Consider the following 88,391-nt stretch of genomic DNA (forward strand, 5'->3'; position numbering starts at 1 on the left):
ACGGCTCTATAATAAATGTTGGGGTATACGATTTAGACTCGTAAACTCCAATATTTTATTTTATAATAAAAAAGACCTCCAAGTGCCAGTCTAGCCAACAATCACTCGGAGGTGCATATAAATGCTATCTAATTATATCAATAAATTACTAGATTTAAAAGATGTTAAAGTAAAAAAAATTACCCAAGCAGATCATTTTATTGAAATTCACATTGAAACAAAACCTACTTTACACACATGCCCCGCTTGTGGAAACGAGACAAAACGAATTCACGACTACCGTATGCAAAAAATAAAGGATTTACCTTTTCAGTTGAAGGATTGCTATCTTGTTTTAAGAAAACGCAGGTATATTTGTTCTTGTGGGAAACGCTTTTTTGAATCGTATTCATTCTTGTCCAGATACCAGCAAAGAACCAGAAGACTCACTATGAAAACTGTTGATTTACTTAGAAATACCGTTTCTATCAAAAAAGTTGCTGAAATCACAAATTTATCAATCAATACTGTGATTCGTATACTTGATACCATAGGCTATGATTGCCCCAAATTAGGTGATTCTATTTCAATTGATGAATTCAAAGGTAACGCTGAAACAGGTAAATATCAATGTATTCTTGTAAATCCTAAGAAACGAACTATCCTTGATATTCTTCCTGATCGTACGCAGCCTCACCTTTCAGAATACTTCAGAAAAATAAATCGTTCAGAACGTTATCGTGTAAAATATTTTGTATGTGATATGTGGCAACCTTATGTAGATATCGCGCATACATATTTTCCGAATGCTAAGGTTATTATTGATAAATATCATTTTATCAGACAGGTTACTTGGGCAATTGAGAATGTAAGAAAGAGATTACAGACATCAATGATTCCATCTCTACGTAAATACTACAAACGTAGCCATAAGTTGATTCTTGCTAGATATTATACATTAAAGGATGAAAGTAAAAAAGCATGTGACTTAATGCTTCAATACAGTGATGACTTACGTTTAGCTCATCGACTAAAAGAAGATTTTTATGACATTTGCCAATGCAATCAGTACAAAAAGCAAAGACTTGACTTTTGGGATTGGATTAAGATGGCTGAAAAGTGCGACATTCCTGAATTTGAAAAGTGTGCTGCTACTTATAGACATTGGTCCGAAGGAATACTAAATGCGTTTAAATATAGAATCACCAATGGACCTACGGAAGGTTTTAATAACAAAATCAAAGTAATAAAACGTACATCTTATGGAATACGCAATTTCAAAAGATTCCGTACTAGAATCTTGCATAGCAACTAACATAATTTAACAGACTGGCACTTGGCTTTTTTTGCATGCTCTGAAATAGATACTATAGAACAAAACATAAAAACAGCTCTCTATCCAGTATTGGTGCGGGTGCAACGCACCTCGCACCCCAACACTTGACAAAGAGCCATCTCAACTAAAAAAATCTGCCTTCAGCAAAATACCGAAAACAGATTCTATACGAAAGGATTGAAACCAATAACAAAACCGCTATTGGAATTATTCTGATAGAAGCAATAAAAACAATTGCCTCTGATTCAATCGATGCATATACTAATCCATAAATCGGTAACAGAAATATACCTGATATACTACAGGTATCTGAAAGCATTTCTGTTGTAACGAATTATCGATTAGTTATTCATCTTATCCCTCTTTTACTATATTCTTTTGTTGTAGCTTATTAGCTACAGTTTCTTTCTACATCATAACAAATAAGAACTTTCTTGTAAATACATAATTTAGTATTCCTTTTTTGCAATAAATAATACCGCCTTCTTTGATTATCAAATAACTTCAAGACATAGAACTAGTTAAAAGGAACAACTTTTACTATTTCAGTATTTTTTAAATCCTAACTTCACTGGTTCATACATCTTCCTAATCACCCGTACTACTTGATTCATATCTCCAGGTTCAATGAGCACATCATACTTGTTAGGTATAGTTCCAAAGGTAACAACCTTTTCAATCCCTAAATCTTGTTTTAGGTATTCTAACATATTGCTCTTACTTGCATTCTTGTTATAGATTTTGATGTACGCATAACCAGGATAATCATCGGAGTTATATTTCATAACTTTATACTGCTCCGTGTATCCCTTTTCTTCTAATACCTTATAGAATCGTTCCATTGTATCAATCTTATCAAGAATTATAAGATATACAACTTCTTCATCCTCAGGTAACTGTCTCTTAACATAGTTTCTAAAAGGAGAACGTCTCATCGTTGTTACAAGATTATTCTGAACTTCATCCTCCATATCCTGATAGTAGATTACAAGCATGTCATCAATTACTACATTTACAAAATAATTAAGCTCATTTTCTTCGAATAAATCAATCATCTCCTTGGCTTTATCATAGGAGATAACATATTTCTTCAGATACCTCTTTTGCTTAATATCGAACAATACCGCACCATCCATAGCTATTACAGGTAAATTCAGATGAATCCCTTGCATTGGTTCCATCATAGACGCTGGCGTACGCTTTGTTGATATGGTAAACTTGGCACCATCATCAAGTATACGATTTAATTCAAACTGACTGTACCCTGTCATGTTATCATTCTTGTTCAACAAAGTATCATCAAGTCCAGAAAGGAATAGGATATCTCTATTCTTTTTCTTTGGCAAATGAAATGCATTAACGCCTAAACCAATGATAATACCAATCATCGTATCTAAGAAACGATTCCAAACGAATAGATACGGATTCTGATCCGCTAAGTGATTCACTACAATACTTAAGAAAACAACGCATGAAAAGTAGGATGCCTGCTTCTTATTAATAATAACAGTTGTATAGATAACAACGATAATCATTAAAGTCACTACAATACTGTAAATCATCGAATGTTCTTCTGGTGATATATGGAACTTATTACTAACTAATATAACCACAAGTGCATAAAGAGCACCAATTATTGTACCAACTGTTCTTTGCTTTGCACTACTTAAACTGTTTTTCACATAATGTTGCATGCACCATAATGCTGCCAATTGTGAGTAGAATACAATTCCGTTTCCCTCCCGAAACATAGCAACCACGTAACATAATCCTACTGCTATTGCAGACTTAACAATTCTCATGCCTAATGGAGGAATCTCCAAGCTCTTGAAAGCTTTCATTCTGATACCAAACAAACCAAATAGCGATCTGTTAATTCCTTTCTCTGTAACTTATTACATTTTCTTTTGCCTATAAAACCACTTATATCTAAGATTTTTCTATTATAAATACTAATCGTTATTTTTACAAGATATCTATTAAGTTTTTACTGTGTTAAGTATTTTATAAGGTGTATTATTTTTTAGGTTCTGATATAAGCAAATGTTCATTAAATAAACACATTATCTTCACAGTTCAAATACATCTACCTTTTATAATCTAAGTATAATATTCCTTAATAAGTAAAATTTATTAAAATGAAAGGAGAATTTTATGAGGAAAATGTATTTACATAAAAAACTATTCGTGCTAGGTCTGTCAGCAACTCTAGTTTCAAGTACCTTTGTTGCTTGTAGTGGAAAATCCAATAACACAAATTCCATATCATCTGATACCATTGAGTCGACGGAAATATCGGAGGATACCAATGCATCGGAATCTGTATATGCTAAGGTTCAAAGTGTAGATGGCAATAGCATCACTGCAATAAAAGGTAATCTAAATACGGATGTAGGAGCTAATGCTACACCCCCTTCTGGTGATGCTTCTACTCCTCCCGAGAAGCCTGCTGATAATGGTACTGATAACAGTGGCAGCGCCCCTTCTGGTGATGCCTCCACTCCTCCCGAGAGGCCTACAGATAATGGCACCGATAGCAGTGGCAATGCTCCTTCTGGTGATGCCTCCACTCCTCCCGAGAAGCCTACTGATAATGGCACTGATAACAGTGGCAATGCTCCTTCTGGTATGCCTTCCAGAAATCCCGGTGGTGGAACAACTTTCGTAGAAGGAACGGATACCATTACCTTCACTGTTACTGATGATACTGCAATAACCGTTGACTTCCTACAAGGTAGCGAAGAAGGTTCCCTTGATAATATAACAGTTAATTCCGTTCTAGAATTAACTCTTGACGAGAATAACAATGCAACTTCGATTGTCGTTAAGAATCTTCAAAGTGGTGGTGGATTTGGTGGAAGTTCTACCGTAACAAACGGAACCTCTGCCAATACCATTGAATTAGATTCTGAAATCGCTGATGAGAAATATACTTCTACAGGAGATGATGAGAATGCACTTCGTGTTGATGGTGCAACCGTTCGTTTAGACGGAATAACAGTTGAAAAAACAGGCGGTAAATCTTCCAATACAGAAAATGGTGACTTCTATGGTCAAAATGCAGGTTTATTAGCTCTTAATGGTGCTACCGTTTCCATAGACAATGCCACGGTTAATACTACCGCTGTTAACGGGAACGGTGTGTTCAGTTACGGAGAAGGAACTACCGTTAATATCTCCAATTCAACCATTCGAACAACCAATAACAATTCCGGTGGTATTCAAACAACTGGTGGCGGTACCACGAATGCAACCAATCTTGATGTACAAACGGAAGGTAACTCTGCTGCTGCCATTCGAAGCGACCGTGGTGGCGGTAATGTTACTGTTACTGGTGGTTCTTATGTGACGAACGGAACCGGTAGCCCTGCTATCTACAGTACCGCCAATATTGGCGTTAGTGATGCCACTCTTAATGCTAACAATTCGGAAGCAGTTGTTGTTGAAGGAAAGAATTCCGTATCCTTAACAAACTGTAATCTAACTGGCAATATGACTGGTACCTATCAAGAAGGGGAGGAAAACATTCACTGCGTAATGATTTATCAGAGTATGTCTGGTGACGCTGCACTCGGTGATGCTTCGTTCACAATGAATGGTGGCAGCTTAACTTCTAAAAATGGTGACCTCTTCTACGTTACCAATACAAACTGTGATATTACTCTATCTGATGTTTCACTTACATTAGCTAATGATAATTTACTTACTGTTGCAGGTAATGATTCTAGCCGTGGTTGGGGTACTAAAGGTTCCAATGGTGGTACTGTGAATTTCGTTGCTGAATCACAAACAATGGAAGGCAATATAATCTGTGATTCCATCTCAACACTTAATATGACTATGAAAGATAGAACTAACTTCAAAGGTACTATAAACACCACTGGCGCTGCTGGTACAGTATCTGTAACTATAGATGCCGACTCTACATGGGCTCTTACTGGTGATAGTTATGTAACTTCCTTTAATGGTGACTTAACTAGTGTGAATACAAATGGTTATCACCTATATGTAAATGGTGAGCAAGTGGCATAATATAGTAACGTAATCCCCTATGAATCTTTCCAGATAGAAATTTGGAAAGATTCATAGGGGATTTTCTACGTTGTTTATGACCTTTTAACTCCCGAATCATTCTATTGCATTTATATACCACAAAATGGTATACTGTAAAAAATTTATATTTAATTTTAGTAAACTCAAACTTCGCACATAAAAAACTTCTCTTAGTGTAGATAATTTCCATATTCATAAGAAAAACTATCTCAACACGTCAGTACTTGATTTTGCAATGTGAAATCGTAGTACTGCTACGTATGAAGCTAAGCAAGAGCAGGCTTTTTGCCTATTATAGCAGTTCCCTACTCCTTGAAATCTTCAAGTACGAAGTTTGAGTTACTAAGTTTAAGTCGGAGGTTTCTATGCATTCAATTGATAAAATCAAATCTCTAGTGGGCGAAAACGTGACAAAGGAAGATTTAAGATATGTGGATTGTTATGTCTACGATAAAATCGGCATCTTCATACCAAGTATGGGACAATGCCAATATGCTATTAAGCCGGATCACACGCATCCTTCTTATATGTTTATCATATACTTTGATCCTACAACTTACGGCAGTGTGAATAGTGTGGATATAGAGATTCCGGATAATTATTACTTATCGATTGCTTTATCTCCACAAATTAAACACCAAGATACTGGTCCAGACCTTCTGCACTACTATTGTATCCTAATTGACAAACAATATTTTGAAAGCCAATATTTACTCTATGCATCCTCAGTTCCACAATTTAATTCTCTTCAATTTCCTTTGTGTCATGACATCCTAAAGACATTAAATATATTCGCTTTTGAATCGAACAAGGAGATGAAGAATAGTGATATTACACTTACTGCTCAAAGTACAATAATTACGCACTGGTTGATAAGAAGTATTTTACAAGAAAACTATGATCTTCGATCGATTTCATCGAATTATGGGATAGCACGTGCACAACACTATATAGAACAGCACCTAGACGAATCTATTACGGTCAACTCTTTAGCTGCCTTATCGAATATGTCTGTCGCTCATTTTAATCGGGTCTTTAAAAAGGAAATGAATATGACTCCAATTGATTATCTAATTGATATTCGCCTAACTCGAGCTAAGAAATTACTTCGAAGGTATGACCATTCCATAACAGAAATTTCACTTAAATGCGGTTTTAACAGTAATGCACACTTCTCCTCCACCTTCCAGAAAAAAATAGGGATAACCCCTACTGAATATCGCAACTCTTATCCACAATAATTTGATTGTATCTTTATACAAGATGATGTTATTTTGAAATATTTCTCCTTTTCTCTCTGTTATGATAACTAAATCAGTAAACAATTGGAACTACGTCCTTCAGCCTACTATCAGCGGACACAAGTAGTAACCCAATATCACAACTCATTACATATAAAACGGAGGAAATCATATGTCTAAAGAAGAGATCTTTCAACAACTTAATTCACATCCGGCCTTTCACGTTGCAACTGTTGACGGTGACCAACCGCACACTCGAGCTGTTTTACTTTATCGTGCTGATGAAAACGGTATTATCTTTCATACCGCACGTAGTAAAGACTTATTCTCACAAATCGAGAAAAATCCTAAAGCGGAATTCTGTTTTGACTGCGATGGTGTACAGATCCGTATTTCTGGAGAACTAACAATCCTTGATGACAATAATCTTAAAGACGAAATTGTAAATCACCCTACCAGAACTTTTTTAAAAGCTTGGACTACTAACGGTGAACTAAGCGATTTCTATAACTCTTTGCAAGTTCTTTGTATGAAACATGGTAAGGCAACCACATGGACAATGGATACTAATTTTGCTCCAAAAGAATACATACAGCTATAATATTTTATTCCTTGCTTCTATCCTACTAAAACCAGTGTCAAAAAAATACTTTGATAATCAAAATATTTTTATTGACACTGGTTTTGTTATACGGTATAGTAATCTCAACAAGAAAACCGCTCACTTATTGAACTACTTTGAAAGGATTAAGATATATAAAAGTGAATTTTGAAACAATGAGATATATAGGATTATGTAAGTAGAAAGGTTGGAAATTATGAAAACACGTATTATTATAGATTCCGCATGTGATATATCAAAAGCGGAAGCAGATCAGTTAGGGCTTGACTTTTTACCACTGAAAACATTATTCGGAGGAGTAGAATATCTTGATGGCATTACACTCTCCCCTTTTGAATTCTATGAAAAGTTAGTAGAAGGCGATTGTATGCCAACAACAAGTCAGGTCCCTCCATATGATTTTGAACAATTATATGGACAAATTAAATCTGCTGGGGAAACTGCTGTTGTAATAACAATATCCGCCAAATTATCAGGAACCAATTCCAGTGCTCATATTGCTTTAGATGGTTATGAAGATTGTATTCATATTGTAGATAGTGAGAATGTATGTTTAGGAGAACAGATCCTTGTTCGTGAGGCAGTACGTCTTCGTGATGAAGGTCTTAGCGCTTTAGAAATTGCTGATGAACTCAATCAGAAGAAAAAGAAAGTTTGCTTACTTGCTTTACTTGACACATTAGAATATCTAAAACGTGGTGGCCGTATCTCTAAAACTGCTGCCTTTGCTGGTGGATTATTATCCATCAAACCGGTTATTACAATTCAAGATGGTGAAGTTACTATTCTAGGTAAAGCCAGAGGTTCTAAGAATGGCAATAACATGTTAATTGAATTAATTAATAAAAGTGGAGGTATTGATTTTTCAATGCCACTAACCCTTGGCTATACTGGTTTAGAAGATACTCTTCTACAAAAATACATTAAGGACAGTAACCATATCTGGGAAGGGAACGTAGATACACTTCCAATCAGTACAATTGGAAGTACAATTGGAACACATGCAGGTCCTGGTGCAATTGCTGTTGCGTTCTTTCATAAATAATATTTAGGGGCGAGTATACCATGAAATCAACTTATTCTACTTCAGAAATAGCAAAGATAATAGGTATCCATCCCAATACCGTACGCTTATACGAAGAGATAGAATTTATATCTAAGCCTAAAAGAAATGCCAATGGATATCGAATATTCACAGACCTTCATATAGATCAGTTTCGGTTAGCTCGCCTAGCCTTACAAGTCGAAGTTCTACAGAGTGGCTTACGAAAACAAGCAATCAACATAATTAAAACGTCTGCTAGATGTGATTTTGATAAAGCACTTGTATTAACCTCTACCTATCTCGAGAATATTGTTGCAGAACGACATAATGCAGAAGAAGCGATTTCGATTGTAGAACATGCTTTATTAGGAGATTCCATGTATGAAGAAGACTGTTATTTAACACGAAAAGAAACTGCTGATTATCTTCATATTACCATAGATACCTTACGTAACTGGGAACTGAATGGGTTGTTTACAGCCAAACGAAAGGAGAATGGGTACCGCGTGTATACTAGTTCGGATATCTCTACACTTAAGATTATCAAATCTCTTCGTTGTGCCAATTACTCTCTAGCCTCTATCCTTCGGATGTTATCCGCATTATCAGACGACCCACGGGCCAATATACGTACAGCAATCAACACTTCAAATGCAGAAGATGATATTATTACTGCATGCGATCAATTATTAACCTCCCTAGAACACGCTACATCGAATGCAAATGAAATAGTTAAATTATTAGAGGAAATGAAAACGAAATATAAATAAACCCTCCACTTTAACACCAGACTTTGTTCTGGTGTTATTCTTTTGTAAGTTGATGAAGAAAGTATTCTAATGATACAGTCTCTCAGCTGCATGTAACACATTAATAAGGAGGTAACTATGGAAACTACTATTCATGTAGAACAACTAAACAAATCTTATAATGAAATTCCCGCCGTCTGTAATCTGAACCTTCAGATTAAGCGTGGAGAGGTATTTGGCTTACTAGGCGCTAATGGTGCTGGAAAAAGCACTGCTATCGAATGCATCCTTGGAACTAAAACTGCAGACAGTGGAAGAATATCCGTACTCGGTCTTAATCCTAAGAGCCACCGCAAACAATTATTTGAACGAGTTGGAGTTCAATTTCAATCTACAAATTATCCAGATAAAATCAGGGTAGGGGAGTTGTGTGAGGAAACCATGTCCCTTTATAAGACCTTTAACGATTATCATGGCTTACTAGAACAATTCGGTCTAGCTGATAAAGAGAAAGCATTCATTAGTGAGCTCTCAGGTGGACAAAAACAACGGTTGTTTATTGTAGTTGCATTAATTTCTAATCCCGAAGTAGTCTTCTTAGACGAATTAACAACCGGGCTTGATCCCAAAGCAAGAAGAGATGTGTGGCGATGCCTAGATAAATTAAAGTCAGATGGATTAACGATTCTACTATCCTCACATTTTATGGACGAGGTTGAAGTCCTTTGTGATCGTATCGGAATTCTTAAAAGGGGAGAATTGATCTTCTGCGGAACGATACAAGAAGCTATTAATACAAGCCCTTATGAAAAACTAGAAGATGCTTATCTTTGGTTTACAGACGAGGAGGAGAATGAAGATGAAGGCCTATAAAGCAATGTTAAAAACAGAATTCCAATTATCCCTAAGAGGCATAGATATGTTCATATTTGCTATCTGTATGCCTATCGTTGTAACCATCCTATTAGGTAGTATGTTCCGTAATAAACCTGCCTTCGAAGGAGCCTCCTACACCTTCTTTGAACAGTCTTTTGGTGCGATATCAACAATAGCTATCTGTGCAGGTGGCGTAATGGGACTACCTTTAGTGATATCAGATTACCGTAATCGTAAGATTCTAAAGAGACTTCAGGTTACTCCATCAAGTCCTACCTTAATCTTGGCTGTTCAAGTAAGTATCTATACCATTTACTCCATCGCTTCCCTCTTACTTGTATATGCGACCGCTAAGATTTTCTTCCATTATGAAATGGCTGGATCATTACTATATTTTACCGGTAGCTATCTTCTAGTTATGCTATCTATGTTTAGCATAGGAATGATGGTGGGGGGAATCGCTAGAGATATAAAAAGTGCTAGCGTCATTGCAAGCTTATTATATTTCCCAATGCTACTCTTCTCAGGGGCAACTCTTCCTTATGAAGTAATGCCCTCCTCCCTTCAAAAAGTAGCTGATCTTCTTCCTCTAACACAAGGGATAAAACTTATCAAAGCATCAGCATTAGGGTTACCTATTAATGACGTTGTTCTACCAATTATACTTATGATCCTTCTATCTATAATCTGTATTGGTATCTCCATTCGCTTCTTTAAATGGGAATAAAAATTAGGCAAAAAAAATAAAAAAATGAGGCAATGCCTCATTTTTTTACTCTTCCATTCATTCTTAACAATACCGTTCCACAAGCTGATTGTAAGGTAAGACTTCCATCATCTAAGTTCCAAGCACTTGCTCGTACTTCTTGATTTTGATTTTTATATGCTTCAATTGTCTCATCAGGGTTTCCAAGTGATCCAGTAATTCTATTAAACCACTCCCCATATGTTCCCGTCTCGGGTGTAATTGACATATCCGTAACATTACCATCTTGTAAAGAAGTAATCATTGATAGGGATTCTCCAAACAAATTCGTATTATATCTTCTTAATTGTACTGAATTGGTACCATCAGCCATAGTTGATTTGCCATCGCCTAATATATTAGTAATTGCATTATCAGGTTTCCCAATCGTAGCTATATACTTCTCAATTGTTTCTGAATCAGATAACTTTTTATTACCAGGAGTATCAATTGCAGGAGCATTGTAATCTCCCTCATCCTTGCCTGAAGTACAACCAGTGAACACAACAATAGCATATACAATTAATGTTAACAGAATCGTTCTATTCTTCATAATCATTACTCCTTTATAGTCAAATATAACAACTTATTCTTATATTCTCCTATATTAGAATAATCTATTCAGATGGATTAGCCCAGTTTATCTTCCCATTCCTGTTCTTTAAAACCAATTAATACAAATTCTTCTGTAATAATAAGTGGACGTTTTACTAGCATTCCGTCTGTAGCTAATAAGTCTAACTGTTCCTCTTCTGACATTGTTGGCAACTTATCTTTCAGTCCAAGCTCTTTATAAAGATTCCCACTTGTATTAAAGAACTTCTTAAGAGGCATATCACTTCTTGTATACCATGTTTTTAGTTCCTCAGCTGTTGGATTGTCAAGTTTAATGTCTCTATCCGTAAACGAAACGTTATGCTCTTCTAACCATTTCTTCGCTTTCTTACATGTTGTACACTTCGGATATTCTAAAAATATCATCTTCATCCCTCCGTCTTCCCTATTTTGCTTGTAATGCAGCCATTGTAATGTAGTTATATGGTTGATTGAAATGTGGTAAGAAAAATGCATCAAACAATTTCATCTTATCAATTGTTAACTTCTCTTGTACTGCTAAACTAAAGAAATGAATTGCCAAAGAAATGTCATGGTCAGAACACATCTGCGCACCAAGAATTACTCTTGTATCTTTGTCATATACAATTCTTAGTTTAACTTTAAAATTATCATGCTCAATGAATAAAGGTTTTTGCCAATCTTCAAAATCGGTTGCTTCTGCATTGATTCCCATATTCTTAGCCTTAGTTAGAGTTAATCCTGTGGATAGCATATTAAAGCCAAAGATACTAATACCATTCGTTCCTTGCACACCTTCCGTTGCAATCTCCGTTCCACAAGCGTTATGTGCAGCAATAATTCCTGAACGAACCGCATTAGACGCTAAAGCAATATAATCCGTATCACTCGTTGCATTATCATAAACAGTTGCACAGTCACCAATTGCATATACATCTTTGATACTTGTCTCCTGTTTTTCATTTACCAAGAACGCACCATTCTTAAATGTTTCTAGCTTGCCATCTCCAATAGTGGTGTTAGGCTTAAATCCAATACAAAGTACGACCATGTCTGCTTTAAATTCTTCTTTGTCAGTTACAACAGACTCAACCTTTGTTGTTCCCTTAATTTCTTTCACAGATTGACCAAATGCAAGACGAATCCCATTCTCTTCTAGATGGTTGGTCATACGGTCTGTATATTCTTTATCATAGTATCCACTAAGACAAGTATCAGCCATATCTACTAATGTTACATCGTTGCCATTACGTTTGAACGCTTCTGCTAATTCAACACCAATGTAACCTGCACCTACTACGACTACATTCTTAATAGCTCCACTCTCTAACTTATCAATTACCTCTTGCGCATTCTGATATAGTTTAACGAATTGAACATTTTCTAAATCAGAACCTTTAATAGGAGGAGCTATTGGAAGAGAACCTGTAGCAAGTATTAACTTATCATATTCTTGCGCATATTTCTCACCATTCTTACCAGTCGCATAGATAACCTTGTTATCATAATCAATGGAATCAACAGGAGTTTCCATATAAACTTTCGCACCTTTATTCTCTAATTTCTCTTTATCTGAATAAAATAATCCTGATGGACCCGCAATCTGCTTTCCAATCCATAGAGCCATTCCACATCCAAGAAAACTGATATTGCTATTCGCATCAAAAGTTGCCACTTCTTTATCCTTATAGTTATCAAGTATCGTATTAATTGCAGCCGTACCTGCATGATTTGCTCCAACAACAACTATTTTTTCCATAGAATTATCTCCTTATATAATTTAATTTTAGTAATAGTAATTATTACTAATTATCACTTGTTGATATTATACGACTTTAATAATTTTTTGTCAATGTTACAATTAATGGTATAGCAAAAAAAACTATATTGACAACCTTTTTACTTAATGGTATATTTATGACAGTTCCTGTGTGTTTATGTGTGTTTGAAAGGAGTTGGTTGCGTTTGTTTGCCAAGCAAAGACATGAGGAAATACTTTTACTTTTAAAACAAAAACAGTCTGTTACAGTAACAGAACTATGTGAACTTTTTAATACTTCATCAGAAACAATACGTAGAGATCTGCTTTTATTAGAAAAACAAGGGCATTTAATGCGTGTTCATGGTGGTGCTCTTTTACAAAAAAATATGGCTGGTTCTTCAACAATCCAAGAAAGATTATCAGAAAATATCCCCAACAAAAAACAGCTTTGCATTAATGCCGTAAAAGTTATAGAAGCTGGTGATGTAATTGCTATTGAATCTGGAAGTACAGCAATTGAATTAGCAAAAATGATTGCAGCTTTATCTTTTAATGTTACCGTTGTAACCAACGCACCAGATGTTGCTGATCAGTTGTATCATTGTCAGAATGTGCAACTAATTATGATTGGGGGCCAATATTTACAAGAAGAACGTGCCTTTTATGGTCAACTTGCGCTTGATAGTATTACCAATATCCATGTAGATAAATGCTTTATCTTTCCTACAGCTGTTTCGTTACAGCAAGGGGCCGCTACAACTTGTTATGAATTATGTGGTATATCAAGAGCTTATATAGCTATTGCTGATGACGTTTATTTTCTTTGTGATAGTAGCAAATTCCAAAAAACCGCTTTTGTTAAAATATGCTCTTTAACAGCAAGACATACCATTATCACTGATTCAGAAGTAAGTTCTGACATTGTAACGATTTACGAAGAACATGGTATTCGATTAATAAAATAGTTAATAACTGGTTCGTGTGTTAAAAACCCTCCAAAAAACTTGCCTTCATCAAATTGCACATTCACAAACCTGGCTACTGTGATACAGAACATAGTTTGGCGAGCAACTGTATGAAGTCGTTGGTACTTAGGTTCTGTACTTTAGAGCTTTATGTACCACCACGTACTTCATCCATGTAAGAGCGGGTTGCGAACAAACTGTGTTTTGTATCACATACTGATATATAAATTGTGCAAATTGACGATTCAAAATATAAAAGCGGCTTTTGATACCCCAACCAGTTAATAAATAATTTCATAACCAAGATAAACAATATATTTATGAAGGATACGAATGAAAAAAAGAACACGGAGGTTCTCGTCTGCTATGAGACAACTACGTAACAAAAGTGAAATCAAACTCCTAGTAATCATGTGCTGTATTGTATATTTCACCAGCTATTTAACTAGGTTAAATTTTAATGCTAGTATAAGTGAAATCATTGCAAGTGGCACATTAACGAGAGAAACCGCAGGTATGGTCAGCACAGGTGGGTTTATAGCATATGGAATAGGCCAACTCTTATGTGGTTATATAGGAGATAAAATTTCTCCAATTAAACTAATTGCATTAGGGTTGATATTAACAGCTACTGCTAATATGGTAATACCATTTTTAACAGTAAGCGGATTTTTTATTCTTGTTTGGTGTGCTAATGGATTTTTTCAATCTATGTTATGGCCTCCTCTAGTTAGAATAATGGCCGAATCACTACCCTCAGATAAATACAACAAAGCTATTGTTCAGATTGCTTTTTCCAGTCTTCTAGGTACAGTCGTTGTTTACTTTTTAGCATCTGCATGTATAACCTTGTATAATTGGAAAATCCTATTCATTATCTGTTCATTGATGGCAATTCTCGTGACCTTTTGTTGGTTACTTATTCTAAACCGAATGAAACTTATGGATTCTATAGAATTAAGTGATATAAAAAAGAAAGACCAAGGCCCTTCAACTAGCTTACCAAAAAAGATCTGGATATACTATTTGCTCCCAGTAGCTATAATTGTTATGTTACAAGGAATTATGCGAGATGGAATCACTCTTTGGATGCCAACTTACTTAAATGAAGTTTTTCAGATTCCAATTGCCTCATCTATCTTAACTGTTATTATTTTACCGCTATTCGCGCTTGTTAGTGTGAAACTTACTTCCATATTATATATAAAGTTAAAGGATGAAATTCTTGGATCTTTGATTTTATTCATTATATGTTTATTCACTAGTATCTTACTTTACCCATTGTATTCAAGTAATGCTTTTATTGGAATACTACTTATGTCCATGATTACTGGGTGCATGCATGGTGTAAATACACTGCTCATTAGTTATTTACCAGCACGATTTTCTAAAATGGGTAAAACTTCAATCGCTTCCGGCGGGTTAAATGCTTGTTCTTACATAGGCAGTTCCATTTCTTCGTTTGGGATAGCATACGTTAGTAAATTATATGGTTGGCACATAACCATTCTTACTTTTATTGTTATCTCTTCCCTTGCAATACTATTTTGTCTCATTGCTCGAAAAGAAGTAAAAAAATCAATGTAGCAAAATAGTTCGGGGATTATTTAATCCTCGAACTATTTTATCTAAAGTCTAAGACATACTATATATTTATGTAGTATGTCTTACTATAATACTGCTTCTATATTTTTATTATTTCTGAACCCCTAGAAGATTATATCTTACTCATCTTGTTATAAGCTTAGCTACTAACTCCATATAATTGTTATCTGTTCCACAACAACCGCCAAAGATCTTTAACCCCTTATTCATCTGCAATTTTCTCATCTCGTTAGCGAACTCCTCAGGATTGCTTGTATGTAAATCTTTGGCTCCATCTAATTCTGCATAGGATAATGGTGAGGTATTTGCTTGAATTCCCAGAAATCTATTACGAACTAGCTCCTTATCGTTGCAGGGCTGTGATAATGCCTCTAATACTATAGATGGATGGACGCAATTCGTCATATAACACATTGGCTTTCGTTCCACTTGTTCATCAATCGTTCTAATAGCTTCATAAATCGATGTCCCATCAATCAAACATCCATCACGCTCTATTGTAAAACTAATGATATACGGTATATCTATTTCGGAAGCAGCTTCCGATACTCCTAATGCCTCATCAATTACTGGCATTATTCCTGCATACACAAAGTCTACTCCAGCCTCCTTGAATTTACCAATTTGCCAGCTGTGAAATTCTTTTGCTTCTATTCTAGTTAGCCTTCCTTCTCCTGTATATGCATCCCCTTTACATCCCATCAGACCACCAATATATAACTCGATTCCTGAACTGGCTTTTACTTCCTTTAATACTGCAACATTATCCCCAATTACTTGGTCATCATATTGAGATAACTCAACTCTTTCTTTATTGGCACGCCTTGTTGGTGTTGTCACTAACAAGGGTAAATTAAATTTCCTTGCAATATCTATATATTGACTCCATAATTCTATCAACACCTGCTTACCCTTATCTGAATAAACAAGACTAGCCATAGCAATCCTTTCATCAAACTCTATAGAATATTCACGCTTCAGACGTTCCCCCAAAGCTCCCTCCATTAATAACACTTTCGTTTCTTTAATTATCTCTTCCCTCATTGTCTTATTTCCCCTCAATTATTATGTAGTTCCTATATTACCATCTTATGGTCATGCAAACAAGAATTAGTAAAAAATTACCGAAAGAGAAAACCGTAAAGGAACATGAATACTATCCACCTCCCATTACGGTTTTATTCTATGAATCAATTTCTGATAACGCCTTAAATGTATACCCCATCTCTTCCCATTTAGTTAATAGTTCATCTAAAATCTCTCCATTGGTCTTTGAGGTGCTATGTAATAACACAATGGCACCGGAGTGGATTCTCTTTAATAATTTATTAAATGCTTCTTCCTTCGTAGGCTGAGCATCCACATTCCAATCTACATATGCTAAACTCCAAAAGAAGGTCTTGTATCCCATCTCTTTTGCCATCTGCAGATTACTTACACTGTATTTTCCTTGTGGTGGACGATAGAATTTAGCTAACTTTTGACCAGTTATTTCTTCATATAATTTCTCTACATCAACCATCTCTTTCTCAAATACCGATTTGTCAGAGATTGCTCCCATGTCCCTATGATGATAGGTATGATTTCCAACCGTGTGGCCTTCTGCTACCATACGTTTCACTATATCCGGAGCCGTCTCAAGAAAATGTCCTACCACAAAGAAGGTTGCTGAAACATTGTGTTTCTTTAAAGCATCAAGAATTGGCGCTGTGTTGCCATTCTCATATCCACAGTCAAATGTAAGATAGATTACTTTCTCTGCATTATTACCCATAAAATATGTATCGTATTTCTTCAATTCATCTGTAGATGCATTGCCTGTCGGTGGTTGACCTTCCGTTGAGAATCCTAGTCCCCAGTTCTCACTTCCAGCTTGAACGGATTGATGTTTACTGCTCCATGTACTAACAACTTTTCCTGCACCTGCTCCTACAAAATACAGCGCAACATAAACAATAGCAAGCACAATAAGAGGTTTATAATTTCTCTTCACACCAAAAACCATGCCCTTTCCATAGTAGTGTCAAACATCTTTCACACTACTATCTATAAAATGTCTTTTTATAAATATATTAAATTCTTCTGCGAATATACTTATATATGCAAATTAATTTATTATATGACAAGTTATTGGTGTTCATCAAACCTACAATCCTATATGTAAATAATAATCCTCACGAAGTAATCCATACCAGGCAGCATCACAAATCCCCTGATTGTTATAATCGGATTGATGTAATGTTCCTTCATACAATAACCCACACTTTTCCATAACCTTACCAGAGTAAATATTCCTTGGATCATACCTAGATTCAATTCGATTCACTTTCACTTCGTCCATAAAGAATCGAATCACCTCACCGAAAGCCTCCGAAGTTATTCCCCTATTCCACCATTGTCTACCTAGACAATATCCAATATGCACAGATTCTACGTTCTCATCTAATCGAACTGCTCCTATACCGCCTATTACTTGCCCTATCTCCTTTAGTTCAATTCCCCAATTATAATTATTTAACTTTTCATACCCATGAATTAATGAATCGATATACATTCTAGAAATTTCAGCGGACTTATGTGCAGGCCACATTAGGTATCTTGTGACCTCTTCATCTTTCGACCAATTTTCATACATTGCGTTCACATCATCTTCTCTAAACTGACGTAATCGTAGTCTGCTTGTCTCTAGTGTTTTCGTCCCCATATGATCCATATACTTTCTCCTTTACCTGAATGAATGAGCGCCGGTATTCCCTGCAATTCCTTTCGCCCTCGTTATTTCTATCCTACCTTATAACCCAAATCATAATAGTTTTTTTCATTATGATTATACCATTTATTAACAATAAATAACATCTTGATTTTCGTATCTTTCTATGATCTGTTATATACTTATTAACTGAGCATCAAAAGCCCTTTTATGTTTTGAATCGTCAATTCGCCAATTTATATATCAGTATGTGATGCAAAACATTAGTCCGGTTTGTGAATGTGCAAGTTGACGAAGGCAAGTTTTTTGAATGGGTTTTACACGCGAATCAGTTATTAAGCCAAATTATACTTGAGTTCTCCTCGCCTTTCGCTTATATTTAAGGCAGAATCAAACATAGTCACCCGTTACTTAGGCATCTATGATACGATATTTTTGAATGCAAGAGAGGATAGCTTATGAGATATATCAATGGTCAAGATTTGATACCTAGAGAATTATTAGATCTTCTTCAAGACTATGTACAAGGAGCGTATGTCTATATTCCCAAACGTGAAGACACGAAAAGACGCTGGGGCGAGCAAACGAATTATGTTATGGAATTAAAACATAGAAACAAGCTGATTTATCGAAAATATCTTGAAGGTGTTTCTACGTCCAACTTAATCTCGATCTTTCACTTATCTTCTTCTAGTATTCGTCGAATTATATTACAAGAAAGAAGGACGTGTGATTTTATGAATAAACAAATCCCCCAATTACTTACTAACTGGAATATCTCGGGTGAAATTTCGCAGATTTATTCAACTGCTTGGGATATCTCTAACCAATATGTTCTTAAAATCTATGAAGATCTAGGATTACTAAAACGTAATATTACCATGTTACACGCACTACATGATTCAAGTATTCCTGTTGCAAGAATTATCCCTTTATCCGATGGTAGAGATTATTTGGAGTACCATGAGTCCTATTACATTCTAATGGATAAGTTACCTGGTAAGAATCTAGTCAACATATCGCAAAAGCCTGCGGAACTTTCCTATCAGATGGGTACCGTACTTGGTAGATTACATCTTGCTTTTCAAAGATGTGAAAATCGAATTACATTTTGGAATAACAGCCTTTTAGATGAGTTAAATGGTTGGATACAAGAATCCTTCCTAAGTAATGGTTGGAATTACATATCTAAGGAAGACTTTGACGATACGGTTCATACTCTAAGCCAGTTATACGATGAATTACCAAAACAATTAATACACCGCGATGTACACTTTGGGAATTTCTTATTTGACCAAGGAATATTTTCTGGATATATTGACTTTGACTTGAGTCAGAGAAACATTAGAATCTTTGATGTCGCATACTTTTTATTAGGGCTTTTAGCCGATAAGGAATTCAATAAGCTTTCTGAACAGAACTGGCTTATTATCGTACACGAAACAATTCGTGGTTATGAAGAATATATATCATTGCAAGACTGTGAAAAGAATGCATTCGTGACGGTTATGAAATGCATTGAATTATTATTTGTTGCATATTTTACAAACGAAAAAGATGCGGCTAATTCCAAGAATGCAGCTGATATCTTTAATTTTGTCAAGACACATCATGAAATGATACTAAACCATTGTAAATAAATATTAAGGTATTCGGGTTTCAAAAGCCTCTCGTAAAACTTGCCTTTGTCAATTTGCACATATAAAACATGACTAATGTTATGCCTAACGTAGTTCGATGAGCAACGGTATGAAGTCGTTGGCACTTAGACTCTGTATTTTAGTGGCTTATGTACCACTACGAACTTCAGCGGAGTGAGCGCGCGTTGCGAGTGAACTACGTTTGGTATAACATATCACACATCTTGTGCAAATTGACGAGACAAAATTTAAAATTAGCTTTTGACACCTGAATCAGTTTTTAATTATACAGTTTTAATTATTCAGTTGATGTTCTATTTCCAATTTTATGGCTTTCAATATTCTCAAATATTTCATTAACAGACATTGGTTTTCTACCTGTTAATGTTTCGAAATCATTTGTGCAGTTGTTCATCTGTTCAAGACGAATTGCTCGTCCAAAAGTAACCATACCGTCTGAACAGAATGGGAAATTCTTAGCAGCTTCTGCCCATTTTCCTTCTGTATTACGCGGTACACCAAGAGAGTCAAAGAATGCATACATCTCATCGTCTGTTATACTATTGTAAGCTACCTTTCTCCCAGTTGTATCACTAGCAATTTGAAGAAATTCTGAAATAGTAAGTGCTTGTGGTCCACTAATATAGTATATGACATTGTTATCACCAGCACCCGCTGCCACATTAGCAGCCGCTTCTGCACAATCGTCTCTTGATATAAATGCCATATGACCTTCACCCATATTATTGGATAACACACCATTTGTATTATTGTACGCCTCTTCAAACGCCGAAACCATTGCTTCTGCATATTGTGAATCTCTTAAAAATACGTAATTGATGTCCTGTTCTTTTATATATGCTTCTGTATATTTGTGGTCAGTTACCTCATAAGTATCACATTCTTCAACACCAGCACCAACGATAGAAGTATAGATTAGTCGTTTAACACCACAAGCCACCGCCGCATCAACTGCGTTCTTATGTGCAGTTTTTCTTCTCTCTCCGACGAATGGCATAGATATTAATAATAATGTATCCCCTCCTTGAAATGCTTCTTTTAACTGTTCTAGATCACTAAAATCTGCATATCGAAGCTCTACACCTGTATTCTCATAAGCCTTTAATTTTTCCTTGTTTGGACTTGTGAATATCAACTTATCTGCAGGTACTAATTCTAATATTCTTCTTGCTGCATAACCACCAAAGTTACCATCCACACCTGTCATTATTATTTTGCCCATATCTGTTTCTCCTTTCGCATTCCCTTTTTATTAAGTATGTTATTAATTTAACATAAGTAGTTTTTAAAAAAAACCATCAAAGAGTTTGATTTTATACTCGTATATACGACAAAATGTGGTATAATCAATCTATAGAAAGGTGGCTATTTATGAAAGTAACGTATAGTGATCTCTTAGTATCTGATAAGTTATTTAACTTGGATATTCCTGTGGATGAATTACTAGATATACAATATATAACCGCAAACACAAGTACAACAAACAACCCGTATGAACTTATCTTAAGTAAATGTATGGGGCAGTATATTTTGAGCAATCCGTTATCTACCACCACGAAAAAACCTAGTTTCTCTTCTACACTCTCGATTAGTGAAATACTTCTATTATTGAATCAAAGGCTTTTGTATCTTCAACATTGGTGTAGTACATTGCAACAATTTGTACTAGAAGAAAAATCCCTACATGAATTGTTCTATCTTGGTTATGAGGAAATCAAACATCCTCTTATCCTTTTTGATCAGACGTTTAAAATCGTCGAGACAAATGGTACAGAACCTCATCAAATTGAGCAATCTTATAGACCAGAAGATATATGGAGTAGTACGAAAGAACACGGTTACATTAGTAAAATATCAAAGGAAGATTTCACAACCTATCAAGAACTAGAAAAAACAAATTCAACCAATTGGTATTATCATTCAGCTTCTCCAAAACATTATCCTTCCTTTTTGGTCTATAAAATCAAAATAAACAAAGATATAGGTTTTTACTTACATGTTATGGATCCTACTGGTGAGCTAGAGACTCTGCGTCCATTTATAATAAGCGAATTTGTTAAGTTTCTAACCTTATGGTTAAAAAGCTCAGCTTTTCTAAAAGAGCATTATACAAATCCTCTACTTTCTAACTTATTGAATAGTACTGTTACTAGAGATGAGTTAATCCACCGAGCTAACTATCTGAATTGGGATTTATCATTGAAACATAGTATTTGTGTTGTCAGTTCTTCCAACTATCACATTTCCTATAAACAAGAAAAATTTCTTATTTCTGCCTTCAAACAAGCTGGGATTTTCTTCTCCCATGTAACCTATGAAAACCACTTTCTTGTTTTATTACATTCGCAAGACTTAAATTATTTGAATCAATCCATTTTTCCAAAATTATTGAGTTATCTTGAAGATAATAGTTTAAGAATTGGAATAAGTGATGAATTAGAGAATCTATTAGCATTAAAGAAGTATTACACCCAAGCTCGCAAGGCTTGCTATTATGCTCTATACAATGACAAGCAACTAATTGTTCCTTATGACTCCATAAAATTATATACATTTTACGAGTGCATGAAAGATTTTGAAAAAGAGCAGGGATTTATACCAAAGTATATTCAAACAATAATTGAATATGATAATATACATAAGACTAGCTATCTGAATACTCTTTTCATTTACTTTAAAGAAAATAAACAACAAACGTTAGTTGCCAATATTCTTAATATCAATCGTAGTACCCTTTTACATCGACTATCGCGAATTAAAGAATTATTTCATATCGACCTTGATTGTAACGAGGTTCAGATTACGGTTTTACTTACACAGATAATACGTACAAACTACTAAGCTAAGGAGGCTCTATGCTCGATTTATTCTCATACTTTATTATTCCTGTTTACACAATCTTATTAGCTAGGCAAGATAGCCTTTTTGATTCGAATCTATCCACTATTAGTTCAGATATTGCGCACAAAGATGCCTTTATGCTATGGGCTTTTATGATTGTAGCCTTTATCTATCTGGTTCTTAGCAAGGTGATTTCTAATCATAAATTACGTTATAAGAAACTAGATAATATCCTGGTAGTCGCTTCCTGTGTGCTCTTATTGTTATCAGCTACAACTCCGTTCCTTCCTGATATATATCCAGTAAAAGCAGACTTACATGTAGTGTTCGCATTCACCTCTTCAGTCGTTTTGCTTCTAGCTTTTTTACTAATTACTTGGGAACTACGTAGTCTTGATAAAAAACAGTACAATATATACTTTATATTAGTCATTCTAATAGGTCTCGTATCCTCCATTCTTTTTGTCTCCTTCGGAATGGTTACAGGATTCTTAGAAGTATTCATAACGATAACAGGTACAGTCATGGCGAAAACCTTATATGAACGTTCTAAAAAAGTAGCAAGTTGTTCTGTAGAAGTACAATTATAACTAAATTATATGTGCTCTTTGCTGTTAAGGCATGGTCTGAATATTGTTTCCTCTCTTCTTAAGTGATATACTAAAACCATCTAGCTTAGGAGGATACGAATATGAAAGATGGGATGCGTAGTCAAGTGATTCTACTTATATCAGCATAAGAAATAATATAAGAAACAAAGGAGGATTTCATTATGAAAGAATATCGTTGGGCTTCATTAGGCTGTGGAGTAATTGCAAATGAACTTGCTATGGCAATGCAAAAACAAGGCCGAACTCTATATGCTGTGGGTAACCGAACACATGAGAAGGCCGTAGAATTTGCTAATAAATATGGTATTACTAAAGTATACGATGACATTCATGAGATGTTTTACGATGACGAAGTAGATATCATCTACATCTCAACACCTCACAATACCCACATCACATATTTGCTTGAAGCATTAAAAAACGGAAAACATGTATTATGTGAAAAATCAATTACTCTGAATGCAGATGAACTAAACCTAGCAGTGGAATTAGCAAAACAACATAACGTAGTACTAGCGGAAGCAATGACCATCTACCATATGCCACTCTACAAAAAACTCTATGACATTGTAAGTAGTAATTCCTTAGGCCCATTACGCTTTATCCAGATGAACTTCGGAAGCTATAAAGAATACGATATGACAAACCGATTTTTTAATCGTAATCTAGCTGGTGGTTCCTTGTTAGATATCGGCGTATATGCTCTATCTTTTGTGAGATGGTTTATGTCAGAAAAACCAGATCAAATTGTATCTCAAGTAAGATTCGCACCTACTGGTGTAGACGAACAAGCAGGTATCCTATTAATGAATCCCAAACAAGAGATGGCTACGGTTTCTTTAAGCCTTCATGCGAAACAACCTAAACGAGGAATGGTTGCATTTGATAAGGGATTTATCGAAATCTATGAATACCCAAGAGCTAAAAAGGCTGTTATCACCTATACAGAAGATAACCACCAAGAGATTATTGAGATTGGAAAGACGAGGGATGCACTATCTTATGAAATTATAGACATGGAGAAAACCATTTCCAAGGAATCCGATGAGATGCACTTAGATTATACGATAGATGTTATGGATATCATGACCACCATAAGAAACGATTGGAATATGAAATATCCTGAAGAAGAATAAATCATTCTGTTGACATTATACGTCGTATTGTGCTAGAATATCGTAAAATAATTGAATATATCACTGACTTATCCTCTATCGCCGGATAGAGGAATAAAGCGTCAGACTTCATATCGTAGGCCCGTGAAGATATGAAGTTTGGCGCTTTTATTTTATGTATGGAGGTTTGGTTTCTATGAATAATGCAAAATGCTTTAAAGAATTTGCGAAATACACATCACTGAATGTGCTTGGAATGATTGGTTTGTCCTGTTATATCTTAGCGGACACCTTTTTCGTCTCAAAAGGACTTGGTGCAAATGGTTTAACTGCGCTAAATCTTGCAATTCCTATCTACAGTTTTATTAACGGTAGTGGCTTAATGCTTGGAATGGGTGGTGCTACAAAGTACTCTATTCTAAAAAGCCAAGATAAGACGAGGGACGCAAATCGAGCATTCACAAATACTGTTTTGTTTACACTTGGATTAGCTCTTGTCTTCTTCGCAATTGGTGTATTCCTCTCTGGCGCAATTACAAGATTGTTAGGTGCAGATGATATTGTTTATCAAATGAGTAAGACTTATCTTCAGGTAATCCTGTTGTTTGCTCCGATGTTTATGCTCAATAATGTACTTCTATGCTTCGTTAGAAATGATGGAGCACCACAGCTTTCCATGTTAGCAATGATTGGTGGAAGTTTATCTAATATTATACTGGATTATATCTTTATCTTCCCATGTAATATGGGGATTTTCGGAGCCGTTTTAGCAACCGGACTTGCTCCAATAATCAGTATGCTTATTCTTTCTCCATATTTCCTTAAAAAGAGAAACCAGTTTCAGCTTATCAGATGCAGCATATCATGGAAATTAATTAGCAATATTGTATCAACTGGCTTGCCATCATTGATTACAGAGGTATCTTCGGGTATTGTAATTATTGTGTTCAACAAGATTATATTGGGATTACAAGGGAATACTGGTGTTGCCGCATACGGTGTCATCGCCAATCTATCTCTTGTAGTAATCTCTATATATACTGGAGTTGCGCAAGGTATTCAGCCTATCCTAAGCAAAAACTACGGTACTGGAAACAAAAAGGATATAAAACAGATTCTACGCTATTCTTTAGTAACCGTGTTAGCTGTCTCGGGAATCGTTTACAGCAGTGTATTCTTCGGAGCAGATTTTATCGCTAGTATCTTTAATAGTGAACAAAATGCACTGTTACAAAGTATCGCTGTTACAGGTTTAAAGATTTACTTTATTGCTTGTGTATTTGCTGGGTTTAATATTATTCTATCCGTTTATTTTACATCAACCGAGCATGCACGTCCCGCACATATAATTTCCCTACTACGTGGATTTATAGTAATTATTCCAATGGCTTTCTTACTCTCTTCCATAGGTGGTATGATTGGGGTTTGGTTCACGTTTCCTACAACGGAATTAATCGTTGCCATTATAGGACTTACCCTGTATCTCTTGTCTAGGAGGAAAGTAAACTAGTGCAATGCCAGTTGAACTAACTGCAGAGATCTCTTTGCTTCTTTTACAAATATAGGATCTGACGTTAACCCATTCTTTTGTTTGGCATATTCTTCAAGAATATTCTTCGTCTCATCGCTTGGAAACGCCGACAAACATAAGATACATTTCCACACGATAATATCATCCTGATGATACCTTTGCATTGTAGAATATATAATATTCTGATTCACCTCACTAGATAATTCCTTATGGTAAAATGCCATAAATCCTATAGCATCTAACACCTCTCTAATCTTAATGATATCCTGTGTTTCTAAAACATTAAGCAATGTTTTAAATATAGAACTATCCATCTTACCAAGAGATCTGGCAACAATATCTCTTGGTAATGGATAGGACTTCTTAGCAGATACCTTATCAGGTAATTTTATGTACTGGTTTTGACCGATTGTCCCTAGGTATAGGATCATTCTGGCTGCCGTCGATTGATCACCTCGCTCAAGAGTTTCACATATCGCAATCTTGGTGTAAAGACACTTCTCCTTTGCAAGTTGCTTTAGCAATTCATCTACTACTTGATTATCTAAAGCGGATAAGTTATATGCTGCTATGGTTCTCTCACAGGGACTTGTTCCATGTAACATAGTAAGCAAGATGCTGACTTTTGCACCTGCATATTCTCTAATTTGATCTTTCGTTACATAACCTCTCTTTTTCAAATCTTGTTCACTACTTTTTATGTCAGCCACCTACTTTCTTCAACTAGACTATTTCACTTTAATTCATTTTACACTTTCTTATATTCAAATACCAGAAAAACAAAAAGAAGCCGCTTATCTACGCTAATAGTTAGCCAAAGGAGTTTTATTAAAAAACATTATAAAACATGACATATATTGTCAAGGTTTGTTTGCTATAATTAGTTATAAAAGGTGAATTCCTTTGAAAAGGAGAGTACAAATGAGTGAACAATTTATAAATCTAACGCTTGATAATTTAGAACATGAACATTTATGTTGCGCGATTGCCGATAAGAAACACCAATGTGGTGTAGCCACGAAAAAACAATGGTTAAAAGACCGCCTTGTAGAGGGACACGTTTTTAGAAAACTTGACGTTAAAGGGAAAGTTTTCATAGAATACGCCCCTTTAGAAACAGCATGGGTACCTGTATGTGGAGAGAATTTCTTATATATTTATTGTCTTTGGGTATCAGGATCATATAAGGGAAAAGGATATGGCAAATCACTTCTTGAATACTGTATAAATGACGCTAAGGCACAAGGGAAATCCGGTGTTTGCGTCCTTAGCTCTAAAAAGAAAAAGCCATTTTTAACTGAGAAAAAACTTATGACCAAGTTTGGATTTCAAGTAGTAGATACTCTTAGCGATGAATACGAACTCCTTAGCTTGTCATTCAATGGGGAGAATCCTTCTTTTAATGATACTGTAAGACAAATGCGTATAAACCAAAAGGAATTGACTATTTTCTACGGAATGCAATGCCCTTTTATCCCGAATTGCATTGAACAGGTAAAAACGTATTGTGACAACAACCGTATTCCATTAAATCTAATTGCAATAGACAGTTTGCAAAAGGCGAAAGAATTACCTTGTATCTTCAATAATTGGGCTGTTTTTTATAACGGAAAATTTGAAACAGTACACTTATTAAACGAGAGCTACCTAAAAAAAATAGTATAAAAAAAACGCCGATAACCTGCAAAAACAGATTGTTTATGCGTATTATCGGCGTTTTCCTTATCCCTGCTCCGTACCAATTCATGATTGACTAAGACAGATTTTTCTACTATTTTTTATTCTCGAAGGTTATAATCGCCTTGAATAGATCTCCATCAATGACAATCTCAAACCTTCCACCTTGAAGTTCCACTAAGCTCTTCACAATTGCTAGCCCTAGTCCAGAACCTTCTGAGTTTCTTGATTTATCACCTCTTACAAATCGTTCTGTAATTTCACTTGTGTCAAAGTCTAATTCTTCTTTTGACATGTTCTTTACTTCGATTTGTGTTACCGATTCAGCTGCTATAACATCTACATACGCTTTCCTATTTGGCATCGCATATTTTACTAGGTTTCCAAACAGATTTTCAAATATACGATAGCTCTTTTGTCCATCTAACTCTAGGTATATCTTCTCTTCATTGGAACGAATACAGACTTCAATACCTACTCCCTCTAACTTTTCTGAAAGTTCAAGTTCTGCTTGTTTTATTAAAGATAGTACATCAACCGTTGCCAAATTCACCTCCATGTTACCACTATTTGCTTTACTTACTTCAAACAAATCTTCAATTAAATGTTTTAGTCGTTGCGATTTCTTATCCAATGTCTCAATATACGATTTTCTCTCTTCTTCCGTAATTTCTTCATTCTTTAATAAATCCACGTAAGTTATAATTGCTGTTAGTGGCGTCTTTAGATCATGTGATACATTCGTAATCAATTCTGTTTTCATATTCTGGCTCTTCAACTCTTCTTCAACAGCTTTCTTAAAACCACCTTGAATCCTTGTTAAATTTGTCTTCATTGGTTCGAATACACCTAAATCACGCTCTTCTGTTACGTTCAGATTTCCTTTTGCCAACGAATCTGTGATCTCCATGATACTGTCATAATCATCTTTTAATTTCTGCGATTTCTTCTGTAAAAAGAAGAACATAGCAATCGTATATACTATTAGACCTGCGATTCCAAAGAACCAGATACTACAGAATATAGTAAGAATGATGAAATTAAGAGCTAGTATCTTAAACAGGAATTTGTTTGCCGTATCATCTACATTAATCTCTGTAATCTTATTAATGAAGTTCTTTACTTTCCTTAGACACCAGTTGATCATTCTAATAATTAACACATTCTCTTTGCAATATCTTCTGAATCCTTTTACGAAAAGTTGCTTAATTGATAATGTAATAATTACTACTACACCAAAGATAGTAGTCCAGGCTCCAATATGAAGGAATGGTACTAAGTTATCAGGAAATCCGATGCTAATTAAATATTCTGCAAGTTTACCAGTATGTGTAAGATATATAATTTCAGACATACTAATAACAAACGCACCATCTAGAACTCCTGCTACCACTAATAATTCAACTGGAATCTTTGACGTTATTCCTGTACCGACTTTACATAGTTTTTTACTTGATAGTACTAAAGCTATAAACATTATGATAAACGTAGCACCAAGTACTACAAATGGGAATCCTGAATTCTCATAAAAGGAATGTCTATTTGATATATTTTGTTGCCAATAGATTGAGTCATATGCTTCCAATACTTTTGGTACTGCATAGTAAAATGTAGTATCTTTGATTGGATTAATTGAATAGGAAGCATTCCAGTACGAATCGTCGAACTGCATAGCAAAATCACTCAAACGTTGCACTATATCTGTCTCATTCACATTGTAAGCATCTTTTACACTAATTTTTCCTTGTTTATCAAATACTATTGTTACGTAGAAATCATACTCATGTTTCGTTTTCTCATCAAACGTCCAATCATATGAAGTAACTACTTTTCCTGTCTTATTATCTACAACTTGATACTTAAGATTGTGGTTTCTATCAACGGTTTCATCCTGCATTCCGTAAAGCGTATTATTAAAATCACTTATCATGTATTCAGTGGAATAAAAATCTACATCATGTATCTGACCATCGTTATCTTCCTTATAATCTGAATCATCGATAACTACCGTTTGATTTTGCGTTCTTTCTTCTGCATATGCAGTTTGCTCTACCTCAGCGCTTACATCTTCACTCGCAGAATTTTTGCTCTCTTGATTATCTTTCGATAGTTCTTCATCTTCAATATTCAGATAGACATCCGATGGTTTTAAATCCTTGCCTACCCTTTCTTCGGCTACAGTCATATAAAGTGAATATGCATTTCTATGCAGATAATCATTAAACCAATATCCCTCATAAGGACTTTCATTTGTATTGTCTACTACATCCCAAAAATGATTATACGTAGTTACTACAACTCCAGCCATAATAACTACTACAAATGTTAAAATAATACTTCCTATAATCCTACTGCTTTTCGATTTTATATCCAATTCCCCATACCACCTTTAAATATTTTGGTTCCCTCGGGTTAATCTCAATTTTTTCACGAATCTTTCTTATATGAACCATGATGGTATCTGTTGTAATAGCCTTTTCATTCCATACACGTTCATAAATCTCATCTGGTGAAAAAACTCTCCCTGGGCTTTTTATTAATAACTGCAAGATTTTAAATTCCAGTGGAGTTAACTTTACAGGATTTCCATCCACCCTTACTTCCACCGTATCCTCGTCTAATTCAAGACCTCCAATTGTATGCACATTGCTTTTAGGTACATCTTCCACTACTTTAAGATATTTGGCATATCTTCTTAATTGGGAATTCACCCTCGCTAATAATTCCATTGGTACGAATGGTTTCGTCACGTAATCATCTGCACCAATATTAAGTCCTGTAACTTTATCCATATCTTCTGACTTAGCAGATAGCATGATAACTGGGAAATCAAACTTCTCCCTTAACTTCATCGTCATCGTAATTCCGTCCATCTTTGGCATCATAATATCTACTATTGCTAGATGTATAGTCTCACGCTCTAATACCTCTAATCCTTCAAATCCGTTTGAAGCTCCAAAAACCTTGTATCCCTGATTTCTTAGATATATACTAATTCCCTCTAATATCTCTTTATCATCTTCAACAACTAATATCTGATACATACTATTTCACATACTCCTTCCACGCATATCTTCTTCCTTATATGTTAGTATAGTATGAATCAATATACAAGGACCTTCCGACATAAATTATATGGATCACTATGTTTTTCACCTCCCTATTATTAAACTCCCCTGTGATGTTATCCATAATAACCTTTAAATCTAAATATCAAACGGTAAGATATCTTAAGAAATTCTAAAGAAATAGCCATAAAAAAGGCAATCTCATAAGATTTCTCTCAAAAGATTGCCTTCTACTTATATATATCTCTTATAATTGTTGTTCGATCTTAGCTTTAATTCCTGCCTTTGGTGTAACTCCTACTAATTTGTCAACAACTTCACCGTTCTTAAACACTAACATTGTTGGAACGGATTGAATTCCATATTCATTTGCTAATTCTAAACTTTCATCAATGTCTACTTTGTAAAATCCAGCTTGATCACCTAGTTCATTACCCAGTTCCTCGAATATCGGTGCTAACATCTTACATGGTCCACACCAAGTTGCGAAGAAATCAACGATAGCAACCCCTTCCTTTTTTACTTTATCATTAAAATCATTTATAGTTAGAACTTTAGCCATACTAATTACCTCCATTATATTTATATATTTGTTTCTTTTTGTTTTTGTCTATATCTGTATTCTATACTGTTTTTATTAATACTTCTGTGACTATGTCACAGAAGTATTAATATGGCATTTTGCTTTCTGAAAGAACCGTTATTGGTCCTTCTTTGTTTACACGAAACATAATCTGCGCTAATTGTTCTAATGTTAGCTTATGTCCATTTTCCAACCAATAGATTATTAGCTACTATATCAATTATATGGTAAAAGGTTGCCGCACTAGTTTATCAAAAGAAACACTTGATAATAAACTACGTATGACAACCTTCTTATTATTACCACTCTTTACGACATAAACCATATCTCTCTCTCGTCATCTCATAATCAACACTCGATTGCATCTGGCCTAACTGATCTTCCCAGGCGTCTTCATTAACTCGTACCTTCATAAATCCGATTTCTTCATATACATGTCTAGCACGTTCATTCTTTAGATTGGTATCTAGTACAATTTTATCGATCGGAACTGCATAATTAAGCACTTCATTCGTAAATAAAAAGTCAATTAACAGCTCGATAAATTTCTTTCCTAACCCTTGATTTTGATAAGACACATCGCAGATTTTAATCCCAATCTCTGCATAACGGTTTCCAATACTATAACTCATCTCACCCATAGGTATACTAGAAACTTCGATGATACATATCTGCGAAAGTCTACGTTCATTGCTTTTAATTTGCTCAATCGTCTCTTCTAAACTCTGGTTCAAACCATTAGGAAATCCCGCATGTTCCATCACTGTTCCATCGTTCCACCAAGTTGTTAATTGTTCTGCATCTGTAACTTCTGCGCTTCTTATTGTAAGATTGTTTTGTCGTATTCGAATCTTTCTTTGTTCGTTCATATAGAGGCCTCCAATATTATGATTGGGAAAATTATTCTACCCATTCCCTCCCCACACGTTATATATGGAAATTATTTTTCTATATATTATTTCATTATGATGTGATAAACTGTACGAAACTATCCTCTATATAATTCCGTATATCTTGATTAGATAAGAACGATCTCATCGCAGATTCGTTCGATATATTCTTCTTTCTCGCTAGCGATTCCAATGGTATAGCCAAGCTTTTTAAGCTTTGCTAGAATCTTTCGTATGTCTGCATGGTTTCCTTCGTTTGCAGCGGTAAAGACTCCTGCATCAATTAATAACATCTTCTGCCCTTCCATAATTGCCTGCGCAATACTGAGTTTTTGACGCATACGGTCTGAATATCGTAGTACCTTTCGGTTATTCGTTGGCGATATTCCTACGAATGCCATTGCCTCGCATATTTCCTTTTCTCTAGCTATTTCATTGATTCCTGCGATGTATTTGAGATTTTTAAAGCCTGTATACTCTGTTAAAAAACCAATATCTGATATATAAACTCCAACATGTCTAGGAACTTGCCCATACAGTCTGAGACTCTCGTCTTTATAATATATTTCCCCTTGGCACGGCGTTATTTCTCCCGCTAATAATTGCATAAACAAGGATACCTTTTCATAATTCGATCCAACAAAACCAACAACGGTTCCTTTGTTAATTGCTAAACTAATATTTTCTACTATTGTATGTCCTTCGTATCTTTTTGTCACGCCTTCTAGTCTTAATTCGTATTTCATTCTATATTCCTGTACCTTTAACTGTTGTAATTCTCTTATATTTTTCCTTAGAAAACAATTTTCCTTAGCTTACGTAATCTTCTTGTTTTCCATAAAATATCGCACGAACACCATACTTTTAGGTACGTTCGTGCGATATATTTTGTTCTATTATTATGATTATGAGACAATCATTATCTTAACTTCCATAAAATCGTCTTACCTTGTTTCAAAGACTCTTTCACATCAATAATTCTTTGATTGGAGGAACCTCGGAAGGCTAATGTAATGTCCTTTAACTCTTCTTTGAATTCTCCGTCCACTAAGACATCAATTAAACCAAGCATCTCATCGGTATGTTCACATCGTGCTCGACTCTCACTTAGTAAATCATCTTCTAGTGTATATCCTGTATAGCACCAGATATTCTTCTGTGGGTATTTCTCTTTCACCTTGTGTAAGAGTGGTAAAAGTACTTCTTGATTTGGTCGTTCAAACGGTTCTCCTCCAAGGAGTGAAAGTCCATTGATGAACGAAGGTTCCAGCGCTTCTACTATCTCGTTCGCGGTATCCTCTGTAAAATGTTCACCATATGTGAAATCCCACGCTTCATAATTAAAACAACCTTTACACTGATGGGTACAGCCAGATACAAACAAAGAAACTCTGACGCCCTCCCCATTAGCAATATCGTATTTTTTTATTGCACCATAATTCATCTATAAATGAAGCACCCTTTCTTTAATCTCTTGCGTTCTTCCTTGATTCCAGAATTGTGTTCCTATATATCCACAAGTTCTACGAGCTACATTCAGTGTATCCTGATCACGATTACTGCAATTTGGACACTCCCATATAAGTTTGCCACCCTCTTCACTCACAATCTTGATTTCACCGTCAAATCCACACTCCTGGCAATAATCGCTCTTGGTATTCAACTCCGCATACATAATGTTATTGTAGATGAACTTAATTATCTCAAGAACCGCTGGAATGTTGTTTTGCATGTTAGGAACTTCCACGTAACTTACGGCACCACCTGAAGATAGGGCTTGGAATTTTGATTCAAATTTTAGTTTGGAGAATGCATCAATAGGCTCTGATACATTCACATGATAACTATTTGTGATATAGCTCTTATCCGTAACACCTTCGACTATACCAAATCTTTTTTGTAAACATTTTGCAAACTTATAAGTTGTACTTTCTATTGGTGATCCATACGTACTGAAAGCGATATTCGTCTCTTCTTTCCACTTATCGCAAGCATCATTCATATATTGCATAACTTCAAGTGCAAACGGTGTAATTTCGGGATTGGTATGAGATTCTCCTGTCATGTATTTTACACATTCATATAATCCTGCATAACCAAGTGAAATTGTCGAATACCCACCATATAGTAAGCTATCGATTGTTTCACCTTTCTTAAGTCTTGCTAGTGCACCATATTGCCATAGAATTGGTGCTGCATCGGATAAGGTTCCCTTCAAGCGATTGTGGCGACACATTAAACCTTTATAACAAAGCTCTAATCTCTCATCAAAGATCTTCCAGAACTTGTCCATATCTCTACCCGATGATAAAGCAACGTCTACAAGGTTGATGGTAACAACACCTTGGTTAAAACGTCCGTAGAACTTGTAATTCCCATTCTCGTCTTTCCATGGACTTAGCGCACTTCTACAACCCATAACAGGGAAACAGTTTCCTTCTTTTAATTCTCTCATCATCTTTTCAGAGATGTAATCTGGAACCATTCTCTTCGTCGTACATTTTGCTGCTAACTCCGTTAAGTAATAGTATTCGGAATCTTCGCTGATATTATCCTCTTCAAGAACATAAATTAATTTAGGGAATGCTGGTGTAACCCAAACCCCTGCTTCATTCTTAACACCTTGATATCTTTGCTTTAATGTTTCTTCTATAATTAAGGAGAGATCCTTCTTCTCCTGCTCATTCTTTGCTTCATTCAGATACATGAAAACAGTTAAAAATGGTGCTTGACCATTGGTAGTCATCAGTGTAACTACCTGATATTGAATGGTTTGAACACCCTTTGTAATCTCTTTTCTTAATCTCTTCTCTACCAACTTACTGATTAATTCTTCGGATGCTTTTGTTCCTAATAGTTCTATTTCTTCAATTAAATCCCTACGTATCTTATCACGAGAAATCTGAACAAATGGCGCAAGATGTGCTAAACTGATACTTTGTCCACCATATTGGCTACTTGCAACTTGTGCAATTATCTGTGTTGCGATATTACAAGCAGTGGAAAAACTATGTGGTTTTTCAATTAATGTTTCACTAATTACTGTGCCGTTTTGAAGCATATCTTCAAGATTAATCAAATCACAGTTGTGCATATGTTGTGCATAATAATCGGAATCATGGAAATGTATTATACCCTCTTTATCAGCTTCCACAATATCAGCTGGAAGGAGTAATCTTCTTGTTATGTCCTTACTAACTTCACCCGCCATGTAATCACGTTGAACACTATTTACAGTAGGATTCTTATTGGAATTCTCCTGTTTTACCTCTTCGTTATTACATTCAATCAATGATAGTATCGTATTATCTGTTGTGTTAGCTTTACGTACAAGAGAACGTTTATATCGGTACCTGACATACGATTTCGCCACATCAAAGGCTCCCGTAGACATGATTTGGTTTTCTACCATATCTTGGATCTCTTCTACAGATACTACTCGATTCATTTTTAAACATTTATATTCAACATAGTCAGCAATTTCACTGATTTGCTCCTTAGTAAGCATTGAATTCAATGTTGCATCACTAGCTTTAATAACTGCTGCTATAATTTTATTAAGATCAAAAATTTCTTCTGAACCATTTCGTTTTATGATTTTCATAATGTACCTCTCCTCCAATTAATGTGCAATAATCATTATAATCTTTATGAGGGATTATTTCAATTGTTTCTTACATGAAATTTTATTTTTTTCACAATATATTGTATATAGGTATAATTAAAGGCACACTATAAAGTGTTTTATAAGGACTTTTCTCCTATATACGCAGAGAGGTTATCTGTCGTTCTTATATGCGCTTTTTCATTAAATACATGGATTCATCGGCTTCTTTCAACATATGATTAACGAATTCTTTTGTCGTCTCGAACGATTCCGTAAACGAATATCCCATGTCCACAACCACATAACTTTGCTCCGGTTCATTATAGCAGATCTTGTTTACCTCTTTACGTAATAATTCCATCTTTGCAACAACCATCTCTTTTGTGTAATTCACTAAAACAATAACGAATTCATCACCACCCATACGTATAACGGAATCACTTGGTTCTATATGTTCTTTAAGTGTAGCTGCAACATCAATTAATATCCGATCCCCAATGTCATGTCCAAGCAAATCATTAATTTCTTTAAATTTACTCAGATCTGCCATGATAAAACCAATTCGCTTTGCTACCTCATCGTTGTTTTTATAGAGATAAATAAATTCCTCTAGATATCTTCTATTATAGACCTTCGTTAGCGGATCTTCATATACTTTATGATAGATTTCTGCAATTAAACTAACTACACTTTGGTCCATTTGATCGTTAATTCCGAACTTATGAAAAAGTACATCATCTGATACTCCGTTTATAATCTCCAAAACTATCTTACATTCATTCCCAGATTCATCGCAAACCACAACAGGTTTAGATGATACATGATATAGATCACCTTCTATGAACTCATACTTCGTCTTAGCGCAACCTTCTAACGTGCCACACATACTCGTACAATTCTCACACCTGACGTCTTTATTCCATAATTTATAACAACGCTCTTGCTCTTTAAGAATATTTAGCTCTTCGTCATAAGAAATAACCGTTGTTTTCGTTGTATCCACTAACCTTACAATATCAAAAAATGATTTCATGGATTCTATTGCATTCTTTATATTCTGTAAACTTAATTTTTCCGCCATGTATATTCTCCCATTTGAAACTTGTTTCGAGTCAATCCATATCCTAGCATATCAAAAGAGTATACATGAAACCATTCTACTTGTACACTCTTTTCAGCAAAATTGTTTATTAAGTTAATTCCTTAACACTACCTTTTCATTCAATGCAACAGACTAGTACAACTATATAAGTATTACGTATGCAAGAATCGAAAAAAATGTCTGTATAATCAAGAATCGTACAACAACTTGTGTATCCGACCAATGATGCTTCTTCCTGACATGATCATGTATTGGCGTTAGTGTATTCTTCAGAATTCCAACTTTTAAGAAACGTAATAAGAATACTTTAACTAAGCCCAAACCACCATCAATCAGAAATACCCCTGCCAACAAGATAAATATGAACGGATGTCCTGTCTTAATCGTAATGATTGCAATAAAAAATCCCAATGCCCGTGAGCCAGCATCCCCCATTAACATACTACTAGGCGAAGAATTAAAATAAAGATATGCCAATAAAACTGCTACAAATAAAAAATTTGCCATGGCATATTTACCTAGGGTCTGGCTGAAAATAATACTAAATGATATAAGTACTACGCTTGCAACACTTGCGCATAATCCGTCTACTCCATCTGAGCAATTTGTAACATTAATAGCTACCCAAAACAGAATAATTCCTAAAATTATATATAACACCTTGGGAATTATAAGCTCCGCAGTTCCTATATAGATAGTTGTTGAATTGAAATCCATAAAAGTTAGAATCGTTATTACTGATAGAATTAGATCAATTAACCCCTTCTTATATTCATTCCATGGAGTATCGGAGGCATCATCTAGATACCCACTTAACATAACTCCAAACAATAGAATGGAATAGATTACGTATTCGCGGTCCACTGGAAGAAATATAAAACTACATATTAAAAAGCATACTACAAAAGTTAAGCCAACACCTCGAATTTTCCCTTTTGATAAGTTTCCATTCAGTGCATAGTCTCGCCCCTTGTCACTGGGTAGAAAGGGTAACGGGCGCTTTAACGCTAGAAATGTAATAACAAAAGCAACAACTATACCAATCATAACAATCTGGTTCACACTCAGATAGTTACTTAATATCTTGTACATACTCCTCACCTTCTGCTATATAGCAGTCCTTTCTTGATGTGTTAGTGTATCATTAGTTTTTGAGCAAAACCCTTATCCTTTCTACAGCAGCTAAGTTGGCAATACACAAGTACAGGTTAGCTCTATACAGCTTATCCTATACTACTCTATTCTACTATCAATATTTACCAATTATTCGTCCTATTATTAAAATTTGACAAACTATCTGGTCCTTATTCATAGCAAATTTCTCATATGGAATTCCTACACTACAGTAATTGATTCTTTCACAATTTATTTTTACTTATATTTACCATTTGTTTCGTATGATATATAATTATTTTATTACTGAAAATTATACAAATTAAAGAGGAGGATCTATTCATGAAAAGGGAAACAGAGCAAATTCTAAAAGAGTTTGAAGTGAAAACATTTGGTAATGTTAAAAATATTGAAAATGCTGAAAGTAAATTAAGACCAGGTGAAAAAATATTATACATATCTCCAACTAATGCAATTATCACTACTGTCAACATAAGAAAACAAGAAAAATTACCGGGTATTTCCGTTCTAACCAATCAACGTTTTTTCTTTGTCTATAAATCTCTAAATATTGAAAATACCGAGGAGTTTTCTTTAGATACACTCAATTCCATTAATTGTTCTGGTAATGGCATAACTGGAGGTCATATTCAATTACATACTAATACCAAAAGTTACGATCTCCTTATTACATATAAGAAAGATATCATGGAGAAAATTAGAAATACGTTTACTAATGCAAAATTAAATCTCAACATATCTAGTACAATGAATATTTCAATTATCACTACGAATGATATACCAGAACAAATCGAAAAATTATCTCAACTAAAAAATAGTGGAATTTTAACCGAAGATGAGTTCAACAGCAAGAAGGCAGAATTACTTGCACGTCTATAATAATATCAAGACATATAATTAGATATATACTGTAAATAAGGGCAAAACCTACCTTGATAGGTTTTGCCCTTATTCTAATAATTACCGATGTAATCGATAACCAGCTCCCCACACTTTCCGCAACGAACAATGTCAATCTATGCATCTCACCTTATCCTAATAATCTGTATCTTTTTTAACTTCATAAAAATACTTGTAAGAATAACCATTCCTGCCAAAGCAATCGTTAGATAGCCTAGCATATTAAACGTTACTGTGCACACCTCAAAAAGCGATGGAAGTACTGCCAGCGCACCAAAAGCCCCAAGAATCATAGTCGCACAAGTAAATACTCTGAGTTTTGTAAATGGAATACAGCTCTTTACTACAGCCACCATGGACGTCATCATTAAAAGTAAATACATAATTGTCTGATTTTGATTTGCATCAAATGGAGTGGTCAAACTTACAATTACAATCATTATTGTAATACTTAATGCGAACGGAGCTGCATTTCCCAATACTTTCTTTAAAAAACCACCATGTATTCTTCTCGTATTTGATTCAAAGATTGTAAGGAAGGAAGGCGCTGCTTCAATAAAAGCATCAATTAAAGTAATCTGTATCGGTATGAAAGGAAATGGAATATTTAACAGGATACAGAATAAAGACACAAGGATAGAGTATATGGTTTTAATAAAGAATACTCCTGCGGTTCTTGTCACATTGTTTACTACCTTTCTTCCCTCTAACACTACTTGAGGAAGATGCGTAAAATCAGAATTTAATAACACAATTTGGGAAATCTGACGGCTTGCATCACTTCCCTCTGCTACAGCTATAGAACAATCTGCCTCTCTAAGAGCTAGTAGATCATTAACGCCGTCTCCTGTCATTGCTACATGATGCCCCTGTCGTTTCAATGCTTGTACCAATTGTTGTTTTTGTTTTGGTGTAACCCTTGCAAACACAGCATATTCCTTGCAAATCTTGTCATAATTCACATCTTCTCCTACTGTGCTTAAATCTATCGCATCGTTCCACCGTTCTAGTCCTGCCTTTTTCGCAATTATAGAAACTGTTTTCAAATGATCCCCTGAAATAACTTTTACATCAACACCCTCATTACGGAAATACTCCAGTGTCTGGCGAGTATTTTTTCGAATGGTATCTGTCAGAATTGCGATATACATAGGGTGAATATCCTCGGGCAATTCATTTTCATTGTTCCACATTCTCTTACAATATCCAATCACCACCACACGATAACCTGCTTCCATCTGCTCTTCCACATCTCTTGGTAGCTGCTTCATCATACGCTCTGGAGCCCCCACAAAGACGGTACCCATGTCACTGAAACTGATAGCTCCCCACTTCCTGTGTGAAGAGAAGGATATTCTATCTACAGGCGAATATATGGCTTTCGCTGAGAACTCTTCTTCCAAAGCTTGAAATGTTGCATTGTTATCATTACATGCCGCGAGGTAAGACTGAATCAGTTTATCTGTTTCTTCCTTCGGAAGTTTTGTCATAGGAATCACTGTCTTTACTTTCATTTTACCATCCGTTATAGTTCCTGTTTTATCCAGACATAGAACGTCCACATGAGCCAAAGTCTCTAGCGAGTAGATATTTTGTACCAGGATTTTCATCTTCGCTAACCGTATTACTCCCGTTGCCAGAGATACCGAAATTAACAATACTAGACCTTTCGGCAACATACCCAAAAGTGCCGCTGAGGAAGTTATAATAGAATCAGCAAATGTCATATGTCGCAGTAACATCGCCTCTATAAAAAGTAAAATTCCTAGGGGAACAATTAAGAAACTTGTGAAACGCGTCACCTTCTTCATTGCACCTAAAAGTTCTGAATGAACCTGTTTTTCCTTCTTTACATCGTCCGCTAATTTAGTAGCGTAATTCTCACTACCCACATGTATAACTTTTGCATAACATCTGCCGGAGATTACAAAACTCCCCGAATAGAGCTCATCTCCCTCCTCTTTGATCACAGCATCGCTCTCACCAGTTAAGAGTGATTCATTCACTTCCAATGATCCCCGCAAAACAACCGCATCATTACAAATTTGTTTGCCACTATCCAGTACCATTACATCATCTTTTACGATTTCTTCTGTCTCAACAAGAAGTTCTTTTCCATCCCTTAGTACTGTGACATGAGGGCGATTCAGAATGGACAGGTTATCCACCATTTTTTTTGCTTTCAGTTCCTGTGCAATCCCTATGCTTATGTTTAGTATGATAATTGCAATAAATAACAGATTAGAATAGGCTCCTACACCCAAAAGCAATGCTGCGATTATGAAATTTAACAGATTGAATAATGTAAATATATTTTCCTTAACAATCTGCGTATTTGTTTTTGTAATAGATGACCTCAAATTCCCCTCATCTTCTGTTTTTCTGTGTTCCATTACTTCTTTAGTCGATAACCCTAATATAGGTTCCTGCATATGATTTCCTCCAATAGCTACTTCTAATATTTTTATATAAAAATTACATATCGTAATATTTTCCTTCACTAACCAATGTAACATATTTCATTGTAAAACATGCATTATAAATTCCTTTACTTCTTCTTCATTATTACCAGTATACTTCAAAACGTCTTGTAGCAAGTCCATATTTTCTAAAATATCTTGCTTATTAATTCGACCATTATCAATGAATTCTTCTAAAAACTTCTTATTAGTAAAAGAGCATGCCAGCATAGTGGCACCATAAAAGAAAGTTAAAAGATGATTTCTTTTATTATTATTAAGTTCGATTAATTCCTCCAATAGTTTATCCCAATCTTCTAAGTTTTGAACGAAATCAAGACGTGGTAATATGTACTGGCTAATATCACTGCCTATCCTTGCAGCCGCATCATCATAATCTGTTACAATGGGTTGTCCATTTTTAATCCCACCTATTGAATATCCATTCGATCTATAAGGATGCAATAATCCGCTATCTGGTAAGAATGTCTCTTCCCTTGTTGGAGAATTACCTCCATCGCTTTTCTTCACATCATTGATATCAACAACTTCTTTCTTATCCAGTACTCCTATATTAAACCAAAAATCGAATCCCATCTCCTCATTATTAAACTGTGATGATTGTAGGTTTATAATAACGTAACATTCCTGACATTCCCTATAGAACGTCGTACCACCACATTTATAACCAGCTGACTTAATAAGTGGCTTTATTACTTCCTTTAGAATTCTATTTTTCTTCTCTCTTTCAGTCATTGTATAATCCCACAAACATTCCTATCGCTTGTACAGATGTAATAACAATATTTTCTTTGTTGTTGCATGTATTCCCTCCTTTTATATTTATATATTAATACAGTACAGCATTTATTATATTTTGTATACCTCCTTTCCCTTAATAAATTTCAATATACTATTCTCCACTTTATTAATTTAGCTTATAAACAACCTAAAATATTCATTAACAGACAGTACATTAGGCGGGTGTTCTACGTAACACCCGCCTAATCAGATCATACCTCTCTTTATTCACTTTGCTTCTCAATCCAGAAAGTATCTGCTAACAATAACCAATTGGCACGGAATAATTTCATAACTTGCCAATATCCCATACCCCGTAAATCAAATTCTTTTACCAGATTAAACTTTGCTTCCATACTACGAACATCTTCAAACCACACTTCATGCTCTAATCCGTCTCTTGTATAACGAAAGTAAGGAGACATAGCAACCGGATCAAACTGTATCTCAGCATTATTATCAACAGCAATTTCAATGGCTTCGATATTACCAATCGTTCTTGCTTTGGATTCTCCTTTTACAAATGGTAGGGTCCAGTCATATCCATAGTTTGGGATTCCCAAATCAATCTTATACTCTGGAATACGTGTAATAGCGTATTCAACAACTTCACGTACTTTGTTGATTGGTGCGACCGCCATAGGTGGCCCATAGGTATACCCCCATTCATACGTCATTAATAATACGCTATCTGCAGCTTCTCCAAGTAGAGCATAATCCTTTCCTGCGTATAATAGACCTTCCTGTGTATCTGAGGTTTTAGGCGCTAGTGCAACGGATACTGGATACCCTATCGCATTGATTGCTTCTCGCAGACGTCCGACAAATTCCGCAAAAGTCACTCTGTCTTCCGGCAGAATATATTCAAAATCAACATCTACTCCTTGAAATCCTTTCGCTTGAACGGTTTCCGTAATTTGTTGAATTAAATTCTCCGCAGCCTCCCAGTTATTAATAACACGATTTATTAAATAATTACTAAATTGGCCATCCGGACCAAATGGCGTTAAAGTAAGAATCGGAGCTGCTTGAAACTGAATGGCGGCCTCAATCATGAAAGTGTCATCTAATGGTGGGTAGATCAAATCCCCTTCTGCACTAAACCCATAAGAAAAGACAGAAAGAGCACTTAGATAAGGTAACGTTTGATTCAAAACATCGGAATTAATAAAGGGGTAGGCATATCCATTCACCGATACCGTTTTTCGTTCATTTGAAGGAGTGCCTTTTGTTAATAATAAAGCCTGACCAACCGCAAGTGCATACGGGTATTCAATTTGATTATTATATAACACCGACTCTACCGAAACTTCATTCTCTAAAGCAACCGAATCTACCGTATCTCCAGATTTAACTATATATATTTCCATAAAAAATCCTTTTCTATTAATATATGTAGCAGAAATATTTATGGGATTAAAGATAAAATAATAGGCTGTTGCAGAATTATATATCTTCTCATATTTTGCAACAGCCTATTCTACATGGACCTCTTTACTATTTAATCTTCATCTTGTAGTGCATCATAACCATGTTCATTGGTACGAATCTTAATTACGTCCTCAACATCATAGATAAAGATTTTTCCGTCACCAATCTTACCTGTATAAAGAATCTTTTGGATAGTGTCAACGAGTGTTTTCGTTGGGATTTTGCATATTACTACGTCAATCTTAATTTTCGGAAGCAATCTTGTGTCCACAGGTGCTCCTCGGAAATAAGTTTGGTGTCCCTTTTGCATACCATGCCCGAAAACATTGGTAACTGTAAGACCAGTGATACCAAGCGTATCAAGCGCATCTTGAAGTTCTGCAAATTTGGTTTGATTTGCAATAATCGTAACCTTCGTAAGTTTTGCACCAGCATGTTCTTTGTGCACAACAGGGATTGCAATATCCTCTGAAACTGTAGCTGTAGCTGCTGAAGGGGCTGTTTTATCTAACTTAATAGTTTCGATGTTGCTTGGTAATTCTGATTCAGTAGCAACTGGAGCGAAGTCTGGATACGCTATATTACCATGCTCACCAATATCAAGACCAGCTATTTCTTCCTCGCGAGTTACACGAATGCCGATGGTCTTCTTAATAACAAGCCAAACTATTGCAGAAGCAATGAATACAAAAGCTCCCACAGCAACGATACCGATTATCTGTACACCAAGCAATTCGAATCCACCACCATAGAGTAAACCATTCTTAGTAGAGAGACTTGTAACACCCTCTTTTGCGAACAAACCTACACATAGTGTACCAAAAATACCGCAACCAAGATGAACTGAAGTTGCACCAACCGGATCGTCAATCCTAATACGGTCAAAGAACAATACTGCAAATACAACTAGAATACCTGCTACTGCGCCGATTAGTAAGGAAATCTCGATACTTACATAAGCACAACTACCAGTAATTCCTACTAGACCTGCAAGACATCCGTTGATTGTCATACCAAGGTCTGGTTTGCCTAAGAATATCCATGCGGTTGCAGTTGAGGTTAACACAGCCGCAATTGCCGCAGTGTTAGTTGTCATAAGTATGTAAACGACATCGGAAGGATTCTGGAAACTCATTGTTGATCCAGGATTAAATCCGAACCAACCAAGCCAAAGTACAAACAGTCCGATAACTGCAAGTGACATATTGTGTCCTGGAATGGCCTTAGCCTTGCCCTTTTTATCGTATTTTCCAATACGAGGTCCGAGAATCAACGCCCCAGCGAGAGCAGCCCACCCACCAACAGAGTGAACAACTGTATCACCTGCAAAATCCATAAATCCCAGATCAGCAAGCCAACCGCCTCCCCATACCCAGTGACCTACAACTGGATATATAAAGAGCGTAAGCACAAACGAAAAGATTATAAACGAAATATATTTGACACGCTCAGCAACCGCACCTGATACAATTGTTGCTGCAGTGCCACAGAAAACTAGTTGGAAGAAGAACTTACCCCAAAAAGGAACATTTGATGTCAATGTGCCATCATAGAAGGAAAGATCTGCATTTCCTAAGACAAAAAGATGTTGTGTTCCGATGAAAGGATTATCACCACCAAACATTAGACCCCAGCCAAGTAACAAAAATCCGAGGGATGAAACTGCAAATACAATAAAGTTTTTTGACAGGATATTAACCGTGTTCTTTGATCTTGCAAAACCTGCTTCAACAGCTGCAAAGCCAAGGTTCATGAAGAAAACCAAAATAGCCGCAAGAAATACCCATATTGTGTCAATAATCATAGTAGTACTCATAAAAACACCTCCGATATAATAATAAAAAATAGGGCGAAGATGTTCTTTCTCAGAACATCTTCGCCCTATTTTTTTACATTTTTATTCTATCAAAGTAATTATTTACTGTCAATATTTTTTTTATTTTTTCTTAGCGATATCTTAGTGCTTCTATTTTCCACTCATTTATATACTTAATCATGTCTAAATTATTCTCATTAAACTGTGTGAGACGATTCACATTGGCTCCCGACGGATGGGGAAATCCGTGTGTAATTCCAATAATGAACACTTTTGCCTTTGGATTAATATACTCATTGTGTGGGGCATAGTAAATCTCAATCGTATCCTTTTTCTCAATTAATAGCTCCGGTATAAGAAGTTCTTCCTTTGAGTATCTATCTTGCAACGGTAAGCTCTGTATAATCTTTTTAAATCATATAATGTGTATTTCAATTTTGAAAATTGTAGTCCTGCTCTGTTAGATATGGAAAAGAAATAATATCTGTGGTCTCAACGTTTTCTTTTCTTATATCAATTACATTTATTCTGCTATTATCGTAAGTTCTGTAAAAATAGATACCATGATCCAAGTCCATACAGGAAGAATATATGGTCAAATCCTCCACTCCTTCTTCTGTCATAGCACCACCTCTCACCATCTTAACATAATCAAGCATATTAAAAAACTGGGATACGGCTTCGTTGTCGCTATTGATAGAAGGGATATTCGCTCTAATGAAAGCAATTCTTACAAATCTTGAAACAGATGCAAAATCTCCAGGTATTCCAAGTGTTCCACTACCAATACCTAAAGAATGTAATTCTTTGTTACTCCAGACACTCTTCTTGTGATGCACGGGGGAAAGAAATAAATACTCATTCAAGTTTGTTAGATGCCAATCAAAAGTTGGATTATTCGTCATTACCCCGACCGGGTTGTCATATACCTTAATGCCTTCAACCGTCTTCTCGACAACAATGGATTCACCGCTTTTGTCGGACAACATCCAATGCAGGGTTGCCACTGGTGTCTCACTATTTATAGGGGCATCTACTAACTCTATTTCTTTTATCGCTTCTTTAACCTCAGCCACTGTTGTATAGTTCGATAACGCCCACTGAATCAAATCGTAAGGGGCAATGTTTAATTTCCCCTCAACACTTTCTTTTTCGAAGTAAGCATATCCCCCAAAATTCAGCCCTGCACAAGCCAACCCATCCTTGTTCATTGCTTCTGCAAATGTTGCATGGTTGTCAATAACAGTCCCCATACCAATTATGGCTTTGTGATTAATAACAACATTTCCAGTAACCTTATCTTGGTACTGATAATTTGGTGGCATAATTAAAACACGTTGATTAAAATTATATGCCAGATCCATGTTTCGACCAAAGAACACTTTGTTATCCGCAGTTTTTATACTTAACGCTGTACACATATAAACGATCTCCTTTGTTTGTTTTTAGTCTATTTTTTGCTTTTGTAATGATAAATATTCAATAGATTATCTTCCTTCTTTTGATGTTACCAGATAAATCCAATTTTATTGTATGATAAAAAACCTCCAAGTGCAGTCTAACAGACAACCACTCAGAGGTGTATAATACTAACTATTTTAATTAATTATTAGATATGGGAGAATCTGTACATTGTTATATACCATCCTAGGGTGATTTATTTTCAAATATTCAATCTCAACGATGCGTACCAAATACCACCTTAATATCACGTTCCTTTAGCATCTGTACAATTCTTTCAATGGTTGTACAAAGCTTCCCCTCCTTGTTCTTTGTACATATGCCTATGTGCACAACTTCTACTCCATTATCTTGTAAACGATCAAGTTTCTCTATCATACCTTCATCTATCCCAGGATCAGTTCCACAACCATTGCAATGCATAAATGCCATCAACCTAGTTTCCTCATCCTTATAGATTAAAAAGGCATCTCTTTTATCATGGTACGACTGAAGACATCCCATTCCAGTGCACACGTCATTAGCTTTTAGACAGCTTAAAATTGCTACTTTCATCTACTTTCCCCTTTTGACCTTGTGGGATGGAATATTACATGTAGAATTCCATCCTCATTCCTGTTTACTGATGATTCCACCTCATATAGATTGCGTATTAATTCTGTTGTAATGACTTCCTGTGGTGTTCCGTAGGAGACAACTTCTCCGGCTTGTAGTGCGTAGATCTTATCACAATACATTGCTGCAATATTCAGATCATGAAATGCAGATATGACCGTAATTCCAAGATCCTTAACCGTATCTAGAATCTGTAACTGGTATTTAATATCAAGATGATTGGTAGGTTCATCTAATATCATACTCTCAGTCTTTTGCGCCAATGCTCGTGCCAGAATAATTCTTTGCTGTTCTCCTCCTGATAAACTAGAGAAGACACGGTTTATATAACTGGACATTCCCACCTTTTCAAGACATTCATCTACAATATCATAATCTTCTTTCGTGTCCCTTTGCATATTCTTTTTATAAGGGGAACGCCCCATTAGAACCATTTCTCTTACAGTAAAATCAAAATTATAATAATTATGCTGCGATACCACTGCCATCTTCTTGGCAGTTTCCTTGTAGGTCATCTCCTCCAAAGGCTGATTGCTTATATAGATACACCCATTATCTGGTTTCAACACTCGATAGACTGTTTTTAGAAATGTACTTTTTCCACATCCATTTGGTCCAATGATACCTACAAATTCCTTGTTTTTTATATGTGTGTTAATGCCTTTTAGGATAGGAGTTCCTCCAAGGTTCACCTTAACGTCTTTCGTAGCGATCTCCATCACTGTGCACCCCCTCCAAATCCATAGGATTTTCGAATCAGCAGATATATAAAACATGGTGCCCCAATTACCGATACAAGGATTCCTATTGGAAGTTCTGATTTAGGAATTATGACTCTGCACGCTACATCTGCCCAAATTAGAAAGATAGCTCCAGCTAATGCGCAAAGAGGAATCATTTTCTTGTGATCTGTTCCAAACAGCATTCTAACCATATGTGGAATAAGAAGACCAATAAAGCCGATCATCCCTGCACAGTATACCGCTAAACCTACCATCAAGGCGGAAATAATCAAGTATAGATGGCGATAATGATGTAAGTCAGTTCCAAGTGTAATTGAAACCTCGTCTCCTAATAGTAACATATTCAGCGTTCTTGCATGTGTTATGAAAAACAGCGTTGCTACTACCATGCACGGTAAAATCACTACGATATTTACCCATTTCGCTCCAGCAAGACTGCCCATCAACCAAAAGGTAACCGTTTCGATTCCTGCTTTATCACCTGCTATATATACTATAAAATTGGTCAATGCAGAACAGACAGAACTTAGAGCCGTTCCTGCTAAAAGTAACCTAATAGAATTCGATCGTCCTCCAATATTAGCAACAATTTGTACCAAAAGAGAAACCACAAAAGCTCCAAAAAAGGCACCAACTCCTACCGCATTACCTCCTAATAAAGATCCAAAACCAACCATAATTGCGAAGGTAGCACCAAGGGAAGCACCCGAGGAAATTCCTAAGACGTATGGATCTGCCAACGGATTCTTAACGATTGCTTGCATAACAACACCCGCTACTGCAAGTCCCATACCAACTGCCATAGCTAGAATAATCCTTGGTAGCCTAATATACCATACAATGTCTGAAACAACGCCACTCCCGTACAAACTTCCATCGCCAATCCGAAACATATGATAACAGATGACGCGGTAAACCTCTCCTATGGAAAGGTCCACCGAGCCAATGGTCACTGCTGTTAATATTGACAGTACCAGAGCTAACAAAAGGATGAGAATCATACAAACATAAATTGGTTTACCTTTCAAAACTCCGTTTTTTAAATCTATTTGTTTCATTTTCATTATTGTAATTCAGGGTACAAGGCACTAGAAATATTCGTGATTCCTTCATAGGTACGGATACCACTGCAATAGATACTAGTTAGATTAAGTGCATAGACTCTTTTGTTTTTCACAGCTGACAAACTAGAAAACGCTTTATTATCCATTATACTTGCAATTGCTTCGTCTTCGTTAATATAGCCAGTGTAATAAACCATGAAAATAACATCAGTATCTGCTGCAATTAAATCCTCTGCACTAATATTACTACTATCTTCACTTCCAACTGCCAGTACAGCACCTGCTTTTGTCGCAATATCACCACCTAAGGTGTCTGCACCATATACACGGTAAGAACCGCTCTCATCTTCTAATATTGCTACGGATAAAGGTGCTTCAATTGTTTGCGCATATTCTGCTGCTTTGGTTTCTTCTGCTTTCATCTGATCCACCAACGCCTGAGCCTTATCAACACAGTTAAAGATAATACCAATGTTCATAATATCTTCATATTCATATTCTGTAGTTCTTGGGAACTCTTCACTAGATCCCATGGCAGAACTGTTTAATGACATATACGTGTTACAGTTTCTATCAATCCAGAAATCAACATCTCCTAAACGATCATCCGCAAATAATGAATACCAGCCTAATATTAAATCTGGCTGCATGGCGATAGCATCTTCCTTAGAAGGTCTTTCATTACTATATTGTATCTTTGAAAATGCCTCTGCAAATTCATCAGCAATTTCATCATCCATACCAAAAGCATAGACGATTTTGTCTTCCAGTCCTAAAGCCATCATAGTCTCAATATTATTCTGATATGCACAGATAACTTTCTCTGGCATAGAATCAAAGGTTACCTCTATCTTCTCATGATTATAATTGTAAGTGGTTATTGTCACTGGATAATACGAATCATTCTCATTCTGTGAAGTATTCTCCTCCTGTACAACGGATTCATCCGAAACTTCTTCCGAAACTTGATCCGTTGTTTCCGGATTCTTCTCTTTAGGGGAATTAGAAGCTTTACAACCTCCTAATATCACTACACACATTACCGCTACTAACAGCGTTGCTATTCTCTTTTTCATCTTAACATCCATGCATCTTCTAGTTGATTTGTGATATTACTCATACAATATTAAAAAGATTTATAAAATCTATACTGTACGAATAGGTAGATTGAAAGTAATAATCGCATGGCTCCTTTCGTAATTTTTGATTCTTTCAATCTTGTTACTTGAGTATTATCATGATTCCAATTATTGCACTGACAAAGAGTCTGGCCCTCCTTGCTAGACATTAAATTATAAAACAAAAAAGGAGCTACCTCCTATGGCAACTCCTTCAACAGTTTTTTAACATACCAAAAATAATCTATGATACTCATAGACTTTTCATGTTAATTTCCCTAAGGATTCTTCGCCATTGTAATCCGCAATGCTTAGAAACTAATAAAAGCTGGTCTTCTGGCTCAGGTCTTCAATAAGGTTTTCTCTCTTATAGCGCATATTCCGTCTTCCCAGTTTCCCAGTGACATCTTAGAATACACTCAACCAACACAGCAGCGGTACTGCACAGAATTCTCATCTGTTTCCCAATGAAATCATTTCTGATACTTTTACTGTAATCACAATATTCTCTTTTAATCTTCACAAGTTTATCATTATGACTATATTTTGTCAAATATAATTAAATTTATTCTTGTATAGCAAATTGGCTTTCATACCTAAGCACACTACCATCTGCAATATAGCAAAGCTATTCATCTTTCACGTATTCCTCAATCATTTCGCCCCGACAAACTAACTATTAAATTCATATCTTCTCTTCCTTTTATATAGAAAATGGGTCTCCACTCCACTTGTGTAGTCTTATTAAAATGTAGCGAAGAACATGTTGTTTGTTTACGCGATTCTTCTGTATATTTTCCAGCAATGAATACAGCTGTTGGTCCATCTGCACCACCTATAATCGCAACACAACTTGCAGATTTTTCTTCTCCCTTTTCTCTCTCAAATTGTAATTTTCTTGGCTGATCACTCTTGGTGCAATCTTGTATTCGAAAATCCTCATATGTTAATTCTGGTTTTATGCCATACGAAAGTTCATGATAATACATAGGAAATTCTAAGTCTCGTTGTTGTGTAATATTAAATCCTTTCATCTCATCAGGTTTACAACCATATACAGTTAAGTTAACTATTTGTCCCGTCACTGGATGAATTAATTCCAATGCCTTCTCACCACACCCCTCCTCTGTTATAAAGTGCTCCCCAGAATACGGTGTTTTATTGATTTGAAACATAAGTTCTAAAGCATCAATTTTCACTGGCCTCTGGTTAATCCAACGATATACTCTTCTATCAAACAACCAACCACTCTTTTGATCACATTCGTAGTACTCCATTAATTCTTTAGCTTCCTCAGAAATTTGCTCTTCCTCAATCTTCAGCGGATGCCAGCCTATTCTACAGGCACTATCAAACAATAATCTTTCTCCACCTATAATCACGGTCATGTTATAATTCAAATTAAAAGGATTTTCTTGGTCCATTTGTTCAAACTCTTCATCACTTAACTCCGTTACTCTCTTTTCTAGATTCCAATTCTCTAAAAACTCTCGAATCTTATCTATAGGTAGGTTTATACATACGTCAATTACAATTCCCTTATCACCGATATATATTGCAGGTAATAACCCATGAGTATCTTCCCATGTGAATTTCTTCTTTAAATGAACTTCTTCTAATGCTTTTTCACTCTTATTATGACGTCCAAAATTACCACTGAAATATACCTTCATAATTTACCTCCTACTAATCTAATGGCATTGTACTAGTTGCAACGGAAGTTCTTGTAAATAATGAACTTAAAGATATCCATCGACATAATACTTTTCCAACAATCTGTGAACGCTTAATTGTACCACAGTCCTTGTAACGACTGTCATAAGAGATATCGAGCGAATCACCAATAACAGAATATTCGTCTTCGTTTAATATAAGTGGATACGCCTGATCACCAGCATTTGTTGTTTTTTTGCACCATTGTGCTTCACCTCCTAATCATTAGTACCCAAATACCGCGAAAGGTTAAAAATTTGGTTTATCTTAGAAATTTTTATGATATAATTAACTTTTAAGATACAAATGAAATTATAATTAATTTGGTAACAATGAAAAAGCATTATGGATAATTATAACAAATATAAAATTAAAGTTAAAGATAAGGAATTACCGCCAACGTATTTCCTATTCAAATCAAGGAGAAGAAATAAATGAAAAAGATAATTTTCTATATATTTGCTATTATACTGAATATTGGTTTAGTTGATTGTGCTCAAGAAAAAATACAAAATAATAACATGAATAGCGAAGTTGTTAAAGAAGAAAATATAAATTCCATCAAAGAAGATGCAGAAATAAAAGAAGTAGAAGCAAAAGAAACTAAAACAAAAGAAGCTGAAAATAAAGAAACAGAAACAGTAGAAATAACATCGCAAGTTAATAATGAATCTATCGAAGACGAAATTGTTGATTTTTCCGATTGCTTTGAAAATATAGACGGCTGCGCAGTCTTATACTCACCAGCTAAAAACCAATATACCTATTATAATAAAGACATGTGCCAAAAGCAGGTTTCCCCTTATTCAACCTTTAAAATTGTATCCACATTAATTGGCTTAAATAACGGCATAATACATTCAAAGGATTCTACTATCGGATACGACGAAACAACATATCCTATAGACGCATGGAATGCAGATTTGACATTAGAAGAGGCATTTAAGTCATCTTGTATATGGTATTTTAGAAAAGTTATTGACCAAGTCGGATATGACCAAGTTCAAAACGAATTAAATTCCTTACAATATGGTAATCGTGACATATCAGAATGGGAAGGTAGTGATTGCAACCCTTTACCTGAGCTTAATGGTTTTTGGCTCGATTCCTCTTTAAAGATATCACCGAAAGAACAAGTGGATGTTCTAAATAGTATCTTTAATAATAAAACCCAGTATTCACTTGATAACATCGCAACTCTTAAAGATATCATGCAGACGGAAACCCATAAGGATTATAGCTTATACGGCAAAACTGGTACTGGTGCGTCATCTAAAACTGCGTGGTTTGCTGGTTTTTTTGAGACAAATGACTCCACTTACTATTTTGCAGTATTACTAGATGATGATAGCAAAGAGAATCTTTCTGGTTCCGATGCAAAAGAAATTACCGAAAAGATTATTGAGAAGTTTTATATTGAATAAACCTATGGTATTAGTAATTAAGAATATACATTATCTTGATACGGGCGAAGCGAGGATATTACCGAAAAGAAAACACGGGAAATCTATTAGGAATGACGCGGTTCCTATCCTAAGTAGATTACGCCGAGTTAAAATAATATTCAAAGTAGATAACCTACCCGTTATGTAGTGGTTTCTTACTGCTCCAATTCCTCCATTACATCTTCCGGTATATCCTCATAATTTTCTTCTGCAACCTGCCCCCTAATAACATCATCTCCATCTAGCTGTAACTGATAATGTTCTCTTACCTTTTTTTCTACTTCAAGCATAAAATCCGGTTGCTCTGACAAATATACCTTGGTACTTTCTCTCCCTTGTGCTAGTTTGACGCCATCATAAGAATACCAAGAGCCACTTTTATTAATAATATTGATGTCTGCGGCCAAATCAAGAATATCTCCCTCTCTAGATATTCCACTACCATACATAATATCGAATTCTGCCTCCTTAAATGGTGGCGCAATTTTATTCTTCACTACCTTTACACGCGTTCTATTACCTACACGTTCACCACCAACTTTGATCTGGTCAATTCTTCTAACATCTAGACGCACAGAAGAATAAAATTTTAATGCCCGACCTCCTGTTGTAACTTCTGGATTTCCAAACATAATACCAATCTTCTCGCGAAGCTGGTTAATAAAGATGACGATACACCTTGACTTACTTACAATTGGTGTCAACTTTCTAAGTGCCTGTGACATCAACCTTGCTTGTAAGCCAATATGAGAATCGCCCATATCTCCATCAATTTCAGCCTTTGGTACCAAGGCTGCTACCGAATCAATTACTAAGATATCTATGGCACCCGAGCGTACCATCATCTCTGCAATTTCCAAAGCCTGCTCTCCCGTATCCGGTTGCGAAATATATAGCTCATCAATATTCACCCCTATGTTCTTTGCATACTTAGGATCTAGGGCATGTTCTGCATCAATAAATGCCGCTATACTGCCTCTTTTTTGAAGTTCTGCTACCATATGTAGAGAAACTGTTGTCTTACCACTAGATTCCGGCCCAAAGATCTCCACTACTCTTCCCCTTGGTAATCCCCCTAGTCCAAGTGCAATATCAAGACTTAATGATCCCGTAGGAACTACTTCTACACTTCCAATCGCATTGGGATCTCCCAAACGCATCACAGCACCTTTACCAAAATCTTTTTCTATCTTAGAGATTGCTGCTTCTAATGCTCTTTTCTTATTCTCATCCATTTGTTCGACCTTCTATTCTTTTATTTTATGAAACAAAAAAGGATGGCTACATTCAGTAAATTTGAATGAAACAATCCTTCTTATTCAGTAAATTACTTATGTGAGCCGTCGTTCTTATATTGGATATCTTAACATTAATAAATTTTTTATGTAAGAAAAATCTTAAAGCATGGAATGAAGTTTGGTAAATTTGTCGTAGAAGTAGTACCGCTATTTTAGTCAAAATAACAATAGCAAAAGTTCCGCAGAGACAACATAGTATAAAGTTACTTATTGTTTCTTTCCCACAATAATCACATGATTACTTGCCCCCAGTATAGATTCTTCCCTGCAAACACTATAATGATATTCACTCCATATTTTAAATTGCTCCTCATTCCAATTATCCACTTTATCAGAGAATAATGGGGTTAGTCCATCCTGTGAAAAATGATCTATAATCTCAATTCCTTGCGTCTTATATATCCGTTCCATTTCATCTTTTGTGGAGTAATAGGTATCTGTCCAAAAACATTTCTCATCATCTTGTCTCAATACACCAGTTTGAATAATTTGCTGTGCCAATTCTGCATCAAGATACTTATCATATCCGTGGCAGTCACATCATATCCTTGATCGGCAAGATAAAATGCATATGCTCCCGTTCCTGCTGCACAATCCAGTATCTTTGAATGATTCCTAAATAATTCGTCAAAAATCCTTGTAGTAGTAATAAACTCTATTTTTCTTGCATTATTCGTTGTAAGTCTATCCTCTTCCTTATAGTTTTCGTAGCTTTCCACAACATAATTCTTCATTCAGGCTCTTCCTTTAGTTTAAAAATGGTATAAAAAACGCTCTCCTTCCTTGAATAGTTCAAGAACGAGAGCGTAAGCTTACTATCTCTTTTCAATGCCATTTAATATTTTTATAAGTGTAAGTTATAATTTTCCAAACTTCAAGCTATATTATATTTCAGTTACCATCTTATACTACTTTACTTCTCGAAGCTTTGCTTCTTCCTCCAGATCCTTTACATCAATTCTCCGATCCTTGAAATAAAACTCCATATCATGTTCATTGATCTCCCTGATTACCCTACATGGATTTCCCACTGCAATTGAATTTGCCGGAATATCGTGAACTACAACACTACCAGCTCCAATTACAGAATCCTCACCTATTGTAACTCCGGGACAAATAGTGGTGCCTGCACCAATCCAACAGTTATCCTCAATCGTTACAGGTGCGGTATACATATATTCTCTCATCTGTGGATTGATTGGATGTCCAACGGTTGCAATTGTCACTGCCGGTCCAAACATAACTTTCTTCCCAATCGTAATCTGCCCATCATCAATAAAATTGCAATTCACATTAACATAAGATCCCTCACCAATTGAGATATGTTTTCCGTAGCAAAAGTAAAACGGTGGCTCAATCCAACATCCTTTTCCTTGATCGAGCATCTCTGAAATGAGTTTTGCACGATATTCTACTTCATCCGGAGCAGTATCATTAAATGCTTTCATCATCTTTTTCCCATGCAAACGTTCTTCCGGTAACCCTTCACACATATCTGTATATAATTTTCCATTTGTAATTCTTTCGTGCATTGTCATATCCTAATCCCTCTCTTCCCTATCCATTACATCTTGCCAAGCTTCATCGTCAAATTCTTTGTCCCTAAAATATAGTCTTCTATCCTCTTCCGTTATCTCGCGGATTACCCTACATGGATTTCCTGCAGCAATTACCCAGTCTGGAATATCCTTTGTCACCACACTTCCAGCTCCAATCACAGTATTACTTCCAATTCGCACTCCCGGGCAGATGATTGAATTACCACCAATCCAAACGTTATCTCCAATAGTCACGCTGATACCATACTCATATCCACTGTTTCTTGTATCAGGATGTGTTGGGTGTCCCGCTGTATATATTGCCACGTTCGGTGCAAGCTGACAGTTATCACCGATTGTTACCTTGGCTACATCCAAAATTGTGCAGTTATAATTTGCGAAAAAATTCTTTCCCACTTCAATATGAGTTCCATAGTCACAGTAAAAAGGAGGGTTGATAAAAGCTCCATCTGATTTCCCAAGCAATTCCTTTACAATCTTTCCAATTACATCAAAATCTGAACGATCCACAGTATTCAATTTTTGTGTCAGTACTCTTGCTTTTTTCTGTTCTTCAAAGACCTCATTGTCACTAATGTAAGGAAGTCCTAAATCTCTTCTTTCAATATTTGTCATTTCATTTACCACCCTTCTAGATTTTATGAAAAATTGGTTTCATATTTTCGAATGTACAAATTGCTTCAAATCCAATTTCTTTAACTTCTTGTAACACCTCTTCAAAATGACTTACTAGCTGTCCTGGTTTATGGCTATCCGAACCGATGGTTAAAATCTCCCCACCCAACTCTCGATATAATTTTAAGATATCTCTCGAAGGTGTTAAATCTTTTAATCCATAACGGAATGAGGACGTATTAATTTCAATACCCTTTCCATCAGCGATAACCACTCTTAATATCTCCTCTACTTTATCCCTTACTAACTCAAACGGATAGTTTCCTTGCAGATCATAACGCGAAATTAAATCGGGATGTCCTAACACACTATAATTCTTATACCTTTTTACCGCCACAAGAAGCTCTTCATAGTAACGTTCATTATACTCTTTTTGAGTTTTTCCCTTCTGAAAATTCTGATTCCAAAATTCTTTATTCTCTACTTGATGGCATGACAAAATGATGAAATCCCAGGGATATCGTTTATAGAGTTCCTCAAACTCCGGAATTGTGCGGCTCTGTACACCAAACTCCAAACCTTGTTTGATACATATCTGATTTTGAAAACGTTCCTTTAATTGTGCTATTTCTCTCACATATGAAGAATAGTTAACATTCAATATTTTATCTGCCAATTCTTCTTCCGTCTTTCCTTCCGGATCAATCTTTATACCGTAGTCGACATGATCTGTAATACAGATTTCCTTTACTCCAAGTTCTATTGCATCTATAATAACGTTTTCCATCGGATACTCACTGTCATCGCTGTAATAAGTATGCACATGATAATCATAAAACATAATATCTCACTCCTTCGTCAAATTCTTTACCCAATTGTGTTCTTTGTAATGATGATAAACTGCCGGCAATTTAATTAACTCATCTAAGTTTAGCAAAAAGTACACCATCAGTACTGGGAGTATTAATACTAAAGCCGCGATTGGCCCAAGTGGTACTATCATCACTCACAGGCAAGTACAGGTGTTGTATAATGCAAAAAATCTTTCCAAAGTTCTTTCTCTCGATGCATCAAATAGTTAATGCGAATTCGTACCACATCTTGCTTCTGATTTTCTAGTAGCACCAGCAATAATTCCACGATTCTTGCAATCACAGTTGCAATTGCTGCTCCGCTAATTTCCAACTTTGGCATGCCAAACAACCCAAATATGAGCACTGTATTTAAGATAAGATTTATCACCACAGTTGTAGAACCATAGATTGTACTTCGGAATGTCCTTCCACTATTCTTCATAATACACAGATAAATCTGTGATATTCCCATACATAGGTACGAAACACTTACAATGCGCAGATACGGTATACCAAGTTTAATTAATTCTGTATCATTTGTAAAAATTCGCATCAGTAATCCTGGGAAAAACAAAGCCGATATAATAAATTCTGATGTACTATCTGCCTCAGTTGTATTATAATTATAGTATTTTGAATTAGATGATAATATCAATATTATCGCACTTTATTGTAACAATCGTGTTTTATCAAAGGATTTGCCATTAGAAAGGATATAGAAAATATGATTTGTACTGATGTGATGCAAGATGCTTCTGAAATAATTCATTATGACGAAACAGGGATACCAATCTATATTCGAAAAGGTTGTTTATCCTCCTATCCGGATATGCGTGCACTCTGCCATTGGCACGAAGACATTGAATGGATCTACATTATAGAGGGTGAAATGAATTACGAAATTAATGGTAAGAAGGTTTTACTTAAGAAAAATGACTGTATTATAGTCAACTCCACACAAATGCACTTTGGATATGCAAACAAGAAACAAGATTGCCTTTTCATTTGCATTCTGTTTCACCCCTCCCTTCTTCACTTTAATGCCCACCTTTATGAAAGATATGTAAAACCTTTTATCGAGTGTTCAGCCTTAGAATATATTCATTATGCTTCTGCATCTTTAGAAGGAAAAACCATTTCCAAACATTTGTTAGACATATTTTCACTAAAAGAACAGGCTTTACCAGCATATGAATTCGAAGTATTGGAACACTTTATTGCAATTTGGAAAATTGTCTATATCCAGTTTCAATCTCAAATTAATCAGAAAAATGAGACCTCGGACACTGATATCGTCATTCAAAAGAGAATGGTTTCCCATATATATCAGCATTATGGAGAACCCCTTACACTTGAGGATATCGCTTCATCTGTCCATGTAAGTAAAAGTAAATGCTGTATTATCTTCAGAAAATACTTACAGCAGTCACCTATTGACTTTTTAAATGCCTATCGTTTGGAAGTTGCATGCAATCTGTTAAAGAGCACGGATTATACCATTACACAAATTGCAACGGCCTGTGGCTTTAATCATCTAAGCTATTTTTCAAAGATTTTTTATCGAAAATACAATTGTACACCAAGAACATTTAGGATTAATAATACGATGCCTTAGACTGCAAAAACCGCCCAGATAATGGGCGGCCTTTGCACTGTATATGGTATATTACATCTATTAGGGGTGAACTTATGACGCCAACTAGAACTTTTAATACATATCCTCTAATTTCTGTCGATAAACTTCATATTGCCATCTGGTTTCTTCACTCCATTTTTCGTACTCATTTTCTACATCTCTTAGCGTATACTCATCACGCAATCTATGTTGCATCTGACATTGGTATCCCGCACGTACAGCCCTTGTAAAACGTTCCAGACAGGTCTCTTTCAGGTAATCTAAATCACCAAAACAGATATCATCAAACTGCTTTCTCATAAAATCTATCAATTCACTATCAGTTAATTCATCTTGAGACTCGTTCTTATACAAGTAAAAGATCTCTTGCAATTGACTTAATGTATCCATGTAATTATCTTGATTAATATAATCGGAATTGCAAAAGGCATTAATTATATCTGGCAAAATTCCCTCGCCAAACTCTACCCTTTGGCTTTCTCTAAGAACATTCTTTTTACGTATCATCAGTTGATCAACTTCTTCTTTTGTTAGTGCAAGCCCATATTTACGAGTCTTATCATTGCAAGAAATAATTTTTGTGATTTCCTTCTTCTGCTGCTCAGCCAACATAAATTCAAATATTTGATCCACGTAATTTTCCTCCATATACACATTCTCCAGGGAACTATGACTTACTTCATTCTTAGTTTTGCCAATAATTCTGTCAGTTCATAATTAAAACGCACAACTTTATCGATTATGAATTATAATATTACAGAATTCCTCTTTCCATTTCAAGACTGTTAATTTTATGGAAGATTTGATATAATAAAAGTAGATAAAGAGGCTGTTAATTATGAACTCTTTATCTACTTTTATTTTATTGCAAAATAGCCTTTGATAATTCAATTCTTACTATTAGGAGAATTTATTTTTCTTTTATGCAATTATTCCTGTAAACATATCTTCTTCCCCTTTAATCTTTATGCAACAGCCCTTCTCCTGTAACTCAAGAGCCTTTGCAATCTTAATCATAAACAATACCGCTCAAACAGGAAATAGAACGTTTCCAACCGTTTTATTGGTGTAAACGTTCTATTTTTGCTTAACTTAATAACTTTGACTACAAAGGAATCATATCAACTACAAGGCCCCTTTAATTTATCTACTACATATTTATCTTTTCTGATTTTTCAATCTTTGATAAACATAAAACGGAATTCCAGAAAACATAAGTAGGAATACCCACATAGCTACATCAGCACCTGTCGCATAGATTATATAGATTGAATAAACGAAAGCAACCAGTGATAATCCGTGCTTTTTCACAAATTTCATAAAAGTATAGGATTCATTACTTTTAGCTGTCAAAATTATTTCTGCTGCTGTTGTGAACGCATATGCAGGGATGAATGACAGGGTTGCAAGCGTAACCATAAAGTTAAACGCTTCCGTCAAACTTTGTACATAATTTAAGATAAGAAGTAGATTCGTAAAAATCCCTGTAATAATAAGTGATGAATATGGCGTTGCATATTTTTTATGCACTTTTGCAAAAAAGTCTGGAAAAAGTCCATCCTCACCTGCAGCAAAGGATAGTCTGGCAGTGATCAGTACCCAACCAGAAATTGTTCCTAGTACAGAGATAATAATCCCTAGTGAAATGAAGCTACCACCCCATGTAGCACCAGTAATATGATTAATGATACCCACAAGCGGTGCTTGCGACTGCGCCAGTTCTTCCTGTGGCAGACCTCCCATAGATAATACCGAAATAATTAAATATATTAACACGGCAGAGATTGTTCCAATCACCGTACTTCTCTTTATATTAACCTCAGGATTTTTAATTTCCCCTCCTGAAACAGACGCACCTTCTAATCCTACAAAGGACCACAATGTTACAGAGATCGCCGCTGGCAATGAGCCAAATCCTTGAACCTCTGGAGATGAATAGGTATAAAGATACTCCCCGTTAAACCCATAAAAAGCAATCATTACAAAGCCAATAATTACACCCAGTTTTAATACGGTACTAACCATACTAAAATATCCTGCCTGTTTTACGCCTCTAATATTAATCCAAGTAAATAGCCATAATATCGCCGATGCAATTACAAATGATAGTAAGCTATCCTCTCCAATTCTCGGAAAGAATACCGTAAGATATCGTAAAACAGCAGTTATAATAGCCGCATTTCCAATCCATGAACCTATCCAAAAGGTCCAAGCTACCAAATACGCAGTAAATTTTCCAAAAGCTTTTTCTGTATATACAATGGGTCCCCCTGTTTCAGGAAAAAGAGTCCCTAGCCTTGCAAAAGAAAGCGCAAGTAACACAGAACCACCACCTGTGATTACCCAGGCTAAAATAGTTGTCATGGGATTAGATACCTGTGCCAAACTTTGAGCTGAAGTAAAAATACCTGAGCCAATCATATTACCAACAATAATGGCTATCGCCGCTCCCAGTCCAAGTTCCCGTTTGAGCTTAGTATCCTTTGTAGTTTCATTGTTTGTCATAAAACACCTCTTCTCATCAACTTCTGTAGTTGTTTATAATAATAGCAACTATAATATATAACATTTGATTTTAAAAAGAGCAAGTAGTTTTTATGGCTTTTTTGAACCTCTTATTAGTATTCTAAAGGTCTTTATTTCTTTTCCAGGTAATGCATGGTAGAATACAATTGTTCTCACAAAAGAATTCAAAAACCTTATAATAGTACAATTCCCTGGTGTCAAATACTTTTTACATGCTCAGTTTCGGTAATGTCAAAGCCATTTGATAGCAGTAATTCCATAAATGTTATATCCTAGGTTCAGATCAAGAGAGCAACAAATTAAGAAGGAGACATTCTACATTGGAACTAAATACTCAAATAAAGAAATACCGCACTAATATGAATTTAACTCAAGAAGAATTAGCTGAAAAAGTTTACGTAACTAGACAGACTATTTCAAATTGGGAGAATAACAAAAGCTATCCAGATATTCATAGTCTTTTATTACTCAGTTCATTGTTTGACATATCTCTTGATCAATTAATTAAAGGAGATATAGACATTATGAAAGAAGAAATTAAAGAAGCAGAACTCCAAAAATTCAATCGTTATGGTAATATTTTTACCGCACTACTGTTGATAACCATTATCTCATGCGTACCACTTGCAATGTTTTTGAATTATTATGGTCTGTTAATTACAGGCATCCTATTCATTGTAACTATGTTCTTTGCTAATAAAGTTGAGAAATGTAAAAAAGAATATGATGTTCAGACTTATAAGGAAATTGTGGCTTTCACAGAAGGAAAACGCTTGGATGAAATCGAAAAACATCAGGAATATGGTAAACGGCCATATCAATCATTTGTGTTGATGTTAGGAAGTGCTTTGATAACTCTGATTGTTTGTATGGTATTGTATTTGGTGCTTAGTCTTGTATTATGATGGATTTTGATTATGGAAAGATAATGTAAACTTAATAATATGGCCATCTGCGTATCACAAAAAAGTAAACCTTTTTGTTTCATTTCCAGAATTATTTAGAACTTCAACCCGTAAGAAATATTTTTTCTAAGTAAAATAAGGTGGAGAACTTTAAAATTAAGTCTCCACCTTATAAGACACACTTGCTTGATAAAATCTAATAACCACTATCCAATCGCTTCTCTAATTTTATCAACCAAGCTTACATCTGCTGGTAACCAATCTACAGAATATAGAGTATCTTTTGTTAACCATTTTGCTGCTTTATGTTCGTTAAGTACCAAGTCGCCTGATTTGATTGTACAAAGATAACAGTGCATTATTAAATGAAATTTTGGATAATCATATTCCACAGTTTCTAGCAAATCACCTACTTCAATAACTGTATCCAGTTCTTCTCTAATCTCACGAACTAATGCCTGCCTAGGTGTCTCTCCATCTTCTATCTTGCCTCCCGGGAACTCCCAGCCGTCTTTAAATTCTCCATATCCTCGTTGGGTTGCCAATACCTTATCATCATCTCGTATTATTGCTGCAACAACTTCAATAGTTTTCATCATCTGCCACCTCGTATTAATTTCAAACGATTATATATATCACTACTTATAATTATAATTAATTATTGTGTAAAATAATCATAGATATCGTTTCTTACTTCATGCTCTAGTTCCATTTTAAAATTCATAATTGGTAACGTGTTACCTTTATCATTTACAATGGTAGTTTCTGTCCATTCAATCGGGCTCATTTTCCCCATATAATAAAAATCGGAACCTTCTCCATCACTCTTCTTAATAAACAGGTAAATCTTAAGACCATTCTGCTTACTATAGATCAATTCCCTAGCCTCAGTATTTTTTTCAGAAACCTTACTTCTAGTCATCCAGCTGAAGATACGATTATTAATAAATTGATCCTCGTATTTCGTACTACTAGCAATATCCTCTTTCTTTTCATACGTAACGAATATAGGGCATGTATTATATTTAATTCGATATCCATATATAGTAGAACTGTCGTCCTTTTCCCAATTCAATATTCTACACACATCTTTTCTTGAATACTTCTGATACAAAACCAAATTGTCTTCATCGTGGTCCATATATTGATCCTCGTACTTTCTAAGACTATACTCAATAAGATTATCTAGTTCCGTTTTGAAATTCATTTGACTTAATTTGCTATAGAAGGTAACTGCACGTATTATTCGGGTTTGCTTATTATTTTCTATACCTTGTCTATCCAAGAATTCAATGTTTTGATACTTGTTTTTTTCAGACTGCGTATTAATAAAATCCTTATTAAGAACAAGTAATGCAGATTCGTAATCTTCCTCCTTATATGTTCCTCCAATACTCTCTAATTCCCTATTGAAAGAATCTCTATTAATCTCTAAACCATTCGTAAGCATCCTTAACATCAATAATTCATGAGGACGCTTCCCACTTAGTAACAACGATGACACAAATTCAAGTATTGCTTCTTCATCAGAATTAAAAGATATTGTGTACTCTTTATCCACCATTCTCACAAAGCGGTCATAAGTCTTAGCATAATTAATAAATAGCATTGGATCAATTTCACCAAATTCATAAAAATCTAATATTGATGGTACACGTCCTATGCGATTCTTTAGAATCATATATTTATCTAGTAATAATTTCTTCGTCGTGGTTACATTATCTATTGACTGAAATATTCTCTTCTTCGATATCTCATCAAAATGTATCGTAGAGCTTCCTGGTATGGTACACGCCCCTTCCATAACATATCTTCGTATCGTATCTTTATTATAAGTACGATCGCCTGACAATGCTATTGGAATCATAAAATTATTCATATAATTACCGATAAAATCTAATATAACAACATACTCTTTATTCTCTGCTTTACGTAATCCACGTCCTAACTGTTGAACAAACACAGTTGGACTCTCTGTTGGTCTAAGCATAATAACCTGATTAATCTCCGGTATATCGACTCCTTCATTAAAGATATCAACAGTAAATATATAGTCTAGCTGATCTTCTTTATCATCGTTAGTCAGTCGATCAATACACTCTTCTCTTCGCTCCTGCGAATCATCTCCGCATAAGAAATCGGTACGATAACCATGTATGTTAAACTTATTCGAGAGTTCTCTCGCTTCCTCTTTCCTACTGCAAAACACTAATCCTTTTACTCGTTCACCACAATATCCGTAGTAGTTCATCTTTTCAATAATATAGTTTACTCGTTCCTCACAAATCAAATTAGTAAAATTCCGTACCCCTGTAGAATCATCTAATACTTCTCCATCTATCTCTAAATCGGTAACGCCGAAATAATGAAATGGGCATAATAGATTTTCTTCTAATGCCTGCTGCAAACGTATTTCATACGCAATATTATGATCAAACAATTCATATATATCAAAACCATCAGTACGATCTGGACTAGCTGTCATACCAAGCCAAAAATTAGGTGTAAAATATTCCATGATTCTCTTATAACTCTCAGATCCTGCTCTATGTACTTCGTCAATAATAATAGTATCAAATTTGTCTCTTGAAAACCGGTCTAACGTTTCCTGTTTTGCCATCATCTGCATTGTCGAGAATAGAAATTCTGCTTCATAATCCTTTGAAGTTCCTGAAAGTAAACCGAATGTCTTTCCATTGCCAAATACATTTCTATAACTTTTAATGGCCTGCTTTGCAATCTGTTCTCTATGTACAAGAAACAAAGCTTTTTTAGGATTTTTATCACGAAGTGCAAATGCAGATGCATAAGTTTTTCCAGTACCTGTAGCTGATATCAGAAGCGCTCTATCCTTATCTTCTGTGTATAACTTACGTAAGTTTGCGATAAATGCAACCTGCATCTTATTGGGTTGTAATTTATATTGTTCAAGAGATGTAATCTCTGCCTGCTTCGCAATTGCTTTTTGTTTCCTTATTTCTTCATAGTTTATCTTATATCCTTCTATAAACTCTTCAAAATCCCTTGCTGATCTCGAATTCCATAACTCATTAAATTCCTCTAAGATCCGCTTTGCATATTCCCCTTGCTCAGTAGAAATAATCTTCGTATTCCATTCTTTATTCTTAGTTAATGCTCCCATAGTCATATTAGAACTACCCACAATAATACGGTATACTTCCTCTTCTTTAAAGATATAACCTTTTGTATGAAACCCTTCACCAGCTTCTCTCGAATCATACATTTTTAATTCTATATTCGAAAGGCTCGCTAATTTCTCAAGTGCTTTTGGTTCTGTGAAATTCAGATAGTCTGTTGTTAAGATTTTACCGGGTATCCCCTTCTCTTCCAATACTCTTAAAGTCTGCAAAAGTGGTGTGAGTCCACTCATTGTTATAAATGCAACACTAATAAAGAACGTATCACAACGTAATAACTCGTTCTCTATAGTCGATAGTACTTTTCTTCCCTCTTTATAGTTATTTGAGACAAACTGAGGTTTGTATGCTAGATTTGAATTTGCTTCAAGATTAATGCATGCTGTTTCAAATCCTTGTTTCATCTGTTCGATATGATTATTATGCATAATGTAATCTCCTTGTATATAACAATGGTTTACTATTGGTAATGTTATTTTTAACCATTTTAGATTGATAACTTATGCTCTATTATAGCTTACATGACAAAATATTACTATATTTATTGTATTTACTGTATATGGTTATCTGCGCATTACTTCCATGTTCACAGAAGTTTAATTATTAAATGCAAACTGGTAGGTAATTAAAAGCTACCTACCAGCAAAACTCTAGACATACAATCTCAAGGGCCAAGCCTCAAATTTTTGACTATTGTCATTAGTTTTTTTATGTCTAGTGAATATAAAAAGTACTTTATGACGGTGTTGCGAGATATGCCTAAAGCCTTTGCAACTGCTCTTTGTGACATATATTTCTTTGTAGTCATTTCTCTAATTTGTTAATAAATATCCACGTCAATGATCACCCTTTCGTCCTCTTGTACTGATCTTAATTTAGTATACAGAGTATTTGTTGAAAGTGGATCACTTTTTGACTAGCACAATGTAGTGAACTGGCTCACTTCTATATTAGCATTCACACTCTAAATTGATATAAAATAATTTGAAGGTTATTTTTATAGAAAAATAAGGATAAATAAATCACCACAAAAACAAGTATTGCGTGAATTGATGCAGGAGTATTTGAAAAATAATGATATTAGCATCAAATTGGTATAGATGTTAATGCTATTATGAAAAATATATCTTAATCATTAGCTTCATAAGATAACTAAAAATAAGGCGGTACCTCCATCTGATAATAGCCTATTAAAGATGCTATATCTAGCAACTATGAATATCACCAAAAAAGGACAGGACATTGACAAGATTATGGTCAAATACATTCCTAACTAGAAATTTATTTCGAGGAATGTCTTCACTAATTCAAGTTTATAACTGACCTGTTGCCCTTACTATTAATATTACCATTAACAAAAAAATAGCCCTAACATCAGTAATAGGGCGGGTTTCAAAAGAAACCCACCCCAACTGTTTGTACAGTATAAGAGTAAGATCATAGTCTCATTTGCTATGATACTTACTCTTATTTTTGTTATAATAAGTAGACCTTAATGGTTGGCGTCCCCAACACTGGATTTTTACATCCGTTTGTCAAAGAGTCAGCCATCTACTTATTATAAATATTCGATTAAGCAGGTTGAAAACATTAAATGTCTTTCGTGTCACGAGCAAATATGAATAGTAATAAGATTAGATGGGAAAGGAAGGTATACACATGATTAGTGTAGGTATTGATATTTCAAAAGACAAAAGCACTGTATGTATTTTAGCACCATATGGAAACTTTATTAAAAAACCATTTATTATCGAACACACCAAAGAATCAATTAATGAGCTAGCACTATTTATTAACTCATTGTGTGAAGAAACTAAAGTAGTAATGGAATCAACAGGAATCTATCATCTTCCAGTATTAAAGTAGTCATAATCTTTTTGTTTCACTTATTAATCCTTTAGTAATGAATAAATATGCTAATACAAATATTAGACCAGGTAAGACAGATAATAAAGATGCTATTACAATTGCAAACTATGGTATTGATTACTGGTATAAACTACAGTATTATGTTGAAAAGGACACTCGTTATGAACAGTTAAATTACTTTCTCGGCAATATAATCAATATATTAACATGCGCGTAAAGTGTAAATTGGCTCTATTGAATTTATTAGAGCAGGCAATGCCACAAATCACAACCTTATATATTATGCAAAAGTACGTGATGCATATCTAGTTTAATATAAAGTTTAGGCATACTTTTTTTAAGGGAGCTTTTGGCTTTTTTAATAGCATGCCTAAATTTATAGAAACTTTTATAAAATAATTTAAAATAAGGGCTTGACAATCCTTAGCAGGTTTGACAAAGAGCCACAATTATTATATCAATTTTTTCTATTTACACATAATTTGAAACTGTATTGATACAATGGATGCGGACTGGTTACCATATTCGTATCACTATCATAAATTATTATTAGTCAATGTACTTAAGCAGTTCATCTACATAAGTACATTGACTATTTTTCTCCCTATGCATTAAAATTATTTATACTATAGATTTCAAATCTAACATATCATCGCAAATAGTCCCTTTATAATGATTTCTAAACTGTTCGCTACATAATTCTCCTCCTGAAACCCCCAGATACTCATCTAAATATGCCTTTGCATCTTCAAGAATTTCATTTTTTGTCTTTGAGTGTGCATAAAACATGTACAAAAACGCACTATGTAAATCATAATTATCCTTATTCAGATGAATACAATAACGACTTAATTGCATATATCCATCCTTAAATCTTTTAGGTGAGTATGCCTTCTTTTTACCATCTTCAAAATATCCTTGTTTAATAAAAAATTTCACCTCTATTATAGCAACTCTGTTATTAGAATCAATTACACCAATATCAACAGACTCCTCATCTTTTGTTTTTGATGTGCATAGTTCAGTAACAATATGTAATTTTGTCTTCTGTTCTAAAAATGAAATCAAATGATTACGTAATTGCTGCTCTGATACATTATTATTAATTTTTCCTGACACAATATATTCACATTTACTATATTTACGTTGAAGATGGAACTCCTCAAATACCCATTCCAACTGATCTATATCTTTTCTATCTTTCTCTAATTCAATTAACATTTGTTTATCAGCAAAAATATTTTTAAAGTTATGATCAAATTTTCCTTTATGCAATAATACTAATGCATTTCTAGTTCTAGCAAATACAAAACTATCATTTCTTTGCGAAATATCTATAGCATGATTGATAATTTGCTCATCTTGCAACGAGGAGCCAGCTACGCTCTCAATTATACTATCTGATACTGTCCCACTATTTTCTAGTACAAATAATCTTAAATCATACGATTTATACCTTTGATTTATTGTCTGAACCACATCGCTAAATAATTCTTTAATTTTGCTCAATTCCACCAACTCAAGTAAAAATATCTTTTGCGGGCACCTAATATATAAATCGGTCAATATACTATACTCCGCCTGATTTTCACTTATAAAACTAACAGAATTAAGAAAATCTTCATTCGTTTGTAACATTGCCTTCTCCTAATTTATAATAATTTTTTAATACAAAATCCATCCAGTATGTTAAAATATCATAATTATCCACATTATCATTATCCAGTTTCTTCTTGAATTGATTCAGTAGTTTTGTTAATACGCTTGACGATGATTTTAATTTATCAATTCCTCTATCACTTGCCTCGCGGAAGGTCGGTTCAGAGAAAAAAATAGTAAATACAAATTGATCATCGTATGATTTTAATAAATTAACAAATGGTTTAATTTGCCTATATAACTCATAAAACTCACCTGTTTCTCCTCCATTACCTCCTAACATTTTTTCAACATTATTTGTTAATGCTTCATTTAATATTATACTATTTTCAAATACATCTATAAATTCTAGCAAACACAAATCATCCAAAACTTGTTCAAAGTATGGAATTTTAATGTCACTTTTATCGATTGAAATTACAATCTCCTCATCTTTTTTCGTGAAAAAATTTTCTGACAAATAATATAGATATAAATATCTTTTAAATGTATTCATATTAATTTTTTCTGCATAAAGGGACATCACATACAAAAATAGGAGTATACGTTCCTTAAGCTTTTCTTTCATATAATCCATTAATTAAAACCTCCTAAATAGTCATTAAAATTAATTTTAATATCTAAAGCCAGACTGGATACTTGTGTTAAATCTACCACATTTATATCTTCACTGCTGTATTTTTCATATAACTTAGCAATCAGATTACTTTTGCGCGCATTAGCAGTTAATATAAGTCTATTCCCCATTTCGATATATTCTTCGAAAGTTTTTACTGCATTAGTTTCGTGGAACATATCAAGTGTACTATCAGGTGTTTCACACATAAAAAAAGATTTATTATGAAATGTTGTCAAAACTGAAAATCTAAATGCTAAATCAGTAAAAATTCTTTGTGACTCTGATAGCATATAACTTTCATTTCTTTCTTTTCCATCAAGTTCAAACTTGATCATCAAATCCTCTGACGAATTCTCTTTGTCTTTAAACGGTAAACTCAATTTTACTGAATGACGTTCTCCAAAAAACGATTTAGAATACTTTGAAAATGCCAAAGAAAACTCTTTAAAATTCTGAACAAAACTGCTTTCAATTTTACTTCGCATTTCTTCCTCATCAGCTTTGGATTGATTAAGAACGCTCAATGCAATCTCTTTTTCTTGACGAGCCTTATCTAATCTTCTCGTATCACTATCTTCTAATGAATTCTTGTCTACATTTAATTCAACTTCAAGTTCATTCTTTCTTGCATATTTTCTACCTAATTCATTTTTTTGTGTTGTTACAATTTTTTTTATTTCCGACAATTGTTTTTTTAGTATATCCATTTCTTTAGTTTTATTATTCAACTCATTTTGTTGGTTCTTTCTCTGTATATCTACACTAACTAAATCAATTGATTTTTTCACTTCCAGATTTTCTTCACATAAAATGCAGTCCTCAAGTTTCATGTTGAATTTATGTGTTTTCCCACATAATGGGCATTCATCTTCCATCATTTTTTTTGAAAATCTTTTATAATATATATTATACTCATTTGGAAATAAATTATTATACCATGTCTCATCTAGTTTTTTTATTGTTTCATGTACTTTTTCAATTTCCTGCATAAGGAATAGTTGTCTATTATTTTTCTGCTTATAATCTGCTTTTGATATTAAAATATCCTTATCTAAATTTTCTATATCTCGCTCAATGGAGTTTAATTCAATTCGTATTTTTCTTTCATCTAACTCTTTTAAACTTTTATCAGATTCCTTTTTTTCATTTTCAAAAAAAGTTTTCATATAATTTAATGTTTCACTCTTCTTTTTATAGGCACTCTCATATGCTTTTGTATCCAATTTTTTTTCACAATACTCTTCATAGTATTCTTCATCTACAATATATTTACCTATTATTGTCTCCTGAAGATCTGCATTCCAAAATGTGTATTTTCTTCCTTCATCGAAAAACATGACATCAAGTAACATACTAATTAGTGTATTAACACCACCTGGAAGGTGTGTTGAATCTTTAATAGAATTTTGATATGAGTAAATTAAATATTCACGTAATTCGGAATTACTATTATCACCCATTTCTCTGGTCCTAGTAAATTTTGTTTCATATGTTCTATATGAAATAATTTTTCCTTCCAGTTTTTTTTCATTTACAGTAACGGCCAATAGCTTTCCATCCTGTAATGAATGTTGTACAATGTATGAATCCTCATTTATTGTGAACTCCGAGATAACTTTTGCTTCATTAACGTTTTTAGTACTTCTTTCGCTAAAAAATCCCTCTCCATAAATTGGTCTATTATCTTTTCTTTGTTCTTTTCTTGTTTTAGTTTTTATCCCACCTCTATACGGACCTATAATTGAAAATAAAATTATCATTAGTAATGTACTTTTACCCGTACCATTAGTACCAAATACAATATTTAATTTTGAACTAAAATCAATAACAAATGGGCACTTATACAATGAATAATCAATAATTGTTATTTTCTTTATATCTGGTAAATAGAATTTATTCATTGATCTATTCCTTTCTCAATTACAATTACACCTTCTAACAATTTGTCCACTTCATTTTTTTGCTGTGGACTTGTTTTTAAGTATCTGGCTTTTCTAATTTCAATTACTTTAAATCCTTCATTTTCAGCTATGGATGCACATATTTCCAATGTGTTAATCATAACTCCATAGTATGCTGAATTAGATACATTAAAATATATCTTTCCACCCGTTCTGATTTTTTTATATAAAACACTGAAAATGCTTTTCATATCGACAAAGTATAATCTAACCATATCTATTATTGAATCATTCCACATTGTTTGCTCTCTAGTTGCCCGCTCCAATTCTCTAAGCGTTTCATGTAATAATTGATTGTCTATACTAGCTGTATCTTTCCATTTGATTTGGACATGAGAACGTAATGTTTTTTCTCTAAGTTTTCTCACTTCTTCATTAGTATGTGTCAATTCTAATGTTTTTAATTCAAGCATGTATGTATCCGTATAATCCCTAGAATTTAAATAAGGTGGCGATGTAATAACCAAATCTATTGAATTATCAGTAACCGTCTTCTGAATACCCACTCTTGAATCTTCATGATATAAATATTTTTTATTGTGTACAAGCGCCATAATTTTATTATTTCTAATGTCCACCAGTAATTCTTCGTTTACTTTCTTATCAAACTTATCAAAAACCTCTGCTTCAGTTATATTTCTATCTTTCCAGTTCTTTTTGTAAGATAAACATTTTCCATTTCTATATAAATTACTAACATCTAATAGAATTGCCGCTAATGCTACGGTAAATAATTCCATGTATTTATCATCATCTATTAATTTTATCGCTAAGTGAATTTTTTCGATAGCTATTGCTACTGAAGCATTGTAATTCCATTTTTTCAATCCCTCTTTTTGATATAGTGTTTTAAATGTTGTTTTAACCTCCGCTATGTTACTATTAGTTCGCTCTTGTTTAATAAATTCAAAATAATGTTGAATTTTATCAATTGCATAATCATTTTCAAGCTTAACCTTAGCAATTAAATACATCAATGGATTCACCTCAAACGAAAAACATTTAATTCCCATTGTCTGTAATTCAAGTGCTGTTGTTCCACTCCCGGAAAACGGTTCTAAACAAACCTGAGGTTTTTCATCTAATTCTTCAATTATTGATTGAATGAATTCCTTTGAATACCCCTCCACAAAAGGATACCATCTGTGAAACGGTTCGGACTTATTTTTATTAAATTGCATTATTCGCCCATAGGCTTCAAGATAGTCTTGATATTGATACATATTCTTCATTCCTTTGTGTTTATTATAGTTCTTTTAATTATAACAAATTTTTATTGCACTTGCCACAATTATTTGATATAATAGCTTCCTTCTAAATTGTTAAAGTGAATTGTCCGTTTTACTGTTCCAGCGCCTATTTTTAGTACATTGTGGGATTTACTTAGAATTGAAAACGAAACAATGTCTTCAACCAACACCTTTCCTTTATATTTATTTACATCTTCTATCATCAAATATTTATTTTGCTCCAACTGCTACATTGAATTTTATCCCAATATCTTCCACTTCACTAAGTCTTACGTACGTTCTTAAGATGTTCACTCAGTTCCTCGCTGACGCTTTCTTATATGTCCTGCTTCTTCTCAGTTATTAATTCCCTTCCTCATCGGCTCTATCATCTATTCTCCTATCTGTTGTTTTTCTCTATTTCTTAAATTTATTCTCTTGTGCTTCCTTTTATAATACTAACTTAAGCAACTCGGATAATTTCCTATTTAGCATCTTGTGACCATCTTTGTCTGTAAATATGATATATTTTCGGCCCTCCTATCAACTTGTTACTATTCCCTCCTTTCGCTGATATTGATCCGGTCATAAATAGATTGGTTTTACAAAGAATTACTCTCATCTTTTTCACGTCACAATTGAATTCTTCTTTGGAAGAACTGATTACTGATCCAGAACTTGAAACAGCAATATATCCAACAGATATTTAGAAAACTTTGCTTCTGCAAATGACAATGCCATTTCTAATAACAATAGAAACGCATATTCTGAAGATATTTCCTTGCCAAAAGTGATCCCTATGCCAATACAAAGATTCATTTATCACTCTGCTACCTAAGAATGGAATACTTGGGCTTAGCAACGAAAAAAGTCCGGGAACACCCTATTTATAAGGCTTCCCAGACTCGTCGCTACTATTCAAACTCGGGAGCGGATTATGTAATTCATATGATTTTAAGTACACTTTTGTGTTTCTTTTTCATCATATTCTCTGTATTTTTCAATTCAATTTTTCTTATGTAAAATTATTAGAGCCAAAATAGAGCCATGAATACACCGTATAGCTCTATCTGTTTAGTTTCATTGTTCAGCAACATGTTTTCTATTCTGAGTAACTTTATATGCATCACCAATTACCAGTGTTTCAACTAACCTCAACTGCTTATGCCGCTATGGAAGTGCTCCTTTTCGAAAATTCACACCATTTACGAAAGTGTCTTTCCTAACTCGCCCTTATAGGGTCTTTGCATAAATTTTTTATCACATAATACAGCTCATTTATTTTTATTAATATTATTGTTAACAAAAACCATTATTCCATAAATTTGTTAATGTTTTGATTTATTATTATAATCCTATTGGTTATAATAAGGTAAAAAGTAGTGATAAATATGACCATTAGAAAAAAGTCAAATATATTAGAACCCATCAAGACATAGCGCAATGAGAACTTGAAGTTGCCATTGCCTTAGAGGGTAAAAGTTCAGATAATTAAATTCCACAATATGAAACAATGAAAGGATAGCATAACAATGAAAAATATTGAACCTGAGATTGCAATTAGTTATTCACAGGATACCCAAAGTCATATTGAGCAAGTCATATCTTTTGCCAACTTTTTACGTGAAAAAGGATATGCTTGTTTTATGGACATGTTATTAAAACAAAATGAAACTTCTATAGATTTTAATGAAATGATGTTAAAACTTATTCCTGTAGCAAAAAAGGTTATTATTATATTGACTCCTAACTATAAAAAAAAGGCTGAAAATTTTGAGGGCGGTGTAGGAAAAGAATATCGAATTATTAATGATGAAATTTTAAGAATGGATAACAAATATTTACTAGTTACATTTTTGCCACTCTCTACTACTTCTATTTCAACACTTTTACCTCATGGATTAGAAGGACGGGAAATAATTGATTTAAATGAAGATCAAAAAAATGGATTTGAACTACTTTTTTCTAAGTTATCCGACACACCTATTTATTTATTTTCCCCTGTCAATAGCAAAAAAATAAAGACTGCCTCCAAATTGGTAAAACCATTTGAATTAAATCCTTTGAATACCAAAAAAGAAATTTTTGCATGCATAAAAAAAATATTATCAGAAAACAAACAACTGCTAATGCAATATGGACCAAACTCATTAATTGCATTAAGTAATCCCATATCTACTTCTTCTGAAACTTGGATATCAATTAAGGCAAATACAATAATACCCAATAACAATTATATAATCTCACTTCTAGAGGATAATATGAATATTTTGTCACAATATGAATGTGATATTTTCTATAAATTTAAAATACATGCAAATGCGTTTGAAAGAAATCAAATTGAACGACAAGATTCTGAAGCTGTTCCATGTTTTCCTTTAGACTTCGAAAAAATGATTTATAAGGAGGCTGAATAATATGTACGTTGACTACTCTAGATATCCACGCCCAGAGAGTGTCCGTTTTTTTGAAAAGGCTATACCTAATCATTCAGCAACCAAAAGATTAGAAAAAATAGAGAATTACCATTACATAATACACCGTCACGATATGCCCACTTTTGAAGTTGTTGTAACAAACCATTATACTATTGGTCTTTCTGATTACTATGAAATAATGGACGAATATCCAAATATTCAAGGTATTGTAACAATATCTAACTGGAATGGTTATACCAATCAAGCTAAGATGGCTGCAAAAGAACAACATGTAGGAATATTTGTTATGAATGAATTATTAGGAGCATTAACCTGGAATGAACCATATAAGTACATTAAAAAAGATGATGAAGGAAATGCTATTTTCTTTGGAAAATATCGATGATATCGATGTATCTATCTACCTATTTGGCTCGTTTATTTATAAAGAACAAGCTAATGATATAGATATATTAATATTATATGATTCTGGAAAACTTAAAAGAAATTATCAGTTAATATTTTCTATTAAGAACAAAGTAGGTACCTTCTTACAATTTCAATATAATTTACCTATTCATTTTACTACGTTATCATATAATGAGCTTAATGAATGTTCGTCTATCAAAATAGGGGAATATATACTACTATTCTAATTTCACGTATCAGAATTATCACACTCGCAGAAAAGCCCCAGAATCGGCATAAATACGCCATTTCTAGGGCTTACTTACTACTCAAATTCTGGAGTGGAATATGTAATTCTTATGATTTTAGGTACACTTTTGTGTTTCTTTTTCATCATATTATCTGTATTTTTCAATTCAATTTTTCTTGTCTAAAATTATTAGAGCCACTATTTTATCCACAAAACCCTGTTTTACCCTTATTATTCAAATTTGTATTTATATTTTTCTACAATTTTCTTCTGTGTATTCCTTACAAACTGCTCTGATGGATATATCTTTATTGATGGGAAGTCATACTCATCCCATTCATACGCATAAAATTGGGGCATATGAAGAAATAATTCCTTTTCCATTTTATACATTATGTCTTTCTTAACTTCAACAGAATTTTGAATATGTATAACATCTTTGTCAATAATTTGTAGTAATGTTATTCCATGTTCTTTCGCATATTTAATAGCTCCACTCTGAAATCCCGATGTTGATATTAGAATCCCTTTTTGTGCACCAATGCTTTTCACTTTATCTGCTAATACAACTATTTTTTCACGCTCTATCGAATTCTTATAACGCTTACATTCTGTAATAACTCTAAATTTGACATTTAAAGCTGTGAATTCAGCATATATATCTATTTGGTATATTCCATCACATGATTCAATTTTTTTATCATGTATAATCGAAAATTCTTTCAAATTCTCCTTTTCAGCATAACATTTCAAAATATTAAAGCAATATTTTTCAAACTCTATTGGTGAAATATTAGCTACAATTCCCCTATATAGATTAACAAAATCTGTCATATGCTAACTCCTATTAACCTTCAATATAATTTCTTTCGCTGAATTTCTGATAATATTCATCATTCAATCTCCACTCAATATACTTTCACTAAAATCATTTATATTTTCTTCCCACTATCCCTCAAAGTAAAAATCCCATCATATTCACAATCCAACGCCTCTGCTATCTCACGTAATTCTTTTTCTGAAAAATTATCACGTGCTAATTTATTACTAAGGTTATTACCATTAGTCCTAATTTTTTCTGCCAACTCTTTAATTGTCATATCTCTTTCAAAAAGTACAGTCCTGATTTTTTTAGTCATTGTCATATTATAAACCTCTATTCATACACTTGAATTATATACCAGATATTTGTTTTTCAGTAATAGGAAGTTCATAACTTCGCATTGCTCATTGTTGCAAAAAATCAATTATTTTTTACCATTCCATTACACAATCCATTTTGAATCTACTTTTTTCAAAGGTAATATTTTTAACATATATGAACCTCCATTAATATAAATAATCTACAATTACAATAATTGAATTAATCAGACTTATACATCATACCCCCACATTGCAGAATCAAATTCACCCATATTATCCTCTAAATCATAGCTCTCAATTTCAATTCCAAATATCTTCTCATAATAGTCCCGAAACCTTCGTTCAAAAAACAATCTTTTCCTTATTATGCTTGTTTCCATCCCCATATTGCTCAGAATTAGAATTCTAAAAAAAGTTTTATAACAATAATTAATTACACTCATTTCATCAGAAGTAAGCTGAGGTTCAAGTTCCTTGGAGGCATGTGTATATACATCACGATCATTAATAATTCTGTCAATTACTTCCTTGCTTGTATCTCGTGCTTTTGTTTTCGAAATATCTGAAATAAGTTTCATACTATCATATGTAAACGTATTTAAACATTTTCGAAAATTTTGTCCATTATATGTGGTATATTTTTTAACAAAATTTTGGTCATTCGTTTCCAGTATAGATATTATTCGATCTTTTTGTTCATCAAATCTACGCTGTTCTTCTTCATCAACTTTAGCTCGCTGATATCCTTCTACCACTTGCATTATCTTCAAAAACTTGTTATATGTATTAAGATTTATTTCTTCATCCAATAATATCTGTTTATATGCCTTAAACGCTAAATTATTCTCTTGTTCTAAAATCAAGAATTTGTCAATCGCTTGTTCTATACTCTGTCCAAAATCTGATGCTTTAAACAAACTTTTTCTTAAATAAGATCTAGTGTCTATCCAATTGTTCATATGTGAAAGTTCACTTTTAGAAAAATTACTAGCTCCAATATATTCAAATGAGCTATTTTTTAAGTTTAAATATGCCTCCAACACTGTAATAGTTTCTCCAGATAAAATTTCAAAAAATAAAATTACTTTTCTTAACAGTTGTTTTATTTCATCTAATGATTTTTCACTTCCATCATCGAACTGTATTTTGCCATACATAGATATATTCATACCTTCACGCTTTTTCTTAATTATAGGTGCAACGAAACAGGAAAAACCTCGTCCTGCAAATTTATACTTTACATCTCCTGATATATTCATATCTATCTTCGATAAATAATTATCTTTATTTTCAATTACAAAAGGGTAAAGCCCTAACATTTCAATACATTCCGTTATCTCACATGAAAATCCATCAAATGCAATTTCAACTCCTGCTTTAGGAACATACCCCACTAGTAATGTGGAAGACCTATAACTCAATGTTATCCCTGTCTCCAAATCCCTATTGTTGCAATGCCTAAACGATTTTTCTAGCAAATAACTTGTAATAACTGTCAAATACTCTCCATCTATTTTCATGATAATTACTACCTTTTCTTTATCTTTTATTAAACTATAGCAATTTCTTTCGACATCCTTTATTATAATCTTTGTAGTATACGTTTCATCTATACTTAATTCTGAAAGAAAATTGACATCTATCCCATCAATCTTAACCACTCTGCAACCGTATATAGTATTATTTTGCATTTTCAAAATTTTTCACTCCATTCATATATAACACCTCAATCTATATTATCTTTCATCTTCTAATAAAATTTTATATTCTACCTTCAACACTTTTGCAATTCCCTTAAGTTCAATATCTGTCACAAATCTTTGTCCACTCTCTATTCTTTGAATTGCATTCTTATCCAAGTCCAAACCTTCAATCTGTAGCATATCTGCTAACTTCTTTTGTGATGTTGTTTCTGGAAGTGACTCTCTAATCTCTTTGATTTTCTTACCACAAATATTATTCAATCCATTTTCAGCACGATTTTTATACATATTAACACCCCATTTAAACATTTTTGACATTTAGTAATTGTCAATATTAAGATTATATGTTAAAATAGATTACAATTTGACATTCACCAGATGTCAATCATTATTGAATTTCTTATAATTATGGTTAGAAAGGAGATTTTTTATGCACAACAAGTTGCTCAATGAAAAATTCAACTGCAAACTTAATAAGATTAAAGAAAAAACCTTATTTGAATTAGTCGAAAAAGACCAAAACTATCAGTTACTTACCACTGAACTAGATCATGTTGAAGAAAAATATCTTTCTCTTAATCTCTCCGACGAGCAAAAAGCCTTTATTGACTACTATCTTTCACTAAATGATTCCTTCCATATGAAATACAACACACTAAATTATTTAGCTGGTTTAATTGACGGGCAGAAATTAGGAGCTTTCATTCCTACTAATGACACCAATACTACTACCAAAGCAAAGAATATTCTTAAATTCTACAACGTTCATCACCCATCTATCGAATGTTATCTGTCCACGGAAACATCGGAATTCTGGAAAGAATTTCACAAAGAAGAAGAGGCTTTTTCTTCTACTCTCACATCTGAACAGGTAATCAAATTCAGAGAGCTTTCAGCCAAACGATTAGAGGGAATCGGATATAGCATGGCTGATTCCTTTGCATATGGTTTTCAATCATGTTCAAAACTTCTAAATCTACTATTTGATTAGTAAGACACCTGCATAGCCTTTTTTTTCTGCTATACAGGTGCTTTACTCTTAAAGAATCTCCTTGCAAACTTCATTCTTAATTCATGTGTTTTTTCTAGAATCAGACTACTTTCTTTATCTTTTGAACTAAACCCTTGCACATATTCATATGCCTTTATCTTCTTTTTCCTTGTATTGTTTCAAATAGAGAATATAAATCTTAGTACAGTTATCTATTTCACAATTCAAAGCGTACTACAAAACATTTCATCAAAGAAAAACCTTTATTTCCCCAACAAAAAACACAGCAATGTTACTCTAAAACATAACATCGCTGTGTTTTCCATCTATAAAACATACAATTAAAGTATAGTATATTACTTTCTATGTATCACCTCTTAATTTCATTCTTACCTCAAATCTCGCACCACTGGTGCGACAAATCCAATAATCTATACATTCCTTTTATCCTACATTATCTTGCCCTTCTCCCTCTAACTCTTGAATGATTATCAATTCGTTGTGTACCATTATCCAGTTCCTTTTCTTGTTCTCTATAAAACTCCTGTCGTTCACTTATAATATCTGTTTCTCTTCTTGTTGCATATTTCTTTTTCCAATCATCAAACGCCCTTTGGTAATCCGCATACTCTGCCTTTGCTGTAGAATACTCTGTCAGAAATTCCTTTATGTTCTTATATCCATGATTACGTACAATACTTGAAAAATACTGTTTCATACTATCAATCTGCCTCTTTAATCCGTCAATCTGTTCCTGCAACTCCTTGCGTTGTCTGCCTTTAAAAATCCCTTTTGTACCCGCTAGTTCCTGCTCCACTCTATTAAGCTGTTGCTCTCTTTGAAAGATTGCTGTATTCTGTGTTTTCAGCTTTTCATTTATTTCAGAAAGTGATACATATTTCTTTGCTAACGGTGTCATTCTAGGCTTTTCTGGAATTGGCATTCTTTCAGCTGATTCCACCCTTGTTCGCTCACTTACTGTTGAATCACTCTGTTGTGTAACTAAATTCTGTTGTTCCATCACAACTAACTTCTTTCTCTGCACTTTCTCTTTATTTAAGTTCTGGTATACTAGATTAATAATCTTTGTAATCATACGTTCCAATATAGCAATTGCCATTAAAATAATTGTTGCAAATAATTGAGGCTGACTTCCAAACTGTTCGAATGACTCTTTCGTCTTTCTTGATATTTCAGTATTTTTCACCTGCAAAACCTGTTTCTCTGGTATTCCGCTCAAAAAAGCTCTGTCTACTGTCTGATTCCACTTCTTACGCATTTCATTATCTGCCACCATTTGTTCTGTCTTGGGGTTTTTTTTGCCAATCTTTTTCATGGGCAGATGCGCTCCATTCTTATCAAAAACTTGTAATTGTTCCTTACTATCTTTCACATAAATATTGATTAACTCTGTATAAGAGTGTTTCACTTCTTCCAAAAATTCCTCGCTTTTAAATTGAGTATCCTTTACTCCAAATATCTTACGCTCGTACACTTCACCCTTTTGGATAATTTTACAGCCAACTCGTAACTGTCCATTTTCACCAGTAATCTCTTTTTTTGTGCGGACATGCTTTCCGTTTTCATCATAAAACATATTTCTCGTTGCAACCTTTTCGATTGGTTCATCAAGCAATCTCCGTTCTGAGAAAAGCAAATGAATATGATAGTTTGTCTTGCGTTTGTTGTGATGCAGAGCAGAAATACATTCAACACCATACTTTTGTTTGAAATGTTTCGTAAATACTTTCAATAACATATCTGGCTGATACTCCACAAAACTTTCTGGCAATGCAATAATCAATTCTCTTGCCTCTATGCACTTACCTTTCGTTTCACTTTTTGAAAAATCCTCTTGATTACATTTGGCAAGTTCTCTCCAAAACTTTCTGTCTGTAGTTTCATATACGGCATACAAATTCTCCTGTCTTATATGACTGGAAATATAATTTATTCTGCCTTTTAGATTTGTCAGCTTGGACATTTGAATAAATGAATTTCTTGCGATAGGCACTTCCTCCCTTACTTCATCATGGCACTTAGCTCGATGCAATCGCGAAATATCCTAATGCATAAACGAAGTTTGTGCGATGGGTGTATTTCGCTCTCAAACGCCGAGGGCTTTATACTGTCAGTTCTCTGCCTTTGGATTGCCACGACATTCTCTTTTATTTTGGACGTATCCGTCCACTTCTTCTGCTCGTTTCCGCGCCACTTTTTCAATAACTGACACCAAAGTGTCTATCGTGCATTCCTCCCAACCAGCAAGCCATATCAACGTCTTTTCCTCTGCACTCGTTAATTCAATATCTCCCAGAACTGTATTCATTTTTTCAATCATTCTGGTTTCAAATCTATAGTAACTATCACTCACATTCCGGCTTCCATACTTGGGTTGTATAATCATATTCTGCCTCCTGTCTTTTCAAAGCGTTGTACATTCAACATATCCTTTATTGAAACTTTATGTTTCACATTCAACATTTCTCCTTGTCTACATAACGCAAATGCGTAACACGCCGTTGCTACTAGCGGTTAAGAAAGAATTTACCAACGGAAACTCTCTGACACTCCACGTCTATCCAAATATTCCTTTCTAGCCTTTTCCTTTTCTTCTGTTGTTGGTGCTGTTTTATATTTGGAATATAATTCACGCATAACTATCGCATCCATCTTATCCGTCAATCCCTTTTTAATTTCTGGTAATCTATCTTCCATATCAAGCAAGTGATACTTTACAAGGTCAAAAAATAATTGTTCTGGTATCTGTACCTGTTTCATTTTTCCTATCTCCTTTTCAAGACCGCAACAATGTAATGTCTATAGTTTTTGCAACCTTGCAATGTTCATCTCCGCAAATTCTATATAGTCTGCATTGTTGCGTTCTTCTCTACTGTGACTTTATTTTATCTAGTTCCCAATACCAAGAATTATTAATTTTCTTAGCTCTGATACACATTTCTTTCTTTGCATTTTCCAATGTTCTCTTTGAAATACCTTCTTTATCAGCAAGATTAAAAATTTCATTGCTCTGCATAATACGATTGGTTTCTGCTAATTCTTGAAGTAATTGTTTTGCCTGTTCCAATTTATTTACCTTTGGTGCGAATCCCCCTAGCAATTCATCTGCTGTAATCTCATAATCTCCTCCCCAATGAAAACCTCCATCTTCTAATTCAAACGCCTTGGAATGTCCAAAAGGGGCAAGATTATTTTTTATCTGTACAACGGCTCTGGTATTAAGCTGACCTTCCACTCTGCCAACAAGCAGAACACTTCTTGCTACTGCAAAGAAATCAATAGACCCCATGCCTCTATATGCCGCCTTATTTCCTGCGGCTTTATTCATGTGACCGATAAGAAGAATGGCACATTTATATTTTTCTGCCAGAAGTCCCAACTTCTTTGTCATGTCCCTTGCCTCATTGGCTCGGTTCATATCCATTCCACCACCCAGATAGGCTTGTATTGGGTCTAAAATAAGTAATCGTGCATTGGTCTTTAGAATCGCCTCTTCCAATCTTTCATCCACCATAGAAAGCGACTTTTCACTTTCGTCAATGACTGCAATTCTTTCGCAATCTGCTCCTGCGGTTTCAAGTCTTGGCTTGACCGTATCTGCCAGTCCATCTTCTGCAGTCTGATAAATAATATTCATGGGTTCGGACACTTGCATCGTTTCATCAATACCTATTCCATTTGATAATTTAGAGGCTATATTTAAAACCAATGTGGTCTTTCCCTCCCCTGGGTCTCCTTGAATAATTGTCAGCTTTCCGTATGGAATAAATGGATACCACAGCCACTCTATTTCCTGTGACTGCACTTCTGACATTCTGATTAGTTTTAATTCTGTTTTCTGTTCTTCCATGAAGTCCTCCATTCGTAAAAATCTCATTGATACTCTGGAAAACCTCTGCTATACTTGTCTTGTGAATACATAGATAACAGAGATTTTACCAGTTATCACAAGTCCTAACAGTTACCGCTGTTGGGGCTTATTTCTTTATTAGGCTCCTGTTTCCTGCCACAGATATTTTGCACCATCTAACAACCATAGAATGGCTTTGAGCATATCCAAACAATCGTTCCTCATTTGCTTAAGTCCCTCGTCTGACAATGTGACTTCCTGCTGTTCAAACTGACTTACAACGTCTGTAATATTACCCTGCATAATCTGCAACTCCTCAACCAACTGATAAATCACTTCCTTTTTTCCAACTACGCATACTTTGTTATAGATACAGGAACGTATAAAATAATCTTTCTTCTGCATTCCACTGGCTGTAATCTTTGCCTCAATTTCATCACGCTCTCTTGGAGATATACGAAAACTGATTGTTGGATATTTGTGTACTCCACTCATGATTACGCCTCCTTTCCATTGGCAATCTCCAACTGGTCTGCCAATTCTGCCTGTTTGTTAGGATATAAATGTGAATAGGTATTTAATGTGGTTTCAATCTTCTCATGACCTAATCTCTCTGCAATTGCCAATGGCTGAAATCCCATCTCTACAAGTAATGAGGCATGGGAATGCCTTAAATCATGCAATCTAATTCGTTTTACACCTGTTTTTTTGATTCCTCTTACCATCTCATGTTCCATAAGCGACTTTGTAAATCGAAACATTCTTTCCTTTGATGTAATTCCATATAACATACTGCAATACTCACTTAACTCTTCTGCTAAAAACAGTGGAATTGTCACTTTACGATTGCTTTTTGGTGTCTTAGGCGGTGTAATCATATCCTTGCCATTGATACGCTGATATGACTTGTTAATTGTGATAATCTGCTTGTCCAAATTAATATCATCATACGTGAGAGCAAGCAATTCCCCTATTCTCATGCCTGTCCAATACAGAAGGAGAAACGCCATTCTTGCCTCTGGCTTTTCAGTTATAGCGGGAAGAAACTCTTTGAACTCCTGCTTTGTCCAGAAATCCATTTCTTCTGCTCTGCTCTTTCCAATACTTCCTGCCTTTCTGCAAGGATTATCTCTCAAATCGTAATACTTAACTGCATAATTGAAAAGTGCTGCCAATTGGTTGTTTATACTCTTTAAATAAGTGGCTGCGTATCCCTTTTTTATCAAGATATTCTGCCATGCTCTAATATCAGAAGTTTTAATCTCACATATCTTCTTGTTTTTGAAATATGGTGTTACTTTCAAATCAAACACGTACCTTTTATTGATAATCGTACTTTCTCGCAAGCGGTTTTCCATATCTTGAAAATAAATCTCAACAAAATTTTCAAAGTTAATATCTAAGTCCTTTTGCTGTTGCTGACGGAAATTTCTTTCCCACTCATCTGCCTCTCCTTTAGTCTTGAACCCCCTCTTATTCTTCTTATGGCGTATTCCCTGCCAATCCTCATAATAAAATTGGCTACGCCACAGCTTACCGTCCCTTGTAGCTGGCACTCTATCAACTCCCTTCTCTTATCTCGCTTATGCCAATACCATTCCATAGAATTTTTCCTGAAAATATTTCATTGGGACTTTTCCCGAAATCACTCTGAAACCCTTTGATTCCAACTCGTTATTTAATCCACGAATCACTTTATATGCATATCCTCTGGATACTCCAAGAAGTTCTGCAACTTCATCTGCGGTAATGTACATTTTCATCGTATTCTCCATATTGTTTTCTCCTTTCTTGGTTTGTCTTTGGTACACAAAAGTGTTCTTTCGTAATTCGTATTATACAGTACACTTTTGTGTCCGTCAAGTACTTCTAAAAACTTTTTATACACAAATGTGTCCTTATATGATAGAATACAAATATTAAATGATAAAACATGGAGGATAATGATATGACCACTGGTGAGAAAATCAGATATTTTAGAAAAATGCGTGGAATATCGCAAGAATTTCTTGGACGTTTATCTGGCATCAATTCTGCCACAATCAAAAAATATGAATCTGGTATCCGTAATCCGAAACCAGACCAGTTACTTAAGATAGCAAATGCACTAGGTATCAGCATTAACCTTTTTATGGACTTCGACATAAGCACGGTATCCGATGTACTTTCTTTACTGTTTAAAATGGATGAACAAGTAGATATGAACTTTGAGGCAGAGAAAGATGCGAACGGTAACTATATCCCTTCCACAATGAAAATATCGTTTAAAAGTTATGCAATCAATGACAAACTATGCACTTACTTAAAGGTAAAGAAATTGCAGGAAAGTATAGAGAACGACAACCATGGATATAGTGATAAAGAACAACATCAGAAAGACATAGATGAAACGACAAGCAATATAGAAGAAATCAAGAATCATCTAGTAGATGATAATATAGTTGTGAAGAAGGGAACTACTGGAATTACTGTAAAGATGCTGCCATAATAAATTCATAAGGAGGAAAAGCAATGACACAATTACCAACTTACAGCATAAATAAAATGAAAGGCAATAAAGCTACAGATATACTAAAAAAAATACTTGGTCAATTTTCTATTGTAAATCCAATAGATGAATCCGTCGATTTGGGTATTGATATGCGCGCACAGATAATTAATAATTTCAAACCAGAGCCCCTTCTTTTCAACATTCAGTGTAAAGGCAAAGACAGTCTATCAACAGATTGTATTAAAGACGGTTATTTCTCAGTTCCAATAAAGCTATCAACTATAAATTATTGGAGACAACAAAACGATACTACTATCCTCTTCGTTGTTGATAATGAAACGGAAAACTGTTACTGGTGTGATCCAATTTCGCAAATTGGAAATAACATTTCAAAAATCCAAGAACAACAAAGTGTTACTATACATATACCTTTATCAGAATATATCAATTCTTCTTATATTCAATGTCCACCAAACCTAATCAAATGCATCCTCCTATTCATGGTAAATCAAATAGAAAGTATAAATCATAATATATCAAACTTAAAAGATGGTACTCTATCATCATATCCATTTGATGTTGAAACTTCTGTTTATCTGTTAAAGAAAATTAATGAAGGTGCTCAACATATTTCCGAAAGCTACCAAACAATATGTGAAACCATAGTTTCTAGTATCAGACAACAAATGTATGAAGCATACGACTATGCGTATCAATTAGAAACACTTGATCCAGTGATAGTGCATAAATGGTGTCGAGACGGTGTACGCAAAGAAAAAGGATTTACCGCCAACCGTAAATCTTTAGAAAATTTAAAAATGGATTCAGATAACATTATTGACGCTTTTCTTGCTGACAAAAACAATACAGATATGTTAGATGCACTAGTAGACTGTGATAAAGAAGTTGAAGATTTGCTTAATAATATAGGGGCTTTTCTATATGAAATGGCATGTGAAGACAATCCATTCGGAGATAATTCTAAATTATATAATAAAATATGGAACCACCACTGGAAATATCATAAAAATCATAATGATTTCTCTAGTTAACCTACATTATTCCTCTAACAAACAGAGCCAAACTAGAGCCACAAACCACAAAGAAACCTCGGAAACCCTTATAAAATGGGCATCCGAGGCTTTCTGTCCTGTCATCGGGTAACTCTCTTTCGCCTCGTAGGGGCAATTTCATTTATCCACCAACGAGGTCTATCTTCATTGCAGTTATCCACAATAATCTTCAAAGATTGCGTTTTTCGTTCATAATTTCTTCTATCTTTTTTCTTCTCTTTTCTTCCTCTTTTTCTGTTCTTTCTTCTTTCTCTCAAGGAAGTCATAAGAGCTGGGATGCTTGATTTTTCTGTATTTCTTCAGGGATTTTTCTAATGTTTAATTTTAGAAGCGTTGCGTGGTCTGGTCTGAAATGGGTAAAAAAACAGACCTGAGACGGGGCGGTTTAATGCCCTATCTAGGTCTGAATGCGAAGATGATTTCGCGGTATTTTCTATTTCATTTTCTACTGTCGACGAGGATAAACGGGGTTGCCTCAACGATGAGATGGGGTACCTCGGGACATG

The 88,391-nt window shown here is 34.4% G+C and carries 83 protein-coding genes, 2 pseudogenes and 1 riboswitch; of the genes and pseudogenes, 28 read left to right on the plus strand and 57 right to left on the minus strand.

The window, feature by feature from the left end:
• The first annotated feature begins 121 nt into the window (after positions 1 to 121).
• Entirely contained in the window at positions 122 to 1,294 is a 1,173-nt protein-coding gene (locus tag BUB90_RS20695; protein WP_073289584.1) for an ISL3 family transposase, read from the plus strand.
• Between the two features lie 566 nt (positions 1,295 to 1,860).
• Here the strand turns inward: BUB90_RS20695 and BUB90_RS20700 are convergent.
• Positions 1,861 to 3,117 carry an HAD hydrolase family protein gene (locus BUB90_RS20700; protein ID WP_170865552.1) on the minus strand — a complete coding sequence of 419 codons (1,257 nt, stop codon included), beginning with the start codon at positions 3,115 to 3,117 and terminating at the stop codon, positions 1,861 to 1,863.
• 352 nt (positions 3,118 to 3,469) lie between these two features.
• Here BUB90_RS20700 and BUB90_RS24070 point away from each other — a divergent pair, with 352 nt between their 5' ends.
• From BUB90_RS24070 to BUB90_RS20735, 7 genes are all read left to right on the plus strand, one after another.
• Complete coding sequence (locus BUB90_RS24070; RefSeq protein ID WP_073291063.1) at positions 3,470 to 5,347, plus strand: hypothetical protein; 1,878 nt, start codon at positions 3,470 to 3,472, stop codon at positions 5,345 to 5,347.
• 386 nt (positions 5,348 to 5,733) lie between these two features.
• Positions 5,734 to 6,609 carry an AraC family transcriptional regulator gene (locus BUB90_RS20710; protein ID WP_084139409.1) on the plus strand — a complete coding sequence of 292 codons (876 nt, stop codon included), beginning with the start codon at positions 5,734 to 5,736 and terminating at the stop codon, positions 6,607 to 6,609.
• Between the two features lie 172 nt (positions 6,610 to 6,781).
• Positions 6,782 to 7,210 carry a pyridoxamine 5'-phosphate oxidase family protein gene (locus BUB90_RS20715; protein ID WP_073291065.1) on the plus strand — a complete coding sequence of 143 codons (429 nt, stop codon included), beginning with the start codon at positions 6,782 to 6,784 and terminating at the stop codon, positions 7,208 to 7,210.
• Positions 7,211 to 7,427: 217 nt separating this feature from the next.
• Positions 7,428 to 8,276, plus strand: a complete 849-nt coding sequence (locus BUB90_RS20720) for a DegV family protein (protein ID WP_073291067.1) — start codon at positions 7,428 to 7,430, stop codon at positions 8,274 to 8,276.
• A 20-nt stretch (positions 8,277 to 8,296) separates the two neighbouring features.
• A complete protein-coding gene (locus BUB90_RS20725) occupies positions 8,297 to 9,046 on the plus strand; it encodes a MerR family transcriptional regulator (RefSeq protein ID WP_073291069.1) in 750 nt (249 codons plus the stop codon).
• 117 nt (positions 9,047 to 9,163) lie between these two features.
• Positions 9,164 to 9,898 (plus strand): ABC transporter ATP-binding protein, encoded by a 735-nt coding sequence (locus BUB90_RS20730; protein ID WP_073291071.1) that lies wholly within the window; start codon positions 9,164 to 9,166, stop codon positions 9,896 to 9,898.
• Positions 9,885 to 10,628 (plus strand): ABC transporter permease, encoded by a 744-nt coding sequence (locus tag BUB90_RS20735; RefSeq protein ID WP_073291073.1) that lies wholly within the window; start codon positions 9,885 to 9,887, stop codon positions 10,626 to 10,628. The genes BUB90_RS20730 and BUB90_RS20735 overlap by 14 nt, the downstream gene beginning before the upstream one ends.
• 37 nt (positions 10,629 to 10,665) lie before the next feature.
• Here BUB90_RS20735 and BUB90_RS20740 read toward each other — a convergent pair whose 3' ends face one another.
• The 3 genes from BUB90_RS20740 to nox all read right to left on the minus strand — a co-directional run bounded on the left by BUB90_RS20740 (position 10,666) and on the right by nox (position 12,981).
• Positions 10,666 to 11,199: a hypothetical protein gene (locus BUB90_RS20740; RefSeq protein ID WP_073291075.1), complete on the minus strand. Its 534-nt coding sequence runs from the start codon at positions 11,197 to 11,199 to the stop codon at positions 10,666 to 10,668.
• Positions 11,200 to 11,276: 77 nt separating this feature from the next.
• On the minus strand, positions 11,277 to 11,627 hold the full coding sequence (locus tag BUB90_RS20745; protein ID WP_330393820.1) for an arsenate reductase family protein: 351 nt from the start codon (positions 11,625 to 11,627) through the stop codon (positions 11,277 to 11,279).
• 19 nt (positions 11,628 to 11,646) lie between these two features.
• Complete coding sequence (gene nox / locus BUB90_RS20750; RefSeq protein ID WP_073291080.1) at positions 11,647 to 12,981, minus strand: H2O-forming NADH oxidase; 1,335 nt, start codon at positions 12,979 to 12,981, stop codon at positions 11,647 to 11,649.
• Between the two features lie 206 nt (positions 12,982 to 13,187).
• Between nox and BUB90_RS20755 the strand changes: the two genes are divergently transcribed.
• Together BUB90_RS20755 and BUB90_RS20760 are read left to right on the plus strand one after the other, a co-directional pair.
• Positions 13,188 to 13,949, plus strand: coding sequence for a DeoR/GlpR family DNA-binding transcription regulator (locus tag BUB90_RS20755; RefSeq protein WP_073291082.1), 762 nt, complete (start codon positions 13,188 to 13,190; stop codon positions 13,947 to 13,949).
• A gap of 366 nt (positions 13,950 to 14,315) precedes the next feature.
• Positions 14,316 to 15,536: an MFS transporter gene (locus tag BUB90_RS20760; protein WP_073291084.1), complete on the plus strand. Its 1,221-nt coding sequence runs from the start codon at positions 14,316 to 14,318 to the stop codon at positions 15,534 to 15,536.
• Positions 15,537 to 15,677: 141 nt separating this feature from the next.
• On the opposite strand, the gene BUB90_RS20765 is transcribed toward BUB90_RS20760, so the two are convergent.
• The 3 genes from BUB90_RS20765 to BUB90_RS20775 form a co-directional block, all read right to left on the minus strand.
• A complete protein-coding gene (locus tag BUB90_RS20765) occupies positions 15,678 to 16,598 on the minus strand; it encodes a homocysteine S-methyltransferase family protein (protein ID WP_073291087.1) in 921 nt (306 codons plus the stop codon).
• Between the two features lie 139 nt (positions 16,599 to 16,737).
• Positions 16,738 to 17,547, minus strand: a complete 810-nt coding sequence (locus tag BUB90_RS20770; protein WP_242952584.1) for a polysaccharide deacetylase family protein — start codon at positions 17,545 to 17,547, stop codon at positions 16,738 to 16,740.
• A gap of 153 nt (positions 17,548 to 17,700) precedes the next feature.
• The gene (locus BUB90_RS20775) at positions 17,701 to 18,267 is read right to left on the minus strand and encodes a GNAT family N-acetyltransferase (RefSeq protein WP_073291092.1); all 567 of its coding nucleotides are present in this window, start codon (positions 18,265 to 18,267) and stop codon (positions 17,701 to 17,703) included.
• 455 nt (positions 18,268 to 18,722) lie between these two features.
• On the opposite strand from BUB90_RS20775, the gene BUB90_RS20780 reads away from it, so the two are divergent.
• A complete protein-coding gene (locus BUB90_RS20780; RefSeq protein WP_073291095.1) occupies positions 18,723 to 19,904 on the plus strand; it encodes a CD3324 family protein in 1,182 nt (393 codons plus the stop codon).
• Positions 19,905 to 20,202: 298 nt separating this feature from the next.
• On the opposite strand, the gene BUB90_RS20785 is transcribed toward BUB90_RS20780, so the two are convergent.
• Positions 20,203 to 21,147 carry an NmrA family NAD(P)-binding protein gene (locus BUB90_RS20785; protein ID WP_073291097.1) on the minus strand — a complete coding sequence of 315 codons (945 nt, stop codon included), beginning with the start codon at positions 21,145 to 21,147 and terminating at the stop codon, positions 20,203 to 20,205.
• Between the two features lie 149 nt (positions 21,148 to 21,296).
• Between BUB90_RS20785 and BUB90_RS20790 the strand changes: the two genes are divergently transcribed.
• The 4 genes from BUB90_RS20790 to BUB90_RS20805 all read left to right on the plus strand — a co-directional run bounded on the left by BUB90_RS20790 (position 21,297) and on the right by BUB90_RS20805 (position 26,002).
• On the plus strand, positions 21,297 to 22,766 hold the full coding sequence (locus tag BUB90_RS20790; RefSeq protein ID WP_073291099.1) for a PucR family transcriptional regulator: 1,470 nt from the start codon (positions 21,297 to 21,299) through the stop codon (positions 22,764 to 22,766).
• 14 nt (positions 22,767 to 22,780) lie between these two features.
• On the plus strand, positions 22,781 to 23,356 hold the full coding sequence (locus tag BUB90_RS20795) for a hypothetical protein (protein WP_073291101.1): 576 nt from the start codon (positions 22,781 to 22,783) through the stop codon (positions 23,354 to 23,356).
• A gap of 182 nt (positions 23,357 to 23,538) precedes the next feature.
• Entirely contained in the window at positions 23,539 to 24,513 is a 975-nt protein-coding gene (locus BUB90_RS20800) for a Gfo/Idh/MocA family protein (protein ID WP_073291103.1), read from the plus strand.
• A 175-nt stretch (positions 24,514 to 24,688) separates the two neighbouring features.
• On the plus strand, positions 24,689 to 26,002 hold the full coding sequence (locus BUB90_RS20805; RefSeq protein ID WP_073291105.1) for an MATE family efflux transporter: 1,314 nt from the start codon (positions 24,689 to 24,691) through the stop codon (positions 26,000 to 26,002).
• On the opposite strand, the gene BUB90_RS20810 is transcribed toward BUB90_RS20805, so the two are convergent.
• Positions 25,999 to 26,733 (minus strand): hypothetical protein, encoded by a 735-nt coding sequence (locus tag BUB90_RS20810; RefSeq protein ID WP_139241830.1) that lies wholly within the window; start codon positions 26,731 to 26,733, stop codon positions 25,999 to 26,001. The genes BUB90_RS20805 and BUB90_RS20810 overlap by 4 nt on opposite strands.
• 211 nt (positions 26,734 to 26,944) lie before the next feature.
• Between BUB90_RS20810 and BUB90_RS20815 the strand changes: the two genes are divergently transcribed.
• On the plus strand, positions 26,945 to 27,688 hold the full coding sequence (locus tag BUB90_RS20815) for a GNAT family N-acetyltransferase (RefSeq protein ID WP_073291108.1): 744 nt from the start codon (positions 26,945 to 26,947) through the stop codon (positions 27,686 to 27,688).
• Positions 27,689 to 27,794: 106 nt separating this feature from the next.
• Here the strand turns inward: BUB90_RS20815 and BUB90_RS20820 are convergent, their stop codons facing one another.
• The 9 genes from BUB90_RS20820 to BUB90_RS20860 all read right to left on the minus strand — a co-directional run bounded on the left by BUB90_RS20820 (position 27,795) and on the right by BUB90_RS20860 (position 38,042).
• Positions 27,795 to 30,074, minus strand: a complete 2,280-nt coding sequence (locus BUB90_RS20820) for a sensor histidine kinase (RefSeq protein WP_073291110.1) — start codon at positions 30,072 to 30,074, stop codon at positions 27,795 to 27,797.
• A complete protein-coding gene (locus tag BUB90_RS20825; protein WP_073291112.1) occupies positions 30,049 to 30,744 on the minus strand; it encodes a response regulator transcription factor in 696 nt (231 codons plus the stop codon). Before BUB90_RS20825 ends, BUB90_RS20820 begins: the two co-directional genes overlap by 26 nt.
• A gap of 271 nt (positions 30,745 to 31,015) precedes the next feature.
• A complete protein-coding gene (gene trxA, locus BUB90_RS20830; protein ID WP_073291114.1) occupies positions 31,016 to 31,330 on the minus strand; it encodes a thioredoxin in 315 nt (104 codons plus the stop codon).
• A 320-nt stretch (positions 31,331 to 31,650) separates the two neighbouring features.
• Positions 31,651 to 32,220 (minus strand): GNAT family N-acetyltransferase, encoded by a 570-nt coding sequence (locus BUB90_RS20835; protein WP_084139413.1) that lies wholly within the window; start codon positions 32,218 to 32,220, stop codon positions 31,651 to 31,653.
• Positions 32,221 to 32,369: 149 nt separating this feature from the next.
• Positions 32,370 to 32,987 carry an ATP-binding cassette domain-containing protein gene (locus tag BUB90_RS20840; RefSeq protein ID WP_073291117.1) on the minus strand — a complete coding sequence of 206 codons (618 nt, stop codon included), beginning with the start codon at positions 32,985 to 32,987 and terminating at the stop codon, positions 32,370 to 32,372.
• A gap of 173 nt (positions 32,988 to 33,160) precedes the next feature.
• Positions 33,161 to 33,685, minus strand: a complete 525-nt coding sequence (gene nrdG, locus BUB90_RS20845; protein ID WP_073291120.1) for an anaerobic ribonucleoside-triphosphate reductase activating protein — start codon at positions 33,683 to 33,685, stop codon at positions 33,161 to 33,163.
• On the minus strand, positions 33,686 to 35,845 hold the full coding sequence (gene nrdD, locus BUB90_RS20850) for an anaerobic ribonucleoside-triphosphate reductase (RefSeq protein ID WP_073291121.1): 2,160 nt from the start codon (positions 35,843 to 35,845) through the stop codon (positions 33,686 to 33,688).
• Positions 35,846 to 36,032: 187 nt separating this feature from the next.
• Positions 36,033 to 36,929, minus strand: coding sequence for a GGDEF domain-containing protein (locus tag BUB90_RS20855; protein WP_073291123.1), 897 nt, complete (start codon positions 36,927 to 36,929; stop codon positions 36,033 to 36,035).
• A gap of 162 nt (positions 36,930 to 37,091) precedes the next feature.
• The gene (locus BUB90_RS20860; RefSeq protein ID WP_073291125.1) at positions 37,092 to 38,042 is read right to left on the minus strand and encodes an MraY family glycosyltransferase; all 951 of its coding nucleotides are present in this window, start codon (positions 38,040 to 38,042) and stop codon (positions 37,092 to 37,094) included.
• Positions 38,043 to 38,405: 363 nt separating this feature from the next.
• Here BUB90_RS20860 and BUB90_RS23835 point away from each other — a divergent pair, with 363 nt between their 5' ends.
• Positions 38,406 to 38,963: an SHOCT domain-containing protein gene (locus tag BUB90_RS23835; protein ID WP_073291127.1), complete on the plus strand. Its 558-nt coding sequence runs from the start codon at positions 38,406 to 38,408 to the stop codon at positions 38,961 to 38,963.
• Between the two features lie 146 nt (positions 38,964 to 39,109).
• Here the strand turns inward: BUB90_RS23835 and BUB90_RS20870 are convergent, their stop codons facing one another.
• From BUB90_RS20870 to BUB90_RS24500, 12 genes and pseudogenes are all read right to left on the minus strand, one after another.
• On the minus strand, positions 39,110 to 41,416 hold the full coding sequence (locus tag BUB90_RS20870) for a cation-translocating P-type ATPase (RefSeq protein WP_073291129.1): 2,307 nt from the start codon (positions 41,414 to 41,416) through the stop codon (positions 39,110 to 39,112).
• Positions 41,417 to 41,503: 87 nt separating this feature from the next.
• Complete coding sequence (locus tag BUB90_RS20875) at positions 41,504 to 42,199, minus strand: DUF4304 domain-containing protein (protein ID WP_073291131.1); 696 nt, start codon at positions 42,197 to 42,199, stop codon at positions 41,504 to 41,506.
• Positions 42,200 to 42,468: 269 nt separating this feature from the next.
• Positions 42,469 to 43,614, minus strand: a complete 1,146-nt coding sequence (locus BUB90_RS20880; RefSeq protein ID WP_073291133.1) for a glycosyl hydrolase family 18 protein — start codon at positions 43,612 to 43,614, stop codon at positions 42,469 to 42,471.
• Between the two features lie 131 nt (positions 43,615 to 43,745).
• On the minus strand, positions 43,746 to 45,491 hold the full coding sequence (locus tag BUB90_RS20885) for an ammonium transporter (protein ID WP_073291134.1): 1,746 nt from the start codon (positions 45,489 to 45,491) through the stop codon (positions 43,746 to 43,748).
• A 130-nt stretch (positions 45,492 to 45,621) separates the two neighbouring features.
• A complete protein-coding gene (locus BUB90_RS20890; protein WP_073291135.1) occupies positions 45,622 to 45,879 on the minus strand; it encodes a hypothetical protein in 258 nt (85 codons plus the stop codon).
• 43 nt (positions 45,880 to 45,922) lie between these two features.
• On the minus strand, positions 45,923 to 46,912 hold the full coding sequence (gene bsh, locus BUB90_RS20895) for a choloylglycine hydrolase (protein WP_073291137.1): 990 nt from the start codon (positions 46,910 to 46,912) through the stop codon (positions 45,923 to 45,925).
• 256 nt (positions 46,913 to 47,168) lie between these two features.
• Complete coding sequence (locus tag BUB90_RS20900; RefSeq protein ID WP_073291140.1) at positions 47,169 to 47,507, minus strand: CGGC domain-containing protein; 339 nt, start codon at positions 47,505 to 47,507, stop codon at positions 47,169 to 47,171.
• Positions 47,504 to 48,286, minus strand: a complete 783-nt coding sequence (locus BUB90_RS20905; RefSeq protein ID WP_073291142.1) for an ABC transporter ATP-binding protein — start codon at positions 48,284 to 48,286, stop codon at positions 47,504 to 47,506. The genes BUB90_RS20900 and BUB90_RS20905 overlap by 4 nt, the downstream gene beginning before the upstream one ends.
• Positions 48,286 to 49,374 (minus strand): FecCD family ABC transporter permease, encoded by a 1,089-nt coding sequence (locus tag BUB90_RS20910; RefSeq protein ID WP_242952585.1) that lies wholly within the window; start codon positions 49,372 to 49,374, stop codon positions 48,286 to 48,288. The genes BUB90_RS20905 and BUB90_RS20910 overlap by 1 nt, the downstream gene beginning before the upstream one ends.
• Positions 49,374 to 50,450: an ABC transporter substrate-binding protein gene (locus BUB90_RS20915; protein WP_170865553.1), complete on the minus strand. Its 1,077-nt coding sequence runs from the start codon at positions 50,448 to 50,450 to the stop codon at positions 49,374 to 49,376. The genes BUB90_RS20910 and BUB90_RS20915 overlap by 1 nt, the downstream gene beginning before the upstream one ends.
• Before the next feature lie 351 nt (positions 50,451 to 50,801).
• A riboswitch (cobalamin riboswitch) is annotated at positions 50,802 to 50,997 on the minus strand.
• A gap of 145 nt (positions 50,998 to 51,142) precedes the next feature.
• The gene (locus BUB90_RS20920; protein ID WP_073291146.1) at positions 51,143 to 52,165 is read right to left on the minus strand and encodes a hypothetical protein; all 1,023 of its coding nucleotides are present in this window, start codon (positions 52,163 to 52,165) and stop codon (positions 51,143 to 51,145) included.
• Between the two features lie 13 nt (positions 52,166 to 52,178).
• Positions 52,179 to 52,367, minus strand: a pseudogene (locus BUB90_RS24500) (S26 family signal peptidase); the annotation flags it as partial.
• Positions 52,368 to 52,639: 272 nt separating this feature from the next.
• Between BUB90_RS24500 and BUB90_RS20930 the strand changes: the two are divergent.
• Positions 52,640 to 53,629, plus strand: a complete 990-nt coding sequence (locus BUB90_RS20930) for a penicillin-binding transpeptidase domain-containing protein (protein ID WP_084139414.1) — start codon at positions 52,640 to 52,642, stop codon at positions 53,627 to 53,629.
• 176 nt (positions 53,630 to 53,805) lie between these two features.
• Here the strand turns inward: BUB90_RS20930 and recA are convergent, their stop codons facing one another.
• The 7 genes from recA to BUB90_RS20965 all read right to left on the minus strand — a co-directional run bounded on the left by recA (position 53,806) and on the right by BUB90_RS20965 (position 58,631).
• Entirely contained in the window at positions 53,806 to 54,885 is a 1,080-nt protein-coding gene (gene recA, locus BUB90_RS20935) for a recombinase RecA (RefSeq protein WP_073291152.1), read from the minus strand.
• Positions 54,886 to 55,155: 270 nt separating this feature from the next.
• On the minus strand, positions 55,156 to 55,449 hold the full coding sequence (locus tag BUB90_RS20940; RefSeq protein ID WP_139241831.1) for a hypothetical protein: 294 nt from the start codon (positions 55,447 to 55,449) through the stop codon (positions 55,156 to 55,158).
• Positions 55,416 to 55,682: a methyltransferase domain-containing protein gene (locus BUB90_RS20945; RefSeq protein WP_073291156.1), complete on the minus strand. Its 267-nt coding sequence runs from the start codon at positions 55,680 to 55,682 to the stop codon at positions 55,416 to 55,418. The genes BUB90_RS20940 and BUB90_RS20945 overlap by 34 nt, the downstream gene beginning before the upstream one ends.
• 174 nt (positions 55,683 to 55,856) lie before the next feature.
• A complete protein-coding gene (locus tag BUB90_RS20950; RefSeq protein WP_073291158.1) occupies positions 55,857 to 56,486 on the minus strand; it encodes a sugar O-acetyltransferase in 630 nt (209 codons plus the stop codon).
• Between the two features lie 3 nt (positions 56,487 to 56,489).
• Entirely contained in the window at positions 56,490 to 57,122 is a 633-nt protein-coding gene (locus BUB90_RS20955) for a sugar O-acetyltransferase (protein WP_073291160.1), read from the minus strand.
• A gap of 16 nt (positions 57,123 to 57,138) precedes the next feature.
• The gene (locus tag BUB90_RS20960) at positions 57,139 to 57,963 is read right to left on the minus strand and encodes a histidinol-phosphatase HisJ family protein (protein WP_073291162.1); all 825 of its coding nucleotides are present in this window, start codon (positions 57,961 to 57,963) and stop codon (positions 57,139 to 57,141) included.
• Between the two features lie 161 nt (positions 57,964 to 58,124).
• Positions 58,125 to 58,631, minus strand: a complete 507-nt coding sequence (locus BUB90_RS20965) for an MATE family efflux transporter (RefSeq protein WP_073291163.1) — start codon at positions 58,629 to 58,631, stop codon at positions 58,125 to 58,127.
• A gap of 69 nt (positions 58,632 to 58,700) precedes the next feature.
• On the opposite strand from BUB90_RS20965, the gene BUB90_RS20970 reads away from it, so the two are divergent.
• A complete protein-coding gene (locus BUB90_RS20970; RefSeq protein ID WP_073291164.1) occupies positions 58,701 to 59,591 on the plus strand; it encodes an AraC family transcriptional regulator in 891 nt (296 codons plus the stop codon).
• A gap of 93 nt (positions 59,592 to 59,684) precedes the next feature.
• On the opposite strand, the gene BUB90_RS20975 is transcribed toward BUB90_RS20970, so the two are convergent.
• The gene (locus BUB90_RS20975; RefSeq protein WP_073291166.1) at positions 59,685 to 60,260 is read right to left on the minus strand and encodes a DUF6323 family protein; all 576 of its coding nucleotides are present in this window, start codon (positions 60,258 to 60,260) and stop codon (positions 59,685 to 59,687) included.
• A 510-nt stretch (positions 60,261 to 60,770) separates the two neighbouring features.
• Positions 60,771 to 62,117 (minus strand): amino acid permease, encoded by a 1,347-nt coding sequence (locus BUB90_RS20980; protein WP_073291168.1) that lies wholly within the window; start codon positions 62,115 to 62,117, stop codon positions 60,771 to 60,773.
• Between the two features lie 341 nt (positions 62,118 to 62,458).
• Here BUB90_RS20980 and BUB90_RS20985 point away from each other — a divergent pair, with 341 nt between their 5' ends.
• Positions 62,459 to 63,043 carry a helix-turn-helix transcriptional regulator gene (locus tag BUB90_RS20985; RefSeq protein WP_073291170.1) on the plus strand — a complete coding sequence of 195 codons (585 nt, stop codon included), beginning with the start codon at positions 62,459 to 62,461 and terminating at the stop codon, positions 63,041 to 63,043.
• Between the two features lie 206 nt (positions 63,044 to 63,249).
• Here BUB90_RS20985 and BUB90_RS20990 read toward each other — a convergent pair whose 3' ends face one another.
• The 3 genes from BUB90_RS20990 to BUB90_RS24505 form a co-directional block, all read right to left on the minus strand.
• The gene (locus BUB90_RS20990) at positions 63,250 to 63,639 is read right to left on the minus strand and encodes a (deoxy)nucleoside triphosphate pyrophosphohydrolase (protein WP_073291172.1); all 390 of its coding nucleotides are present in this window, start codon (positions 63,637 to 63,639) and stop codon (positions 63,250 to 63,252) included.
• A 62-nt stretch (positions 63,640 to 63,701) separates the two neighbouring features.
• Complete coding sequence (locus tag BUB90_RS20995; RefSeq protein WP_073291174.1) at positions 63,702 to 66,629, minus strand: DUF3427 domain-containing protein; 2,928 nt, start codon at positions 66,627 to 66,629, stop codon at positions 63,702 to 63,704.
• A gap of 236 nt (positions 66,630 to 66,865) precedes the next feature.
• Positions 66,866 to 67,009 (minus strand): helix-turn-helix domain-containing protein, encoded by a 144-nt coding sequence (locus tag BUB90_RS24505; protein WP_139241832.1) that lies wholly within the window; start codon positions 67,007 to 67,009, stop codon positions 66,866 to 66,868.
• An 851-nt stretch (positions 67,010 to 67,860) separates the two neighbouring features.
• On the opposite strand from BUB90_RS24505, the gene BUB90_RS24175 reads away from it, so the two are divergent.
• A complete protein-coding gene (locus BUB90_RS24175; RefSeq protein WP_073291176.1) occupies positions 67,861 to 68,067 on the plus strand; it encodes an IS110 family transposase in 207 nt (68 codons plus the stop codon).
• Between the two features lie 13 nt (positions 68,068 to 68,080).
• A pseudogene (locus BUB90_RS24510) lies at positions 68,081 to 68,287 on the plus strand (IS110 family transposase); the annotation flags it as partial.
• Between the two features lie 404 nt (positions 68,288 to 68,691).
• Here the strand turns inward: BUB90_RS24510 and BUB90_RS21010 are convergent.
• The 4 genes from BUB90_RS21010 to BUB90_RS21025 are packed head-to-tail and all read right to left on the minus strand — an operon-like array spanning position 68,692 to position 73,532.
• Positions 68,692 to 69,708, minus strand: coding sequence for a hypothetical protein (locus BUB90_RS21010; protein ID WP_073291180.1), 1,017 nt, complete (start codon positions 69,706 to 69,708; stop codon positions 68,692 to 68,694).
• The gene (locus BUB90_RS21015; protein ID WP_073291182.1) at positions 69,692 to 70,306 is read right to left on the minus strand and encodes a hypothetical protein; all 615 of its coding nucleotides are present in this window, start codon (positions 70,304 to 70,306) and stop codon (positions 69,692 to 69,694) included. The genes BUB90_RS21010 and BUB90_RS21015 overlap by 17 nt, the downstream gene beginning before the upstream one ends.
• Positions 70,306 to 72,249: an AAA family ATPase gene (locus BUB90_RS21020; RefSeq protein ID WP_073291184.1), complete on the minus strand. Its 1,944-nt coding sequence runs from the start codon at positions 72,247 to 72,249 to the stop codon at positions 70,306 to 70,308. Before BUB90_RS21020 ends, BUB90_RS21015 begins: the two co-directional genes overlap by 1 nt.
• Positions 72,246 to 73,532 carry a TRM11 family methyltransferase gene (locus BUB90_RS21025; RefSeq protein WP_084139416.1) on the minus strand — a complete coding sequence of 429 codons (1,287 nt, stop codon included), beginning with the start codon at positions 73,530 to 73,532 and terminating at the stop codon, positions 72,246 to 72,248. The genes BUB90_RS21020 and BUB90_RS21025 overlap by 4 nt, the downstream gene beginning before the upstream one ends.
• Positions 73,533 to 75,070: 1,538 nt before the next feature.
• On the opposite strand from BUB90_RS21025, the gene BUB90_RS21030 reads away from it, so the two are divergent.
• Genes BUB90_RS21030 through BUB90_RS24515 form a run of 3 tightly spaced genes read left to right on the plus strand, consistent with a single transcriptional unit; the run spans position 75,071 to position 76,611 of the window.
• Complete coding sequence (locus tag BUB90_RS21030; protein ID WP_073291188.1) at positions 75,071 to 75,955, plus strand: toll/interleukin-1 receptor domain-containing protein; 885 nt, start codon at positions 75,071 to 75,073, stop codon at positions 75,953 to 75,955.
• Between the two features lies 1 nt (position 75,956).
• Positions 75,957 to 76,361 carry a hypothetical protein gene (locus tag BUB90_RS21035; RefSeq protein ID WP_073291189.1) on the plus strand — a complete coding sequence of 135 codons (405 nt, stop codon included), beginning with the start codon at positions 75,957 to 75,959 and terminating at the stop codon, positions 76,359 to 76,361.
• Positions 76,333 to 76,611 carry a nucleotidyltransferase domain-containing protein gene (locus BUB90_RS24515; protein WP_408605970.1) on the plus strand — a complete coding sequence of 93 codons (279 nt, stop codon included), beginning with the start codon at positions 76,333 to 76,335 and terminating at the stop codon, positions 76,609 to 76,611. The genes BUB90_RS21035 and BUB90_RS24515 overlap by 29 nt, the downstream gene beginning before the upstream one ends.
• Positions 76,612 to 76,844: 233 nt before the next feature.
• On the opposite strand, the gene BUB90_RS21045 is transcribed toward BUB90_RS24515, so the two are convergent.
• From BUB90_RS21045 to BUB90_RS21060, 4 genes are all read right to left on the minus strand, one after another.
• A complete protein-coding gene (locus tag BUB90_RS21045) occupies positions 76,845 to 77,447 on the minus strand; it encodes a restriction endonuclease (RefSeq protein WP_073291191.1) in 603 nt (200 codons plus the stop codon).
• A 98-nt stretch (positions 77,448 to 77,545) separates the two neighbouring features.
• Positions 77,546 to 77,758, minus strand: coding sequence for a helix-turn-helix domain-containing protein (locus tag BUB90_RS21050; protein ID WP_073291192.1), 213 nt, complete (start codon positions 77,756 to 77,758; stop codon positions 77,546 to 77,548).
• Positions 77,759 to 77,986: 228 nt separating this feature from the next.
• Positions 77,987 to 79,447, minus strand: coding sequence for a HEPN domain-containing protein (locus BUB90_RS21055; protein ID WP_073291193.1), 1,461 nt, complete (start codon positions 79,445 to 79,447; stop codon positions 77,987 to 77,989).
• A gap of 45 nt (positions 79,448 to 79,492) precedes the next feature.
• Complete coding sequence (locus BUB90_RS21060; RefSeq protein ID WP_073291195.1) at positions 79,493 to 79,747, minus strand: helix-turn-helix domain-containing protein; 255 nt, start codon at positions 79,745 to 79,747, stop codon at positions 79,493 to 79,495.
• 142 nt (positions 79,748 to 79,889) lie between these two features.
• On the opposite strand from BUB90_RS21060, the gene BUB90_RS21065 reads away from it, so the two are divergent.
• Complete coding sequence (locus BUB90_RS21065; protein ID WP_073291197.1) at positions 79,890 to 80,450, plus strand: hypothetical protein; 561 nt, start codon at positions 79,890 to 79,892, stop codon at positions 80,448 to 80,450.
• A 454-nt stretch (positions 80,451 to 80,904) separates the two neighbouring features.
• Here BUB90_RS21065 and BUB90_RS21070 read toward each other — a convergent pair whose 3' ends face one another.
• From BUB90_RS21070 to BUB90_RS21100, 7 genes are all read right to left on the minus strand, one after another.
• Positions 80,905 to 82,434, minus strand: coding sequence for a MobA/MobL family protein (locus BUB90_RS21070; RefSeq protein ID WP_456297825.1), 1,530 nt, complete (start codon positions 82,432 to 82,434; stop codon positions 80,905 to 80,907).
• 147 nt (positions 82,435 to 82,581) lie between these two features.
• Positions 82,582 to 82,857, minus strand: a complete 276-nt coding sequence (locus tag BUB90_RS23695) for a hypothetical protein (protein WP_073291199.1) — start codon at positions 82,855 to 82,857, stop codon at positions 82,582 to 82,584.
• Between the two features lie 140 nt (positions 82,858 to 82,997).
• Positions 82,998 to 83,231 carry a complexin-2 gene (locus BUB90_RS21080; RefSeq protein WP_073291201.1) on the minus strand — a complete coding sequence of 78 codons (234 nt, stop codon included), beginning with the start codon at positions 83,229 to 83,231 and terminating at the stop codon, positions 82,998 to 83,000.
• Between the two features lie 109 nt (positions 83,232 to 83,340).
• Positions 83,341 to 84,321 carry an AAA family ATPase gene (locus BUB90_RS21085; RefSeq protein ID WP_073291203.1) on the minus strand — a complete coding sequence of 327 codons (981 nt, stop codon included), beginning with the start codon at positions 84,319 to 84,321 and terminating at the stop codon, positions 83,341 to 83,343.
• A gap of 138 nt (positions 84,322 to 84,459) precedes the next feature.
• Positions 84,460 to 84,816, minus strand: coding sequence for a plasmid mobilization protein (locus BUB90_RS21090; RefSeq protein ID WP_073291205.1), 357 nt, complete (start codon positions 84,814 to 84,816; stop codon positions 84,460 to 84,462).
• A 2-nt stretch (positions 84,817 to 84,818) separates the two neighbouring features.
• Positions 84,819 to 85,877: a site-specific integrase gene (locus BUB90_RS21095; protein WP_073291207.1), complete on the minus strand. Its 1,059-nt coding sequence runs from the start codon at positions 85,875 to 85,877 to the stop codon at positions 84,819 to 84,821.
• 27 nt (positions 85,878 to 85,904) lie between these two features.
• Positions 85,905 to 86,096: an ICEBs1 excisionase gene (locus BUB90_RS21100; RefSeq protein ID WP_073291209.1), complete on the minus strand. Its 192-nt coding sequence runs from the start codon at positions 86,094 to 86,096 to the stop codon at positions 85,905 to 85,907.
• Positions 86,097 to 86,269: 173 nt separating this feature from the next.
• On the opposite strand from BUB90_RS21100, the gene BUB90_RS21105 reads away from it, so the two are divergent.
• Entirely contained in the window at positions 86,270 to 86,809 is a 540-nt protein-coding gene (locus tag BUB90_RS21105) for a helix-turn-helix domain-containing protein (protein ID WP_073291212.1), read from the plus strand.
• Between the two features lie 23 nt (positions 86,810 to 86,832).
• Positions 86,833 to 87,864, plus strand: a complete 1,032-nt coding sequence (locus BUB90_RS21110; protein ID WP_073291214.1) for a DUF4365 domain-containing protein — start codon at positions 86,833 to 86,835, stop codon at positions 87,862 to 87,864.
• The last annotated feature ends 527 nt before the right edge of the window (positions 87,865 to 88,391 follow it).

Origin of the sequence: Anaerosporobacter mobilis DSM 15930 (assembly GCF_900142955.1) — a bacterium.
Classification (GTDB): Bacteria; Bacillota; Clostridia; order Lachnospirales; family Lachnospiraceae; genus Anaerosporobacter; species Anaerosporobacter mobilis.

Excerpts from the sequence above, each read along its gene's own strand:
- BUB90_RS20695 (WP_073289584.1), top strand. The coding sequence starts at position 122 with ATGCTATCTAATTATATCAATAAATTACTAGATTTAAAAGATGTTAAA.
- BUB90_RS20700 (WP_170865552.1), bottom strand. The coding sequence starts at position 3,117 with ATGAGAATTGTTAAGTCTGCAATAGCAGTAGGATTATGTTACGTGGTT.
- BUB90_RS24070 (WP_073291063.1), top strand. The coding sequence starts at position 3,470 with ATGAGGAAAATGTATTTACATAAAAAACTATTCGTGCTAGGTCTGTCA.
- BUB90_RS20710 (WP_084139409.1), top strand. The coding sequence starts at position 5,734 with ATGCATTCAATTGATAAAATCAAATCTCTAGTGGGCGAAAACGTGACA.
- BUB90_RS20715 (WP_073291065.1), top strand. The coding sequence starts at position 6,782 with ATGTCTAAAGAAGAGATCTTTCAACAACTTAATTCACATCCGGCCTTT.
- BUB90_RS20720 (WP_073291067.1), top strand. The coding sequence starts at position 7,428 with ATGAAAACACGTATTATTATAGATTCCGCATGTGATATATCAAAAGCG.
- BUB90_RS20725 (WP_073291069.1), top strand. The coding sequence starts at position 8,297 with ATGAAATCAACTTATTCTACTTCAGAAATAGCAAAGATAATAGGTATC.
- BUB90_RS20730 (WP_073291071.1), top strand. The coding sequence starts at position 9,164 with ATGGAAACTACTATTCATGTAGAACAACTAAACAAATCTTATAATGAA.
- BUB90_RS20735 (WP_073291073.1), top strand. The coding sequence starts at position 9,885 with ATGAAGGCCTATAAAGCAATGTTAAAAACAGAATTCCAATTATCCCTA.
- BUB90_RS20740 (WP_073291075.1), bottom strand. The coding sequence starts at position 11,199 with ATGAAGAATAGAACGATTCTGTTAACATTAATTGTATATGCTATTGTT.
- BUB90_RS20745 (WP_330393820.1), bottom strand. The coding sequence starts at position 11,627 with ATGATATTTTTAGAATATCCGAAGTGTACAACATGTAAGAAAGCGAAG.
- nox (WP_073291080.1), bottom strand. The coding sequence starts at position 12,981 with ATGGAAAAAATAGTTGTTGTTGGAGCAAATCATGCAGGTACGGCTGCA.
- BUB90_RS20760 (WP_073291084.1), top strand. The coding sequence starts at position 14,316 with ATGAGACAACTACGTAACAAAAGTGAAATCAAACTCCTAGTAATCATG.
- BUB90_RS20765 (WP_073291087.1), bottom strand. The coding sequence starts at position 16,598 with ATGAGGGAAGAGATAATTAAAGAAACGAAAGTGTTATTAATGGAGGGA.
- BUB90_RS20775 (WP_073291092.1), bottom strand. The coding sequence starts at position 18,267 with ATGGATCATATGGGGACGAAAACACTAGAGACAAGCAGACTACGATTA.
- BUB90_RS20780 (WP_073291095.1), top strand. The coding sequence starts at position 18,723 with ATGAGATATATCAATGGTCAAGATTTGATACCTAGAGAATTATTAGAT.
- BUB90_RS20785 (WP_073291097.1), bottom strand. The coding sequence starts at position 21,147 with ATGGGCAAAATAATAATGACAGGTGTGGATGGTAACTTTGGTGGTTAT.
- BUB90_RS20790 (WP_073291099.1), top strand. The coding sequence starts at position 21,297 with ATGAAAGTAACGTATAGTGATCTCTTAGTATCTGATAAGTTATTTAAC.
- BUB90_RS20795 (WP_073291101.1), top strand. The coding sequence starts at position 22,781 with ATGCTCGATTTATTCTCATACTTTATTATTCCTGTTTACACAATCTTA.
- BUB90_RS20800 (WP_073291103.1), top strand. The coding sequence starts at position 23,539 with ATGAAAGAATATCGTTGGGCTTCATTAGGCTGTGGAGTAATTGCAAAT.
- BUB90_RS20805 (WP_073291105.1), top strand. The coding sequence starts at position 24,689 with ATGAATAATGCAAAATGCTTTAAAGAATTTGCGAAATACACATCACTG.
- BUB90_RS20815 (WP_073291108.1), top strand. The coding sequence starts at position 26,945 with ATGAGTGAACAATTTATAAATCTAACGCTTGATAATTTAGAACATGAA.
- BUB90_RS20825 (WP_073291112.1), bottom strand. The coding sequence starts at position 30,744 with ATGTATCAGATATTAGTTGTTGAAGATGATAAAGAGATATTAGAGGGA.
- trxA (WP_073291114.1), bottom strand. The coding sequence starts at position 31,330 with ATGGCTAAAGTTCTAACTATAAATGATTTTAATGATAAAGTAAAAAAG.
- BUB90_RS20835 (WP_084139413.1), bottom strand. The coding sequence starts at position 32,220 with ATGAACGAACAAAGAAAGATTCGAATACGACAAAACAATCTTACAATA.
- BUB90_RS20840 (WP_073291117.1), bottom strand. The coding sequence starts at position 32,987 with ATGAAATACGAATTAAGACTAGAAGGCGTGACAAAAAGATACGAAGGA.
- nrdG (WP_073291120.1), bottom strand. The coding sequence starts at position 33,685 with ATGAATTATGGTGCAATAAAAAAATACGATATTGCTAATGGGGAGGGC.
- nrdD (WP_073291121.1), bottom strand. The coding sequence starts at position 35,845 with ATGAAAATCATAAAACGAAATGGTTCAGAAGAAATTTTTGATCTTAAT.
- BUB90_RS20855 (WP_073291123.1), bottom strand. The coding sequence starts at position 36,929 with ATGGCGGAAAAATTAAGTTTACAGAATATAAAGAATGCAATAGAATCC.
- BUB90_RS20860 (WP_073291125.1), bottom strand. The coding sequence starts at position 38,042 with ATGTACAAGATATTAAGTAACTATCTGAGTGTGAACCAGATTGTTATG.
- BUB90_RS23835 (WP_073291127.1), top strand. The coding sequence starts at position 38,406 with ATGAAAAGGGAAACAGAGCAAATTCTAAAAGAGTTTGAAGTGAAAACA.
- BUB90_RS20870 (WP_073291129.1), bottom strand. The coding sequence starts at position 41,416 with ATGCAGGAACCTATATTAGGGTTATCGACTAAAGAAGTAATGGAACAC.
- BUB90_RS20875 (WP_073291131.1), bottom strand. The coding sequence starts at position 42,199 with ATGACTGAAAGAGAGAAGAAAAATAGAATTCTAAAGGAAGTAATAAAG.
- BUB90_RS20880 (WP_073291133.1), bottom strand. The coding sequence starts at position 43,614 with ATGGAAATATATATAGTTAAATCTGGAGATACGGTAGATTCGGTTGCT.
- BUB90_RS20885 (WP_073291134.1), bottom strand. The coding sequence starts at position 45,491 with ATGAGTACTACTATGATTATTGACACAATATGGGTATTTCTTGCGGCT.
- bsh (WP_073291137.1), bottom strand. The coding sequence starts at position 46,912 with ATGTGTACAGCGTTAAGTATAAAAACTGCGGATAACAAAGTGTTCTTT.
- BUB90_RS20900 (WP_073291140.1), bottom strand. The coding sequence starts at position 47,507 with ATGAAAGTAGCAATTTTAAGCTGTCTAAAAGCTAATGACGTGTGCACT.
- BUB90_RS20905 (WP_073291142.1), bottom strand. The coding sequence starts at position 48,286 with ATGGAGATCGCTACGAAAGACGTTAAGGTGAACCTTGGAGGAACTCCT.
- BUB90_RS20910 (WP_242952585.1), bottom strand. The coding sequence starts at position 49,374 with ATGAAAATGAAACAAATAGATTTAAAAAACGGAGTTTTGAAAGGTAAA.
- BUB90_RS20915 (WP_170865553.1), bottom strand. The coding sequence starts at position 50,450 with ATGAAAAAGAGAATAGCAACGCTGTTAGTAGCGGTAATGTGTGTAGTG.
- BUB90_RS20920 (WP_073291146.1), bottom strand. The coding sequence starts at position 52,165 with ATGAAGGTATATTTCAGTGGTAATTTTGGACGTCATAATAAGAGTGAA.
- BUB90_RS20930 (WP_084139414.1), top strand. The coding sequence starts at position 52,640 with ATGAAAAAGATAATTTTCTATATATTTGCTATTATACTGAATATTGGT.
- recA (WP_073291152.1), bottom strand. The coding sequence starts at position 54,885 with ATGGATGAGAATAAGAAAAGAGCATTAGAAGCAGCAATCTCTAAGATA.
- BUB90_RS20945 (WP_073291156.1), bottom strand. The coding sequence starts at position 55,682 with ATGAAGAATTATGTTGTGGAAAGCTACGAAAACTATAAGGAAGAGGAT.
- BUB90_RS20950 (WP_073291158.1), bottom strand. The coding sequence starts at position 56,486 with ATGACAATGCACGAAAGAATTACAAATGGAAAATTATATACAGATATG.
- BUB90_RS20955 (WP_073291160.1), bottom strand. The coding sequence starts at position 57,122 with ATGACAAATATTGAAAGAAGAGATTTAGGACTTCCTTACATTAGTGAC.
- BUB90_RS20960 (WP_073291162.1), bottom strand. The coding sequence starts at position 57,963 with ATGTTTTATGATTATCATGTGCATACTTATTACAGCGATGACAGTGAG.
- BUB90_RS20970 (WP_073291164.1), top strand. The coding sequence starts at position 58,701 with ATGATTTGTACTGATGTGATGCAAGATGCTTCTGAAATAATTCATTAT.
- BUB90_RS20975 (WP_073291166.1), bottom strand. The coding sequence starts at position 60,260 with ATGGAGGAAAATTACGTGGATCAAATATTTGAATTTATGTTGGCTGAG.
- BUB90_RS20980 (WP_073291168.1), bottom strand. The coding sequence starts at position 62,117 with ATGACAAACAATGAAACTACAAAGGATACTAAGCTCAAACGGGAACTT.
- BUB90_RS20990 (WP_073291172.1), bottom strand. The coding sequence starts at position 63,639 with ATGAAAACTATTGAAGTTGTTGCAGCAATAATACGAGATGATGATAAG.
- BUB90_RS20995 (WP_073291174.1), bottom strand. The coding sequence starts at position 66,629 with ATGCATAATAATCATATCGAACAGATGAAACAAGGATTTGAAACAGCA.
- BUB90_RS24505 (WP_139241832.1), bottom strand. The coding sequence starts at position 67,009 with ATGACTACAAAGAAATATATGTCACAAAGAGCAGTTGCAAAGGCTTTA.
- BUB90_RS24175 (WP_073291176.1), top strand. The coding sequence starts at position 67,861 with ATGATTAGTGTAGGTATTGATATTTCAAAAGACAAAAGCACTGTATGT.
- BUB90_RS21010 (WP_073291180.1), bottom strand. The coding sequence starts at position 69,708 with ATGTTACAAACGAATGAAGATTTTCTTAATTCTGTTAGTTTTATAAGT.
- BUB90_RS21015 (WP_073291182.1), bottom strand. The coding sequence starts at position 70,306 with ATGGATTATATGAAAGAAAAGCTTAAGGAACGTATACTCCTATTTTTG.
- BUB90_RS21020 (WP_073291184.1), bottom strand. The coding sequence starts at position 72,249 with ATGAATAAATTCTATTTACCAGATATAAAGAAAATAACAATTATTGAT.
- BUB90_RS21025 (WP_084139416.1), bottom strand. The coding sequence starts at position 73,532 with ATGTATCAATATCAAGACTATCTTGAAGCCTATGGGCGAATAATGCAA.
- BUB90_RS21030 (WP_073291188.1), top strand. The coding sequence starts at position 75,071 with ATGAAAAATATTGAACCTGAGATTGCAATTAGTTATTCACAGGATACC.
- BUB90_RS21035 (WP_073291189.1), top strand. The coding sequence starts at position 75,957 with ATGTACGTTGACTACTCTAGATATCCACGCCCAGAGAGTGTCCGTTTT.
- BUB90_RS24515 (WP_408605970.1), top strand. The coding sequence starts at position 76,333 with ATGCTATTTTCTTTGGAAAATATCGATGATATCGATGTATCTATCTAC.
- BUB90_RS21045 (WP_073291191.1), bottom strand. The coding sequence starts at position 77,447 with ATGACAGATTTTGTTAATCTATATAGGGGAATTGTAGCTAATATTTCA.
- BUB90_RS21050 (WP_073291192.1), bottom strand. The coding sequence starts at position 77,758 with ATGACAATGACTAAAAAAATCAGGACTGTACTTTTTGAAAGAGATATG.
- BUB90_RS21055 (WP_073291193.1), bottom strand. The coding sequence starts at position 79,447 with ATGCAAAATAATACTATATACGGTTGCAGAGTGGTTAAGATTGATGGG.
- BUB90_RS21060 (WP_073291195.1), bottom strand. The coding sequence starts at position 79,747 with ATGTATAAAAATCGTGCTGAAAATGGATTGAATAATATTTGTGGTAAG.
- BUB90_RS21065 (WP_073291197.1), top strand. The coding sequence starts at position 79,890 with ATGCACAACAAGTTGCTCAATGAAAAATTCAACTGCAAACTTAATAAG.
- BUB90_RS21070 (WP_456297825.1), bottom strand. The coding sequence starts at position 82,434 with ATGTCCAAGCTGACAAATCTAAAAGGCAGAATAAATTATATTTCCAGT.
- BUB90_RS23695 (WP_073291199.1), bottom strand. The coding sequence starts at position 82,857 with ATGATTATACAACCCAAGTATGGAAGCCGGAATGTGAGTGATAGTTAC.
- BUB90_RS21080 (WP_073291201.1), bottom strand. The coding sequence starts at position 83,231 with ATGAAACAGGTACAGATACCAGAACAATTATTTTTTGACCTTGTAAAG.
- BUB90_RS21085 (WP_073291203.1), bottom strand. The coding sequence starts at position 84,321 with ATGGAAGAACAGAAAACAGAATTAAAACTAATCAGAATGTCAGAAGTG.
- BUB90_RS21090 (WP_073291205.1), bottom strand. The coding sequence starts at position 84,816 with ATGAGTGGAGTACACAAATATCCAACAATCAGTTTTCGTATATCTCCA.
- BUB90_RS21100 (WP_073291209.1), bottom strand. The coding sequence starts at position 86,096 with ATGGAGAATACGATGAAAATGTACATTACCGCAGATGAAGTTGCAGAA.
- BUB90_RS21105 (WP_073291212.1), top strand. The coding sequence starts at position 86,270 with ATGACCACTGGTGAGAAAATCAGATATTTTAGAAAAATGCGTGGAATA.
- BUB90_RS21110 (WP_073291214.1), top strand. The coding sequence starts at position 86,833 with ATGACACAATTACCAACTTACAGCATAAATAAAATGAAAGGCAATAAA.